The 111,357-nt window shown below is 70.9% G+C and carries 97 protein-coding genes, 1 tRNA gene, 1 other RNA gene and 2 riboswitches (2 of these 101 running past the window's edge); of the genes, 54 read left to right on the forward strand and 45 right to left on the reverse strand.

The genetic code is table 11. The annotated features are described in order from the left end of the window. Nucleotides 1-1,209 carry the 5' portion of a sensor histidine kinase gene (locus D9C15_RS11350; RefSeq protein ID WP_127997551.1) on the reverse strand. The gene continues 240 nt to the left of window position 1, outside the view, so only the first 1,209 of its 1,449 coding nucleotides appear in the window; it begins with the start codon at nt 1,207-1,209; its stop codon lies off the left edge, out of view. After that, nucleotides 1,206-1,871, reverse strand: coding sequence for a response regulator transcription factor (locus D9C15_RS11355; protein ID WP_127997552.1), 666 nt, complete (start codon nt 1,869-1,871; stop codon nt 1,206-1,208). The genes D9C15_RS11350 and D9C15_RS11355 overlap by 4 nt, the downstream gene beginning before the upstream one ends. Nucleotides 1,872-1,945: 74 nt before the next feature. On the opposite strand from D9C15_RS11355, the gene D9C15_RS11360 reads away from it, so the two are divergent. Then, a complete protein-coding gene (locus D9C15_RS11360; protein WP_127997553.1) occupies nt 1,946-2,422 on the forward strand; it encodes a nuclear transport factor 2 family protein in 477 nt (158 codons plus the stop codon). Between the two features lie 19 nt (nt 2,423-2,441). Here D9C15_RS11360 and D9C15_RS11365 read toward each other — a convergent pair whose 3' ends face one another. The 4 genes from D9C15_RS11365 to gcvT are packed head-to-tail and all read right to left on the reverse strand — an operon-like array spanning nt 2,442 to nt 8,313. Then, complete coding sequence (locus D9C15_RS11365) at nt 2,442-3,833, reverse strand: L-serine ammonia-lyase (protein WP_127997554.1); 1,392 nt, start codon at nt 3,831-3,833, stop codon at nt 2,442-2,444. 10 nt (nt 3,834-3,843) lie between these two features. Beyond that, nucleotides 3,844-6,747 (reverse strand): aminomethyl-transferring glycine dehydrogenase, encoded by a 2,904-nt coding sequence (gene gcvP, locus D9C15_RS11370; protein ID WP_127997555.1) that lies wholly within the window; start codon nt 6,745-6,747, stop codon nt 3,844-3,846. A gap of 32 nt (nt 6,748-6,779) precedes the next feature. Further along, nucleotides 6,780-7,160 (reverse strand): glycine cleavage system protein GcvH, encoded by a 381-nt coding sequence (gcvH, locus tag D9C15_RS11375; RefSeq protein WP_127997556.1) that lies wholly within the window; start codon nt 7,158-7,160, stop codon nt 6,780-6,782. Nucleotides 7,161-7,194: 34 nt separating this feature from the next. Then, nucleotides 7,195-8,313, reverse strand: coding sequence for a glycine cleavage system aminomethyltransferase GcvT (gcvT, locus tag D9C15_RS11380; protein WP_127997557.1), 1,119 nt, complete (start codon nt 8,311-8,313; stop codon nt 7,195-7,197). A gap of 68 nt (nt 8,314-8,381) precedes the next feature. Next, a riboswitch (glycine riboswitch) is annotated at nt 8,382-8,494 on the reverse strand. Nucleotides 8,495-8,507: 13 nt separating this feature from the next. Further along, nucleotides 8,508-8,610, reverse strand: a riboswitch (glycine riboswitch). Nucleotides 8,611-8,642: 32 nt separating this feature from the next. Here gcvT and rlmD point away from each other — a divergent pair. From rlmD to qatD, 4 genes are all read left to right on the forward strand, one after another. Then, the gene (rlmD, locus tag D9C15_RS11385) at nt 8,643-9,980 is read left to right on the forward strand and encodes a 23S rRNA (uracil(1939)-C(5))-methyltransferase RlmD (protein WP_127997558.1); all 1,338 of its coding nucleotides are present in this window, start codon (nt 8,643-8,645) and stop codon (nt 9,978-9,980) included. Between the two features lie 19 nt (nt 9,981-9,999). Continuing rightward, nucleotides 10,000-11,418: a 1-acyl-sn-glycerol-3-phosphate acyltransferase gene (locus D9C15_RS11390; RefSeq protein WP_205854777.1), complete on the forward strand. Its 1,419-nt coding sequence runs from the start codon at nt 10,000-10,002 to the stop codon at nt 11,416-11,418. A gap of 126 nt (nt 11,419-11,544) precedes the next feature. Continuing rightward, nucleotides 11,545-11,712, forward strand: coding sequence for a hypothetical protein (locus tag D9C15_RS33380; protein WP_164886709.1), 168 nt, complete (start codon nt 11,545-11,547; stop codon nt 11,710-11,712). Next, nucleotides 11,712-12,446, forward strand: a complete 735-nt coding sequence (gene qatD, locus D9C15_RS11395; RefSeq protein ID WP_127997560.1) for a Qat anti-phage system TatD family nuclease QatD — start codon at nt 11,712-11,714, stop codon at nt 12,444-12,446. The genes D9C15_RS33380 and qatD overlap by 1 nt, the downstream gene beginning before the upstream one ends. 170 nt (nt 12,447-12,616) lie before the next feature. Here qatD and D9C15_RS11400 read toward each other — a convergent pair whose 3' ends face one another. After that, nucleotides 12,617-13,312 carry a Bax inhibitor-1 family protein gene (locus D9C15_RS11400; RefSeq protein ID WP_127997561.1) on the reverse strand — a complete coding sequence of 232 codons (696 nt, stop codon included), beginning with the start codon at nt 13,310-13,312 and terminating at the stop codon, nt 12,617-12,619. A gap of 162 nt (nt 13,313-13,474) precedes the next feature. Here D9C15_RS11400 and D9C15_RS11405 point away from each other — a divergent pair, with 162 nt between their 5' ends. The 5 genes from D9C15_RS11405 (at nt 13,475) to D9C15_RS11425 (ending at nt 19,462) form a co-directional block, all read left to right on the forward strand. Then, nucleotides 13,475-13,879: a GlcG/HbpS family heme-binding protein gene (locus D9C15_RS11405; RefSeq protein WP_127997562.1), complete on the forward strand. Its 405-nt coding sequence runs from the start codon at nt 13,475-13,477 to the stop codon at nt 13,877-13,879. Nucleotides 13,880-14,045: 166 nt separating this feature from the next. Next, on the forward strand, nt 14,046-15,209 hold the full coding sequence (gene carA / locus D9C15_RS11410; protein WP_240668370.1) for a glutamine-hydrolyzing carbamoyl-phosphate synthase small subunit: 1,164 nt from the start codon (nt 14,046-14,048) through the stop codon (nt 15,207-15,209). A gap of 1 nt (nt 15,210) precedes the next feature. After that, entirely contained in the window at nt 15,211-18,462 is a 3,252-nt protein-coding gene (gene carB, locus D9C15_RS11415) for a carbamoyl-phosphate synthase large subunit (protein ID WP_127997563.1), read from the forward strand. 80 nt (nt 18,463-18,542) lie between these two features. After that, entirely contained in the window at nt 18,543-19,019 is a 477-nt protein-coding gene (gene greA / locus D9C15_RS11420) for a transcription elongation factor GreA (RefSeq protein WP_127997564.1), read from the forward strand. Then, nucleotides 19,019-19,462, forward strand: coding sequence for a DUF4149 domain-containing protein (locus tag D9C15_RS11425; protein ID WP_127997565.1), 444 nt, complete (start codon nt 19,019-19,021; stop codon nt 19,460-19,462). Before greA ends, D9C15_RS11425 begins: the two co-directional genes overlap by 1 nt. On the opposite strand, the gene D9C15_RS11430 is transcribed toward D9C15_RS11425, so the two are convergent. Further along, nucleotides 19,437-19,913: a YhbY family RNA-binding protein gene (locus tag D9C15_RS11430; RefSeq protein ID WP_127997566.1), complete on the reverse strand. Its 477-nt coding sequence runs from the start codon at nt 19,911-19,913 to the stop codon at nt 19,437-19,439. The genes D9C15_RS11425 and D9C15_RS11430 overlap by 26 nt on opposite strands. 20 nt (nt 19,914-19,933) lie before the next feature. Between D9C15_RS11430 and D9C15_RS11435 the strand changes: the two genes are divergently transcribed. The 4 genes from D9C15_RS11435 (at nt 19,934) to glmM (ending at nt 24,883) form a co-directional block, all read left to right on the forward strand. Then, complete coding sequence (locus D9C15_RS11435; RefSeq protein ID WP_127997567.1) at nt 19,934-20,617, forward strand: RlmE family RNA methyltransferase; 684 nt, start codon at nt 19,934-19,936, stop codon at nt 20,615-20,617. A gap of 108 nt (nt 20,618-20,725) precedes the next feature. Then, entirely contained in the window at nt 20,726-22,630 is a 1,905-nt protein-coding gene (gene ftsH, locus D9C15_RS11440; RefSeq protein ID WP_127997568.1) for an ATP-dependent zinc metalloprotease FtsH, read from the forward strand. A 58-nt stretch (nt 22,631-22,688) separates the two neighbouring features. Further along, nucleotides 22,689-23,555, forward strand: a complete 867-nt coding sequence (gene folP / locus D9C15_RS11445; protein WP_127997569.1) for a dihydropteroate synthase — start codon at nt 22,689-22,691, stop codon at nt 23,553-23,555. Beyond that, on the forward strand, nt 23,552-24,883 hold the full coding sequence (glmM, locus tag D9C15_RS11450) for a phosphoglucosamine mutase (protein ID WP_127997570.1): 1,332 nt from the start codon (nt 23,552-23,554) through the stop codon (nt 24,881-24,883). Before folP ends, glmM begins: the two co-directional genes overlap by 4 nt. A gap of 12 nt (nt 24,884-24,895) precedes the next feature. Here glmM and D9C15_RS11455 read toward each other — a convergent pair whose 3' ends face one another. Further along, nucleotides 24,896-25,375, reverse strand: coding sequence for a fasciclin domain-containing protein (locus D9C15_RS11455; RefSeq protein ID WP_127997571.1), 480 nt, complete (start codon nt 25,373-25,375; stop codon nt 24,896-24,898). Between the two features lie 168 nt (nt 25,376-25,543). On the opposite strand from D9C15_RS11455, the gene pstS reads away from it, so the two are divergent. From pstS to phoR, 7 genes are all read left to right on the forward strand, one after another. Continuing rightward, nucleotides 25,544-26,584, forward strand: a complete 1,041-nt coding sequence (gene pstS / locus D9C15_RS11460; protein WP_127997572.1) for a phosphate ABC transporter substrate-binding protein PstS — start codon at nt 25,544-25,546, stop codon at nt 26,582-26,584. A 90-nt stretch (nt 26,585-26,674) separates the two neighbouring features. Then, nucleotides 26,675-27,652 carry a phosphate ABC transporter permease PstC gene (gene pstC / locus D9C15_RS11465; RefSeq protein ID WP_240668371.1) on the forward strand — a complete coding sequence of 326 codons (978 nt, stop codon included), beginning with the start codon at nt 26,675-26,677 and terminating at the stop codon, nt 27,650-27,652. Beyond that, nucleotides 27,649-28,518 carry a phosphate ABC transporter permease PstA gene (pstA, locus tag D9C15_RS11470; RefSeq protein WP_127997574.1) on the forward strand — a complete coding sequence of 290 codons (870 nt, stop codon included), beginning with the start codon at nt 27,649-27,651 and terminating at the stop codon, nt 28,516-28,518. Before pstC ends, pstA begins: the two co-directional genes overlap by 4 nt. A 9-nt stretch (nt 28,519-28,527) precedes the next feature. Next, nucleotides 28,528-29,313: a phosphate ABC transporter ATP-binding protein PstB gene (gene pstB, locus D9C15_RS11475; RefSeq protein WP_127997575.1), complete on the forward strand. Its 786-nt coding sequence runs from the start codon at nt 28,528-28,530 to the stop codon at nt 29,311-29,313. Nucleotides 29,314-29,329: 16 nt separating this feature from the next. Beyond that, nucleotides 29,330-30,037: a phosphate signaling complex protein PhoU gene (phoU, locus tag D9C15_RS11480; RefSeq protein WP_127997576.1), complete on the forward strand. Its 708-nt coding sequence runs from the start codon at nt 29,330-29,332 to the stop codon at nt 30,035-30,037. A gap of 10 nt (nt 30,038-30,047) precedes the next feature. Beyond that, on the forward strand, nt 30,048-30,749 hold the full coding sequence (gene phoB / locus D9C15_RS11485; RefSeq protein WP_127997577.1) for a phosphate regulon transcriptional regulator PhoB: 702 nt from the start codon (nt 30,048-30,050) through the stop codon (nt 30,747-30,749). Beyond that, nucleotides 30,746-32,086, forward strand: coding sequence for a phosphate regulon sensor histidine kinase PhoR (phoR, locus tag D9C15_RS11490; protein WP_127997578.1), 1,341 nt, complete (start codon nt 30,746-30,748; stop codon nt 32,084-32,086). Before phoB ends, phoR begins: the two co-directional genes overlap by 4 nt. Nucleotides 32,087-32,099: 13 nt before the next feature. On the opposite strand, the gene D9C15_RS11495 is transcribed toward phoR, so the two are convergent. The 4 genes from D9C15_RS11495 to trxA form a co-directional block, all read right to left on the reverse strand. Continuing rightward, a complete protein-coding gene (locus D9C15_RS11495; RefSeq protein ID WP_127997579.1) occupies nt 32,100-33,755 on the reverse strand; it encodes a hypothetical protein in 1,656 nt (551 codons plus the stop codon). Nucleotides 33,756-33,849: 94 nt separating this feature from the next. After that, nucleotides 33,850-34,104: a type B 50S ribosomal protein L31 gene (locus D9C15_RS11500; RefSeq protein ID WP_127997580.1), complete on the reverse strand. Its 255-nt coding sequence runs from the start codon at nt 34,102-34,104 to the stop codon at nt 33,850-33,852. Between the two features lie 83 nt (nt 34,105-34,187). Beyond that, on the reverse strand, nt 34,188-35,450 hold the full coding sequence (gene rho / locus D9C15_RS11505) for a transcription termination factor Rho (protein WP_127997581.1): 1,263 nt from the start codon (nt 35,448-35,450) through the stop codon (nt 34,188-34,190). Between the two features lie 219 nt (nt 35,451-35,669). Next, entirely contained in the window at nt 35,670-35,999 is a 330-nt protein-coding gene (gene trxA, locus D9C15_RS11510) for a thioredoxin TrxA (RefSeq protein WP_127997582.1), read from the reverse strand. Nucleotides 36,000-36,103: 104 nt separating this feature from the next. On the opposite strand from trxA, the gene D9C15_RS11515 reads away from it, so the two are divergent. The 4 genes from D9C15_RS11515 to D9C15_RS11530 all read left to right on the forward strand — a co-directional run bounded on the left by D9C15_RS11515 (nt 36,104) and on the right by D9C15_RS11530 (nt 46,261). Then, nucleotides 36,104-38,713, forward strand: a complete 2,610-nt coding sequence (locus tag D9C15_RS11515; RefSeq protein ID WP_127997583.1) for a PD-(D/E)XK nuclease family protein — start codon at nt 36,104-36,106, stop codon at nt 38,711-38,713. After that, nucleotides 38,710-41,928: a UvrD-helicase domain-containing protein gene (locus tag D9C15_RS11520; RefSeq protein ID WP_240668372.1), complete on the forward strand. Its 3,219-nt coding sequence runs from the start codon at nt 38,710-38,712 to the stop codon at nt 41,926-41,928. Before D9C15_RS11515 ends, D9C15_RS11520 begins: the two co-directional genes overlap by 4 nt. Nucleotides 41,929-42,032: 104 nt before the next feature. Next, entirely contained in the window at nt 42,033-43,823 is a 1,791-nt protein-coding gene (locus tag D9C15_RS11525) for a serine/threonine protein kinase (RefSeq protein ID WP_127997584.1), read from the forward strand. Between the two features lie 8 nt (nt 43,824-43,831). Then, nucleotides 43,832-46,261, forward strand: coding sequence for a serine/threonine protein kinase (locus D9C15_RS11530; protein ID WP_127997585.1), 2,430 nt, complete (start codon nt 43,832-43,834; stop codon nt 46,259-46,261). A gap of 14 nt (nt 46,262-46,275) precedes the next feature. Here the strand turns inward: D9C15_RS11530 and ffs are convergent. Then, nucleotides 46,276-46,373: signal recognition particle sRNA small type (gene ffs, locus D9C15_RS11535), an RNA gene on the reverse strand. Between the two features lie 107 nt (nt 46,374-46,480). On the opposite strand from ffs, the gene D9C15_RS11540 reads away from it, so the two are divergent. After that, a complete protein-coding gene (locus D9C15_RS11540) occupies nt 46,481-47,989 on the forward strand; it encodes an HDOD domain-containing protein (protein WP_127997586.1) in 1,509 nt (502 codons plus the stop codon). On the opposite strand, the gene D9C15_RS11545 is transcribed toward D9C15_RS11540, so the two are convergent. After that, the gene (locus D9C15_RS11545; protein ID WP_127997587.1) at nt 47,990-49,117 is read right to left on the reverse strand and encodes an AIR synthase-related protein; all 1,128 of its coding nucleotides are present in this window, start codon (nt 49,115-49,117) and stop codon (nt 47,990-47,992) included. 65 nt (nt 49,118-49,182) lie between these two features. On the opposite strand from D9C15_RS11545, the gene dnaX reads away from it, so the two are divergent. Genes dnaX through recR form a run of 3 tightly spaced genes read left to right on the forward strand, consistent with a single transcriptional unit; the run spans nt 49,183 to nt 51,884 of the window. After that, nucleotides 49,183-50,940 (forward strand): DNA polymerase III subunit gamma/tau, encoded by a 1,758-nt coding sequence (gene dnaX, locus D9C15_RS11550; protein ID WP_127997588.1) that lies wholly within the window; start codon nt 49,183-49,185, stop codon nt 50,938-50,940. A gap of 19 nt (nt 50,941-50,959) precedes the next feature. Continuing rightward, complete coding sequence (locus D9C15_RS11555; protein WP_112189629.1) at nt 50,960-51,286, forward strand: YbaB/EbfC family nucleoid-associated protein; 327 nt, start codon at nt 50,960-50,962, stop codon at nt 51,284-51,286. Between the two features lie 10 nt (nt 51,287-51,296). Beyond that, nucleotides 51,297-51,884 carry a recombination mediator RecR gene (gene recR, locus D9C15_RS11560; RefSeq protein WP_127997589.1) on the forward strand — a complete coding sequence of 196 codons (588 nt, stop codon included), beginning with the start codon at nt 51,297-51,299 and terminating at the stop codon, nt 51,882-51,884. A gap of 13 nt (nt 51,885-51,897) precedes the next feature. On the opposite strand, the gene D9C15_RS11565 is transcribed toward recR, so the two are convergent. Continuing rightward, nucleotides 51,898-53,331, reverse strand: coding sequence for a transglycosylase SLT domain-containing protein (locus D9C15_RS11565; RefSeq protein WP_375138776.1), 1,434 nt, complete (start codon nt 53,329-53,331; stop codon nt 51,898-51,900). Between the two features lie 119 nt (nt 53,332-53,450). Next, nucleotides 53,451-54,221 carry a hydroxyacylglutathione hydrolase gene (gloB, locus tag D9C15_RS11570; RefSeq protein WP_127997591.1) on the reverse strand — a complete coding sequence of 257 codons (771 nt, stop codon included), beginning with the start codon at nt 54,219-54,221 and terminating at the stop codon, nt 53,451-53,453. Between gloB and D9C15_RS11575 the strand changes: the two genes are divergently transcribed. The 4 genes from D9C15_RS11575 (at nt 54,220) to D9C15_RS11590 (ending at nt 59,797) form a co-directional block, all read left to right on the forward strand. Next, nucleotides 54,220-55,032: a class I SAM-dependent methyltransferase gene (locus tag D9C15_RS11575; protein WP_127997592.1), complete on the forward strand. Its 813-nt coding sequence runs from the start codon at nt 54,220-54,222 to the stop codon at nt 55,030-55,032. The genes gloB and D9C15_RS11575 overlap by 2 nt on opposite strands. 10 nt (nt 55,033-55,042) lie before the next feature. Beyond that, a complete protein-coding gene (gene rnhA / locus D9C15_RS11580; protein WP_127997593.1) occupies nt 55,043-55,501 on the forward strand; it encodes a ribonuclease HI in 459 nt (152 codons plus the stop codon). 67 nt (nt 55,502-55,568) lie between these two features. Then, entirely contained in the window at nt 55,569-56,720 is a 1,152-nt protein-coding gene (locus D9C15_RS11585) for an efflux RND transporter periplasmic adaptor subunit (protein ID WP_127997594.1), read from the forward strand. Next, complete coding sequence (locus D9C15_RS11590) at nt 56,717-59,797, forward strand: efflux RND transporter permease subunit (RefSeq protein ID WP_127997595.1); 3,081 nt, start codon at nt 56,717-56,719, stop codon at nt 59,795-59,797. Before D9C15_RS11585 ends, D9C15_RS11590 begins: the two co-directional genes overlap by 4 nt. On the opposite strand, the gene D9C15_RS11595 is transcribed toward D9C15_RS11590, so the two are convergent. The 5 genes from D9C15_RS11595 to D9C15_RS11615 form a co-directional block, all read right to left on the reverse strand. Further along, nucleotides 59,798-60,085, reverse strand: a complete 288-nt coding sequence (locus D9C15_RS11595) for a late competence development ComFB family protein (protein WP_127997596.1) — start codon at nt 60,083-60,085, stop codon at nt 59,798-59,800. 62 nt (nt 60,086-60,147) lie between these two features. Continuing rightward, a complete protein-coding gene (gene nadC / locus D9C15_RS11600) occupies nt 60,148-61,014 on the reverse strand; it encodes a carboxylating nicotinate-nucleotide diphosphorylase (protein ID WP_127997597.1) in 867 nt (288 codons plus the stop codon). Then, nucleotides 61,014-62,123 (reverse strand): quinolinate synthase NadA, encoded by a 1,110-nt coding sequence (gene nadA, locus D9C15_RS11605; protein ID WP_127997598.1) that lies wholly within the window; start codon nt 62,121-62,123, stop codon nt 61,014-61,016. The genes nadC and nadA overlap by 1 nt, the downstream gene beginning before the upstream one ends. Before the next feature lie 73 nt (nt 62,124-62,196). Beyond that, nucleotides 62,197-63,450 (reverse strand): hypothetical protein, encoded by a 1,254-nt coding sequence (locus D9C15_RS11610; protein ID WP_127997599.1) that lies wholly within the window; start codon nt 63,448-63,450, stop codon nt 62,197-62,199. Nucleotides 63,451-63,588: 138 nt separating this feature from the next. Beyond that, complete coding sequence (locus D9C15_RS11615; protein ID WP_127997600.1) at nt 63,589-64,407, reverse strand: AraC family transcriptional regulator; 819 nt, start codon at nt 64,405-64,407, stop codon at nt 63,589-63,591. A 64-nt stretch (nt 64,408-64,471) separates the two neighbouring features. Between D9C15_RS11615 and D9C15_RS11620 the strand changes: the two genes are divergently transcribed. Then, nucleotides 64,472-65,725, forward strand: a complete 1,254-nt coding sequence (locus D9C15_RS11620) for an MFS transporter (protein WP_127997601.1) — start codon at nt 64,472-64,474, stop codon at nt 65,723-65,725. Beyond that, nucleotides 65,722-67,464, forward strand: a complete 1,743-nt coding sequence (locus D9C15_RS11625) for a thiamine pyrophosphate-binding protein (RefSeq protein ID WP_127997602.1) — start codon at nt 65,722-65,724, stop codon at nt 67,462-67,464. The genes D9C15_RS11620 and D9C15_RS11625 overlap by 4 nt, the downstream gene beginning before the upstream one ends. Here D9C15_RS11625 and yedA read toward each other — a convergent pair. Continuing rightward, nucleotides 67,448-68,362, reverse strand: a complete 915-nt coding sequence (gene yedA / locus D9C15_RS11630) for a drug/metabolite exporter YedA (RefSeq protein WP_127997603.1) — start codon at nt 68,360-68,362, stop codon at nt 67,448-67,450. The genes D9C15_RS11625 and yedA overlap by 17 nt on opposite strands. A 94-nt stretch (nt 68,363-68,456) precedes the next feature. Here yedA and D9C15_RS11635 point away from each other — a divergent pair, with 94 nt between their 5' ends. Continuing rightward, a complete protein-coding gene (locus D9C15_RS11635) occupies nt 68,457-68,948 on the forward strand; it encodes an Lrp/AsnC family transcriptional regulator (protein ID WP_127997604.1) in 492 nt (163 codons plus the stop codon). After that, complete coding sequence (gene rraA, locus D9C15_RS11640) at nt 68,945-69,445, forward strand: ribonuclease E activity regulator RraA (RefSeq protein ID WP_127997605.1); 501 nt, start codon at nt 68,945-68,947, stop codon at nt 69,443-69,445. The genes D9C15_RS11635 and rraA overlap by 4 nt, the downstream gene beginning before the upstream one ends. Here rraA and D9C15_RS11645 read toward each other — a convergent pair. Beyond that, the gene (locus D9C15_RS11645) at nt 69,442-70,806 is read right to left on the reverse strand and encodes a TrpB-like pyridoxal phosphate-dependent enzyme (RefSeq protein WP_127997606.1); all 1,365 of its coding nucleotides are present in this window, start codon (nt 70,804-70,806) and stop codon (nt 69,442-69,444) included. The two genes, rraA and D9C15_RS11645, sit on opposite strands and share 4 nt — an antisense overlap. Nucleotides 70,807-70,924: 118 nt before the next feature. On the opposite strand from D9C15_RS11645, the gene D9C15_RS11650 reads away from it, so the two are divergent. Next, nucleotides 70,925-71,593, forward strand: coding sequence for an energy transducer TonB (locus tag D9C15_RS11650; protein ID WP_127997607.1), 669 nt, complete (start codon nt 70,925-70,927; stop codon nt 71,591-71,593). Here D9C15_RS11650 and serB read toward each other — a convergent pair. The 4 genes from serB to mfd all read right to left on the reverse strand — a co-directional run bounded on the left by serB (nt 71,584) and on the right by mfd (nt 77,549). After that, nucleotides 71,584-72,321, reverse strand: coding sequence for a phosphoserine phosphatase SerB (gene serB / locus D9C15_RS11655; RefSeq protein WP_127997608.1), 738 nt, complete (start codon nt 72,319-72,321; stop codon nt 71,584-71,586). The genes D9C15_RS11650 and serB overlap by 10 nt on opposite strands. Nucleotides 72,322-72,333: 12 nt before the next feature. Further along, entirely contained in the window at nt 72,334-72,831 is a 498-nt protein-coding gene (locus D9C15_RS11660) for a DUF4405 domain-containing protein (RefSeq protein WP_127997609.1), read from the reverse strand. Nucleotides 72,832-72,927: 96 nt separating this feature from the next. Continuing rightward, entirely contained in the window at nt 72,928-74,106 is a 1,179-nt protein-coding gene (locus D9C15_RS11665) for an MFS transporter (protein ID WP_127997610.1), read from the reverse strand. Continuing rightward, nucleotides 74,103-77,549 (reverse strand): transcription-repair coupling factor, encoded by a 3,447-nt coding sequence (gene mfd, locus D9C15_RS11670; RefSeq protein WP_127997611.1) that lies wholly within the window; start codon nt 77,547-77,549, stop codon nt 74,103-74,105. Before mfd ends, D9C15_RS11665 begins: the two co-directional genes overlap by 4 nt. A gap of 95 nt (nt 77,550-77,644) precedes the next feature. Here mfd and ispD point away from each other — a divergent pair, with 95 nt between their 5' ends. Both ispD and ispF read left to right on the forward strand, forming a co-directional pair. Continuing rightward, nucleotides 77,645-78,346 (forward strand): 2-C-methyl-D-erythritol 4-phosphate cytidylyltransferase, encoded by a 702-nt coding sequence (gene ispD, locus D9C15_RS11675; protein ID WP_127997612.1) that lies wholly within the window; start codon nt 77,645-77,647, stop codon nt 78,344-78,346. Next, nucleotides 78,343-78,852 carry a 2-C-methyl-D-erythritol 2,4-cyclodiphosphate synthase gene (gene ispF / locus D9C15_RS11680; protein ID WP_127997613.1) on the forward strand — a complete coding sequence of 170 codons (510 nt, stop codon included), beginning with the start codon at nt 78,343-78,345 and terminating at the stop codon, nt 78,850-78,852. Before ispD ends, ispF begins: the two co-directional genes overlap by 4 nt. Nucleotides 78,853-78,862: 10 nt before the next feature. Here the strand turns inward: ispF and D9C15_RS11685 are convergent, their stop codons facing one another. The 4 genes from D9C15_RS11685 to ompR all read right to left on the reverse strand — a co-directional run bounded on the left by D9C15_RS11685 (nt 78,863) and on the right by ompR (nt 82,445). Further along, entirely contained in the window at nt 78,863-79,567 is a 705-nt protein-coding gene (locus D9C15_RS11685; RefSeq protein WP_127997614.1) for an SDR family oxidoreductase, read from the reverse strand. 76 nt (nt 79,568-79,643) lie between these two features. Further along, nucleotides 79,644-80,237 (reverse strand): TetR/AcrR family transcriptional regulator, encoded by a 594-nt coding sequence (locus D9C15_RS11690; protein WP_127997615.1) that lies wholly within the window; start codon nt 80,235-80,237, stop codon nt 79,644-79,646. A gap of 69 nt (nt 80,238-80,306) precedes the next feature. Then, complete coding sequence (locus D9C15_RS11695; protein WP_127997616.1) at nt 80,307-81,635, reverse strand: sensor histidine kinase family protein; 1,329 nt, start codon at nt 81,633-81,635, stop codon at nt 80,307-80,309. Between the two features lie 75 nt (nt 81,636-81,710). After that, nucleotides 81,711-82,445, reverse strand: a complete 735-nt coding sequence (gene ompR / locus D9C15_RS11700; protein WP_112189658.1) for an osmolarity response regulator transcription factor OmpR — start codon at nt 82,443-82,445, stop codon at nt 81,711-81,713. Nucleotides 82,446-82,619: 174 nt separating this feature from the next. On the opposite strand from ompR, the gene D9C15_RS11705 reads away from it, so the two are divergent. Next, nucleotides 82,620-83,324 carry an SIMPL domain-containing protein gene (locus tag D9C15_RS11705; RefSeq protein WP_127997617.1) on the forward strand — a complete coding sequence of 235 codons (705 nt, stop codon included), beginning with the start codon at nt 82,620-82,622 and terminating at the stop codon, nt 83,322-83,324. 3 nt (nt 83,325-83,327) lie between these two features. On the opposite strand, the gene D9C15_RS11710 is transcribed toward D9C15_RS11705, so the two are convergent. Continuing rightward, complete coding sequence (locus tag D9C15_RS11710; RefSeq protein WP_127997618.1) at nt 83,328-84,110, reverse strand: 3-hydroxybutyrate dehydrogenase; 783 nt, start codon at nt 84,108-84,110, stop codon at nt 83,328-83,330. 56 nt (nt 84,111-84,166) lie between these two features. On the opposite strand from D9C15_RS11710, the gene D9C15_RS11715 reads away from it, so the two are divergent. The 7 genes from D9C15_RS11715 (at nt 84,167) to D9C15_RS11745 (ending at nt 91,844) form a co-directional block, all read left to right on the forward strand. Next, nucleotides 84,167-85,045 carry an alpha/beta fold hydrolase gene (locus D9C15_RS11715; protein WP_127997619.1) on the forward strand — a complete coding sequence of 293 codons (879 nt, stop codon included), beginning with the start codon at nt 84,167-84,169 and terminating at the stop codon, nt 85,043-85,045. Then, the gene (locus D9C15_RS11720; RefSeq protein ID WP_127997620.1) at nt 85,042-87,279 is read left to right on the forward strand and encodes a RelA/SpoT family protein; all 2,238 of its coding nucleotides are present in this window, start codon (nt 85,042-85,044) and stop codon (nt 87,277-87,279) included. The genes D9C15_RS11715 and D9C15_RS11720 overlap by 4 nt, the downstream gene beginning before the upstream one ends. A gap of 33 nt (nt 87,280-87,312) precedes the next feature. Then, nucleotides 87,313-87,389, forward strand: a tRNA-Val gene (locus D9C15_RS11725). Nucleotides 87,390-87,491: 102 nt separating this feature from the next. Beyond that, nucleotides 87,492-88,553 (forward strand): selenide, water dikinase SelD, encoded by a 1,062-nt coding sequence (gene selD / locus D9C15_RS11730; protein WP_127997621.1) that lies wholly within the window; start codon nt 87,492-87,494, stop codon nt 88,551-88,553. A 91-nt stretch (nt 88,554-88,644) separates the two neighbouring features. After that, complete coding sequence (phaR, locus tag D9C15_RS11735; protein ID WP_127997622.1) at nt 88,645-89,244, forward strand: polyhydroxyalkanoate synthesis repressor PhaR; 600 nt, start codon at nt 88,645-88,647, stop codon at nt 89,242-89,244. A 22-nt stretch (nt 89,245-89,266) separates the two neighbouring features. Then, the gene (rimO, locus tag D9C15_RS11740) at nt 89,267-90,643 is read left to right on the forward strand and encodes a 30S ribosomal protein S12 methylthiotransferase RimO (RefSeq protein ID WP_127997623.1); all 1,377 of its coding nucleotides are present in this window, start codon (nt 89,267-89,269) and stop codon (nt 90,641-90,643) included. Nucleotides 90,644-90,653: 10 nt separating this feature from the next. Continuing rightward, nucleotides 90,654-91,844, forward strand: coding sequence for a PLP-dependent transferase (locus D9C15_RS11745; protein ID WP_127997624.1), 1,191 nt, complete (start codon nt 90,654-90,656; stop codon nt 91,842-91,844). Here D9C15_RS11745 and smpB read toward each other — a convergent pair. Then, nucleotides 91,830-92,288: an SsrA-binding protein SmpB gene (gene smpB, locus D9C15_RS11750; protein ID WP_127997625.1), complete on the reverse strand. Its 459-nt coding sequence runs from the start codon at nt 92,286-92,288 to the stop codon at nt 91,830-91,832. The genes D9C15_RS11745 and smpB overlap by 15 nt on opposite strands. A 46-nt stretch (nt 92,289-92,334) precedes the next feature. On the opposite strand from smpB, the gene D9C15_RS11755 reads away from it, so the two are divergent. Together D9C15_RS11755 and D9C15_RS11760 are read left to right on the forward strand one after the other, a co-directional pair. Beyond that, on the forward strand, nt 92,335-92,790 hold the full coding sequence (locus tag D9C15_RS11755; protein WP_127997626.1) for a type II toxin-antitoxin system RatA family toxin: 456 nt from the start codon (nt 92,335-92,337) through the stop codon (nt 92,788-92,790). Further along, the gene (locus D9C15_RS11760) at nt 92,777-93,085 is read left to right on the forward strand and encodes an RnfH family protein (protein WP_127997627.1); all 309 of its coding nucleotides are present in this window, start codon (nt 92,777-92,779) and stop codon (nt 93,083-93,085) included. The genes D9C15_RS11755 and D9C15_RS11760 overlap by 14 nt, the downstream gene beginning before the upstream one ends. 19 nt (nt 93,086-93,104) lie before the next feature. Here D9C15_RS11760 and D9C15_RS11765 read toward each other — a convergent pair whose 3' ends face one another. Beyond that, the gene (locus D9C15_RS11765) at nt 93,105-93,608 is read right to left on the reverse strand and encodes a DUF4124 domain-containing protein (RefSeq protein ID WP_127997628.1); all 504 of its coding nucleotides are present in this window, start codon (nt 93,606-93,608) and stop codon (nt 93,105-93,107) included. Nucleotides 93,609-93,738: 130 nt separating this feature from the next. Here D9C15_RS11765 and guaB point away from each other — a divergent pair, with 130 nt between their 5' ends. The 4 genes from guaB (at nt 93,739) to D9C15_RS11785 (ending at nt 99,556) form a co-directional block, all read left to right on the forward strand. After that, the gene (gene guaB, locus D9C15_RS11770) at nt 93,739-95,211 is read left to right on the forward strand and encodes an IMP dehydrogenase (RefSeq protein WP_127997629.1); all 1,473 of its coding nucleotides are present in this window, start codon (nt 93,739-93,741) and stop codon (nt 95,209-95,211) included. 2 nt (nt 95,212-95,213) lie between these two features. Continuing rightward, complete coding sequence (locus D9C15_RS11775) at nt 95,214-96,464, forward strand: MFS transporter (protein WP_240668373.1); 1,251 nt, start codon at nt 95,214-95,216, stop codon at nt 96,462-96,464. 4 nt (nt 96,465-96,468) lie between these two features. Further along, nucleotides 96,469-98,052 (forward strand): glutamine-hydrolyzing GMP synthase, encoded by a 1,584-nt coding sequence (gene guaA, locus D9C15_RS11780; protein ID WP_127997630.1) that lies wholly within the window; start codon nt 96,469-96,471, stop codon nt 98,050-98,052. Between the two features lie 220 nt (nt 98,053-98,272). Further along, complete coding sequence (locus D9C15_RS11785; RefSeq protein ID WP_127997631.1) at nt 98,273-99,556, forward strand: tyrosine-type recombinase/integrase; 1,284 nt, start codon at nt 98,273-98,275, stop codon at nt 99,554-99,556. Nucleotides 99,557-99,674: 118 nt separating this feature from the next. Here D9C15_RS11785 and D9C15_RS11790 read toward each other — a convergent pair whose 3' ends face one another. The 10 genes from D9C15_RS11790 to traW all read right to left on the reverse strand — a co-directional run. Then, complete coding sequence (locus D9C15_RS11790; protein WP_127997632.1) at nt 99,675-100,277, reverse strand: RES family NAD+ phosphorylase; 603 nt, start codon at nt 100,275-100,277, stop codon at nt 99,675-99,677. Beyond that, a complete protein-coding gene (locus tag D9C15_RS11795) occupies nt 100,264-100,908 on the reverse strand; it encodes an integrase (protein WP_127997633.1) in 645 nt (214 codons plus the stop codon). Before D9C15_RS11795 ends, D9C15_RS11790 begins: the two co-directional genes overlap by 14 nt. A 486-nt stretch (nt 100,909-101,394) precedes the next feature. Next, on the reverse strand, nt 101,395-104,169 hold the full coding sequence (locus tag D9C15_RS11800) for a conjugal transfer protein TraG N-terminal domain-containing protein (RefSeq protein ID WP_127997634.1): 2,775 nt from the start codon (nt 104,167-104,169) through the stop codon (nt 101,395-101,397). Nucleotides 104,170-104,193: 24 nt separating this feature from the next. Continuing rightward, nucleotides 104,194-105,633: a conjugal transfer protein TraH gene (locus tag D9C15_RS11805; RefSeq protein ID WP_127997635.1), complete on the reverse strand. Its 1,440-nt coding sequence runs from the start codon at nt 105,631-105,633 to the stop codon at nt 104,194-104,196. A 21-nt stretch (nt 105,634-105,654) separates the two neighbouring features. Continuing rightward, nucleotides 105,655-106,509: a conjugal transfer protein TraF gene (gene traF / locus D9C15_RS11810; RefSeq protein ID WP_127997636.1), complete on the reverse strand. Its 855-nt coding sequence runs from the start codon at nt 106,507-106,509 to the stop codon at nt 105,655-105,657. Nucleotides 106,510-106,517: 8 nt separating this feature from the next. Beyond that, nucleotides 106,518-106,841, reverse strand: coding sequence for a hypothetical protein (locus D9C15_RS11815; protein WP_240668374.1), 324 nt, complete (start codon nt 106,839-106,841; stop codon nt 106,518-106,520). Nucleotides 106,842-106,900: 59 nt separating this feature from the next. Next, the gene (gene traN, locus D9C15_RS11820) at nt 106,901-109,291 is read right to left on the reverse strand and encodes a type-F conjugative transfer system mating-pair stabilization protein TraN (RefSeq protein ID WP_127997638.1); all 2,391 of its coding nucleotides are present in this window, start codon (nt 109,289-109,291) and stop codon (nt 106,901-106,903) included. Nucleotides 109,292-109,295: 4 nt separating this feature from the next. Then, nucleotides 109,296-109,886, reverse strand: coding sequence for a type-F conjugative transfer system pilin assembly protein TrbC (gene trbC / locus D9C15_RS11825; RefSeq protein WP_205854779.1), 591 nt, complete (start codon nt 109,884-109,886; stop codon nt 109,296-109,298). 40 nt (nt 109,887-109,926) lie between these two features. Next, a complete protein-coding gene (locus D9C15_RS11830) occupies nt 109,927-110,943 on the reverse strand; it encodes a TraU family protein (protein ID WP_375138783.1) in 1,017 nt (338 codons plus the stop codon). Nucleotides 110,944-110,945: 2 nt separating this feature from the next. After that, nucleotides 110,946-111,357: the 3' portion of a type-F conjugative transfer system protein TraW gene (gene traW / locus D9C15_RS11835; RefSeq protein ID WP_127997640.1), read on the reverse strand. The gene runs 218 nt beyond the window's last position; only the last 412 of its 630 coding nucleotides appear in the window; its start codon lies beyond the right edge, outside the window — the gene reads right to left on this strand; its stop codon occupies nt 110,946-110,948.

Raw genomic sequence — 111,357 nt, forward strand, 5'->3', positions numbered from 1 at the left:
GAGCGCGCGCACGCGCACCGTGACGTTGGCGCCGCGGCCGGCGTAGCGCAGCGCGTTGTCGATCAGGTTCACCAGCGCCTCGCGCAGCAGCAGGGCATTGCCGAGCACGAACAACGGGGCACCGACCTGATCCTCGAAACCGAGGTCGATGCCGGCCTGGCGCGCACGCGGCACCAGCTCGGCGGCAGGCTCGGCTGCCAGCTTCACCAGGTCGACGCGGGCATGCCCCTGGGCGAGCCCCGATTCGGGCTCGGCGCGCGCCAGCGTCAGCAGCTGGTTGACCAGGTGGGCGCTGCGCGTGGCGCTGTCGTGCACCCGCTGCAGCCGGGCCTTGAGCGCCGGGTCGCTGGCCTCGGCCAGCGCCAGCTCGGTCTGGCTCTTCAGGCCGGCCAGCGGGGTGCGCAGCTGGTGTGCCGCGTCGCTGACGAAGCGGCGCTGGCTGCTGACGCTCTGGTGCACGGTGCCCAGCAGCGTGTTGATCGCCTTGGCCAGCGCGTGGACCTCGCGCGGCGCGGCCTCCAGCTCGAGCGGCGCGAGGTCGTTCGGCGCGCGGTCCTCCACCAGCGCGCGCATGCGCGCCAGCGGCGCCAGGCCGGCGCGGATGCCGGCCCAGACGATCATCGACATCAGCGCCACCAGCACCGACAGCGGCAGCGCGGTGTCCAGCAGGATGCGCCGGGCGAGCTGCTCGCGGCTGGCCCGGCCGCGTGCGATCTGCACCAGCATCAGCTGCGGCTGGTCCACCTCGCCGTAGCGAAGGTACTGGGCCGCCACGCGCACCGGCATCTCCTGGCCGGCCTCGGTCATGGTGCCGTTGTAGAAGTAGGGCTGGCCCAGGCGCGGCGAGGCGATCTCCGGCGGGGGCGGCAGCTTGCGGTTGCCGAGGATGAACTGGCCCGGCGGCGTGCTGACGGTGTAGTAGATGCGGTCGTCGGGGTCGGCCTCGAGGATGTCCTGCGCGGCGCGCGGGAAGTCGATCAGCAGCCCGTTGCCGATCGGCTTGATCTGGCGTGCGAGCGCCTTGGAGGCGGTGTACTGCGCCGCATCGATCACCTGATCGGCATAGCGCTGCGCGAGGTTGTAGGTGACGAAGGCGGCCGCGGCCCACAGCACCAGCTGCGGCAGCAGCAGCCACAGCAGCAGGTGGCGGTGCAGCGAGCGGCTGCCCGGGTGCAGGCCGGGCACGCGCCCCCACCACGAGCGTGTCATTCCGCCTCGAGCAGGTAACCGAGGCCGCGCACGGTGCGGATCGCCAGCCCGGAGCCTTCCAGCTTGCGGCGCACGCGGTGGATGTAGACCTCGAGCGAGCCGCCGCCGGACTCGCTGCGGTCCACCGCCCAGGCCTGGTGGACCTGGTCCTTGGTGACCACCTTGTCGCGCTGGGCGAGCAGCAGGTCCAGCAGCATCCACTCGCGCGGCGAGAGCTCGACCGGCGTGCCGCCGACCGTGACGCGGCGCGCCTCGCGGTCGAACACCAGCCGGCCGGCTTGCAGCGCCGCCGGTGCCGCGCCGCGCGTGCGGCGCAGCAGGGCGCGGATGCGGGCCTCGAGCTCGGGAAAGTCGAAGGGCTTGGTCAGGTAGTCGTCGGCACCGGCGTTCAGCCCGGCGACGCGGTGCTCCAGGCCGTCGAGCGCGGTCAGCACCAGCATGGGCAGGTCGGGCTTGGCGGCGCGCACCCGCTTGAGCACGGTCAGGCCGTCGACCATCGGCAGGCCGAGGTCGAGCACGCCGAGGTCGAAGGGCTGGCGCAGCAGCAGGTACTCGGCCACCGCGCCGTTGTCGGCCACCTCGACCTCGAAGCCAGCCTGGCGCAATTGGGCCCCCAGCGCGTCGGCCAGCGTGGCGTCGTCTTCGGCGAGCAGCAGCTTCATCCCGAGAAGCTTAACGGATTAACGCCGTGTTAACACCGGGGCATGCCGCGATCGGCCGGTGCGACACTCGCGGCATGCATCCCCACGCCGCCCTGATCGAGCGCTTCTATGCCGCCTTCGCCCGCCGCGACGCCGAGGGCATGGCCGCCTGCTACCACCCGGAGGTCCGCTTCAGCGACGAGGTGTTCGACCTGCAGGGGCGCGCCGCCGGCGACATGTGGCGCATGCTGTGCGCCAACGGCCGTGACCTGCGCATCGAGGCCAGCGCCGTCGCCGCCGACGAGCGCGAAGGCCGGGCCCACTGGGATGCGCACTACACCTTCAGCGCCACCGGGCGCAAGGTGCTCAACCGCATCGACGCGCGCTTCGAGTTCCGCGACGGCCTGATCGTGCGGCACGTGGACCGTTTCGATTTCTGGGCCTGGTCGCGCCAGGCGCTGGGCGCCCCGGGCTGGCTGCTCGGCTGGACGCCGCTGCTGCGCGGCAAGGTGCGCGCGCGCGCCGCGCGCAGCCTGGCAGCCTTCCAGGCGGCCGCTGCCAGCCGCGCCTGAGTGCGGGCCACGCGCCCGCTCAGCACTCGACGATGTTGACCGCGAGACCGCCGCGCGCGGTCTCCTTGTACTTGGTCATCATGTCCGCGCCGGTCTCGCGCATGGTCTTGATGACCTTGTCGAGGCTCACGTGGTGGCTGCCGTCGCCGCGCAGCGCCATGCGCGCCGCGTTGATCGCCTTGACCGCGGCGATCGCGTTGCGCTCGATGCACGGGATCTGCACCAGCCCGCCGACCGGGTCGCAGGTCAGGCCGAGGTGGTGCTCCATGCCGATCTCGGCCGCGTTCTCGGCCTGCGCCGGCGTGCCGCCGAGCACGGCGCACAGCGCGCCGGCGGCCATCGAGCAGGCCACGCCCACCTCGCCCTGGCAGCCGACCTCGGCGCCGCTGATGCTGGCGTTCTCCTTGTAGAGGATGCCGATGGCCGCGGCGGTGAGCAGGAAGTCGATCACGCCGCGGTCAGAGGCCCCGGGCACGAAGCGGGCGTAGTAGTGCAGCACGGCCGGCACGATGCCGGCGGCGCCGTTGGTCGGCGCGGTGACCACCCGGCCGCCGGCGGCGTTCTCCTCGTTGACGGCCAGCGCGTACAAGTTGACCCAGTCGAGCACCTGCAGCGGGTCACGCAGTGCGGCCTCCGGGTTGCTGCACAGCTGCCGGTGCAGGTCGGCCGCACGCCGGCGCACCTTGAAGCCGCCGGGCAGCGTGCCGCCCGTGCGGCAGCCGCGCTGCACGCAGGCCTGCATCACCGACCAGATGTTGAGCAGGCCGGCGTCGATCTCGGCGTCGCTGCGCCAGTGTCGCTCGTTGCGGCGCATCAGCTCGGCGATCGAGCAGCCCTCGCGTGCCGTCAGCGCGAGCAGTTCCTCGCCGGTGCGGAACGGGAACGGCAGCACCGTCGCATCCGGCGCGACGGCCTTCTGGCGCGTGCCGTCGGCCGCCACCTCGTCGCTGACGACGAAGCCGCCGCCCACCGAGTAGTAGGTGCGGTCGGCCAGCGGCGTGCCCGCGGCGTCGAAGGCCTCGAAGCGCAGTCCGTTGGCGTGGAAGGGCAGGGTCTCGCGGCGCAGGAACAGCAGGTCGGTCTTCTCGCGCAGCGCGATGCGGTGCGTGCCCAGCAGCGCGACGGACGCCTCGGTGCGGATGGCCTGGAGCAGCGCGGGAATGGCCTCCACGTCGACCGTGTCCGGTTCGTGGCCGGCCAGGCCGAGCAGCACCGCCTTGTCGCTGCCATGCCCCTTGCCGGTGGCGCCCAGCGAGCCGTACAAGCGCGCGACGACGCGTGCCGTGCGCGCCAGCTGGCCCTCGTGCTGCAGGCGCAGCGCGAACAGCCGCGCCGCACGCATCGGCCCGACCGTGTGCGAGCTCGACGGACCGATCCCGATCTTGAACAGGTCGAAGACCGAGACGGCCATACAACGGGGCTTAAGCGAAGTCGGAGATCGGCGGGCAGGAGCAGAACAGGTTGCGGTCGCCCCAGACGTTGTCGACCCGGCCCACCGGCGACCAGTACTTCGCCTTCTTCAGGCTCGCCACCGGATACGCGGCCTGCTCACGCGTGTAGGCGTGCGACCAGTCCGCCGCCAGCAGCGCGGCCGCGGTGTGCGGCGCGTTGACCAGCGGGTTGTCGTCCTTCGGCCAGGCGCCGGACTCCACCTGCGCGATCTCGCCGCGGATCGCGATCATCGCGTCGCAGAAGCGGTCGAGCTCGGCGCGCGACTCGCTCTCGGTCGGCTCGACCATCAGCGTGCCGGCCACCGGGAAGCTCAGCGTCGGCGCGTGGAAGCCGTAGTCGATCAGGCGCTTGGCCACGTCCTCGGCGCTGACGCCGCTGCTGTCCTTCAGCGGGCGCAGGTCGAGAATGCACTCGTGCGCCACGCCGCCGCCCTTGATGCCGGCGATCTCGCCGCTGAAGTGGATGTCGTAGTGGTCTGCCAGGCGCGCGGCCACGTAGTTGGCGTTCAGGATCGCGGTCTCGGTGGCCAGGCGCAGGCCGGGTTCGCCCATCATGCGGATGTACATCCACGAGATCGGCAGCACTGCGGCGTTGCCCAGCGGCGCGGCCGAGACGGCGCCGACCGCTGACTCGGGCCGCAGCCCGGCGCTTGCATGGCCGGGCAGGAAGGGCACCAGGTCCTCCACGACGCACACCGGACCGACGCCCGGACCGCCGCCGCCGTGCGGGATGCAGAAGGTCTTGTGCAGGTTCAGGTGACTCACGTCGCCGCCGAACTCGCCCGGCGCCGCGATGCCGACCAGCGCGTTCATGTTCGCGCCGTCCACGTAGACTCGCCCGCCGAACGAATGCACCAGCGCGCACAGCTCCTTCACGCGCGCCTCGAACACGCCGTAGGTGGAGGGGTAGGTGATCATCACGCAGGCGAGCTGATCGCGGTGCTGCTCGCACCTGGCGCGCAGGTCGTCGAGGTCGACGTTGCCGAGCGCATCGCACTTCACCACCACCACCTTCAGGCCGACCATCTGCGCGCTGGCCGGGTTGGTGCCGTGCGCCGATTCCGGGATCAGGCAGATGTCGCGCTGCGCCTGCCCGCGCGACGCGTGCCAGGCGCGGATCGCGAGCAGCCCCGCGTACTCGCCCTGCGAGCCGGCGTTGGGCTGCAGGCTGATGCCGGCGTAGCCGGTGGCCTGCGTGAGCCAGCCGCGCAGCTGCGCGTCGAGTTCGGCATAACCGGCGAGCTGCTCGGCCGGCGCGAACGGGTGCAGGTTCGCGAACTCGGGCCAGGTGACGGGAATCATCTCGCTCGTGGCATTCAGCTTCATCGTGCACGAGCCGAGCGGGATCATGCTGCGGTCCAGCGCCAGGTCCTTGTCGGACAGGCTGCGCAGGTAGCGCAGCATCTCGGTCTCGCTGCGGTAGCGCTGGAACACGGGGTGCGTCAGGAAGCGGCTGCTGCGCGCCAGCGCGGCCGGCAGGCGCGAGGCCAGTCCCTTCTCGAAGGGCGCGAACTCGGGCAGCGGCCGGCCCTCGGCGCCCGCCGCGAACAGCGACCAGAGCAGGCGCAGGTCGTCGCGCGTCGTGGTCTCGTCCAGCGTGATGCCGACGCTCGTGGCCGAGGCGCGGCGCAGGTTGCAGCCGGCCGCGCGGGCGGCCTGCAGCAGCGCCTCGGTGGCGGCGCCGGTGGCCACCGTCACGGTGTCGAAGGTCGCCGCATCCACGACCGCCGCGCCGAGCTGCTTCAGCCCGGCGGCCAGGATCGCGGTGTAGCTCGCCACCCGGCGCGCGATGCGCGTCAGCCCCTCGGGCCCGTGGTAGACGGCGTACATGCTCGCCACCACCGCCGGCAGCACCTGCGCCGTGCAGATGTTGGAAGTGGCCTTCTCGCGCCGGATGTGCTGCTCGCGGGTCTGCAGCGCCAGGCGGTAGGCCGGCGCGCCGTGGCTGTCGACGCTGACGCCGACCAGCCGGCCGGGCATCTGGCGCTTGAACTCGTCGCGCGTGGCCAGGTAGGCCGCATGCGGGCCGCCGTTGCACATCGGCATGCCGAAGCGCTGCGTGCTGCCGCAGACGATGTCGGCGCCGCATTCGCCGGGCGGCACCAGCAGGGTGAGCGCCAGCAGGTCGGCCGCGACGATGGCCAGCGCGCCGCGTGCGTGCACCGCGTCGATGACGGGCTTGAGGTCGCGCACCACGCCGTCCACGCCGGGGTACTGCAGCAGCACCGCGAAGGCGTCGGCGCGGCCGGCGGCCTCGGCCGGGCCGGTGGCCACGTCGATGCCCAGCGGCCGCGCACGCGTGCGCAGCACCTCCAGCGTCTGCGGCAGCACGTCGTCGGCCACGTAGAGCGTGGTGGACCTGCTCTTGCCCACGCGCAGCGCCAGCGTCATCGCCTCGGCGGCGGCGGTGGCCTCGTCGAGCATCGACGAGCCGGCGATGGCCATGCCGGTCAGGTCGCACACCATGGTCTGGAAGTTGACCAGCGCCTCCATGCGGCCCTGCGAGATCTCGGCCTGGTAGGGCGTGTAGGCGGTGTACCAGGCCGGGTTCTCGAGCACGTTGCGCAGGATGACGCCCGGCGTGTGCGTGCCGTGGTACCCCTGGCCGATGAAGCTCTTCAGCACCCGGTTCTTCGCCGCGATCGCACGCAGCTCGGCCAGCGCCTGCGCCTCGCCGACCGGCGCGGGCAGCGCCATCGGCGCCGGGCGGGCGATCGCCGCCGGCACGATGGCCTCGATCAGCGCGGCGCGCGAGGCGGCGCCGATCGCGGACAACATCGGCGCCTCGTCGTCGGCGGCGATGCCGACATGGCGCGCGGCGAACTCCGCCGGGTTCTCGAGTTCGTGCAGCGGCACGTGCGTGGACATCAGCATGGACCTTCCCTGGTGTGCGTTGGCGGCGCCCTTCAGGCGCTCTTGAGCAGCTTGTCGTAGGCCGGGCCGTCCATCAGCTGGTCGAACTCGGCCATGCCGGCCTCGGAGATGTGGACCTTGAAGAACCAGCCGTTGCCCAGCGGGTCGCTGTTGGCCAGCGACGGGTCGGCACGCAGCGCCTCGTTGACCTCGACGATCTCGCCGGTGACCGGCATGAACAGGTCGGCCGCGGCCTTGACCGACTCGACGACGCCGGCCACCTCGCCCTTCTTGAAGGTGCGCCCGACTTCCGGCAGGTCGACGAAGACCACGTCGCCCAGCGCGTCCTGCGCGTGGTGCGTGATGCCGACGGTGGCGGCTTCGTGGTCCTCGATGTTGATCCACTCGTGGTCGGGCGTGTACATCGTCGTCATCGGCGTTCTCCTTGTTCGTGGATGGTGGGGCGGCTCAGCCGCGGAAGTAGCGGTGGGGCGCGAACGGCATCGCCGTCACGCGCATCGGTTGCGGCTTGCCGCGCACGTCGGCGTAGACCTCGTGGCTGGCCAGGGCATGGTTGGCGGCCAGGTAGGCCATCGCGATCGGCTTGCCGACGGTGGGGCCGATGGTGCCGCTGGTGACGTGGCCGAGCTTGTGGCCGTGGGCATCGTGGATCAGCGCGCCTTCGCGCACCGGCATCCTCTCCAGGCCGACCAGGCCGACGCGCTTGATCGTCGGGCCCGTGGCGAGCTGGCCGTCGATCACCGCGGCGCCGGGGTAGCCGCCGGCGCGCTCCCCGCCGGCGCGGCGCACCTTCTGGATCGCCCAGGTCAGGCCGGCCTCGACCGGGGTGGTCTTTGCGTCGATGTCGTGGCCGTACAGGCACAGGCCGGCCTCCAGGCGCAGCGTGTCGCGTGCGCCCAGGCCGGCGGGCTTGACCTCGGGCTGGGCGAGCAGCGCCTTGGCCACCGCCACCGCACCCTCGGCCGGCATCGAGATCTCGTAGCCGTCCTCGCCGGTGTAGCCGGAACGCGTGGCGAAGCACGGTACGCCCGCGATGCTGGCCTCGCCGCCGGTCATGAAGACGAGCCGGCCGAGCTCCGGCGCCAGGCGCGCCAGCACCGCCGCGGCCTGCGGGCCCTGCAGCGCGAGCAGCGCGCGCTCGGGCAGGGGCTGCACCGTGCAGCGGTGGCCGATGTTCGTCTGCAGCAGCGCGATGTCGGCGGCCTTGCAGGCCGCGTTGACGATCAGCAGCCAGTCGCTCGCGCGCCGCGTGATCATCAGGTCGTCGAGGATGCCGCCGGCGGAGTTGGTGAAGAAGGCATAACGCTGACGTCCGGGGGCCAGCCCGATCACGTCGACTGGCACGAGCGACTCGAGCGCGGCCGCCGCGCCGTCGCCGGCCAGGCGCACCTGGCCCATGTGGGAGACGTCGAACAGCGCTGCCGCCTCGCGGCCCTGGCGGTGCTCGGCGAGCACGCCGGTCGGGTAGCTCACCGGCATCTCGTAGCCGGCGAAGGGCACCATCTTGGCGCCGAGCTCGCGGTGCAGGGCGTGCAGCGGGGTCTGGAGCAGGGTCGTGTCGGACATATTCGCCTCCTTCGGGCGCATGCTGCGAGGGCCTCGGGCCGCCGAGGCAGCATGAAGCTGCATCGACGGTGGCCCTCCCTGTCCGCTTTACCTGAGAGATTGGCGGCGTCCGGATCCCGGCGCACCGCTTGCCCCTTCGGTGGGTCCGCTCGCAGGCGGACCTCTCTCCAGTGAGGAACGGCGCGTGTCGCCACGTGCCGCGTGCCAGTCCTTTTGCCTGAGCGTTCGGCCCACCCTCGCGGACGGACACTGCGCCTTCGGCGGCTCCACGTGGAAGCTCTCTCCTGGCCGCGGCAGTGTAGCAGCCGCGGGCCGGGATAATCCGCGCCATGACGGCAGAGGACGAGTGGTTGCAGGTCGAGTCGCTCGACCTGGAAGGGCAGGGCGTGGCGCACGACACGCAGGGCAAGGTGGTGTTCGTCGACGGCGCGCTGCCGGGCGAGCAGGTGCGGGTGCGCGTCACCAAGCGCAAGAACAGCTGGGAGCGCGCCGAGGTTGTTGAGCGCCGGCACGAGAGCTCGCAGCGCGTGGTGCCGCGCTGCGCCTGGTTCGGCCACTGCGGCGGCTGCCGCATGCAGCACCTGCACGTGTCCGCGCAGGTGGCGGTGAAGCAGCGCGCGCTGGAGGATGCCTTGTGGCACCTCGGCAAGGTCCGGCCCGAGCGGGTGCTGCGGCCGATCGAGGGGCCGGCCTGGGGCTACCGCTACCGCGCCCGGCTGTCGGTGCGCTGGGTGGCGAAGAAGGGCACGGTGCTGGTGGGCTTCCACGAGCGCCAGTCGAGCTACGTGGCCGACATGCGCAGCTGCGAGGTGCTGCCGCCGCACCTGAGCGCGCTGCTGCTGCCGCTGCGCGAGCTGATCGGCGCGATGGCGCAGCGCGACCGGCTGCCGCAGATCGAGGTGGCCGTCGGCGACACGGTCACGGCCCTGGTGCTGCGCCACCTCGAGCCGCTCGGCGCCGACGACCTGGCGCGCCTGCGTGCCTTCGCGGCGGCGCATCGCGTGCAGTGGTGGCTGCAGCCCAAGGGGCCGGACTCGGTCCATCCGCTGGACGACGACGGCCCGGCACTCGCCTACACGCTGCCCGAGTACGGCATCGCCATGCCGTTTCGGCCGACCGACTTCACTCAGGTCAATCACCAGGTCAACACCACGCTGGTGTCGCGTGCGCTGCGCCTGCTCGAACCGGGCCCGGGCGAGCGGGTGATCGACTGGTTCTGCGGCCTGGGCAACTTCACGCTGCCGCTGGCCACGCGCTGCCGCGAGGTGCTGGGCCTGGAGGGCAGCGAGTCGCTGGTCCAGCGCTCGCGCGAGAACGCGGCGCGCAACGGCCTGGACGCGAAGACCTCGTTCGCGGCCCGCAACCTGTTCGAGCTGACGCCGGACGACCTGAGCGCCTTCGGCTCGGCCGACCGCTGGCTGGTCGACCCGCCGCGCGAGGGGGCGTTCGCGCTGGCCAAGGCGCTGGCCGACCTGCACGGTGCGCCGCGCGCGGGCTGGGCGCCGCCGCAGCGCATCGTCTACGTCAGCTGCAACCCGGCCACGCTGGCGCGCGACGCGGGGCTGCTGGTGCACCAGGCGGGTTACCGCTGCACGGCCGCCGGGGCGGTGAACATGTTCCCGCACACCGCGCACGTCGAAAGCATTGCGGTCTTCGACCGCGCCTAGGGCGGCCATGACGCAGCCAGTGACCCTCCCGCTCTGGCTGTTCGTCCTGCTCGTCGTGCTCGCCGCGCTCGCGGCGCTGCAGTGGCTGCTGCTGCCCGGGCTGCGCTGGGTGGTGCGGCGCAGCGTGCGGCGGGTGCTGGACGAGATCCAGCTGCGCCTGGCGATCGAGCTGCCGCCGTTCAAGCTGACGCGCCGCCGCGCGCTGATCGACCGGCTCGAGAGCGACCCGCGCGTGCTGGCGGCCGCCGAGCAGCACGCCCAGTCCAGCGGCGAGACGACCGACCGGGTGGCGCGCCGTGTGCACGAGTACGCGCAGGAAATCGTGCCGGCCTTCAACGCCTACGTGTACTTCCGGGTCGGCTACTGGCTGGCCAAGACATTCGCCCGCTCGATCTACCGCGTGCGCCTCGGCCATGCGGACCAGCAGGCGCTGGCGGCGATCAACCCGAAGTCCACCGTGGTGTTCGTGATGAACCACCGCAGCAACATGGACTACGTGCTGGTCTCCTTCCTCGCGGCCGAGAAGGTGGCGCTGAGCTACGCGGTGGGGGAATGGGCGCGCGTCTGGCCGCTGCAGGGACTGATCCGGGCGATGGGCGCGTACTTCGTGCGGCGCAACTCGGGCGACGCGCTGTACCGCATGGTTCTCCAGCGCTACGTTCAGATGGCCACCGAGGGCGGCGTGCCGCAGGCCATGTACCCGGAAGGCGGATTGAGCGTCGACGGCCGGCTGCGCGAGCCGCGTCTGGGCCTGCTCGACTACATGCTCAAGGGCTTCTCGCCCGACGCCGAGCGCGACCTGGTCTTCATTCCGGTGGGCATCAACTACGACCGCGTGATCGAGGACCGCTCGCTGCTGCGCAAGCTCGACGCCACGCCGGCGCCGGCCAGCCTGTGGCACACGCTGGGGGTGACGACCCGCTTCGTCGCGCGCCAGGCGCTGGGCATGCTGACCGGGCAGCGCTACCGCTTCGGTTATGCCTGCGTCAACTTCGGCCGGCCGATCTCGATGCGCGACTGGGCACGGGACGAGCGGATCGACTTCCGCACGCTGCCCGACGAGGCCCGCCGCGCCGCCGTCGCGCAGGTCGGCCGGCGGCTCATGGACGCCATCGGATCGGTGGTGCCGGTGCTGCCGGTGCCGCTGGTCGCGCAGGTGCTGCTGCGCGAGCCGCGGCGCAGCCTGTCGCCGCTGGAGCTGAAGGCGGCGGTGCATGCGGCGATGCTGGCGGTCGAGCGCGCCGGCGGGCATGTCTACGTGCCGCGCGGCGACCGCGACTACGCCATCGACGTCGGCCTGCGCATGCTGGCGCTGCGCCGGCTCGTGCTCGAGGAGGACGGCCTGCTGAGGCCGAATCCGGGCGAGACGCGGGTGCTGGCCTACTACGCGAACTCCATCTCCCACCTGTCGGCGGTGGACGGGGTGTTATCTAGCTGATGACCCAAACCGCCTTCCCGGGGCGGTCTGAGCCCAGGATTTTGGGCTTTGGAGCTGGAATCAGTGCCTACGCGAGGGTACCCGTCCGTGGTTGGCTCCGACAAGTCGAGCGGCCCTGACGACCCTATGGCCGCGGCACTGGCCGTGCTCTCGGTCCGCGAGAAGGGGCTGGACCGCTTCTTGGGCGCTACCCTGGCCTTTGCGTCGCCCGCTGAGCGGGCCGGGTATCGGCAGGTGCTCCAATCGGGGTTCAACGAGCTTGAGGCCCTGCTACAGGCAGATGGGCTGCTGTGATGGACTTCCACTGCCACCTGGACCTCTACCCTGGGGCAAGGGAGGTCTATCGCGAAGCGGCCAAGCGCAATGAGTTCACTTGGTTGGTGACCACAAGCCCAAAGGCGTTCGCAGCCACGTCGCGTGCGCTGGAGCCTTCGCCGACGGTGCTCATCACGCCGGGGCTGCATCCGGAAATTGCACACGAGCGCGCAGCAGAGCTGAACTTGCTGTTGGAGCAGATTGCCGGGGCGAAGGCAGTTGGTGAGGTTGGTCTGGATGGGTCCCCGCGGTTCAAGGCTCACTACGACGTCCAGCGTCGCATCTTCAGCGCGGTCATCCAGCGCTGTTCCGAGTTGGGCGGCCGCACGCTCAGCATTCACTCCAGACGTGCGGTCAGGGATGTACTGGCCGAGTTGGAAGAGCGCCCGAACTTTGGGACGGCGGTCTTGCATTGGTTCTCGGGTACCACAGCTGAGTTGAAGGCGGCTGCGGCTCTCGGGTGCTGGTTCAGCATCGGGCCTGCGATGTTCGACTCCGCAAATGGCAGAGCGTTAGCCGCCGCAATGCCCCGCGACCGAGTCGTGCCGGAGAGCGACGGCCCCTTTGCGAAGATTGCAGGCAAGCCAGTGATGCCTTGGAGCGGGAGGCAGACCGCCGAGCGGCTGGCGCCTCTGTGGCGTCTATCAACCGAGGAGGCAGCTGGTGCGCTCGCTCAAAACGGGCGCGCGCTTCTCAACCTCATGGGGCGATAGCGGCAGGGCGTTTGAAGCGCTTGCCGAAGTCGCGCCTAATTCCTCAGACGCGGACATCCCCAGTCGACCTAAGTCCTTGATTTCAAAGGCTTTGGGTCATCAGCTCGATAACACCCGGTGGACGCAAAAACGGGGCCCGAAGGCCCCGTCTGAATGCGTCGGCCGACGACTTACTCGCTGCTGCCGCCGATGCCGAACAGGGCCAGCAGGGCCTGGAACACGTTGTAGATGCTCAGGTAGACGCCCAGCGTGGCGCTGATGTAGTTCGTCTCGTAGCCGTCGCGCACGCGCTTCAGGTCGTACAGGATGAACGCCGAGAAGATGCCGGTCACCAGCACCGACAGCGTGATCATCAGCGCGCCCGACTGGATGAAGAAGTTCGCGATGCCGGCCACCAGCACCATCAGGGCGCCGACGAACAGCCACTTGCCCATCGCCGACAGGTCGCGCTTGATCACCGTGGACAGCGCCGCCATGCCGAGGAAGATCACCCCGGTGCTGGCGAACGCCATCATGATCAGCGTGGCGCCGTTGGCCAGGCCGAGCACGGCGCCGACCAGGCGGGCGAGCATCAGGCCCATGAAGAAGGTGAAGGCCAGCAGCACCGGCACGCCGGCGGCCGAGTTCTTGGTCTTCTCGATCGCGAACATGAAGCCGAACGCGCCGACCAGGAACACGACCAGCCCGATGCCCGGCGACATGGCGCGGGCCAGGCCCGTCGAGACGCCGATCCAGGCGCCCAGCACCGTCGGAACCATCGACAGGGCGAGCAGCCAGTAGGTGTTGCGCAACACACGATTGCGCTGTTCCACCGAGACGCCGGCACCGGCGTAACCGGTGTAGGCAGCTTGCAGGCTCTGGGACATGAAACCTCCGTTGGGATTGATACGGCCTGTGACCGACGAACAAAATTCTAGTTCCCTCGCACAGGCGACCGCCGGCCAAAGCCCTGCGGTCCGTGGCAATTTGGGACCTCGGGGCCGAAATGCAAGCCGGCAGTGCGGCTTCTGCGGCGGTAGAGTTCCGGCATGAACAGCAAACCCGTGCTCGCGCTCGACGATGTCAAGCGCATTGCCGCCGCGGCCGAGGCCGAGGCGCTGAAGAATCAGTGGGCGGTCAGCATCGCCATCGTCGACGACGGTGGCCACCTCTTGTGGCTGCAGCGCCTGGACGGCGCCGCGCCGGTGTCGGCGCACATCGCCCCCGGCAAGGCGCGCACCTCGGCGCTGGGCCGGCGCGAGAGCCGCGTCTACGAGGAGATGATCAACCAGGGCCGCACCTCCTTCCTCAGCGCGCCGGGCCTGGAGGCGCTGCTGGAAGGCGGCGTGCCGATCCTGGTCGACGGGCACTGCATCGGCGCGGTGGGGGTCAGCGGGGTGAAGTCGAGCGAGGACGCGCAGATCGCCAAGGCGGGCATCGCCGCCCTCGGCTGAACATCCGGGTTGTCCCCGGCCGGTCGATGGCCGCGGGCTATAATTCCGCGGTTTACCTTCACCCACGCCGCCCAGCGCTTTCCCGCTGCAATCCGACGGATCTTCCTCGGCACTCAACGCCGGTCGACGAGCCGACCTGGGCGCGCACACAGACAGGGAGTCCCCGGTGCCGCCGCCATTGCTGTCCCCCCACGCCCCGGCGATCCTGGCTCTCGCGGACGGCACGATCTTCCAGGGCGTCTCGATCGGCGCCCCCGGTTGCACGGTTGGCGAAGTGGTGTTCAACACCGCGCTGACGGGCTACCAGGAAATCCTCACCGACCCGAGCTACTGCCGCCAGATCGTCACGCTGACCTACCCGCACATCGGCAACGTCGGCGTCAACGCGGAGGACGTGGAGGCGTCGAAGGTTCACGCTGCCGGCCTGATCATCAAGGACCTGCCGGTGCGCGAATCCAACTTCCGCATGAGCGAGACGCTGCCGGCCTACCTGCGGCGCGAAGGCACCGTGGCCATTGCCGGCATCGACACCCGCCGCCTGACGCGCGTGCTGCGCACCCAGGGGGCCCAGAACGGCTGCATCCTGACCCTGCCCGAAAGCGCGGTGGTGACGGACGCCCACCGTGCCGACGCCATCGCCCGGGCCAAGGCCGCGCCGAGCATGGCCGGGCAGGACCTGGCCAAGGTCGTGAGCGCGAGCGAGGTGCAGCCCTGGACCGAATCCGAGTGGACGCTCGGCCGCGGCTTCGGGCAGGCGAAGGGCGGGCGCTTCCACGTTGTCGCCTATGACTTCGGCGTCAAGCGCAACATCCTGCGCATGCTGGCGCAACGGGGCTGCCGGGTCACCGTCGTGCCGGCCCAGACGCCGGCGGCCAGGGCGCTCGAACTCCAGCCCGACGGCATCTTCCTGAGCAATGGCCCGGGCGACCCGGAGCCCTGCGACTACGCGATCGCCGCGGCGCGGGAACTGATCGAGCGCGGCATTCCGACCTTCGGCATCTGCCTGGGTCACCAGATCCTCGCGCTCGCCTCCGGCGCGAAGACCTTCAAGATGAAGTTCGGCCACCACGGCGCCAACCACCCGGTGAAGGACCTGGACAGCGGCCGGGTCAGCATCACCAGCCAGAACCACGGCTTCGCGGTGGACGAGAAGACGCTGCCGGCCACGCTGCGCCCGACGCATGTGTCGCTGTTCGACGGCACGCTGCAGGGCCTGGCCCGCACCGATCGCCCCGCCTTCTGCTTCCAGGGCCACCCCGAAGCCTCGCCCGGCCCGCACGACATCGGTTACCTGTTCGATCGCTTCGTGAACCTCATGGAGAAACGCTGAGATGCCGAAGCGCACCGACCTCGAAAGCATCCTCATCATCGGCGCCGGCCCGATCGTCATCGGCCAGGCCTGCGAGTTCGACTACTCCGGCGCCCAGGCCTGCAAGGCGCTGCGCGAGGAGGGCTACCGCGTCATCCTCGTCAACAGCAACCCGGCGACGATCATGACCGACCCCGGCATGGCCGACGCCACGTACATCGAGCCCATCACCTGGCAGGTGGTCGAGAAGATCATCGCCAAGGAGCGCCCCGATGCCGTGCTGCCCACCATGGGCGGCCAGACCGCGCTGAACTGCGCGCTCGACCTGCACCGCCACGGCGTGCTGGCCAAGTACGGCGTCGAGATGATCGGCGCCAACGAACACGCCATCGAGAAGGCCGAGGACCGGCTCAAGTTCAAGGACGCGATGACCGGCATCGGCCTGCACTCGGCCAAGAGCGGCATCGCGCACTCGATGGAGGAGGCGCTGGCGGTGCAGCGGCGCATCACGCAGGAGCTCGGCGGTGAATCCGTGCATTCGGGCTTCCCGATGGTCATCCGCCCCAGCTTCACGCTCGGCGGCACCGGCGGCGGCATCGCCTACAACCCCGAGGAGTTCGAGGAGATCTGCAAGCGCGGCCTCGACCTCTCGCCCACGAACGAGCTGCTGATCGAGGAATCGCTGATCGGCTGGAAGGAATTCGAGATGGAGGTGGTCCGCGACAAGGCGGACAACTGCATCATCGTCTGCTCGATCGAGAACCTCGACCCGATGGGCATCCACACCGGCGACTCGATCACCGTCGCGCCGGCGCAGACGCTGACCGACAAGGAATACCAGCTGATGCGCAACGCGTCGATCGCGATCCTGCGCGAGATCGGCGTGGACACCGGCGGCAGCAACGTGCAGTTCGCGATCAACCCGCGCAACGGGCGCATGGTCGTGATCGAGATGAACCCGCGTGTCTCGCGCAGCTCGGCGCTGGCCTCCAAGGCAACCGGCTTCCCGATCGCCAAGGTGGCCGCCAAGCTGGCGGTGGGCTACACGCTCGACGAACTGCGCAACGACATCACCGGCGGCGCCACGCCGGCCTCGTTCGAGCCGTCGATCGACTACGTCGTCACCAAGATCCCGCGTTTCGCGTTCGAGAAGTTCCCGGCCGCGGATTCGCGCCTGACCACGCAGATGAAGTCCGTCGGCGAGGTGATGGCGATGGGCCGCACCTTCCAGGAGAGCTTCCAGAAGGCGCTGCGCGGCCTGGAGACCGGCATCGACGGGCTGACCGAGCGCAGCGACGACCGCGAGGAGATCGTGCAGGAGATCGGCGAGGCCGGCCCGGAGCGCATCCTGTACGTGGCCGACGCCTTCCGCATCGGCATGAGCCTGCAGGAGATCTTCGAGGAGACCGCGATCGACCCGTGGTTCCTGGCGCAGATCGAGCAGATCGTGGCCACCGAAAAGCTGCTCGCCGGCCGCACGCTCGAAAGCCTGTCGGCCGAGGAACTGCGCTTCCTCAAGCGCAAGGGCTTCTCGGACAAGCGCCTGGCCAAGCTGCTGACAACGAACCAGCATGCCGTGCGCGCTGCGCGCCACGCGCTGAACGTGCGCCCGGTCTTCAAGCGGGTGGACACCTGCGCGGCCGAGTTCGCGACGCAGACCGCCTACATGTACTCCACCTACGACGAGGAGTGCGAGGCCGAGCCCACCGACCGCAAGAAGATCATGGTGCTCGGCGGCGGGCCGAACCGCATCGGCCAGGGCATCGAGTTCGACTACTGCTGCGTGCATGCGGCGCTGGCGATGCGCGAGGACGGGTACGAGACCATCATGGTCAACTGCAACCCGGAGACGGTCTCGACCGACTACGACACCTCGGACCGCCTCTACTTCGAGCCGGTCACGCTCGAAGACGTGCTCGAGATCGTCGACAAGGAGAAGCCGGCCGGCGTGATCGTGCAGTACGGCGGCCAGACGCCGCTCAAGCTCGCGCTCGACCTGGAGCGCGCCGGCGTGCCCATCGTCGGCACCAGCCCGGACAGCATCGACGTGGCCGAGGACCGCGAGCGCTTCCAGAAGCTGCTGCACGAGCTCGGGCTGAAGCAGCCGCCCAACCGCACCGCGCGCACCGAGGAGGCCGCGCTGGCGATGGCGCACGAGATCGGCTACCCGCTGGTGGTGCGCCCGAGCTACGTGCTGGGCGGCCGGGCGATGGAGATCGTGCACGGCGACAAGGACCTCGAGCGCTACATGCGCGAGGCGGTGCGCGTCTCGGAGAAGTCGCCGGTGCTGCTCGACCGCTTCCTCGACGACGCGATCGAGGTCGACGTCGACTGCATCGCCGACGGCGAGCGGGTCGTCATCGGCGGCATCATGGAACACGTCGAGCAGGCCGGCATCCACAGCGGCGACTCGGCCTGCTCGCTGCCGCCCTACACGCTCTCGGCCGCGCTGCAGGACGAGCTGCGCCGCCAGACCGTGGCGATGGCCCAGGCGCTGAAGGTGGTCGGCCTGATGAACGTGCAGTTCGCCATCCAGGGCGAAGGCGACAGCGCCGTCGTCTACGTGCTGGAGGTCAACCCGCGCGCCTCGCGCACCGTGCCCTTCGTCAGCAAGGCCAACGGCCAGCCGCTGGCCAAGATCGCCGCGCGCTGCATGGTCGGCCGCACGCTGGCGCAGCAGGGCGTGCCGGGCGAGGTGGTGCCGCCGTACTTCAGCGTCAAGGAGGCGGTGTTCCCCTTCAACAAGTTCCCGGGCGTGGACCCGATCCTCGGGCCCGAGATGCGCTCGACCGGCGAGGTGATGGGCACCGGCCGCAGCTTCGGCGAGGCGATGGTCAAGAGCCAGCTCGGTGCCGGCTCGCGCCTGCCGAGCAAGGGCACGGTGTGCATCACGGTGAAGAACAGCGACAAGGCGCGTGCCGTCGCGGTGGCGCGCGACCTGCACGCGCTCGGCTTCCAGCTGGTGGCCACCAAGGGCACGGCCGCGGCCATCGCCGCAGCCGGCGTGCCGGTCAAGGCGGTCAACAAGGTGAAGGATGGCCGCCCGCACATCGTCGACATGGTCAAGGCCGGCGAGATCCAGCTCGTCTTCACCACCGTGGACGAGACCCGCACCGCGATCGCCGACTCGCGCCACATCCGCCAGGCCGCGCTGGCCAACCGGGTGACCTACTACACCTCGATGGCCGGCTGCGAAGCCGCGGTCGAGGGCATGAAGCACCAGGCCGACGTGGTGGTGAGGTCGTTGCAGGAACTGCACGCCGAACTGCACTAAACTCCGGCGCAACTCTCCACGGCCGCCGCCGGATCCTCTGGGCGGCGGCTTCGTTTTTTCCGGCTCGAGGATTCTTTCGCATGGCCACCATCCCCCTCACCAAGCGCGGCGCCGAGAAGCTCAAGGACGAGCTGACGCGGCTGAAGTCCGTCGAGCGGCATGCGGTCATCCAGGCCATCGCCGAGGCGCGCGCGCAAGGCGACCTGTCCGAGAACGCCGAGTACGAGGCGGCCAAGGACAAGCAGGGCTTCATCGAGGGCCGCATCCTCGAGATCGAGGGCAAGCTCGCGGCCGCGCAGATCATCGACCCGGCCGCGCTGGACGCCGGCGGCAAGGTGGTGTTCGGCTCGACCGTCGACCTCGAGGACGTGGACAGCGGCGCGCAGGTCACCTACCAGATCGTCGGCGAGGACGAGGCCGACCTGAAGCAGGGCCTGATCTCGATCGGCTCGCCGATTGCCCGCGCACTGATCGGCAAGGAGGCCGGCGACGTGGCCGAGGTGCAGGCGCCGGGTGGGCTGCGCCACTACGAGATCGTCGGCGTCCGCTACATCTGATGAGCCGCCTCGCGGGGCTGCTGGCGGCGCTGTGGGCCGGCGTGCTGGCCTGCGTCGCCGGCATTGCCACGCCGAGCGCCTTCGCCCTGTTGCCGCGCGCCGAGGCCGGCCGGGTGGCGGGGCGCATCCTGGCGATCGAGGCGCACCTGAGCCTCGCGCTCGGCCTGCTGGTCCTGATGATGACCTGGCGACTGGCGCGCGACGCGGCCGAGGCCGGACGCGGCTCGCGCATGAGCGCCGAGCTGCTGCTGGCCGCCGGCACCTTGTTCTGCACCGTGGCGGGCTACTTCGCCGTGCAGCCGATGATGGAGGCGGCGCGGGCCGGGCAGGGGCCCTGGAGCTTCGGCGCGCTGCACGCGGTCTCCAGCGTCTTCTTCGCGCTCAAGGGCCTGCTGGTGCTGGCCCTGGCCTGGCGACTCAGCCGCCCTGCGCAGACTTCTTGAGGCTCGCCTGCCGCTTGCGGGCGCGCTTGACCTCGCCGCCGGCCGTGAGCCGCTGGTTGCCCATCACCTTGATCTTCTTCACCTGCGGGCGATGGTTGCCGCTCTTCGAGAACTTCAGGATCTTGACCACCTTGGGGCCGGGCATCCGGTCCTCGCGCTCGGCCTTGGGCTTCACCGGGATCGGGCGCCACAGCACCAGCAGCTTGCCGATGTGCTGGATCGGGGCGGCATTGAGCTCCTCGGCCAGGATCAGCAGCATCTGCTCGCGCACCGCGCGGTCGTCGGAGAACACGCGGATCTTGATCAGCCCGTGGGCGTTCAAGGCGGCGTCGGCCTCCTTGCGGATGGCTTCGGTCAGGCCCTCGGCGCCGATCAGCACGACCGGATCGAGGTGGTGGGCCGCGGCGCGGTGTTCCTTGCGCTGCGCCGGGGTCAGGGTGAGGACGGGCATCTGCGTATTATCCCCGTCCGATGAGCGTCCGATCCAAGAGCAAGAAGGTCAATCGCGCGTGGCTGCACGACCACCTGACCGATCCCTACGTCAAGCTGGCGCAGAAGGAGGGCTACCGGGCCCGCGCGGCCTACAAGCTCAAGGAGATCGACGAGACCCTGCACCTGGTGCGGCCCGGGCAGCTGGTGGTCGACCTGGGCGCCACGCCCGGCGCCTGGAGCCAGTACCTGCGCCGCAGGTTCGCCGGCCCGGGAGGCGCCCTGAACGGCACCATCATCGCGCTGGACATCCTGGACTTCGAGCCGATCGAGGGGGTCGAGTTCATCCAGGGCGATTTCCGCGAGGACGCGGTGCTGGCCCGGCTGAGCGCCAGGGTGGGTGGCCGGCCGGTCGACCTGGTGGTCTCGGACATGGCGCCCAACCTCTCGGGCATCGAAAGCGCCGATTCCGCCCGGATCGCGCACCTGGTCGAACTGGCGGTGGAGTTCGCCCAGAACCACCTCAAGCCCACCGGTGCCCTGGTGTGCAAGGTGTTCCACGGCAGCGGCTACAGCCAGCTCGTGGAACTGTTCAAGCAGCGCTTCCGCACCGTCAAGGCGCTCAAGCCGAAGGCTTCGCGCGACAAGTCGGCGGAAACCTTCCTGATCGGCATCGGTCTCAAGGCCCGTGCCGAAGTCGCCGAAAACCGGGTCGTACCAGGGTGAAACGCCCCGGGCCCGCGGGCTTGACTGCACTAAAATCGACACCACATGCCGTGGCAATGGGCGGAAACCCTTCCGCCGCGTTGTCTGAATCTCGGAAAAGGAGCCGCGGTGAACAATCAATGGTTCTCTAAGGTCGCTGTCTGGCTGGTGATCGCACTCGTGCTGTTCACCGTGTTCAAGCAGTTCGACCGCGGAGCGTCGACGGCGGGCCAGATCGGCTACTCCGAGTTCCTCGAGGAGGTGCGCGCCAAGCGCATCAAGAGCGTGGTGCTGCAGGAAGGCGGCGGCGGCTCGACCGAGATCCGCGCCCGCACCACCGACGACAAGGAAGTCCGCACCACCGCGACCTATCTCGATCGCGGCCTGGTCGGCGACCTGATCAACAACAACGTCAAGTTCGACGTCAAGCCGCGCGAGGAGCCGTCGTTCCTGCTGAGCCTGCTGGCCAGCTGGGGCCCGATCCTGCTGCTGATCGGCGTGTGGATCTACTTCATGCGCCAGATGCAGGGCGGCGGCAAGGGCGGTGCCTTCAGCTTCGGCAAGAGCAAGGCGCGCATGCTCGACGAGGCCAACAACACCACCACCTTCGCCGACGTCGCCGGTTGCGACGAGGCCAAGGAGGAGGTCAAGGAGCTCGTCGACTTCCTGAAGGACCCGCAGAAGTTCCAGAAGCTCGGCGGCCGCATCCCGCGTGGCGTGCTGCTGGTCGGCCCGCCGGGCACCGGCAAGACGCTGCTGGCCAAGGCGATCGCCGGCGAGGCCAAGGTGCCGTTCTTCAGCATCTCCGGCTCCGACTTCGTCGAGATGTTCGTCGGCGTCGGTGCGGCGCGCGTGCGCGACATGTTCGAGCAGGCCAAGAAGAGCGCGCCCTGCATCATCTTCATCGACGAGATCGACGCGGTGGGTCGCCACCGCGGCGCGGGCCTGGGCGGCGGCAACGACGAGCGCGAGCAGACGCTGAACCAGATGCTCGTCGAGATGGACGGCTTCGAGACCAACCTCGGCGTGATCGTGATGGCGGCCACCAACCGGCCCGACATCCTCGACCCGGCGCTGCTGCGTCCGGGCCGCTTCGACCGCCAGGTCTACGTGACACTGCCCGACGTGCGCGGCCGCGAGCAGATCCTGAACGTGCACATGCGCAAGGTGCCCGTGGGCCAGGACATCCGGGCCGACATCCTCGCGCGCGGCACGCCGGGATTCTCTGGCGCCGATCTGGCGAACCTGGTCAACGAGGCGGCGCTCTTCGCCGCGCGGCGCAACGCCCGCGTGGTGGAGATGGTCGACTTCGAGAAGGCCAAGGACAAGATCATGATGGGCCCCGAGCGCAAGTCCATGGTCATGCCCGAGGAGGAGCGCCGCAACACCGCCTACCACGAGGCCGGCCATGCGCTGGTGGCGCGCCTGATGCCCAAGACCGACCCGGTTCACAAGGTCACCGTGATCCCGCGCGGTCGGGCGCTGGGCGTGACGATGCAGCTGCCCGAGAACGACCGCTACAGCATGGACAAGGAGCGCATGCTCTCGACCATCTCGGTGCTGTTCGGCGGCCGCATCGCGGAAGAGGTGTTCATGAACCAGATGACCACCGGCGCCAGCAACGACTTCGAGCGGGCCACCCAGCTGGCGCGTGACATGGTGATGCGCTACGGCATGAGCGACGAGCTTGGCCCGATGGTCTACGCGGAGAACGAGGGCGAGGTGTTCCTCGGTCGCTCGATCACCAAGCAGGTCAACATGTCCGAGGCCACGATGCAGAAGGTCGACCGCGAGGTGCGCCGCATCATCGACGAGCAGTACGCCACCGCGCGCAAGCTCATCGAGGAGAACCAGGACAAGATGCACATCATGGCCAAGGCGCTGCTCGAGTGGGAGACCATCGACAGCGACCAGATCGAGGACATCATGTCCGGCAAGCCGCCGCGCCCGCCCAAGGACTGGACGCCCTCGGCCAGCAAGCCCGGCTCCAGCGTACCCCCGGTCAGCCCGGGCAGCGCCACCGCGACGGCCTGATCCGGCCGCCGCTCCTGAACTCGACGGGGCTTCGGCCCCGTTTTCTTTGCAGGCTCCCATGTTCTGGCAGACCACGCGCTTCCGCATCGACCTCGCGCGCCCGCGCGTGATGGGCATCGTCAACGTGACGCCGGATTCGTTCTCCGACGGCGGCCGCCTGGGCGACGCGGCGGCGGCACTGCGTCACTGCGAGCAGCTGCTGGCCGAGGGGGCCGACATCCTCGACATCGGCGGCGAATCCAGCCGCCCCGGCGCCGCGCCGGTGCCGCTCGCGGAGGAGCTGGCGCGTGTGCTGCCGGTGGTGCAGGGCGCGCTGGGTTTCGGGGTGCCGCTCTCCGTGGACACGGTCAAGCCGGAGGTGATGCGCCGTGCGCTCGAGCTCGGCGCGGATATCGTCAACGACATCGGCGCGCTGCTGGCGCCGGGCGCGCTGGAGGCGGTGGCCGCCTTCCCTTGCGCCGGCGTCTGCCTGATGCACATGCGCGGCGACCCGGCGACCATGCAGCAGCGCCCGGCCTACGACGACGTGGTCGCCGAAGTCGCCGACTTCCTGGCGGGCCGGCTGCAGGTGCTGCGTGCCGCGGGCGTCGACGACGAACGCATCGTGCTCGACCCGGGCATCGGTTTCGGCAAGACGGTCGAGCACAACCTCGAGCTGCTGCGGCGTCAGCCGGAGCTGCTGGCGCTCGGCCGGCCGCTGCTGCTGGGCTGGTCGCGCAAGTCCACCCTCGGGGCGGTGACGGGCCGCGCGGTCGGTGAACGCCTGGCCGGCAGCATCGCCGCCGCGCTGGCGGCGGCCCGGCAGGGGGCGGCGATCCTGCGTGTGCACGATGTCGCAGCCACCGTCGACGCCCTGAAGGTGTGGGGGGCGGCCGGACTGCTGCCGGTGCCAGAATCCCCCGCGACACGAGGAGCGATCCGATGAGCAGAACCTACTTCGGCACCGACGGGATCCGCGGCACGGTCGGCCAGTACCCGATCACCCCGGACTTCATGCTGCGCATCGGCCATGCCGTCGGACGGGTGCTGAAGGAGAGCGAGGCCCGGCCGACCGTGCTGATCGGCAAGGACACCCGCATCTCCGGCTACATGATCGAATCCGCGCTCGAGGCCGGCTTCGCCTCGGCCGGGGTGAACGTGCTGATGACCGGGCCGCTGCCCACGCCCGGCGTCGCCTACCTCACCCGGGCGCTGCGCCTGAGCCTGGGCGTGGTGATCAGCGCCTCGCACAACCCCTACGAGGACAACGGCATCAAGTTCTTCTCGGCGCGCGGCGAGAAGCTGCCCGACGCCTGGGAGGCCGAGGTCGAGCGCCTGCTCGAGCAGCCGGCGCGCTGGGTCGACTCGGTCGAGCTCGGCAAGGTGCGCAAGCTCGACGACGCGCGCGGCCGCTACATCGAGTTCTGCAAGAGCACGATCGGCGGCGAGCTGTCGCTGCGCGGACTGAAGGTGGTGGTCGATGCGGCGCACGGCGCGGCCTCGCGCGTGGTGCCCGAGGTGTTCCACGAACTCGGTGCCGAGGTGGTGGCGATCGGCTGCAGCCCGGACGGCATGAACATCAACCACGGCTTCGGCGCCACCGCACCGGCCGCGCTGGTAGCCGCCGTCAAGGAACATGGCGCGGACTACGGCATCGCGCTCGACGGCGACGCCGACCGGCTGCAGATGGTCGACGGTTCCGGCCGGCTCTTCAACGGCGACGAACTGCTGTTCGTGATGGTGGCCGACCGCATCGCGCAGGACCAGCCGGTTCCCGGCGCGGTCGGCACGCTGATGACCAACATGGCGGTCGAGCTGGCGCTCAAGGAGCGCGGCGTGCCCTTCGTGCGCGCCAAGGTCGGCGACCGCTACATCCTGGAGGAGCTGTCGGCGCGCGGCTGGCAGCTCGGCGGCGAGGGCTCGGGCCACCTGCTGGCGCTGGACAAGCACACCACCGGCGACGGCATCGTCAGCGCGCTGCAGATCCTGCAGGCGGTGCGGCGCAGCGGCCGCACGCTGGCGCAGCTGCTGGAGGGCGTCGCGCTGTTCCCGCAGACGCTGATCAACGTGCGCCTGGCCGAGGGCAGCGACTGGAAGAAAAACGCCGCACTGGCGGCCGAGCAGGAGCGCGTGACGCGTGAGCTCGGCAGCCAGGGGCGCATCCTGATCCGTGCCTCCGGCACCGAGCCGGTGCTTCGGGTGATGGTCGAGGCGCGCGACGCGGCACGCGCCAAGCGCAGCGCCGAACTGCTCGCCGACGCGGCGCGGGCCTGACCGGGACGCCGCCTACTTCTTCGGCGGCATCAGCACCCGGTCGATCACGTGCACGACGCCGTTGGCGGCGCCCAGGTCGGCCTGGGTCACCATCGCGTCCTCCACCGTCACGTAGCTGCCGGCCTTGCCGAGCGACAGGTTGGCGCCCTGCACGGTCTTGGCGGTGCCGTTCTTGACATCGGCGGCGCCGACCTTGCCCGGCAGCACGTGGTAGCTCAGCAGCTCCTTGAGCCGGGCCTTGTCGGCGCTCAAGTCGGCCAGCGTCTTGGCCGGCACGGCCTTGAAGGCCTCGTCGCTAGGCGCGAACACGGTATAGGGCCCCGGGCCCTTGAGCGTGTCGGCCAGGCCGGCATCGGCGATCAGCTTGTTCAGCTTGCTCAGCTGGGGCGCGCGCGCCGTGGTGTCGACCACGGTCGCGGGGGTGCCGGTGGTGGCGCACCCGGCCAGCAGGGCCAGCGCCGCGGCGCCGGCCGCCAGGGATAGGCGGATCATCGTGAGTCCTCGTGTCAAAGTCACGGTGGCGCAGTCTGCGGGGGCCCCGTGACGGAGGGATGACAGCGGTGTGACGCTGCAGCCGCCTGCGAGAGGGTTGTCATGCGGCTGTCACGAGGCGTCCCTAGAGTCCCGGCCATGTCACGCACCACCACGAAAGGCGCAACCATGTCCGTCTCCACCGTCCGCCGTGCCGCCCTGGCCATCGCCCTTGCCGTTTCCGGCGGCGCCGCGCTGGCGCAGGACGTCACCGGCGCCGGCGCCACCTTCCCGGCGCCGATCTACGCCAAGTGGGCCGACGCCTACAACAAGGCGACCGGCGCGCGCATCAACTACCAGTCGGTCGGCTCGGGCGCCGGCATCCGCCAGATCAAGGCCAAGACGGTCGACTTCGGCGCCAGCGACATGCCGCTGAAGGACGACGAGCTCGCCAAGGACGGCCTGCTGCAGTTCCCCACCGTGATCGGCGGCGTGGTGCCGGTGGTCAACATCAAGGGCATCGCGCCCGGGCAGATCAAGCTGACCGGCCAGGCGCTGGGCGACATCTACCTCGGCAAGATCACCAAGTGGAACGACCCGGCGCTGACCGCGCTGAACCCCGGTGTCGCGCTGCCGGACGCGGCGATCGCCGTGGTGCGCCGTGCCGACGGCTCGGGCACGAGCTTCATCTTCACGAACTACCTGAGCAAGGTCAACGAGGAGTGGAAGGCCAAGGTCGGCGAGGGCACGGCCGTCAACTGGCCGACCGGCGCGGGCGGCAAGGGCAACGAGGGCGTGGCGGCGTTCGTGCAGCGCCTGCCCAACTCGATCGGCTACGTCGAGTACGCGTACGTGAAGCAGAACAAGATGACCTACACGCTACTGAAGAACCAGGCCGGCAGCTTCGTGGCGCCGGACGACGTGAACTTCAAGGCCGCGGCCGCCGGGGCCGACTGGTCCAAGACCTTCTACCAGATCCTGACCGAGCAGCCGGGCAAGGACGCCTGGCCGCTGACCGGCGCGACGTTCATCCTGATGTACAAGTCGACCGACAAGCCGGCCAACGCCGCCGCCGCGCTGAAGTTCTTCGACTGGGCCTACAAGAGCGGTGACGCGATGGCGGCCGAACTGGAGTACGTGTCGCTGCCGGCCAACGTCAAGGACCTGGTGCGCAAGCAGTGGGGCGAGATCAAGGACACGGCCGGCAAGCCGGTCGCGGCAGTCCAGTAAGCGCGCTCTCGGACCCGCACATCGCCAGCACCGGACGGGAGGCCCATGACCGCTACACTGCCCGCGACTCCGAGCCTGGATCGCGATGCCATGGACCGTTCCGACCCGGCCGGCGCGCCGCCTCCGATGCGCCGGGCCTCCCCCTGGGCCGACACTGTCTTCTCCCTGCTGGCCCACGGCGCGGCCTGGCTGACGCTCGCCCTGCTGGCGGGCATCATCGCCTCGCTGGTGATCGGTGCCGCCCCGGCGATCCGCGAGTACGGCCTGGGTTTCCTCTGGAGCAGCGAGTGGGACCCGGTGCAGAACCGCTACGGCGGGCTGGTGATGATCTACGGCACGCTGATGACCTCGTTCATCGCGCTGCTGATCGCGGTGCCGGTGAGCTTCGGCATCGCGCTGTTCCTGACCGAGCTGTCGCCGAACTGGCTCAAGCGCCCCCTGGGGACGGCGATCGAACTGCTCGCCGCGGTGCCCTCGATCGTCTACGGCATGTGGGGCCTGCTGGTGTTCGGCCCGATCCTCGCCACCTACGTGCAGCAGCCGCTGCAGGCGGCCTTCACCGGCGTGCCCGGGCTGGGCGCGCTGGTCTCGGGTCCGCCGGTGGGCATCGGCATCCTGTCGGCCGGCATCATCCTGGCGATCATGATCATCCCCTTCATCGCCGCGGTGATGCGCGACGTGTTCGAGGTCACGCCGCCGCTGCTCAAGGAGTCGGCCTACGGGCTGGGTTCCACCACCTGGGAGGTGGTCTACAAGGTCGTGCTGCCCTACACGAAGACCGGGGTCATCGGCGGCATCATGCTCGGGCTCGGTCGGGCGCTGGGCGAGACCATGGCCGTGACCTTCGTGATCGGCAACATGAACCAGCTCGACTCGCTGTCGCTGTTCGAGGCCGCCAACAGCATCACCTCGGCGCTGGCCAACGAGTTCGCCGAGGCCGGCGAGGGCTTGCACCAGGCCTCGCTGATCTACCTCGGGCTGATCCTGTTCTTCATCACCTTCGTCGTGCTGTCGCTGTCCAAGCTGCTGCTGGCGCAGCTCAAGAAGGGTGAAGGGAGCCGCACATGAGCACGGCGCTGAGCTTCGACGCCGGCAAGCTGGCCAGGCACCGCGCGCGCAAGCGCGTCAACCGCATCGCGCTGGCGCTCGCGCTGGGCGCGATGGCCTTCGGCGTGTTCTGGCTGGTCTGGATCCTGATCGAGACCGTGCGCCTGGGGCTGGGCGGCATCGCACTGGCGACCTTCACCGAGATGACGCCGCCGCCGCAGGCCGAGACCGGCGGCCTGGCCAACGCGATCTTCGGCTCGCTGCTGATGGTCTCGCTGGCCACGCTGCTGGGCACGCCGATCGGCATCCTGGCAGGCATCTACCTGGCCGAGTACGGGCAGAAGACCTGGCTCGGCTCGGCGACGCGCTTCATCAACGACATCCTGCTGTCCGCGCCGTCGATCGTGATCGGCCTGTTCATCTACGCCGCGGTGGTGGCGCGCGTGAAGTCCTTCTCGGGCGGCGCCGGCGTGCTGGCGCTGGCCCTGATCGTCATCCCGGTGGTGATCCGCACCACCGAGAACATGCTCACCCTGATCCCGAACGCGCTGCGCGAGGCCGCCTATGCGCTGGGCACGCCGAAGTGGAAGGTGATCACGATGATCACGCTGAAGGCGGCGCGCGCCGGCGTGGTCACCGGCGTGCTGCTGGCGTTGGCGCGCATCGCCGGCGAGACGGCGCCGCTGCTCTTCACGGCCCTGTCCAACCAGTTCTGGACCAGCAGCCTCGCCGAACCGATGGCCAGCCTGCCGGTGACCATCTTCAAGTTCGCGATGAGCCCGTACGAGAACTGGCAGAAGCTGGCCTGGGCCGGCGTGTTCCTGATCACGCTGGGCGTGCTCGCGCTGAACATCCTGGCGCGCGTGCTGTTCCGCAACAAGCATTGAGGGGGGACGATGGACGTCCGAGTCGAACTGCCGGTCACCGAGAAGGTCAAGATCTCGGTGCGCGACCTGAACTTCTACTACGGCGGTTTCCACGCCCTGAAGCGCATCAACCTCGACATCCCGGCCGGCAAGGTGACCGCCTTCATCGGCCCCTCGGGCTGCGGCAAGAGCACGCTGCTGCGCACCTTCAACCGCATGTTCGAGCTCTACCCGGAGCAGCGCGCCGAAGGGCAGATCCTGCTGGACGGGCAGAACATCCTCGAGAAGCGGCTCGACGTGAGCCTGATCCGCGCGAAGATCGGCATGGTGTTCCAGAAGCCGACGCCGTTCCCGATGTCGATCTACGACAACATCGCCTTCGGCGTGCGGCTGTTCGAGAGCCTGCCGCGGGTGGAGATGGACGAGCGGGTCGAATGGGCGCTCAAGAAGGCCGCGCTGTGGAACGAGGTCAAGGACAAGCTCGGCCAGAGCGGCTCGGGCCTGTCCGGCGGCCAGCAGCAGCGCCTGTGCATCGCACGCGGCATCGCGATCAAGCCCGAGGTGCTGCTGCTCGACGAACCCTGTTCCGCGCTCGACCCGATCTCCACCGGCAAGATCGAGGAGCTGATCACCGAGCTGAAGCACGACTACACGGTGGCCATCGTCACGCACAACATGCAGCAGGCGGCGCGGGTGTCCGACTACACCGCCTACATGTACCTCGGCGACCTGATCGAGTTCGGGCCGACGGCCGAGCTGTTCATGAAGCCGAAGAAGAAGGACACGGAAGACTACATCACGGGCCGCTTCGGCTGACCGAGAGGACTGCGAGATGACCGACAAACACCTGTCCACCCAGTTCGATGCCGAGCTGTCCGCGATCTCCACCCGCGTGCTCGAGATGGGCGGGCTGGCGGAGTCGCAGGTCGCCCAGGCGATCTACTCGCTGGTCAACGTCAGCGGCGAGACGGCCACCCAGGTGCTGGCCGGCGAGGAACGTGTGAACCAGATGGAGGTGGAGATCGACCGCGATCTCTCCACCATCATCGCGCGGCGCCAGCCGACCGCGCGCGACCTGCGCCTGCTGATCGCGATCTCCAAGACCATCGGCAACCTCGAGCGCGTCGGCGACGAGGCGGCGCGCATCGCACGCACGGTGCAGCGGCTGATCAACTCCGGCATGTCCAGCCGCATGCGGCTGCCGGTGGGCGACGTCTCCTTCGAGGCCAGTCTCGCCACCGCCTCGCTGCGCAAGGCGCTGGACGCGTTCGCGCGGCTGGATGCGGTCAAGGCGCTCGAGGTCATCAAGGACGACAACCAGATCGACATCGAGTTCGACGGGCTGATGCGCAAGCTGATCACCTACATGATGGAAGACCCGCGCACCATCTCCTCGTCGATCGACCTGGTGTTCGTGGCCAAGGCGATCGAGCGCATCGGCGACCACGCGAAGAACCTCGCCGAGCAGACCATCTACATCGTCAAGGGCACCGACGTGCGGCACCATCCGCTGGCCAACGTCGAGTCGGTGGTGCGTTGAGGAGGCGTCGATGAGCCAGGTGCTGGTGGTCGAGGACGAAGCGGCGATTGCCGAGCTGATCGCGCTGAACCTGCGCCATGCCGGCTACGAGGTGACGGTGGCCGCCACCGCCGAGCAGGCGCAGGCGGCGATCGACGGCGTGCTGCCCGACCTGGTGCTGCTGGACTGGATGCTGCCGGGCCAGTCGGGCCTCGCGCTGGCGCGGCGCTGGCGCGCCGAGTCGCGCACGCGCGAACTGCCCATCATCATGCTGACGGCACGCGCGGCCGAGGCCGACAAGATTTCCGGGCTGGACGCCGGGGCGGACGACTACCTGACCAAGCCGTTCTCCACCAACGAGCTGATGGCGCGCATTCGCGCCGTGCTGCGCCGCAAGGCGCCGGAGGCGCTGGATGCGGCGGTGCAGGTCGGCAAGCTGCGGCTCGACCCGGCCACGCGGCGCGTCGCCGGCGGCGACGTCGAACTCAAGCTCGGCCCGACCGAGTTCCGCCTGCTGCACTTCCTGATGGTGCACCCGGAGCGGGTGCACAGCCGCGCGCAGCTGCTCGACCGGGTCTGGGGCGACCATGTGTTCATCGAGGAGCGCACGGTCGACGTGCACGTCAAGCGCCTGCGCGAGGCGCTCGCGCCGGCCCAGTGCCAGACCATGGTCGAGACCGTGCGTGGCGCCGGCTACCGCCTGACGCAGCAGGTGCCGGAGACGCAGGCTTGAGCTGGCTGCTGACCCGCCTGCTCGCCGGCGTGCTGGCGATGGCGGCGGGCGGCATCCTGGGGTACCTGCTCGGCCGGCCGACCTCGTCGCCGGTGTTCAGCGCCTTGCTGGGCGGGGCCGCAGGCGTGGCCCTGGCGGCACTGATCGACGCACTGCGCGGCGCGCGCCTGATGGCCTGGCTGCGTGGCACGCAGGAGGGCCAGGCGCCGCGCGACACCGGCTTCTGGGGCGAACTCGGCTACCGGGTCGAGCGCTCGATCCGGCAGCGCGAGCAGGGGCTGGCGCAGGAGCGCTTGCGGCTCGAGCAGTTCCTCTCGGCCATCGAGGCCTCGCCCAACGGCGTGCTGCTGCTCGACGCGGCCGGCCAGATCGTCTGGTGCAACTCGGTGGCGGCGGACCATTTCGGCCTCGACCCGCAACGCGACCGGCGCCAGCCGGTGACCAATCTCGTGCGTGCGCCGGCCTTCGTCGCCTGCCTGCAGCAGGGCCGCTTCGACGAGGCGGTGAGCTTCCCCAAGCCGCGCCACGACGGCACCCTGTCCGTGCTGGTGCGGCCCTATGGCGAGGGCATGAAGCTGGTGCTGTCGCAGGACGTGACCGACCGCGAGCGCAACGAGGCGATGCGGCGCGACTTCGTCGCCAACGTCTCGCACGAGATCCGCACGCCGCTGACGGTGCTGGCCGGCTTCCTCGAGACCATGGCCAACCTGCCGCTGACCGAGGCCGAGCGCAAGCGTGTGCTCGGGCTGATGCAGCAGCAGACGCAGCGCATGCAGACGCTGGTCAGCGACCTGCTCACGCTGGCCCAGCTCGAGGGCAGTCCGCGTCCGACCGTGGACCGCTGGGTCGCGCTCGAGCCGCTGTTCCTGCAGGTCGAGGCCGATGCGCGGGCGCTGTCCGGCGGCCGCCACGCACTGCAGGTCGACCACCCCACGGGCGTGCAGATTGCCGGGGCCCAGGCCGAGCTGTTCAGCGCCGTGATGAATCTGCTCAACAACGCGGTGCGCTACACACCCGAAGGCGGCAGCATCGAGCTGCGCTGGCGCCTGCTGCCCGACGGCGGCGGCGAGATCCTCGTGCGCGACACCGGCCCGGGCATCGCGCGCGAGCACCTGCCGCGCCTGACCGAGCGCTTCTACCGCGTCGACGGCAGCCGCTCGCGGGAAACCGGCGGCACCGGGCTCGGGCTGTCGATCGTCAAGCACGTGGTGCAGCGCCATGGCGGCGAACTCGACATCCAGAGCGAGCCGGGCAAGGGATCGCGTTTCCGCCTGCTGCTGCCGGCGGCGAGGGTGCGCCTCGTCCAGGTGGCCGACACGCCGGCCGAGGCAGCCTGACCCGCCGTGACCGTCAGCGCGCCGCGCGGCGGTACATCAGCGTCACGTCGTCGCGCGAGGTCGGCCGGGGCAGGCGGGCCACCAGGGCCCAGCCTGGCACGGTGTCGTCCGAGCCGCCGCGCGCGGTGCGCAGCAGCACCTCGCAGGCGGTGACGTCCGGCGGCGTGATCGCGTCGACCCGGTACCCGCCGATGTACTCCAGCGAGGCGATCAACGAGGTCGGGATCTGCGGCGCGGCGATGCAGGCGTCGGCCGGCGTCTGCTCGGCGATGCGTGCCACCACCGGGCGGTAGCTGCGGGCGTAGTCCAGCAGCGGCAACCACAACGTCATCAGCAGCAGCCAGCACAGCGCCACGCCGCCGGCCGGCAGCACCAGGCTCTTCCACAGCGGGTGGCGGTTGCGTCCGGTGCGCCACTTCACCAGCCACAGCCAGGCCAGCGTGCCCAGCACCGCCGCCACCAGCGCGACGGCGGAGAACACGGGCACGAAGCCCGGTGCAAGCTTGGCGACGTTGGCCGCCGGCTTGGCCGGCACGCCGGTCTGCATGGCCACGTAGATGACCCAGATCACCAGGGCGCAGGCGCTGAAGAAGAACACCGAGAACCAGTCGATCGCCGCGGCGGCGCTGCGCTGCAGGGTCGGCAGTGCGAACGCGGCCAGCGCGGCCAGCGGCGGCACGGCCAGCATCAGCGCACGGTCCGAGCCGCCCATCACGATGCTGGCCAGCAGCGCCACCCCGGCGCAGCCCAACGGCACCGAGATGTGCCGGTGCAGCCAGTGGCTGCGCCAGCGCCACAGCGTCCACAGCGCCAGCGGCCAGGCCGGCCAGGTGAACCAGACCAGCAGCCGGCCGACACTCAGCCACTGGGCCGCGCTGTCGGCGCCGCCGACCCGCCAAGCCCAGGCGCGCAGCAGCGTGCCGAGCCCGGCCGCCAGCAGGCCGGCAGCGGCGACCCAGGGCACGCTGCGGCGCACCTGCGGATAGGTCGAGCGGGCGAAGATGGCCAGGCCGACCAGCGCGAAGGCGACCGCCAGGGCCGGCGCGCCGCTGGCCGCCATCACCGGCAGCGCCAGCAGCAGTGCGGCGCGTGAGGCGCGCAGGCGAAACGGCGCGGCCGCCAGGGCGTAGAGGTACAGCGCCGCGCCTGCCAGCTGCACCAGCTCCGGCGTGGTCTCGTGGCCGAGCTGCAGCAGGCCGAGCGTGGCCATCACGGCCAGCACGGCGCCGTCGGCGATCGCGCGGGCATAGTCGACCGGGTGCGCCTCGCCGCCGAAGGCGAAGGGCAGCGGCTGGGCGGCGTCGGTGCGCGCCAGGTGGTAGGTGGCGTACCAGGTCAGCCACAACACCAGCGCCAGCAGCAGCGCGAACGGCAGGCGCGCGGCCAGCGCCGGGTCGGCCCAGGGCAGCAGCTTGATGGCCGCCGCGCCGAGCCAGTAGGGCACCAGCGCGACGTCGGCCGGAAGACCGCCGACCGAGGGCGACAGCCAGCCCGAGCGGCCTTCGGCGATGCTGAACATGTGGCCGAAGGCGGCCGCATCCGCGTTCTTCCACGGATCGCGCCCGACCAGCCCGGGCAGCAGGTAGGCCGCGCAGAACAGCAGCAGGGCCACGCGCGGAAGGCGCTGCGCGGCGCGCTGGGTGACGAGGGCGGGGTTGGGCGAGTTCAAGCGGTGGTGTCGCGGCGCGGCCCGCAATGATGCCGCATCACCGGCAACAAAAAGGGCAGCCGAGGCTGCCCTTGCTGCTGCGTCCGCGCGGGGTTCACTTCTTGAGGTGAGCGAACTTGTTGCGGAACTTCTCGACCCGGCCGCCGAGCGAGTCGACGCTCTTCTGCGTGCCGGTGTAGAACGGGTGCGATTCGCTCGTGCTCTCGAGCTTGTACAGCGGCAGTTCGCGGCCGTCGTCCATCGTGATCTTCTCCTTCGTCTCGGCGCACGAGCGCGTCACGAACTTGAAGCCGTTGGACAGGTCCACGAAGCAGACTTCGCGGTAGTTGGGGTGGATGCCTTCTTTCATGCCTTGCCTCTGCGCTGGTGTCTCGGGAGCCACGCCGACCAGTTCGACGCACTTTCCGACGCCGGAAAACCGCGAAGTATAACTTAGCCCCCGCGCCGCATCATGTCGAAGAAGTCGAGGTTGTTCTTGGTGGACTTCATCTTGTCGAGGATGAACTCCATCGCCTCGATCTCGTCCATCGGGTAGAGCAGCTTGCGCAGGATCCAGCTCTTCTGGAGGATCTCCGGCTTGAGCAGCAGTTCCTCGCGGCGCGTGCCCGACTTGTTGATCAGGATCGACGGGTAGACGCGCTTCTCGGCCATGCGGCGGTCGAGGTGGATCTCGCAGTTGCCGGTGCCCTTGAACTCCTCGTAGATCACCTCGTCCATGCGGCTGCCGGTGTCGATCAGCGCGGTGCCGATGATGGTCAGCGAGCCGCCTTCCTCGACGTTGCGCGCCGCGCCGAAGAAACGCTTCGGGCGCTGCAGCGCGTTGGCGTCCACGCCGCCGGTCAGCACCTTGCCGGAGGAGGGCAGCACGTTGTTGTAGGCGCGCGCGAGCCGGGTGATGGAGTCCAGCAGGATCACCACGTCCTTCTTCAGCTCGACCAGGCGCTTGGCGCGCTCGATCACCATCTCGGCCACCTGCACGTGGCGGGCGGCGGGCTCGTCGAAGGTCGAGGAGATCACCTCGCCGCGCACCGTGCGCACCATCTCGGTCACTTCCTCGGGCCGCTCGTCGACCAGCAGCACGATCAGGTAGACATCGGGGTGGTTGGCGACGATGGCGTGCGCGATGTGCTGCATCATGACCGTCTTGCCGGTCTTGGGCTGTGCGACGAGCAGCGCGCGCTGGCCTTTGCCGATCGGCGCGATCAGGTCGATGATGCGGCCGGTGATGTTCTCGTCGGACTTGATCTCGCGCTCGAGCTTGAACTGCTCCTTCGGGAAGAGCGGCGTCAAGTTCTCGAACATGATCTTGTGCTTGCTCTCCTCGGGCGTGAGGCCGTTGACGCGGTCGACCTTCACCAGCGCGAAGTAGCGCTCGCCGTCCTTGGGCACCCGCACCTCGCCCTCGACGGCGTCGCCGGTGTGCAGGTTGAAGCGGCGGATCTGGCTCGGGCTGAGGTAGATGTCGTCGGTCGACGCCATGTAGCTCGTGTCCGGCGAGCGCAGGAAGCCGAAGCCGTCGGGCAGCACCTCCAGCACGCCGTCGCCGAACACCTGCTCGCCGCCCTTGGCGCGCTTCTTCATGATCGCGAACATCAGCTCCTGCTTGCGCATGCGAGCGACGTTGTCGATCTCCAGGCTCTCGCCCATCTTGATGAGCTCGGAGACGTGCAGGGCCTTCAGTTCGGAGAGATGCATGGGGCTGCCCTAGGCGGGTGGTGCGATGCGGCCGCGGGCTGCGCGGCTGCGCCTTGGCGACGTGGGACTACGCTGGATGTGGGGGCCGGAGCCACGCGCTGCCGGATCGGCTTTGGCCGCCAGCCCCGTTATCGGAGCAGGGCGGCCGGGCGTGGAGGCAATCTGTTCGCCGCAGGCTCCGGTGCTCGTGGGACCGGCGCCTGCGACGATTGGGCGGGATTATAGATGGCGGTCGAGGAAGGCGGTCAACTGCGCCTTGGGCAGCGCACCGACCTTGGTGTCCACGAGCTCGCCGCCCTTGAACAGCATCAGCGTCGGGATGCCGCGAATGCCGTACTTGGCGGGCACCGCCTGGTTCTCGTCGACGTTCATCTTCGCGATCTGCAGGCGGCCGCCGTAGTCCTTCGAGATGTCGTCGAGGATGGGCGCGATCATCTTGCACGGTCCGCACCACTCGGCCCAGTAGTCGACCAGCACCGGCTTGTCGGACTGCAGAACGTCGACGTCGAACGACGCATCGGAGATGTGCTTGATGTTTTCGCTGCTCATGGGTGGATCCTCGGGCGGGGCCACGCGACCATCGGTGGCCGAGGCACAATGATTCTGACACAAAGGCCCTGCGGCCGTGGCGCGTGGCGCCGTGGTCCTTTTCGATGGCAGCGATAGCGCGCCACCCCCTTGAAATCGCCGGCGACCGCCCCCACGGCGGTGCGCCGTGGACGGCCTTCGCGGCGCAGTGCCGGCGCTGGGCGCACGACCGTGGCCTGGCCCTGCGCGACTGCATCGTGCTGCTGCCCTTCGCGCAGCTGCTGCCGCTTGCACAGCAGGCCATCGCGGCGGGCGGCGGCTGGCAGCCGCGCATCGAGACCACGCAGTCGCTGGCGCGCTCGCTCGGCCCGCCAGCAGCCGCGCAGCCCTGGCAGCTGAGCGGCGATGCCGCCCTGGACCGTCTCACGGCGGCGCGCCTGCTGCGCGGCCAGCCGCAGGGCGCCGAGTGGGCACGCCTCGATCCGCGTGGTTTCGAACGCGGCGTGGCGCTGCTGGTGCAGACGGCCCAGGAACTCGCCCGTGCCGCAGCGGCGCTGCCGCCGTCGCGCCGGCCGGCGCATTGGGCGGCGGGGCGCCGCACGCTGGCGCCGCTGCCCGGACCGGGCGTGCGCGAGCGCTGGCTGGCCCGGGTCGCCCTCGAATGGGCGGCCCAGGCGCCGGCGCCGGCCAGCGACCGGCTGTGGGACCTCCGCCCGGCCGCCTGGATGGTGCTGCAGGCCGGTGGACCCGATCCGCTCGCCGAGGCGCTGCTCGACGCGGCCGATGCCGCAGTGGCGGCACTGGTGGTCGACGCCGACGCGGCGCTGCCCGCGTGGAGCCTGCCCGAGCTGCCCGCGCTGGCGCGCTGCCCGGGCTTCGAGCAGGAGGCGCGCCGGGCTGCGGCGCTGGTGCTGCAGCATTGCGCGGCCGGGCAGACGCCGGTGGCGCTGGTCGGTCAGGACCGCCTGGTGGTGCGCCGCGTGCGCGCGCTGCTCGAGCGCGCCGGCCTGCAGCCGGTCGACGAAACCGGCTGGTCGCTGCCGACCACGCGTGCCGCGGCGCTGCTGATGGGGCTGCTGCGTGCGGCATCGCCGTCGGCCCGCAGCGACGACCTGTTCGACTGGCTCAAGACCCTGCCGCCGGGGGCGCTCGGCGCGCCGGCGCAGCTCGAACGCCTCGAGCAGGCCTGCCGCCGGCTCGGCCTGGCCCGCGCCGTCGACCTGGCACGCCTCGCCCCGGACAGTGCCGAGGCGCAGACCGCTGCGCTCGTGCGGATCATGCTGGCACCCCTGGCCGATCGCCGCCGGCTGCTGGCCGAGTGGCTGCGCGCCGTGCGTGCCGTGCTCGAGGACTGCGGCGCCTGGGCGGCCCTGCAGACAGACGCAGCCGGCCAGGCGTTGCTGCGGGCGCTGCGCCTGGCCGGCGCCGGCGACGCCGAACCGGCCTGGCGCGATGCCGCCGACGCGACCATGCTGGACCTGGACGAGTTCGCGGCCTGGGTCGATGCGAGCCTGGACGCGGCGACCTTCCAGCCCGCCGCCAGCCATCCGGACGTGGTCATCGCGCCGATGGCCCGGCTGCTGCTGCGGCCGTTCGCGGCGGTGGTCTGGCCCGGTGCCGACGATCGCCAGCTCGGCGCGCCACCGGCGCCGCACGCACTGTTCGACGACACCACGCGGCGCGAACTCGGCCTGCCGGACGCAGCGGCGCTGCGCGCGCGCGAGCGCCTGCTGTTCGAGCATGCTCTGCGCCTGCCGCGGCTGAGCTTCCTGCGCCGCCAGGGCGAGGGCGGCGAACCACTGGTCGACAGCCCGCTGCTGCAGCGTCTGGCGCTCGACCTGGCGCTGCAGGGGCGTGAGCTCGCGCCGGCCGCCGACCCAGGCCAGGTGCTCGAGGTCACGCTGACGCCGCGGCAGCGCCCCGCACCCGCGGCGCCGGGGCGGCTGCCGGCCGCGCTCTCCGCCAGCGCGGCCGAGGCCTTGCGCGAGTGCCCGTATCGCTTCCTGGCGCGCCACCTGCTGCGCCTGCGCGAGGACGAGGAGCTCGACGACGCCGTCGAGAAACGCGACTACGGCAACTGGCTGCATGCCGTGCTGCTGCGTTTTCACGCCGAACGCGAGGCGCCGGCGCCGGCGGCGCAGGAGGTCGCCCGGCTGCTCGCGCTGGCCGAGCAGGAGCGCCATGCGCAGGGCCTTGCCGAGGAGGTGGCGCTGCCCTTCGGCGCCTCGCTGGCCAGCCTCGCGCCGCGTTACGTCGAATGGCTGCAGCGGCGCGATGCCGAGGGCGCACGCTGGCAGGCCGGCGAGCAGGAGCGCCGCGTGCCGCTGAGCGTCGTGCCCGGTGTCGAGCTGCAGGGCGTGATCGACCGCATCGACCGCTGGCCCGACGGCACGCTCGAACTGCTCGACTACAAGACCGGCTCGGCCGACGCGCTCAGGCGCAAGCTGCGCGATCCGCAGGAGGACACCCAGCTCGCCTTCTACGCCGCCTTGCTCGACCCGGCCGGCAGCGCGCCGCTGGCCGCGGCCTACCTGCCGCTGGACAGCAGCGGGCCGCTCAAGCCGCTGCCGCACCCGCAGGTCGGGCACAGTGCGCAGCGCCTGCTGCGCGAACTCGGCGACGAGCTGGCGCGGGTGCAGGCCGGGGCGCCGCTGCCCGCACTCGGCGAGGGCAGCGTGTGCGACCACTGCGAAGCGCGCGGCCTGTGCCGCCGCGACGACTGGAGCGCGCCGTGAGCCCCGCAGCCCCCGCCTACCGGGCCGGCGGCACGCCGGTGGCGCGCGAACAGTTCTACGCCATCGCCTGCGACCCGCGCCGCAGCGTGGTGGTCGAGGCCTGCGCCGGCGCCGGCAAGACCTGGATGCTGGTGTCGCGCATCCTGCGGGCGCTGCTGGACGGCGCGCAGCCGCAGGAGATCCTCGCGATCACCTTCACGCGCAAGGCGGCCGGCGAGATGCGCGAGCGCCTCGCGCAGTGGCTGGCCGAGTTCGGCGTGCCGGCCGGCAGCACGGCACAGCGCCTCGAGGCGCTGCAGCAGCGCGGGCTGCCGCCGGCGCAGGCGGCGTTGCTCGAGCCGCGCCTGGCGGCGCTGCAGCGCGAGCTGCTCGACGGCGGCCGTCCGGTGCAGATCCACACCTTCCACGGCTGGTTCGCACAGCTGCTGCGCGCCGCACCGCTGGAGCTGACGCAGGAGCTCGGCCTGGAGCGCGAGGCCGAGCTGATCGAGGAGATCGACGACCACCTGCCCGAGCTGATGCGTCGTTTCCATGCGGCGCTGCTGCGTGATCCGGCGGCGCATGCGGACTACCGCGCCCAGGTGCTGCGGCGCGGCCGCGCGGCGGTCGGGCGCTGGCTCGAGGCGCTGCTGGCGCGGCGCGTGGAGTTCGAGCTGGCCGACCGGGCCGGCACGCTGGAGGCCAGCGTCGCGGCGGCCGTGCCGCCCGGCGCCGCGGCGCCGCAGGCCGAGCTGCTGCGGCCCGACGGGGTGACCGCGCTGCGCGCGCTGGCGGACCGGCTGGTGCAAGGCAACAAGACGCAGGCCAGGCAGGGCGAGCTGCTGCGCCTCGCGCTCGAGAGGGATGCGGCCGAGGCGCGCTTCGACGCCGTGCGCGCCGCGCTGCTCACCGCCGACGGCGCGCCGCGCAAGCTCGGCTCGCTCGAGGGGCTGGCCGAGGCGCAGGCGCTGGTCGAGCGCATCGCCGCGGTGCTTCTGCAGCAGCAGGCCCACGAGGAGCATGCGGCGATGGTGCGGCTGTCGCGCTGCCTGCTGGCCGAGTACACGCGCTACAAGCGCGGCCGCGGCCTGCTCGACATGAACGACCTCGAACGCGCCGCGCTCGCGCTGCTGCGCGACGCGACCCTCTCCGGCTGGGTGCAGGAGCGGCTGGACGCACGCCTCCGCCACGTGCTGATCGACGAGTTCCAGGACACCAGCCCGCTGCAGTGGCACGCGCTGCACGCCTGGCTGTCGGGATACGCCGGGGCCGGCGGCGGGCTGCCGGCGCCTGCGCTGTTCGTCGTCGGCGACCCGAAGCAGAGCATCTACCGCTTCCGCCGCGCCGAGCCGCGGGTGTTCGCCGCGGTGCGCTCCTTCGTCGTCGACACGCTGGGCGGCGCGGTGCTGGAGTGCGACCACACGCGGCGCAACGCACCGGGCGTGCTGGCGGCGGTCAACGCGGTGTTCGAGGCGGCGCAGCAGGAGGGGGCGGTCGACGGCTTCCGCGCCCACACCACCGAGGTCGGGCCGGAGGACGCGCCCGCGCTGCAGTCCCTGCCGCCGGTGCCGGCCACGCCGGCCGCGCGGCGCGGCGCGGCCGAGGAGCTGCCACCCTGGCGCGACAGCCTGACCGTGCCGCGCCACGAGCCCGAGGAGGCCCGTCTGGCCGAGGAGGCACGCCGTGTGGCCGCGGCCATCGCCGGGCTGCTCGCCGAGGGGCGGCATGCGCCCGGCGAGTTGCTCGTGCTGGCGCGCCGGCGCCGGCCCCTGCGGCTGGTGGGGGAGGCGCTGGCGGCGCTCGGCATCCGGCATGCGGCGGTCGACGACGGCCTGCTCGGCGATTCGCCCGAGGCGCAGGACCTGCTCGCGCTGCTGGACGTGCTGGTGTCGCCGCGCCACCGGCTGTCTCTGGCGCGGGCCCTGCGCGCGCCGTTGTTCGGCGCGAGTGACGCGGAGCTGCTCGCGCTGGCCGATGCCGCAGCAGTGCGCGGCGGCGACTGGTGGGCCGCCCTGGTCGAGGCGCCGCCGCCCGGCGCAGCACTGCAACGTGCCGCCCTGCTGCTGCCCCGCTGGCGCGAGCTGGCAGGCCGGCTGCCGCCGCACGACCTGCTGGACCGCATCGCCGCCGAGGGCGAGCTGCACGCCCGCGTGGCCGCCAGCGTGCCGCCGGCGCGCCGCGCGCTGGCGCTGGAGGACATCGACGCCATGCTGGGTGCGGCGCTGCGCCTGGACGGCGGGCGCTATGCCACGCCCTACGCCTTCGTGCGTGCGCTGCGCCGCCGCCGCGTGGTGCCCGAGCGCAGCACGCACGACGACGCGGTGCGGCTGCTGACGGTGCACGGCGCCAAGGGCCTGGAGGCGGAGGTGGTGTTCGTCGTCGACGCCGACGCGGCCCCCGCGCGCGCCGACACCGGCACGCTGCTGGTCGACTGGCCGGTCGAGGCGCCGGCACCGCGCCGCTGCGCCTTCCTCTACGCCGAATCGGCCTGTCCGCCCGAGCTGCAGCCGCTGCTCGACGCCGAGCGCGTGGCGCGGCGGCGCGAGGAGCTCAACGGCCTGTACGTGGCGATGACCCGGGCGCGCAGCCGCCTGGTGCTCAGCGCGACCGAGCCGGCGAACCGCAGCGAGTCGGCCAGGAGCTGGTGGCAGCGTGTCGAGCCGCAGGCGCAGCGGGTCGGGCTGCCGGTCGCTCCGGCGCGCACCGCGGACGAGACGCGCTGCACGCTCGGCGCCTTGCCGGCCTGGCGCGCCCCGGCGCCGCCCGCCGCGCCCGAGGATGCCGACACCCCGGCGCGGCGCCTGGGCCGCGCGGTGCACCGCACGCTGGAATGGTGGGCCGGCAGCGGCGAACGCGAGCTCGCACCGCTGGCCGCCGCTGCGGCGGCCGAGTTCGGTGCCGATCCGGGGGAGGTGGCCGCGCTGGCCGGCCGCATCGTCGCCAACCCGGACTGCGCGCGTTTCTTCGACCGGGCAGGGCTGCGCTGGGCCGGCAACGAGGTGCCGGTGGTGCACGAGGGCGCGACCTTGCGCATCGACCGGCTGGTGCTGCTCGACGAACCCACCGGGCCGTGCTGGTGGGTGCTGGACTACAAGCTGCGCCGGCGCCCCGAGGAACTGCCGGCCTACCGCGCCCAGCTGGCCGGCTACCGCGCCGCGGTGCAGGCCGCGCAGGCGGATGCGCCGGTGCGCGCCGCCTTCGTCGCCGGCGACGGCGAACTGGTCGAGCTCGACTGAGCATGCGCCGCCGCGCCGAATAGCGTGCGTTTGGCCACGCTGTTCGGGGCTTGGGGCGGACCGTGGCGGGCGTCCAATCGGGGACACGTCGCCTGCCTGCCTCGATGGTCGCTCCTGCCACGCCCGCCGCTGCCCGACCCCACCCGATCCGCGCGTTCGGGCGCTACGAGCTGCGCCAGCTGCTGGGCAAGAGCGCCGGCACGACGGCCTGGCTGGCCTTCGACCCACGCCTGGGCCAGGACGTGATGCTGACGATCCCGCGCGTGCAGCCCGCGGACGCCGGCGCCCTCGAGCTGCGCCTGCGCGAGATGAAGCAGGCCGCACGGCTGAACCACCCGAACCTGGCCCATGTGATCGAGGTCGGCGTGCAGGACCACTGGCCCTTCCTGGCGGTCGACCGCGCGCTCGGCGTGACGCTGCCCGAATGGCTGGCGAGCCACCCGCGTCCGGCACCGATGGAGCTGGCCGGCCTGCTCTGCCAGGTGCTGGCCGGGCTCGCATTCGCGCACGAGGCCGGCACGCCGCACCGCGACATCCAGCCGTACCAGGTGCTGATCAACGAGCAGGGCCAGGTGCGCCTGACCGGCCTGGCGGCCGCCGAGCCGGGGCGGCCGGCCGGGCCCGCCGACACCCCGGCCGAGACAGGCACGCTGCGCGCGCAGCGCGACGCCGCCCAGCGCGACCTGCTCGCATGCGGACTGCTGCTGCACCAGCTGCTGGCCGGTGCCCCGGTGCTCGACGAACCCGACCTCGGCGCCGTGATCGCCCGCATGGCACCGCAGGGTCGCGACCTGGTCCGCCTGCCGTGGAGCACGCCCCAGCCGGTGCCCGAGGGCCTGCGCGCGATCGCCAACCGCTGCACCGCCAGCCAGGAGCGCCAGCGCTACCACAGCGCGCGCACCCTGCTGCGGGCGCTGGAAGGCTGGCGCGAGGTCGAAGGGCAGGGCAACGGCGACCCGCTCGCGCTGCTGCTGGACCGGCTGCGCAGCGTCGGCCACCTGCCGGCGCTGCCGGGCATCGGCCAGCGCGTCGGCAAGCTCTCGTCCAGCGACAGCCAGCGCACCGACGAGATCGCCGAGCTGCTGCTGCAGGACATCGCGCTCTCGTTCGAACTGCTGCGCACGGTCAACTCGGCCCAGGTGCGCGGAACCCAGATCGGCGGCAACGGCCCGGTGCTGACGCTGCGCCGTGCCGTGTCGCTGATCGGCGTGGACGGCGTGCGCAGCGCCGCCAACGCGCTGCGCCCCTGGCCCGGGCCGCTCGGCGAGGCCGGCGCCGCGGCGCTGAACCGCAGCATGGCCTGCGTGCGCCTGGCCGGCCACGTGGCGCAGGCGCTGCGCCCGCCGGGTTACGACGGCGAGGTGGTCTACCTGGTCGCGCTGATGCAGAACCTCGGCCGCCTGCTGGTGCAGTACCACTTCCCCGAGGAGGCCGAGCAGATCCGCCAGCTGATGCAGCCGGCGCCGGCACCCTCGGGCGGTGCCGACCTGCCCGGCATGAGCGAGGAGGCGGCGTCCTTCGCCGTGCTCGGCGCCGACACCGAGGCCCTCGGCGCTGCGGTGGCGCGCCACTGGGGCCTGGGCGAGGAGGTGCAGCACATGATCCGCCGGCTCTCGGTCGGCAAGCCGGTTCGCATGCCCGACAGCGATGCCGACGTGCTGCGCGTGGCCGCCAGCGCCGCCAACGAGGCGGTCGACGCGATGACGCGGCTGCCCGCGCCGAAGATCGGCCCGGCCATCGTGCAGGTGGCGCAGCGTTATGCACGCGTGCTGCACCTCAGCCCGAAGGACCTGCAGGAGGCGCTGCAGGGCGCCCGCGCCTCGCTGCAGACCGGCGCGCCGCTGGCCGCCGCGCCGCGCACCCTGTCGCCCGACGCCGCCACCACCGCCGACTGACCGATCCGATGGCTGCCGTACCCGCCGACACTGCCCGCCGCCTCGGCCGCTTCGAACTGCGCCGCGAGCTGGGCAAGGGTGCGCAGGCCACCGTCTGGCTCGCGCTCGACACCCGGCTCGAGCGCGAGGTCGCGATCAAGGTGCTGGCCGCCGGCGTGAACGTGGCCGGCGACGACCTGACGCACTGGCTGCAGGAGGCGCGCAGCGTCAGCCGCCTCGCGCACCCGAACATCGTGCCGGTGTTCGAGGCCGACGTGCACGACGGCCGCGCCTGCCTGGTGTTCGAGTACGTGCCGGGCCGCACGCTGGCCGAACATGCACGCGCCCGCGGCGCGCTGCCGCCGCACGAGGCCGTCGGCCTGATGCTCGGCGTGCTCGATGCGCTGCAGGCCGCGCACGAGGCCGGGGTGGTGCATCGCGACCTCAAGCCCAGCAACGTGCTGGTCGACGGCCATGGCCGCGCGCGGGTGATGGACTTCGGCATCGCGGCGCGGCTGAAGGAGGGCGCCAACCGCACCGCCGCCGCGCTGATCGTCGGCACGCCCGGCTACATGTCGCCCGAGGCGACCCGCGGCGCGCCGGCCACGCCGGCGATGGACGTGTTCGCCGCCGGCGTGATGCTGGTCGAGCTGATCAGCGGCCGGCCGCTGGTGGCCGAGCGCGACCCGTACCGGGCCATGAAACGTGTCGCCGACGAGGACCTCGCGCTGCCGCCGGACCTGCCGCCCGACGCCGACGACACGCTGCGCGGCGTGCTGCGGCGCGCGATCGCACGCGACCCCGCCCAGCGCTGGGGCAGTGCCGCCGCCCTGGCCGAGGCGCTGCGCCAGTGGATGGCGCCGCAACCGGCCGCGCCGGGCGGCAACAGCGGCACGCTGGACTTCCTGCTGCGGCGCATGCGCCACAAGAGCGACTTCCCGGCGCTGTCGGATTCGGTGGCACGCATCCAGCGCATCGCCAGCTCCGAGCACGAGAGCCTGACCAGCCTGTCCAGCGAGATCCTCAAGGATGTCGCACTGACCAACAAGCTGCTGCGCCTGGTCAACACCGCGCACTACTCGCATGCCGGCGGCGGCTCGATCAGCACCGTGTCGCGCGCGGTGGCGCTGGTCGGCTTCGCGGGCATCCGCAACATGGCACTCAGCCTGGTGCTGCTCGAGCACATGAGCGACAAGCAGCAGGCCGGGCAGCTCAAGGAGGAGTTTCTGCGCGCGCTGATGTCCGGCTCGCTGGCCGGCGAGCTGTGCCGCGTGCCGCGCGAGGGCGAGGAGGCCTTCATCGGCGCGATGTTCCAGAACCTCGGCCGGCTGCTGACCGAGTACTACTTTCCGGAGGAGGCGCGCCAGATCCGCGGCATCGCGCTGGCGAGCCGGCGCGACGCCCCGGCCAGCGCCGCGGCGCTGCTGCAGGCCGAGACGGCTGCGTCCGTGAGCGTGCTGGGCCTGAGCTTCGAGGACCTGGGGCTGGGCATCGCCCGGAGCTGGGGCCTGCCCGAGACGCTGCAGCGCTGCATGCGCAAGCCCGACGGCGAGCCGCCGGCCCGGGTGCCGGACAAGCCGGCCGACCGGCTGCGCTGCCTGGCCGTGGCCGCCAACGAGCTGACCGACACGCTGCTGCGCACCGAGGGCGACCCGACCGCCGCGCTGGCGGCGACCGCCGAGCGCCATGCCCGTGCGCTGGGCCTGAGCGCGCGCGAGATCGCCGGCGCCACCGACCAGGCGCGCCAGCGCCTGGCGCAGATGGCGCAGGCGATGAACCTGCAGGTGGCCCCGGGCTCGCCGTCGCGCCGGCTGCTCGCCACCGTCGTGATCGAGCCCGCGCCCAAGCCCGACGACTCGCTCTCGCCGCACCAGCTGCAGGCCACCGTGGCCGCCTACGCGCCGACGCTGGTCGAGGCGCCGGTGGCCGCGGAGGCGCCGGCGGTCAACGCCGCCGAGGTGCTGGCCGCGGGCATCGCCGACATCACCAACTCGATGGTCGAGAGCTTCAAGCTCAACGAGGTGCTGCGCATGATCCTCGAGACCATGTTCCGCGCGCTGGGCTTCCGCCGCATCGTGTTCTGCCTGCGCGACCCGAAGACCGAGACGCTGACCGGCCGCTTCGGCCTGGGCGAGGGGGCGGAGCGTGTGGCACAGCAGTTCAAGGTGCCGCTGAAGGGCGGCACGGACCTGTTCGCGGCCGTCTGCGCCAAGGGGGCCGACACGCTGATCAGCGACGCCACCGCCGGGCAGATCGCCGCGCGGCTGCCGGGCTGGTACCGCAGCGGCGTCGACGCGCCCGCCTTCCTGCTGCTGCCGCTGCTGCTCAAGGGGGCGCCGTTCGCGCTGATCTATGCCGACAAGGCCGAGCCCGGCGGCATCGCGCTGGGCGAGAAGGAACTCGCGCTTCTGCGCACCCTGCGCAACCAGGCGGTGATGGCGTTCCGGCAGGCCGGCTGAGGGTCGCGGGGGAGGGTGACGAGCCTTACCCCCGGCACTGGTTGCCACGGTTAGGGCTGCTTCGTTCCCGACCTGACCCGGTTGGCCGCGCTCCCATGCGGGGAGGCCCGTCAACGAACGATTCTACGGGACGGCCCGGGACGCGCCGAATTGCACGACCGCGTCCGCTGTGCGGAGCACAAATGATAAAAACGACAATATTGATGATCCAATGCGGGAATGAACGCTCCCGCCCCGGTCGATGCGCTGCTGGACCGGCTCTCGCGCCAACCCGACTTCCCCTCGCTGCCCGGCTTCATGCCCGAGGTGCGCCGGCTCGCCCGCTGCGACCGTGCCCGCGTGCAGAGCCTGTCGTCGGCACTGCTGAAGGACATCGGACTGAGCCAGCGGCTGCTGCGCCTGGTCAATGCGGCCTACTACCGGGCCGCCGGGGCCGGGCACATCGTCACCGTGACACGTGCGATCGCCGTGCTGGGATTCGAGGCGGTCGGGCGGCTGGCGGTGGCGGCGCGCATGGTCGAGTCGGTCGCACGGCGCAGCGGCAACGTGCTGCTGCGCGAGGAGTGCCTGCGGGCGATGCTGGCCGGCCAGATCGCCGAGATGCTGGCCGAGGGCCGGCGCGACGCCGAGGACGCCTACCTCGCGGCGTTGTTCCGCAACCTCGGCCGGCTGCTGCTGGCGTTGCACCTGCCCGAGCAGGCGCAGGCGCTGCGCGCCGCGGTGGCGCCGGCGCTCTGGCCGCGCGGCGATGCGGAGGAGGCGGCCGCGCGCAGACAGCTTGGCCTGGGCTGCAGCGAGATCGCCCAGCAGGTGGCGGGCCCCTGGGGCTGGCCGGCCGAGCTGCTGCGGGCGATGTGGCGCGACCCGGCCGGACTGCCGCCGGCGCCGGGGGCCCGGTTCGGGCCGGTGGAGATCGCGATCCTCGCCGACGACCTCGCCGACCTGATGCTGCACGTCGCGCCCGAGCGCTGGGCCGGATCGCACCCGCGCCTGTTGCGCCACCCGGACGGCCCCGACGCGCGCCGGCTCGACAGCCTGCTGCAGCGCGCCCGCCTGCGACTGCCGGAACTGGCGGCCGCACTCGACCTCACGCTGGAGCGCTTTCCGGCCTGGGGCGGGAGGGCGGCCGGTGGCGTGGCGCCGGAGGCGACGGCGCCGCTGCCCGATCCGCTGGCCCTGCCGCCGGCCACGCCCGGGCCGGCCGTGGCGCCGCGCGGCGCCGAGCTGCTCGGCATCGCGATCCAGGACCTCAGCGCCGCGCTGGTGGCGGGCGGCGACGCGCTGGCCGGCGCGCCGGCGCTGGCGCTGGAGTCGCTCTGGCGCGGGCTCGAGGCACGTGCCGCGATGCTGTTTCTGGCGCCGAGCGGCCGCGGTCCGATGCATGGTCTGGTCACGCTCTCGCGCGACGGCGCGGCGCAGTGGCACGCGGGCAGCCGCATCGACCCGGACGAACCGCGCGAGCTGTTCGCGATGCTGTGCCGGCGCGGGGCCGACACGCTGATCGAGGACGCAGCCGAACCACGCATCGCGCAGCGCCTGCCGGACTGGTTCCGCGCCGGGCCGGCGGCGCGGCGCTTCATGGTGCTGCCGCTGCAGGTGCGCGGCCGGCCGCTGGGCATGATCTACCTCGATGCCGGCCCGGATGCGCCGCTGCGGCCCGACGAGGCCTGCCTGCGCCTGGCCCGCAGCCTGCGCAACCAGCTGGTGCTGGCGCTGCCGGCGCCGTGATCAGCGCAGCTGCAGCTCGTCGCTGCCGTACTCGAGCCCGAGCGGCCCGATGATCAGCCGCTTCGGCCCGGCCTCGACACGCCCGGCCACCAGCGCCTCGACGCCCTGCGCCCGCGCGATCTCGACGCAGGCCGGCGCCTGTTCCGCCGCGACGAACAGCGCGAAGCCGGCACCCATGTTGAGCGTGCCGTAGGCCTCGTGGTCGTCCTGACGGGCGTGCTGCTGGATGAAGCGCAGCACCGGCGGCACGGGCGGGATCGCGTCGATGCGGTAGGTCAGTGCCGCGGGATGGCGCAGCAGCTTGCGCCAGCCGTGGCCGGTGATGTTGGCGCAGTAGTGCGGCACGATGCCGGCCTGCGCCAGTGCCTCGGTGACCGGCGAGTACAGCACGGTGGGCGCGAGCAGCGCCTCGCCGTAGCTCAGCCCCGGCGCGATCTCGGTGAGGTAGCCCTGCGGCAGGCGTTCGACCAGCTTGCGCGCCAGGCTCAGCCCGTTGGCGTGGATGCCGCTGGAGCCGAGCAGCACGATCGCGTCGCCGGCGCCCAGCCGGTCGCCCAGCGACAGCCGGCTCTTCGGGTTGACGATGCCGGTGCAGCTGGCCGCGAGGTCGATGCGGCCGTCGGCCACGATGCCCGCCAGCGCCGGCGTCTCGCCGCCGCCCCAGGCCACGCCGCAGCGGTCGCAGGCGGCCTTCCAGCCCGCCACCAGCGCCTGCGCGCGCTGGCTGTCGCCGAACCAGTCCGAGCCGCCGGCAGCCCAGTAGGCCTGCACCACCAGCGGCGTGGCACCGACGGTGATCAGGTCGTTGATCGCCATCGCGATGGTGTCCTGCGCGATCGCGTCGTACCAGCTGCGCCCGGTCAGCTCGTGCATCGCGTCGGCCACCAGCGCCTTGGATCCCAGGCATTCGACGATGCTGGCGAGGTGGAACGGCCCGACGTCGACCACGTAGGCCGATTCGCCGCGCGAGGCGGCGATCTCGGCGAAGCCGCGTGCGGCCAGGTTGGCGCCGGTGGCGGCGGCGGCGCGCTGCGCGGCGACCTTGAGCGGATCGATCAGGTCGTAGACGACGCCGGATAGTTCGTAGCTCAGCGTGCTGTGGGAATCGGGGGAGGCGGCATCGGTCATGGGGCGGGATTATCGGCGAGGCCCTGCCCGCGGACAGCGCGGGGGCGGCCCGTAGAATGCCCCGCATGAGCTACCTCGTGCTCGCGCGCAAGTACCGGCCCCGCGGCTTCGACGCGATGGTCGGGCAGGAGCACGTCGTGCAGGCGCTGGCCAATGCGCTCACCCAGCAGCGCCTGCACCATGCCTACCTGTTCACCGGCACGCGCGGGGTGGGCAAGACCACGGTCTCGCGCATCCTCGCCAAGTCGCTCAACTGCACCGGGCCGGACGGCTCGGGCGGCATCACCGCCAGTCCCTGCGGCGTGTGCGATGCCTGCCGCGACATCGATGCCGGCCGCTTCGTCGACTATGTCGAGCTCGACGCCGCCAGCAACCGCGGCGTCGACGAGATCTCGCAGCTGCTCGACCAGGCGGTCTACAAGCCGGTGCTCGGGCGCTTCAAGGTCTACATGATCGACGAAGTGCACATGCTCTCGACCACCGCATTCAACGCGATGCTCAAGACGCTCGAGGAGCCGCCCGAGTACCTCAAGTTCGTGCTGGCGACCACCGACCCGCAGAAGGTGCCGCCGACCGTGCTGTCGCGCTGCCTGCAGTTCAACCTGCGGCCGATGGCCCCGCAGACCGTGCAGGAGCACCTGGCGCGGGTGCTCGGCGAGGAGGGCATCGCCAGCGAGCCCGGCGCGCTGCGCCTGCTGGCGCGGGCCGCCCGCGGCTCGATGCGGGATGCGCTCTCGCTCACCGACCAGGCCATCGCCTTCGGCGGCGGCGCGCTGGCCGAGGCCGGCGTGCGCCAGATGCTCGGCGCGGTGGACCGCAGCCACGCGGTGCGCATCCTCGAGGCGCTGGCCGCGGGCGACGGTGCCGGGCTGGTCGCTGCGGTCGACGCCCTGCGCGGGCTCGGGCTCTCGGCCGCCGGCACGCTGGAGGAACTGGCCACGCTGCTGCAGCAGATGGCCGTGCTGCAGGCGGTGCCGGAGGCCGGCGACACCGACGACCCGGACGCACCGACGGTGGCGCGCCTGGCGGGACTGCTGCCGGCCGACGAGACGCAGCTCGTCTACAGCATCGCACTGCACGGCCGTGCCGAACTGGCGCTGGCCCCGGACGAGTACAGCGGCCTGATGATGGTGCTGCTGCGCGCGCTGGCCTTCCGCCCGGCCGGCGGCCCCGCGGCGCGTGCGCCCGACACGGCGGCAACGGCCGCGGCCCGACCACGCCCGGCGCCGAGCACGGTCGCCTCCGCGCCGTCCCGGCCGACGCTGGCCGCTGCGGCCGCCGCAGCGCCGGCCCCCGCAGCGTTGCGGGTGGAGGCCCCCGAGCCGCCGCCCTGGCTGGACGCACCCGACGAACTGGCCCCAGCCGACGAGGCCGCGGCCATCGCCGCGCCGCCGGCCGTGCCCGCGCCGCTCGCGGCGCCGACCGTCAACGCCACGCCGCTGGGCGACCGCTGGAACGCGCTGGTGCGCCGCATGGTCGAGGCCAACACGATCGGCGCACTGGTGCGCGAACTGGCGCTCCAGGCCCAGTGCATCGGTGTCGAGCAGTCGGTCTGGACCCTGCGCGTCGAACGCGAGACGCTGCGCAGTGCCGCCAATGTCGACAAGCTGCAGGAGGCGCTCGGCGCCGCGCTCGGCGCGCCGGTGCGGCTGGTGGTGGAGGCCGGCGCGGTGGACGATTCGCCGGCGCGGCGCGAGGCCGCCGAGCGCGCGCGCCGCCAGGCCGAGGCCGAGCAGATCATCCACGACGACCCGCTGGTGCGCGCGCTGCTCGCCCAGTACAAGACCGCCCGCATCGTGCCGGGTTCGGTCAAGCCCCATTGAATCCCCAGGAGCACCCGCGATGATGAAGAACCAGCTGGCCGGCCTGATGAAGCAGGCCCAGGCGATGCAGGACAACCTGAAGAAGGCGCAGGAGGAACTCGCCCTGATCGAGGTCGAGGGCCAGTCCGGCGCCGGCCTGGTGAAGGTCACGATGACCTGCAAGCACGACGTCAAGCGCGTGCAGATCGACCCGAGCCTGCTGGCCGACGACAAGGACATGCTCGAGGACCTGGTGGCTGCCGCCTTCAACGACGGCGTGCGCCGCGCCGAGCAGGTCAGCCAGGAGAAGATGGGCAAGCTGACGGCGGGGATGCCCATGCCACCGGGGATGAAGTTCCCCTTCTGAGTCCCGCCGCGTGACCGAGCCGACCCTTGCCGCGCTGATCGAGGCGCTGCGCCGCCAGCCGGGCATCGGCCAGAAGTCGGCCCAGCGCATCGCCTACCACCTGCTGCAGCACGACCGAGCCGGCATGCAGCAGCTGGCGCGGGCGCTGGAGGCCGCGGCGACGCAGGTGCGCCACTGCGAGCGCTGCCACACCTTCAGCGAGGCGACGCTGTGCGACATCTGCCGCGACACGACGCGTGATGCGCGCCAGCTCTGCGTGGTCGAGACGCCGGCCGACCAGGGGGCGCTCGAGCGCACCGGCAGCTACCGCGGGCTGTACTTCGTGCTGCTCGGGCGCCTGAGCCCGCTGGACGGCGTCGGCGCGCGCGAGATCGGCGCGGCCGAGCTGCTGCAGCGTGCCGCCGACGGCGTGACCGAGGAGGTGATCCTCGCCACCAGCTTCACCGCCGAGGGCGAGGCCACCGCCCACGTGCTGGCCGAGGCCCTGAAGGCGCGCGGGCTGAAGGTGACGCGCATCGCGCGCGGCGTGCCGATCGGCAGCGAACTGGAGTACGTCGACCTCGGCACCATCGCCCACGCGCTGGTGGACCGGCACTGAGCTCGCGTGCCGGTCAGCGCGCCGAGGCGGCCACCCGCGTGTTGCTGCCGCGCGCCGTGCGCTTGACGCTGGCGGTCTTGCGCGCCGCCGGCCGGCCCGCGGCGACCTTCTTGGCCGGCTTCGCGGCGACCCACACCACCACCTGCTCGCCCGCCCGGAACCGGCTGCCGACGGCCACGTCGTTCCACTGCGCCACCTGCGCCGGGGCGACCCGGTAGCGCCGCGCGACGCTGGCGACGCTGTCGCGCTTGCCGGCCTTGAGCACCAGCCGGCGCTTCGCCGGCTCGGCCGGTGCGAACGCGATCTGCGCATGTTCGGCCAGGTGCTCGGGCACGTCGGCATGGCGCTGTTCGCTGCGCGGCACCAGCAGCGCCGAGCCGGCACGCACCAGCATGCGCGGCGGAATGCGGTTGACCTCGCGCAGCGTCGCCTCGTCCATGCCCACCAGCTTGGCGGCCGCGGCGGTGCTGAGCGTCCGGGGTGCGACCCAGGCCGTCCAGCTCGCCAGCGGGCCGCGGTGCTGCGGCAGCCGGCGCACGAAGGTGTTGGCGTTGTCGTAGGGCAGCAGCACCTGCGGCGTGCCGGCGGCCAGGATCACCGGCTTGTTCATCTGCGGGTTGAGTGCCTTGAACTCGTCCAGCGGCAGCTCGGCCAGCGTGGCGGCCAGCGCGACGTCGATGTCGCGTTCGATCGGCACGGCCAGGAAGTAGGGGTGGTTGGCCAGTTCCGGCAGCTCGAGGCCGTAGTCGGCCGGCGCGAGAACGATGTTCTTGATCGCCTGCAGCTTGGGCACGTAGTTGCGCGTCTCGGCCGGCATGCGCAGGCTGTCGTAGTCGGTCGGCAGGCCGGCGCGGCGGTTGCGCTCGATGGCGCGGCCGACGTTGCCCTCGCCCCAGTTGTAGGCCGCCAGCGCGAGCTGCCAGTCGTCGAACATGCCGTGCAGCTTCTGCAGGTAGTCGAGCGCGGCGCGCGTGGAGGCCAGCACGTCGCGCCGGTCGTCGCGGAACATGTTCTGGCGCAGCTCGAAGCTGCGGCCGGTGGCGGGCATGAACTGCCACATGCCCGAGGCGCGTGCCGAGGACATCGCCTGAGGATTGAAGGCGCTCTCGACGAAGGGCAGCAGCGCCAGGTCGGCGGGCATGCCGCGCTTGTCGAGTTCCTCGACGATGTGGAACAGGTAGCGCCCGCCGCGCTCGGTCATGCGCTGCACGTAGTCGGGCCGGTCGGCGTACCAACGCTCCCATTGGCGCACCAGCTCGTTGTCGAGGGTCGGGATGCGCAGGCCGCCGCGCACGCGCTCCCACAGGTCGACGCGGGCGCTGCGGTCGTCGAGGTCGAGCGGCACCTCCGGGCGCAGCGGGTCGACCGGCGCCGGTGCCCTGGCGCTTTCCGCGGCCGGCTCGGCAAGCGGTACCGGTGCTGCCGGCGGGTCCGGGACGACGGGCACGGCCTCCGCGGCAACCGGCCCGACTGGCGTGTCGCCCGTCGTCGGCGCCGTTGCGCAGCCTGCCAGGAAGATTGCCAGCGCGGCCAGGCACGCTCGGACACGGACGGCGGTCGGTCGGGTCATCGGAATTCGTTCTTCCACTGGCGCAGCGCTGCGAACACGTCGCTGCCGCCGCGGCTGGGCGCGCCATGCGCCACCGCGGCCGCGACGACGGCCGGCTCGTCGCAGCGCAGGAACGGGTTGACGGCGCGCTCGCGGGCGATGGTCGAGGGCAGGGTGGGGCGCTGTTGCGCACGTTCGGCCTCGCACCAGGCGGCGTAGCGCGCCAACGCTTCGTTGCCGGGCTCCACCGCATGCGCGAAGCGCAGGTTGGACAGGGTGTACTCGTGGGCGCAGCAGACCCGCGTGTCGCCCGGCAGCGCGGCCAGGCGTGCGAGCGAGGCGTGCATCTGCGGCGGCGTGCCCTCGAACAGGCGACCGCAGCCGCCGGAGAACAGCGTGTCGCCGCAGAACAGCAGCGGCACGGGCTCGCCGCCCTGGTGGAAGTAGGCGATGTGGCCCGCCGTGTGCCCGGGCACCTCGATCACGTCGAAGCGCAGGCCGAGCACGTCGACCACGTCGCCGTCGTCGAGCGGCTCGTAGGGTGCCGGGATGTCCTCGCGCCGCGGGCCGTGCACCGTGCCGCGCAGGCGCGGGCGGAGGGCATCGACGCCGCCGACATGATCGCCATGGTGATGGGTCACTAGAATGCCCGCCAGAGTCAGGCGGTGTGCATCGAGCGCGGCTTCGACCGGTCCCGCTTCGCCTGGATCCACGACCACGGCGCGGTCACCGTCGTGCAGCATCCAGATGTAGTTGTCGGCGAAGGCAGGCAGGGCGATCAGGTTCATGGCGGATAACCCGCGGATTATAGGTTTGACCCGCTGGCTGCAGAGCCCGGCGGGCCGTTACCTGCTCGAGTGGGAACAGCAGCACCTGGACAGCGCGGTGGCCGACCTGTTCGGCTTCCACGCCGTGCAGCTCGGCCTGCCCGAGCTCGACGCGCTGCGCGCCAACCGCATGCCGCACCGCTGGGTGGCCGAGCAGGCCGGAGCGCCAGCCGCCGCCGAGGAGGCCGCACTGCCGCGCGCCGCGCTGGCGCTGCGCGTCGACTACGACGCGCTGCCCTTCGACAGCGCCAGCCTCGACCTGGTGGTGCTGCCGCACACGCTGGAGCTGGCACACGACCCGCACCAGACGCTGCGCGAGGTCGAGCGGGTGCTGGTGCCGGAGGGCCGCGTGGTGATCGTCGGCTTCAACCCGGCCAGCCTGTGGGGCCTGCGGCAGCGCTTCGGGCGCATCCGGCGCGGCCTGGGGCTGGCGCGGCGCCAGGGCCTGTTCCTGCCCGATGCGGGCGAGTTCCTGGCCTACCGGCGGCTGCGCGACTGGCTGCGCCTGCTCAGTTTCGAGGTCGAGGCCGGACGCTTCGGCTGCTACCGGCTGCCGGTGGCTTCGGAGCGCTGGCTGCAGCGCAGCGCGTGGATGGACCATTCCGGCGAGCGCTGGTGGCCGGTGTTCGGCGCGGCCTATTTCGTCACCGCGGTCAAGCGCGTGCGCGGCATGCGGCTGGTGGGCCTGGCGCGCGAGCCGGTGCGGCGCGTCAAGGCCGGTGCCGTGATCGCCACGCAGAAGCAGCGCCGCACCGAGGAGGAACCGGCTTGAGGACAAGGGCATGAGCGGCGCGACGATTTCGCGCCCGCAGGTCGAGGTCTGGACCGACGGCGCCTGCAAGGGCAACCCCGGGCCGGGTGGCTGGGGCGTCTGGCTGCGCAGCGGCACGCACGAGAAGGAGCTGTTCGGCGGCGAGAAGCAGACCACCAACAACCGCATGGAACTCACGGCGGTCATCGAGGCTCTGTCTTCGCTCAAGCGCACCTGCGACGTCACGGTGCACACCGACAGCGAGTACGTGCGCAAGGGCATCACCGAATGGATCCACGGCTGGGAGCGGCGCGGCTGGAAGACGGCCGACGGCAAGCCGGTCAAGAACGCCGAGCTCTGGCGGCGCCTGGACGCGCTGCGCAAGCTGCACCACGTGCAGTGGCGCTGGGTCAAGGGACACGCCGGCGACGTCGGCAACGAGCGGGCCGACGCCCTGGCCAACCGCGGTGCCGCGTCGGTGACTGCCTGACGAAACCCCGCGCTGCGCCGGGCCATCCGGCACGCTACATTGCGTTGCGACTCGAAGGACGCCTGACGTGAAGACCCTGCACACCGTCGTCGCCGTGCTCGGCATCGGCGCGGCCGGCACGCTCGCCTGGTGGTGGCAGCAGCGTGCGCCGGTCGGCGGCGCGCCCGTGCTGGCGGCCAGCGCCGCCGTGCCTGCGGCGCAGCCGGTCGCGGCCGCCCCGGTGGAGATCGGTCGCGTCGAGCTGGCGCGCATCGAGGACGACGCCCAGGCCGTGGGTTCGCTGCGTGCGCGCCAGAGCGTGATGCTGCGGCCCGAGGTCAGCGGCCGCATCGCGAAGTTCGGCTTCGAGAACGGTGCACGCGTGCGGCGCGGCCAGTTGCTGGTGCAGCTCGACGACACGCTGCAGCGCGCCCAGCTGCAGCAGGCGCAGGCGCAGGCCTCGATCGCGCGCACCACGCTCGAGCGCAATCGCGAGCTGCTGGCGCAGAGCTTCGTCAGCGCCAGCGCCGTCGACCAGAGCGCCGCGGCGCTGGAGGTGGCGCAGGCCCAGGTCGCGCTCGCGCAGGCGCAGCTGGCGCGCATGCGCATCGAGGCGCCGTTCGACGGCGTGGCCGGCATCCGCACGGTCGACCTGGGCGACTACGTGAAGGACGGCACCGACCTGGTCAGCCTCGAGGACCGCTCGGCGATGTGGGTCGACTTCCGCCTTGCCGAGCGTTACCTCGCGCGGCTGAAGACGGGGCAGGGCGTCGAGGTGCAGATCGACGCGCTGCCCGGCCGCGGCTTCAAGGGCACGGTGGAGGCGGTGGATGCCCTGCTCGACGCCAACGGCCGCTCGCTGCTGGTGCGCGCGCGCCTGTCCGATCCGCAGGGTGAGCTGCGCTCGGGCATGTTCGCGCGTGCGCGGACGGTGTTCGCGGTGCGCGAGCAGGCCACGCTCGTGCCCGAGGAGGCGCTGGTGCCGCAAGGCGGCAAGCAGTTCCTGATCAAGGTGGTGGACGGGCCGAACGGCCAGGTCTCGCAGCGGCTGGAGGCGCGCATCGGCGTGCGCCTGCCGGGCAAGGTGGAGATCCTCGAGGGCCTGAGCGGCGGCGACCAGGTCGTCACCGCCGGCCATGCGCGCCTGCTGCGCGGCGAGGCGGTGCCGCTGCGCGCGGTCGACATCGACGCGCCGGCCGCACCGAAGCGTCCGCCCCGCGCCGCCTCGTCCGCGGCATGAAGCTGTCGGAAACCTCGATCCGCCGTCCGGTCTTCGCGACCGTGATGTCGCTGATGCTGATCCTGGTCGGCGCGGTGTCCTTCCAGCTGCTGCAGGTGCGCGAGTACCCGCGCATCGACGAGCCGGTGGTCAACGTGACCACCCGCCTGACCGGCGCCTCGTCCGAGGTGATCGAGTCGCAGGTCACCAAGCCGCTGGAGGACTCGATCGCCGGCATCGAGGGCGTGGACATCATCACCTCGGTGTCGCGCTCGGAGCAGAGCCAGATCACGGTGCGCTTCAAGCTCAGCAAGAGCCCGGAGGACGCGGCGGCCGACGTGCGCGACCGCGTCTCGCGCGTGCGTGCCCGGCTGCCCGACGCGATCGACGAGCCGGTGATCGCCAAGGTCGAGGCCGACGCGACGCCGACCATCTGGCTCGCCTTCCAGAGCGACACGCTGTCGCCGCTGGAGATCACCGACGTGATCAACCGGGTCGTCAAGCCGCGCCTGCAGACCGTGCCGGGCGTGGCCGACGTGCAGATCAACGGCGACCGCAAGTTCTCGATGCGCATCTGGCTCGACCCGGACAAGCTCGCCGCCTACCGGCTGACGGTGCAGGACGTCGAGGACGCGCTGCGGCGCCAGAACCTCGAGGTGCCGGCCGGGCGCATCGAGAGCCGGCAGCGCGAGTTCAGCGTCACCGCGCAGACCGATCTGGCCACGCCGGCACAGTTCGGCCAGATCGCGCTCAAGACCGCCGCCGGCTACACGGTGCGGCTGGCCGAGGTGGCGCGCATCGAGCAGGCCGCGGCCAGCGAGCGCACCAGCGTGCGGCTGAACGGCGTGCCGGCCGTCTCCACCGGCGTGATCCGCCAGGCCACCGCCAATCCGCTCGAGGTCTCGGCCGGGGTGCGGGCGGTGATGCCGCAGATCCAGCAGGAACTGCCGGCGGGCCTGCGCGTGGCCCAGGCGAACGACAACTCGGTGTTCATCGACCGCTCGATCCAGTCGGTCTACCGCACCATCGCCGAGGCGGTGGTGCTGGTGGCGCTGGTGGTGTTCGTGTTCCTGCGCCACCTGCGCGCCGCGGTGATCCCGCTGGTCACGATTCCCGTCAGCCTGATCGGGGTGTTCTCGGTGATGGCGCTGGCCGGCTTCACGGTCAACACGCTCACGCTGCTGGCGCTGGTGCTGGCCATCGGCCTGGTGGTGGACGATGCGATCGTGGTGCTGGAGAACATCTTCCGCCACATCGAGGAGGGCCTCAGCCCGTTCCAGGCCGCGCTGCGCGGCGTGCGCGAGGTCGGCTTCGCGGTGGTGGCGATGACGCTCACGCTGGCCGCGGTGTTCGCGCCGCTGGCGTTCACCCCCGGGCGCACCGGGCGGCTGTTCGTGGAGTTCGCGCTGACGCTGGCCGGCGCGGTGATCGTCTCCGGCTTCGTCGCACTGACGCTGACGCCGATGATGTGCAGCAAGCTGCTGCGCCACGAGCCGGCACCCAACCGCTTCGACCGCGGCATGGAGGCGCTGCTGGCCGGCCTGGGCCGTGCCTACGAGGGCGCGCTGCGCTTCGTGCTGGGGCAGCGCTGGATCGTCGGCCTGGTGATGGCGGTCTGTGCCGGCGCGAGCTGGTGGCTGTTCAGCCAGGCCAAGAGCGAGCTGGCGCCGCTGGAGGACCGCGGCGTGATCCTGGCCACCGTCAACGCCCCGGACGGCTCGACGCTCGAGTACACCCAGCGCTACATGCAGGCGATCGAGCGCATCGGCATGGGCTACGAGGAGTTCGACCGGGTGTTCGTGGTGACCGGCAACCCGACGGTCTCGCAGGGTGTCTCGTTCCTGCGCACGGTGGACTGGTCGCAGCGCGAGCGCAGCACGCTGCTGCTCGCGCGCGAGCTGCTGCCCAGGTTTGCGGCGCTGCCCGGGGTGTCGGCCTTCCCGGTCACGCCGCCCTCGCTCGGTCAGGGCTTCCGCGAGCGCTCGATCAACGTGGTGATCGTCAGCTCCGATTCGTACGAGCGCATGGCCGGCGTGGCGCAGGCCTTTCTGGCCGAGATGGCGAAGAACCCGGGCATCGTGCAGCCCGACAGCGACCTGCGCCTGAACAAGCCCGAGCTGTTCCTGCAGGTCGACCGCGACCGTGCCGCCGATGCCGGCGTCAGCGTCGAGCAGGTGGCGCGCACCGTCGAGACCATGCTGGGCGGACGCAACGTGACGCGCTACAAGCGCGACGCCGAGCAGTACGACGTGATCGTGCAGACCGAGGGCCGCGGCCGCACCACGCCGGAGGACATCGACCGGCTGTTCGTGCGCGGTCGCAACGACGCGATGATCCCGCTCAGCTCCCTGGTGACGGTGCGCGAGTCGGTCAGCCCGCGCGAGCTGAACCACTTCAACCAGCGCCGCTCGGTCACGCTGACCGCCAACCTCGCGCCCGGCTACGCGCTCGGCGAGGCGCTGCAGTTCATGGACGCCACCGCGGCCAAGGTGCTGCAGCCGGGCTACGCCCTCGAGCTGAACGGCGTCTCGCGCGAGTTCCGCGCCAGCAGCGGCGCGCTCGGGCTGGTGTTCGTGCTGGCGCTGCTGTTCATCTTCCTGGTGCTCGCGGCGCAGTTCGAGAGCTTCGTCGATCCGTTCGTCATCCTGCTGTCGGTGCCGCTGTCGATGGTCGGCGCGCTGCTGGCGCTGCGCCTGTCGGGCGGCACGCTGAACGTTTACTCCCAGATCGGGCTGATCACGCTGGTCGGGCTGATCACCAAGCACGGCATCCTGATCGTCGAGTTCAGCAACCAGCTGCGCCAGCAGGGCCGCGACGTGATGCAGGCGGTGCAGGAGGCCGCGGCACTGCGCCTGCGGCCCATCCTGATGACCACCGCGGCGATGGTGCTGGGGGCGCTGCCGTTGGCGCTGGCCAGCGGCGCCGGCGCCGAGAGCCGGCGCCAGATCGGCTGGGTGATCGTCGGCGGCATGTCGCTGGGCACGCTGCTGACCGTGTTCGTCGTGCCGACGGTGTACACGCTGTTCGCGCGCCGGCGCGTGCCGGGCGAGATCACCGAGGCGGCCGAGCCGGCGGTCCCGGCCTCGGCGGCGCACTGATCAGACGCGCGCGCGCATCGCCTTGCGGGCCTGCACGAACTCGAACGCGAAGTTGACCGCCTCGGCGATCGCGCGGTCGTTGTCGCGCCGCTCCTTGTCGGTCAGGTAGAAGGCGAAATCCACCTCGTGGCGGATGTAGCGCGGCGGCAGCCGGTTCAGCGCCACGCAGGCGATGTCGGCCAGCAGCTCGGGCGTGGCCAGGTGCGCGAAGCGCGGCGCGGACGCGCGCACCGCTTCGAACACCGCACGCTCGTGGTGGTTGAAGATCGAATCGAAATCGCCGCTCATGCCAGGGCCCCCGACGACAGGTCGTCCGGGGGCTATCGGCAGCCGGCGGCGCGGCTGTAGGGTCAGAGGCGCTCGATCACGCGCATCGAGAGATCGATCGCACGCACATGCTTGGTCAGCGCGCCGATCGAGATGCGGTCCACGCCCGTGGCGGCGATCTCGCGCAGCTGCTCGAGCTGAACCCCGCCGGAGACCTCCAGCTCGGCGCGGCCGGCGTTCAGCGCCACGGCCTCGCGCATGCGCGCCAGGTCGAAATTGTCCAGCAGCACGCTGGTGGCGCCCTCGGCCAGGGCCTCGGCCAGCTGCTCGAGCGACTCGACCTCGATCTGGATCTCGACCCCGGCGTCCAGCGCGCGCGCCTGGCGCAGCACCGCGGCGACGCCGCCCGCCGCCGCGATGTGGTTCTCCTTGATCAGGATGCCGTGCCACAGCGCCAGGCGCTGGTTGCGCCCGCCACCCACGCGCACGGCGTACTTCTGCGCCTGACGCAGTCCGGGAATCGTCTTGCGGGTGTCCAGGATGGCGCAGCCGCGCGGATTGGGCGAGGCGCCGGCGATCGCGTCCACATGCGCTCGCGTCACGGTGGCCGTGGCCGAGAGCAGCTGCAGGAAGTTCAGTGCCGGCCGCTCGGCCGAGAGCAGGGCGCGGGCATTCGCCTCGATGCCGCACAGCACCGCGCCGGCCGCGACACGCTCGCCATCGGCGGCGTGCCAGTCGATGCGCGCTGCCGCGTCGAGCGCGTGCAGGCAGCCGTCGAACCAGTCGCGCCCGGCCAGCACCGCGTCCTCGCGCACGATCACACGGGCCCGCACGCGCTGCGCGGCCGGCACGAGCAGGGCGGTCCAGTCGCCGCGGCCGATGTCCTCGGCCAGCGCGTCGCGGATGTTGCGCTCGCGCGCCTGCTCGAGGGTCTCGTTCGTCTCGACCATCAGGCCGCCCCGAGGTTCTTCACCACGCCGGGCGTCTGCACGCTGGCCGGGTGCTGCGCCACGAAATCGAGCATGCGCTCGATGCAGCCGAGCGCCTGCGCGCGGGTCGGTTCGGGCACGACGATCTCGCCCTGGCCGGTCTCCAGGCAGTGCACCACGCCCTGCAGCGCGTTCATCGCCATCCACGGGCAGTGCGTGCAGGCCTTGCAGGTGGCGCTCTCGCCGGCGGTGGGAGCCTCCAGCAGCGTCTTGCCCGGGGCGAGCTGGCGCATGCGGTGCAGGATGCCGCGGTCGGTGGCGACGATGTAGGCCGGCGCGTCGTGCTTCAGCACGGCGTTCAGGATCTGGGTCGTCGAGCCCACCACGTCGGCCTGGTCGACCACGCTCTTCGGCGACTCCGGGTGCACCAGCACCAGCGCGCCGGGGTGCTGCTTCTTCAGCAGGCCGAGCTCCAGCCCCTTGAACTCGTCGTGCACGATGCACTCGCCGTTCCACAGCAGCATGTCGGCGCCGGTCTGCTCGCGGATGTAGCGGCCGAGGTGGCGGTCCGGCGCCCAGAGGACCTTGTGGCCCTGGTCCTTCAGGTGCTTGACGATCGCCAGCGCGCAGGAGCTGGTCACCATCCAGTCGGCGCGCGCCTTCACGGCCGCGCTGGTGTTGGCGTAGACGACCACCTGACGGTCCGGGTGGGCGTCGCAGAAGGCGGCGAACTGGTCGGGCGGGCAGCCCAGGTCGAGCGAGCAGGTCGCGTCGAGATCCGGCATCAGCACGCGCTTGTCGGGCGACAGGATCTTGGCGGACTCGCCCATGAAGCGCACGCCGGCGACCACCAGCGTCTTCGCGGCATGGTCGCGGCCGAAACGCGCCATCTCGAGCGAATCGGCCACGCAGCCGCCGGTCTCGAGCGCCAGGTCCTGCAGGTCGCCGTCGACGTAGTAGTGCGCCACCAGCACGGCGCCGTGGCGCTGCAGCAGCTCGGCGGCGCGCGCCTTCCATTGCTGCCGCTGCGTGGGCGTGAGCGGCTCGGGCACCTTGGCCCAGGCCTGCGCGGTGCAGCTCGCGCCGGCGCTGTCCTGGCGGGTGTAGTCGAAGAGAACCTGGCTGGTCATCGCACAATCCGGGCGGGCCCCTCGGCCCGCGGGACAGCGATGTTAGCCCTGCGGCTGCCGTGCGGCCGGCAGGCTAGAGCAAGCCCTTGTCGAGCTCCATCAGCTTGTAGCGGGCCAGCGGCAGGTTGGTGCGCTGGCGGTCCAGCAGCACGACCACGAACACCTCCGGGTAGCGCGCCAGCACGCGCATGACCTGCTGGCGCTGCGCGGTGCTGGTCATGATCTCCTCGACCGGCCCGCCCAGGCCCATGCCGGCGGCGGCGTGCCGGTGGTCGCGCAGCACCTGGGCACAGGCGGAGCCGACCACGTCCATGTCGACCGGGTGGTCTTCGCGCAGTTCGCGTGCGAGCACGAGGCCGGTGGTGGCGTCGACCGCGGCGCAGGCGAGCATGCCTTCGAGCGGCAGCATGTCGGCCAGCGCCTGGCGGGCGCGCGCCGGGTCGAGCACGGCGCGGCCGGCGCGCGCGAGCGGCACGGTCGTCTGGGCCGGCCGCGCCTGCGGCGCGTTCAGCTCTGCCACCTTGATCAGGTACTCCGGCGCGGCGGGCTTGGGCGCGTGGTCCCAGTCGGGCTGCAGCTTGACCAGGTTCCACACGCCGAGCATCGCATTCCACACCGACGAGGCGCTGATCAGCGGCTCGTCGATCACGTGCAGGTGCAGCCGGGCCGGCCACTGCACCGCGCTGATCTTGTTGGCCACCCACACCGCGTTGGGCGGCAGCATGAAGAGCAGGTTCGGGCAGCGCCAGTTGGGCAGGTCCACCGCGTGCCGCAGCGACTGCAGCAGCGCGTCGATGGCGTGCGGCTGCATCGAGCCGACGATCACCGTCGTCATGTGGCTACGTTCCATCAGTGCCACCGGGATCTCGGCGTTCTCGGCGCCGGGCGCACGCACGTCGGCGTGGTAGATGTTGAGCTTGTCCTCGTGGCGGCGGATCAGGCTGGTGCGCTCGATCATCGCGAGGGTGCGCAGCGTGCCCTGCTCGCGCAGGTGCAGACGCTCGATCGGCTGACCGCCGGCATCCGACAGCGCCTTGACGACCGAGGAAGCCCAGACGCCGGTCGGGTCGAGCAGGGTGATCTGGCGCGTGGCGGTGCCGAGGTCGGCCCGCGTGGTGGCGAAATGCTCGCGGATGGCGGCGGCGGGCGAACCGCTGACGACCAGGTCCTTCAGGTGGCGGTCCACCATCTGGCCGCGTTCGTTCACCTCGGTGGCCACGCTCTCGAGGATGGCGGTGGCGGCAAAACCGCCGTCGGCCTCGGCGGCCGCCTGCCGGCGGCGCGGGTCTTCAGCCGGGCCGAGTTCGCCGAACAGGGACTTCAACATGCGTGGCTCCTACGGGATCGCCCGGGTGGAAGCCTGCATTCTGTTACGGGGTGCACCGGCGCGGCCAGGGGCAGTTGCAAGCCCTGTCGCAAAACGTCAGCAGGCCCCGCATTCGCGGGTGGGCCCGGCCGCGGACCGTCAGGCGAAGAAGTGCGACGGCGGCGCGCCGAGCGTGCGGCGCACCATGGCCGAGAAGGCGCTGGCACTGGCGTAACCGAGCTCGGCCGCGATATTTGCCATCGGCAACTTTCGGGCCGAGAGGCCGAGTGCGTGGGCCAGCAGCACCTGCTGGCGCCATTGCTGGAAAGTGGTGCCGAGTTCGCTGCGGAACAGCCGTGCCACGGTGCGCGGGCTGGCGCCGGCCTGGGCGGCCCACTGGTCGAGCGTCGACCAGCGCGTCGGCTGCTCGAGCACCGCCTCGCAGAGCTGGCGCAGGCGCTTGTCACGCGGCAGGTCGACGCCCAGCCGTACCGGCGCGGCGCGGCGCAGTTCGTCGAGGATCAGCGCGACCAGGCATTGCTCGCGTTCGCTCGCGGCGCCCGGGCCGGGCGCGGTGTCCAGGTGCACCACCAGTTCGCGCAGCAGGGGCGACACCTCGAGCACGCGGCAGGCCGTCCAGAGCGAAAACGGCGTCGCGCCGGCGTCCGCGGCGTCCGGGAAACGTGCCGACCGGTGCACGTAGAGGGTGCGGATCTCGGCATCCTCCACCGCCGCCACGGCATGTTCGACCCCCGGTGGAATCCACAGCGCCCGGGTCGGCGGCACGAGGTAGGTGCTGTGCGCCGCGCTCATGCGGATCACGCCGGTGCTGGAGAAGGCGACCTGGGCCCAGTCGTGGTGGTGCGGCACGATCCGGGCCGAGGCATTCATGCGGCGCAGCTTGGCGCGCAGCGGGCGCTCGGGCGTGGGCGCGTAGGCCTGGGGGTCGGCTGGTGGCAGCAGCGTTGGGCTTGGCATGATCTCGACAGAACTTGACCCGCTATCGTAACTGCGCCGCGGGCCGTCGTCCTACAGTGCGGCCATGTCCTCCACGACCCTGTCCCCCGCGCCGCTTCGAGACGACGCCCGCACCATCACCCTGGTCGGTGTCGCCCATGGCACCTCGCACTTCTTCCACATGCTGCTGCCGCCGCTGTTCCCGCTGTTCATCCGGGACTTCGGTCTGAGCTATTCCGAACTCGGCCTGCTGGTCAGCCTGTTCTTCGTGATCTCGGGCATCGGGCAGGCACTGTCGGGCTTCCTGGTCGACCGGGTCGGGGCGCGGCCGGTGCTGTTCGCGGCGCTGTCCTGCTTCGTGCTCGCCGGGGTGGCCACGGCACTGGCGGACGGCTACGTCGGCCTGGCGCTGGCGGCGGCACTGTCGGGGCTGGGCAATTCGCCGTTCCATCCGGTGGACTTCACCATCCTGAACAAGCGCGTTTCGACGGCCCGCCTCGGCCACGCGTTCTCGGTGCACGGCATCTCCGGCAACCTGGGCTGGGCGGCGGCGCCGGTGTTCATGACGGCGGTGACCGCCGCCACCGGCTCGTGGCGCTGGGCGGCCGCCGGCGCGGCGCTGTGGGCCCTGCTGGTGCTGGTGCTGATGGTGCTGCAGCGCCGGGCGTTGGACGACCGCGCCGGCGCAGCGCTGCTGCGTGGCGCATCAGGCACCGCCGCGGTCACGGCCGAACACCCACTGGCCTTCCTGCGCCTGCCCTCGGTGTGGCTGTGCTTCTCCTTCTTCTTCTGGTCGACCTGCGCCTTGTCGGCGGTGCAGAGCTTCGCCGGCCCGGCGCTGCAGGCGCTGCATGGCCTGCCGTTGTCGATCACGTCCTTTGTCGTCACCGGCTACATGCTGTGCGGCGCGGCGGGAATGATCGCCGGCGGCTTCCTGGCCGCGCGCAGCGAGCGGCTCGAACGCGTGATCGGCGCGAGCCTGGTCGGCGGCGCGGTGCTGCTGCTGCTGGCCGGCTGGTCGGCGCTGCCGGGCATGCTGGCTGCGGTGCTGGCGGCGCTGGCGGGTTTCGGCACCGGCCTGGCCGGGCCCTCGCGCGACATGCTGATCAAGCGCGCCGCGCCGCCGGGCGCCACCGGCCGTGTCTACGGCACGGTGTACTCGGGCCTGGACCTGGGCTTCGCCACGGCCGCGCCGGTGTTCGGCGCACTGCTCGACCACGGCTCGCCCTCGAGCGTGTTCGTCGGCGCGGCCTTGACCCTGCTGGCAGGTGTCGCCTCGGCGGCGCTGGTGGGTGCGCGCGTGGCGCCGTCGCCCGCGACGGCGAAAATGGCGGCATGACCGCCGACGCCGCGACGTCTCCATCCACCCCTCCGGATCGCCTCGCCGGCCACGTGCTGGTCGAGGCGCTCGTCGCGCAGGGCGTCGACACCGTGTTCGGCGTGCCGGGCGAGAGCTTCCTCGCGGTGCTCGACGGCTTCCATGCGCACCGCGAGCGCATCCGCTTCATCGCCTGCCGGCAGGAGGGTGGGGCGGCCTTCATGGCCGAGGCGGCGGGCAAGCTGAGCGGCCGCCCGGGCGTGTGCATCGTCACGCGCGGTCCCGGGGCCACCAACGCCAGCATCGGCGTGCACACCGCGTTCCAGGACAGCACGCCGCTGCTGCTGCTGGTCGGTCAGGTGGCTGCCGACCAGCGCGACCGCGAGGCGTTCCAGGAACTCGACTACCGCCAGTTCTTCGGCCCCGGCACCTTGGGCATGGCGAAATGGGTCGCCGAGGTCGATCGGGCCGACCGGCTGCCCGAGTACGTGGCGCGGACCTTCCACGTGGCGCTGCAGGGCCGGCCCGGCCCGGTGGTGCTGGCGCTGCCCGAGGACATGCTGACCACACGCACCGCCGCGCCGGTGCTGCCCCGGGTCGAGCCGGCGCAGGCCTGGCCCGCACCCGGGCCGCTGCGCGACCTGCGTGCGCTGCTGGTCGCGGCGCAGCGGCCATTCGTGATCGCCGGCGGCAGCGGCTGGGACGCCGAGGCTGCACGTGCCCTGCAACGCTTCGCCGAGAACTGGCAGCTGCCGGTGGGCTGCGGCTTCCGATTCCAGGACTGCTTCGACAACCGGCACCCGCTGTATGCCGGCGACGTCGGCATCGGCATCAACCCGGCGCTGGCCCAGCGCATCCGCGCGGCCGACCTGGTGATCGCGCTGGGCGTGCGCCTGGGCGAGATGACCACCGGCGGCTACACGCTGCTGGCGGCACCGTGCCCGGCGCAGAAGCTCGTGCACCTGCATGCCGGGGCCGAGGAGCTGGGTCGGGTCTACGCGGCCGACCTGTTGCTGCAAGCCTCGGTGGGCAACGCGGCGAAGGCGCTGGAGTCGCTCACCGCGCCACCGCAACTGCCCTGGGGCGGCTGGACCGCTTCGGCCGGGGCCGACTACGCCGCCAACCGCGTGCCCCAAGCCGTCGAGCCGCTCGACATGGCGCAGGTGATGCTGACGCTGCAGCGCCTGGTGCCCGAGGACACGGTGTACACCAACGGCGCCGGCAACTTCAGCGGCTGGCTGCACCGCTATGTGCAGTACCCGGGCCTGCAGCACCACGGCCGTACGCAGCTCGCGCCCACCGCCGGGGCCATGGGCTACGGCGTGCCGGCGGCCATCGCCGCGGCGCTGCTGTACCCGGATCGCACGGTGGTGAACATCGCCGGCGACGGCGATTTCCTGATGACCGGCCAGGAGCTCGCCACCGGCACGGCCTACGGCGCCGGCCGCGGCCGTGGGCGCCTGATCAGCCTGGTGGTCGACAACGGCGGCTACGGCACGATCCGCATGCACCAGGAGCGCGAGTACCCCGGGCGTGTCAGCGGCAGCACGCTGGTCAACCCCGATTTCGCGATGCTGGCGCGCGCCTACGGCTGGCACGCGGCCCGCGTCGAGACCACCGCGCAGTTCGAGCCGGCACTGCGCGAGGCGCTGGCGCAGGAACGCCCGGTCCTGCTGCACCTGAGGCTCGACGCCGAGATCAGCACCTCGCGCACCACGCTCTCGGCGATCCGCGACGCGGCGCTCAGGCGCGCGACCTGAGCGCCGTGCCGCGCAGCATCAGCACCACGCCGACCAGCACCACGCCGGCGGCGAGCCACTCGAAGCGCGTCACCACCTCGCCGAGCACCGCCACGCCCAGCAGCATCGCGATCACCGGGTTGACGAAGGTGTAGCTCGAGGCCAGCCCGGCGCTCGCATGCGCGAGCAGGTGCATGTAGGCGTTGAAGGCAATCAGCGAACCGAACACCACCAGGTAGCCCCAGGCCGCGGCGGCCTGGGGCTGCGGCGGCCAGTGCGGGCGCTCGCCGGTGATCAGCGCCAGCCCCATCAGCACCACACCGCCGCACAGCATCTCGCTGGCGAAGCCCATCGCGCCGGGCGCCAGCGGCAGGCGCCGCTGGCTCAGCACGCTGCCGAGCGACCAGCTGGCGCAGGCCACCATGATGGCGGCCAGACCGGCCGGCGAGGCCTGGAAGCCGGCGCCCTGGGTCAGCATCAGCACGCCGGCCAGGCCGACCACGATGCCGGCCAGTTCCAGGCGGCCGGGCACGATGCCCCAGAGCCGGTTCAGCGCCGCGATCATCAGCGGCACCACCGCGATGAAGGCCACCACCAGGCCCGAGCCCACGGTCTGCTCGGCCATCGCCGTGCCGCCCATGCCGCCGCCCAGCATCAACGTGCCGACCACCAGCGCGTGCGCCCATTGGCGGCGGCTCGGCCAGGCGGCACCGCGCCAGCGCATCCAGGCCGCGAGCAGGGCCCCGGCGGCGAGGAAACGCGTGCCCATCTGGAAGAAGGGCGGGAAACTGAGCAGGGCGAACTTGATGGCCAGGTAGGTCGAGCCCCAGACGATCCAGGTGGCGGCCAGGCAGAGCCACAGCAGCGGCGTCAGGGTGGGTGCAGCGGGGCGCACGGCGGGCAGGGCATGGGTCGTCATGGGCAGCATCGTATGAAGGTGGCGCTCGTCGATCCATAGGAAAACAAAGTTCCCCAGGGCACAATGACCACGCATTTCAAGGAGATTCGCGGACATGGCCTTGAACACCGAACTCGACGCCCACGACACCCGCATCCTCGCCGAGCTGCAGGGCGACGCCCGGCTGACCATGGCCGAGCTGGGCCGGCGCGTGCACCTGAGCCAGCCGGCCGTCACCGAGCGGGTGCGCAAGCTCGAGGCGGCCGGCGTGATCACCGGCTATCGCGCGACGGTGGACCTCACCAAGCTCGGTTACGGCATCCGCGCGCTGATCCGGGTCGGCCGCGCCGAGTACGCGCGCGTGGTCAAGCTGATCCAGCAGACGCCCGAGTGCATCAATGCCTACAACGTGACCGGCGAGGACAGCTGGATCCTCGAGATCGCCGTGATCGACGTGGCGCACCTCGACGCGGTGGTCACCAAGTTCTGCATCCTCACCGAGACGGCCACCTCCATCATCCTCAACCCCGCGCGCGAGCACCAGCCCATGCTGCCGCCACAGCGCGACAGCGTCCGCCCGCCGATCAGGAAAGTGATCAACGCATGAGCACGACCCCCGCGTTCTCCACCTGCGACCTGTGCGATGCGCACAAGGGCGACACCGACGGCGCCTTCCGCGTGCTGCCGCCGGTGTTCCAGCGCTACGGCGGGCGCAGCACGTTCTGCGGCCCGGTCGTCACCGTGAAGTGCTTCGAGGACAACACGCCGGTGAAGGCGGCGCTCGAGTCGCCCGGCGCGGGCCGCGTGCTGGTGGTCGACGGCGCCGGCTCGCTGCGCCGCGCGCTGGTCGGCGGCAACATCGCCGCGGCCGCGGCGAAGAACGGCTGGGCCGGCGTGCTGGTCGACGGCGCGGTGCGCGACAAGGCCGAGCTCGCCGCGGCCGACGTCGGCCTCGTCGCGCTGGCGCTGATGCCGCTGCCCACCGAGCGCAAGGCGCCGGGGCAGACCGGCATCGCGGTGCAGGTGCAGGGCGTCTGGGTGCGCCCGGGCGACTGGCTCTATGCCGACGAGGACGGCATCGTCGTGATGCCGCAGCCGGCCTAGGCCGGCACCGAGGGCAGCCCGGCCAGCGCCATCGCCAGCTCCTTCTCGTCGTAGGGCTGGTCGACCAGCTTGCCGGCCATGTAGTTGCTGTAGGCCGACATGTCGAAGTGGCCGTGGCCGCACAGGTTGAAGAGGATCACCTCCGAGCGGCCCTCGCGCTTGCAGCGCAGCGCCTCCTCGATCGCGCCCTTCACGGCGTGGTTGGCCTCGGGCGCCGGCACGATGCCCTCGCTGCGGGCGAACAGCACGCCGGCCTCGAAGCAGGCGTTCTGGTGGTAGGCCACCGCCTCGATCAGGCCGAGTTCCTTGAGGTGCGAGACCAGCGGCGCCATGCCGTGGTAGCGCAGGCCGCCGGCGTGGAAGCCCGGCGGCGTGAAGGTCGAGCCCAGCGTGTGCATCTTGGTCAGCGGGGTCAGGTGGGCGGTGTCGCCGAAGTCGTAGGCGTACTTGCCGCGCGTCAGGCTCGGGCAGGCGGCCGGCTCCACCGCGACGATGCGGCGCTTGCGTCCGCCGCGCAGCTGCAGGCCCAGGAACGGGAAGCTGATGCCGGCGAAGTTGGAGCCGCCGCCGGTGCAGCCGACCACCACGTCCGGGTCGTCGCCGGCCATCTCCAGCTGTGCGATCGCCTCCTGTCCGATGATGGTCTGGTGCATCAGCACGTGGTTCAGTACCGAGCCGAGGGCGTACTTGGTGTCGTCGTGCGTGGCCGCCACCTCCACCGCCTCGGAGATGGCGATGCCCAGCGAGCCCGGGTGCTCCGGGTTCTGCGCCAGGATGGCGCGGCCGGCGTTGGTCTCCATCGACGGGCTGGCCACGCAGCGCGCGCCGTAGGTCTCCATCAGCGCGCGGCGGTAGGGCTTCTGGTCGTACGACACGCGCACCTGGTAGACGGTGACCTGCAGGCCGAACAGCGCGCCGGCGAAGGCCAGCGAAGAGCCCCATTGCCCGGCGCCCGTCTCGGTGGCGATCTTGCGGATGCCGGCCTGCTGGTTGTACCAGGCCTGCGGTACCGCGGTGTTCGGCTTGTGCGAGCCGGCCGGCGACACGCCCTCGTACTTGTAGTAGATCTTCGCCGGCGTGCCGAGTGCCTTCTCGAGCCGGTGCGCCCGCACCAGCGGGGCCGGGCGCCAGAGCCGGAACACCTCGCGCACCGGTTCGGGAATCTCGATCTCGCGCTCGGTGCTGACCTCCTGCGCGATCAGTTCCATCGGGAACAGCGGTGCCAGGTCGTCCGGGCCGACCGGCTGCAAGGTGCCCGGGTGCAGCACGGCCGGGGCAGGCACGGGCAGGTCGGCCTGGATGTTGTACCAGTGGGTCGGCATCCGGCTTTCGTCGAGCAGGTACTTGGTGGGCGCGCTCACGCAGGGCTCCTCGTCAGGTTGATGGTCCATGCTAGGCACTGTGGCGTGTGTCACGGCCTCAGGTTTTCCCCCGCCGCGGCGCCGCACGAATGGAGCTTGCGCTGGAACAATGTCCGTCATGTCCCGCCTGTTGATCGCCGCCGCCGCGCTGGCCCTGCCGGCGCTCGCGCAGCCTGCGCCGGAGCCGGGCGAGCGCACGCAGCGCGCCGCCGACAACCCGTTCCGCATGATCATCGAGGCGGCCAAGATCAAGTCGCGCAAGGCCGGCGGTGACAAGCCGGCCGCGAAGGCGGCGCCCGCCATCCCGGCTGCGCCGCCGGCGCCGGCGGTGGTGGCCAGGCCGCCGCTGCCGCCTGCCGAACCCGCGCCCGAGGCCGCGGATGATGCGCCGCCGGTGCCGCTGGTGGTGGTGGCGCCGCCGCCGCGCGAACAACCCGAGTCGACCGTGGTGACGGTGGAGGCTGCACCGGTTCCGCTGCCACCCGTGGCCGGGCCGGACGGCGAACCCGAGGCACCGCCGCCTGCGCCGGCACTGCCGCCGCTGCGCCTGCTCGAGGTGGTGGAGCCGGTCACGCCGCGGGCGCTGATCGGCCAGCTGCGCGGCGAGGTGCGCGCTCAGGTCAGCTTCACCGTGGCGCCCGACGGACTGGTGCGCGAGCCGCGCGTGGACAGCATCAGCCATCCGCTCATGACATCGTCGGTGCTGCAGGCGGTGCGCCAGTGGCGCTACCAGGCGATCCCCGAGCCGCGCGCGCACGGCGTCGAGATCGTGCTGCGTCAGGACTGAGCCGGCGGCGGGCGCAGCACCTCGAGCGCGCGGTCGAGCCCGCCGGACTGGATCGCGATCATCGCCTTCTCGGCCACCGCTGGCTTCGGGTGGTAGGCGATCGAGAGGCCGGCCACGCCCATCATCGGCAGGTCGTTCGCGCCGTCGCCGACGGCGATCGCCTGGGCCGGCTCGATGCCCATCAGCTCGCACACCTCGAGCACCACGCGGCGCTTCTCGGCGCCATCGCAGATGTCGCCCCAGGGCCGCTCGAGCAGCGTGCCGGTGAGCCGGCCGTGGGCGACGCCGAGCGTGTTGGCACGGGCGAAATCCAGCCCGAGCCGGCGCCGCACGCGTTCGCTGAAGAAGGTGAAGCCGCCGGAGACCAGCAGCGTCTTCAGCCCGGCCGCCTGGCAGGCGCGCACCAGCGCCTCGGCGCCCGGGTTGAGCTGCAGCTTGTGGTCGTAGACCCGCTGCAGCGCCGCCTCGGGGGCCCCGGCCAGCAGCGCGACGCGCCGGCGCAGGCTTTCCTTGTAGTCGGCGATCTCGCCGCGCATCGCGGCCTCGGTGATCTCGGCCACCTCGGCCTTGCGCCCGACCTCGGCGGCGATCTCGTCCACGCACTCGATGTTGATCAGCGTGGAGTCCATGTCGAAGGCGATCAGCCGGAAGTCGGCCAGCCGCAGCGGCGGGGTGAAGCCGCGGATGAAGAGGCCGTGGGCAAACTCGACGCTGGCGGTGCTCGACATGGGGCGGCGATGTTAACCGCCGGCCGGCTTCAGCACGCTGCTGAGCAGGCGCATCTGGTCGCCGAAATTGCTGCCGGCCAGGGTCCTTGCGGTGTCGGCGTCGCTCGCGGGCGCATGCCCGGCGGCGCTCAGGCGCTCGCGCATCACCTCGGGCGTCGTGCGTGCCACCTGGGCCAGCACCGGCACCGGCGCGTCGACCAGCGCACGCATCGCGCCCATGAACGGCGGGCCGTCGCCCTGGGCGCCCAGCGGCAGGAAGCTCGCCGCCAGCAGCAGCGCGGCCACGCCCAGCGCGGTGCGGCCGCGCCAGCCGGCCAGATGCCGCCTGAGCCCGGGCCAGTTCACCGCCGCGTGCCCGGCCACGCCGGCCACCAGCACCCAGCTGAGCCACTCGTGCGCCGTCTTGTTCAGGCCGCTGTCGAGGTGGAAGAACATCAGCACGCCCGTCACCGCGAGCAGCCCGAAGGCGCCCATCGTGAGTGGCGTGATCCAGTCGCGTTGCAGTCTCATGGGACCCTCCTGGTGTCGATGTTCACCATGCTGCCGCCCGCGCTTGTCGCGCCTGTGCGCGCGATGTTGCGAGACGGTAAACGCGTTTGGTCTGGATCAAGCTTTCGGCGCGGCACGCATGGCGCCACCGCGCAGCACGCCCGAGACCAGGAAGCTCAGCAGCACCAACGGCAGCCCGACGCCGAAGGACCAGCGGATGCCGGCATGCTCGGCCACCAGGCCCAGCAGCGGGGGCGCGAGCATGAACGACACGAACGCGGTCTGTGCCAGCGCGGCCACGTTCACCGCCGCCGGCCGGTCGCGGCGCTGCGCCGCGGCCGACATCGCCAGCGGGAACAGCACGCTGGTGCCCATGCCCATCAGCGCGAAGCCGAGCAGCGCGAGGGCGGCGTTCGGCGCGAAGAAGACGATCAGGTTGCCCGCGCCCAGCACACCCAGCAGCACGCGCGCCACGACCACCGGGCTGTGGCGCTCCACATGGCGGTCGGCCAGGTAACGGGTCACCGCCTGCGCGAAGGCACCGGTGGCCACGGCCAGCGCGCCGAGGTAAGCCGGCGCCCCCTGGGCGTCGCGCATGTAGATGGCCGACCAGTCGAAGCCCGCGCCCTCGAGCACCAGGCCCGACAGCGAGAGCGCCACCAGCGCCATGATGCCCAGCGTCGGCGCCGCGAAATGGGGTGTTTCGCCACCATGGTCGTCGCTGCGCGCCGGCGCAGCCTCGAAGCGGCCGAGCAGCAGCACCGTCAGCACGAGGGTGAGCGGCACCATCAGCGCGAGCTGCCATTGCGGGCTCATGCCCAGCCGTGCGCACACCGTGCCCAGCGCGCCGGCGCCGAAGAAGCCGAAGCTCCAGAACGCATGGGCGCGGTTCATGATGCGCCGCCCCTCGCGGTGCTCGACCCGGTCGGCCTCGAGGTTGACCACCACCTCGATCGCGCCGATCAGCAGGCCGGCCGGCAGCAGGATCAGGAACAGCGCCAGCGGCCCCTGCGCGTGAGCCGCCAGCGCATACCAGACCGGGATCGCCGGCGGCACCACCAGCAGCATGCGGCGGTGCCCGATGCGCTCGATCAGCCGGCCGCCAAAGCTCAGCGAGACCAGCGTGCCGACCGCCGCGCCGATCAGGCCGAGGCCGAGCTGGCCTTCGCTGACGTCCATCGTGCGCTGCAGTTCGGCCAGGCGCGGGAAGAAGCCGCCGAAGCCGAAGGCGTAGAGGAAGAAGCCGGCGAACACACGGCGGTGCGCGGACATCTCCAGGCCGACGGAGCGGATCATGCGGCTTCCGCGGCGCGCGGCACGCCCAGCGACCTGAGCACGTCGCGCACCAGCTGCGCGCGGGCCTGCGGGTCGGGCGTGTCGCGCTCGATGCGCAGCTTGTCGTTGCCGGCCAGCTTGATGTGGCGGTTCTTCTGCACCAGCTCGATGATCTTCTGCGCGTCCACCGGCGGATTCGGGCGGAAGCTGATCACCATCAGCCTGGGCGCCGCGTCGACCTTCACCACGCCGTAGGGCCGGGCCAGCACGCGCAGGCGGTGCACGTCGAACAGCGTCCTGCCCTGCGGCGGCAGCTTGCCGAAGCGGTCGGTGATCTCCTCCAGCAGCGCGTCGATCTGCTCGGTCTTCTCGGCCGTGGCCAGGCGCTTGTAGAGCGACAGCCGGGTGTGCACGTCGCCGCAGTAGGCATCGGGCAGCAGCGCCGGCGCGTGCAGGTTGATCTCGGTCGCGGCATTCAGCGGCGAGAGCAGGTCCGGCTCGCGGCCCGCCTTCAGCGAGCGCACCGCCTCGGCCAGCATGTCGTTGTAGAGCTGGAAACCGACCTCCATCATGTTGCCGCTCTGGTTCTCGCCCAGCACCTCGCCGGCGCCACGGATCTCCAGGTCGTGCATCGCGAGGTAGAAGCCGGAGCCCAGCTCTTCCATCGCCTGGATGGCCTCCAGGCGCTGCGCGGCCTGCTTGGTGAGACCCTCGACATCCGGCACCAGCAGGTAGGCATAGGCCTGGTGGTGCGAGCGGCCGACCCGGCCGCGCAGCTGGTGCAGCTGGGCGAGGCCGAACTTGTCGGCCCGGCTGATCACGATGGTGTTGGCGCTCGGCACGTCGATGCCGGTCTCGATGATGGTCGAGCACAGCAGCAGGTTGAAGCGCTGGGCGACGAAGTCGCGCATCACGCGCTCGAGCTCGCGCTCGGGCATCTGGCCGTGGGCCACGCCGATGCGCGCCTCGGGCAGCAGCTCGGCCAGCTTGTCGCGGCGGGAGAGGATGGTCTCGACCTCGTTGTGCAGGAAGTAGACCTGCCCGCCGCGCTTGAGCTCGCGCAGCACCGCCTCGCGAATGGTGCCGCTGCTCTCGTTGCGCACGAAGGTCTTGATCGCCAGGCGCCGTTGCGGCGCGGTGGCGATCACCGAGAGGTCGCGCAGCCCCTCGAGCGCCATGCCCAGCGTGCGCGGGATCGGCGTGGCGGTGAGCGTCAGCACGTCGACCTCGGCGCGCATGGCCTTGATGGCTTCCTTGTGGCGCACGCCGAAACGGTGCTCCTCGTCGATCACCAGCAGGCCCAGGCGCTTGAACTTGACGTCCGGCGAGAGCAGCTTGTGGGTGCCGACGACGATGTCGATCGAGCCGTCCGCCAGGCCCTCGAGCGCGACCTTCACTTCCTTGGCGGAGCGGAAGCGCGACAGCTCGGCCACCTTGACCGGCCACTTGCCGAAGCGGTCGGCGATGGTCTGGTAGTGCTGCTCGGCCAGCAACGTGGTCGGCGCGAGGATGGCCACCTGCTTGCCGCCCGTCACCGCGACGAAGGCGGCGCGCAACGCCACCTCGGTCTTGCCGAAGCCGACGTCGCCGCACACCAGCCGGTCCATCGGCTTGGGGCTGACCAGGTCCTGGATCACCGCATGGATCGCGGCCTGCTGGTCGGGTGTCTCCTCGAAGCCGAAGCTGGCCGCGAACGCCTCGTAGTCGTGCGGCGTGAAGCGGAACGCATGGCCCTCGCGCGCGGCGCGACGGGCGTACAGGTTGAGCAGCTCGGCCGCCGTGTCGCGCACCTGCTCGGCCGCCTTGCGGCGCGCCTTCTCCCACTGCCCCGAGCCGAGCTTGTGCAGCGGCGCTTCCTCCGGGCTGACGCCGGTGTAGCGCGCGATCAGGTGCAGCTGCGCGACCGGCACGTAGAGCGTCGCCTTGTCGGCGTACTCGAGGTGCAGGAACTCGCTGGGCCCGTCGCCGAGATCGATGGTCATCAGCCCGACGTAGCGGCCGATGCCATGGTTGACATGCACCACCGGGTCGCCCGGCTTGAGCTCGGAGAGATCCTTGATCAGCGCGTTGACGTCGCTGACCTGCTCCTGCTTGCGGCGCCGCCGCGCGGTGGGCGTGCTGGCGAAGAGCTCGGTCTCGGTGACGAACTGGATCGCGCGCTGCTCGGCCGGCTCGTGCCAGAAGAAGCCCTCGGCCAGCGGCGCGGCGGTGATCGCGAAGTGCTCGTCACCGGCCTCGAACTCGGCCAGCGAGGCCACGGTCGGCGGCTCGAGCTTGTTGTCGCGCAGCAGTTCGAGCAGGCTCTCGCGCCGGCCGTCGCTCTCGGCCACGATCAGCACGCGGTGCGGCGTGCTGGCCAGGTGCCGCTGCAGGCGCTGCAGCGGCTCGGGTGCGCCGCGCTCGGCGCTCAGGTCGGGCAAGGGCCGCGCCCAGTCGAGCGGCTCGCTGCCGCGCAGCGCGAGCGTCGCGAACCCGCCGGCCAGCGTGAAGAACTCCTCCTGGCGCAGGAACAGTTCCTCCGGCGGCAGGATCGGCCGCTCCTTGTCGTGCTGCAGGAAGCGGTGCCGCTCGCGCGTGTCGGTCCAGAAGCGGTTCAGCGCCTCGTCCACCGTGCCGTGCAGCGCGAGCATCGTGTCGGCGCCGAGGTACTCGAAGACGGTCGCGGTCTGGTCGAAGAACAGCGGCAGGTAGTACTCGATGCCGGCGGTGGCGATGCCGGTGCCGATGTCCTTGTATAGGCGCACCTTGGTCGGGTCGCCTTCCATCTTCTCGCGCCAGCGCGCACGGAACGCGGTGCGCGCCGCCTCGTCCATCGGGAACTCGCGGCCGGGCAGCAGGCGCACCTCGGGCACGGGGTAGAGGCTGCGCTGCGAATCGGGGTCGAAGGTGCGGATCGAGTCGACCTCGTCGCCGAACAGGTCCACCCGGTAGGGCACCGGCGAACCCATCGGGAACAGGTCGATCAGCCCGCCGCGCACCGCGTACTCGCCCGGCGAGACGACCTGGCTGACGTGGCTGTAGCCGGCCAGCGTGAGCTGCGCCTTCAGCGCTGCCTCGTCGAGCCGCTGCTTCTGCTTGAAGTGGAAGGTGGTGCCGGCCAGGAAGCTCGGCGGTGCGAGCCGCACCAGCGCCGTGGCGGCCGGCAGCAGCACCACGTCCACGTCCTTCTGCAGCATGCGCCAGAGCGTGGCCAGGCGCTCGGAGATCAGGTCCTGGTGCGGCGAGAAGGTGTCGTAGGGCAGGGTCTCCCAGTCGGGGAACACGGCCACGCGCAGCCCCGGCGCGAAGAACGCGAGTTCGCCCTCGAGCCGCTGCGTGTCGGCCGGCTCGGCGGTCACGATCGCCAGGCGTTGCTTCTGCGCCGCCTGCGCCTGTGCGACGCGGGCGAGCAGCAGCGCATCGGCGGAGCCGAGCGGGCGGGGCAAGGTGTAGCGCTTGCCGGCGGCGATGACCGGGATCAGCATCGGTGCGAGGACAGGCAAAGCAAAACGCCCCGCGAGGCTGGTCCCACGGGGCGATGCGAGTGGCGAATTATAGAATTCGAGTCTCTTTCGCCCCGATGACCGACGCCGATTCCCCCCGCTGTTATGCGCTGCTGCCCTGTGCCGGCACGGGCAGCCGTTCCGGGGCCGCTCAACCGAAGCAGTACGTGTCCATCGCGGGCCGGCCGATGGTCGCGCACACGCTCGCGGCGCTGGCCGCGGTGCCGCGCCTGGACGCCACGCTGGTGGTGCTGTCGCCCGACGATGAACGGTTCGAGGGGGCCATCCCAGGCTTCGAAGGCCAGCGCGGCTGGGTCGCGCGCTGCGGCGGCGCGACCCGTGCGGAGACCGTGGCCAACGGCCTGGCCGTTCTGGCCGAACGCGGCGTGCGCGAGCACGACTGGGTGCTGGTGCACGACGCCGCGCGCTGCCTGGTCGAGCCGGCCTGGGTGGACCGCCTGATCGATGCCTGCCGGGACGACGCGGTCGGCGGCCTGCTCGCGCTGCCGCTGGCCGACACGCTCAAGCAGGAGGAGGGCGGACGTGTCGCCGCCACCTTGCCGCGCGCGCACAAGTGGGGCGCGCAGACGCCGCAGATGTTCCGCCTCGGGCTGCTGCGGCGCGCGCTGGCGCATGCCGGCGCGGCGGTGACCGACGAAGCGAGCGCGGTCGAGGCGCTCGGCCTGCGCCCGCTGCTGGTCGAAGGCGACGCCGCCAACCTGAAGATCACCTGGCCCTCGGACTTCCGTCTCGCCGAGGCCCTGAAAGGATCGCGATGACTGCCCCGAATCTGCCGAACCTGCGCATGGGCGAAGGCTGGGACGTGCACGTGCTGGTGCCCGACCGCGCGCTGGTGCTCGGCGGCGTGACCATCCCGCACAGCCACGGGCTGCTCGGCCACTCCGACGCGGACGCGCTGTGCCACGCCATCACCGACGCGCTGTTCGGCGCCGCCGCGATGGGCGACATCGGGCACCACTTTCCGGACACCGACGAACGCTTCCGGGGCGCCGATTCGCTGGCGCTGCTGGCCGAGGCGGGGCGGCGCATCGCGCAGGCCGGCTGGCAGGTGGTCAACATCGACAGCACCATCGTCGCCCAGGCGCCCAAGATGGCGCCGCACCTGCTGGCGATGCGTCAGCGCATCGCCACCGCCCTGGGCATCAAGACCGAGCAGGTCAACGTGAAGGCGAAAACGGCCGAGAAACTCGGTCCGGTCGGGCAGGGCGAGGCGATCGAGGCGCGCGCGGTGGCGCTGCTGTTCTCGCGCCGGCCACCCGCCTGACCCGCCGCGCTCAGCGCCCGAGCGATGCCACCGTGCCGCCGGGGGTCGACAGCGCCTGCTTGACCTGCTGCGTGATCGTGTCGGCCAGCACCTCCGGCAGCCCGGCCTCGAGCCCGTCGAGCGCGCGTGCGACCACCTGCGCCGGCGTGCTCTTGGGCACCTCGAGGCCGGCCGTCAGCTCGGTGTCGACGAAACCCATGTGCAGCGCCGTCACCTGCGTGTGCTGGGCCGCCAGTTCGTGGCGCAGCGCATTGGTCAGCGACCAGGCGGCGGCCTTGCTCATGGCGTAGCTCGCGAGCGCGCCGCCGTTCACCCACGACGCGACCGACAGTACGTTCAGCAGCGCCCCGCCACCCTGGGCGGCCAGCACCGGCGCGAAGGCGCGGCTCAGGCGCAGCATGCCGAAGAGGTTGGTCTCGAGATGCCAGCGCGCGGTCTGCTCGGCGTCTTCGGCGAGGAAGGCGCCCAGGCGGGCGATTCCGGCGTTGTTGACCAGCAGCGTCAGGTCGCGCGCCTGGGCAGCTGCGGCGGCCACTTGCTCGGGGCTCGTCACGTCCAGCGCGAGCGGCACGACCCCGGGAAGGTCGAGGCGCGACGGGTCGCGCACCGCGGCGTAGACCTTGCGCGCGCCGCGCTCCAGCAAGGCCTGGGCAAAGGCGCGGCCGATGCCGCGGTTGGCACCGGTGACGAGGGCGACGGAATCACGGATCTGCATGTGGGGCTCCAGTAGAAAAGATGACAGACGTCATATAAAGGGACGAAGAAACCGACCGGTGCGGTAGGCGCCGGCCTCAGCGGGACGGGGAGGCCGAGTCGAACGACTCGAGCAGCGATTGGCGGGCGGCGGTCAGCGCGGCACGGCCTTCGGGGTTGTCGCCCAGCGCACGCGCCAGCTGCAGTGCGCCCACCAGGGTGGACGCAACCGCGAACGCCTGTGGCTGCAGCGTGGGTGTCAGCGTGCTCCGCACGGTGTCGATCAGGTGCCGCACGCGGTCGCTCGAGGCGGCGCGAACCGACTCGGGCTGGCGTGGCATGTCGGCGGCGAGGGCGGCCACCGGGCAGCCGGCATCCAGCGCCGCGAGGTGCTGGTCGGACAGGTAGCTTTCAACCAGTGCCCGGAAGCTGCTCAGGCCATGTGCGCTGCAGGCACGCACCGCCTCGGCGACCACCGCGCCGCTGTCGCGCGCGGCGCGCTCGAGCGCTTCGACGATCAAGGCCTCGCGGTTGGCGAAATGGGCATAGAAGCCGCCGTGGGTCAGCCCGGCCTCGCGCATCACGTCGGCCACACCGACGCCGGCATAACCCTGGCGCCGCAGCGCACGGGCCGCGACCGCGAGGATGCGGTCATGGGTCTCTTCCTTGCGGCTGTTCGGGATGCGGGCCATGGCGTCGACTGAATGTGATGACAATCATATTCATGATCGGCCCGCACGTCAACCGGGTCGCCGCACGGCTCAGGGCGCCTTCTTCAACCGGATATGGCAGACCAGTCCGCCGTCGTGGGCGTTGGTCACCTCGAAGGTGCCGCCCATGCGCTGCACCGCCTTGTCGACGATCGCCAGGCCCAGCCCGGCGCCGGTGGCGGCGGTGCGGGCCGCGTCACCGCGGAAGAACGGCGTCGTCAGCTGCGACAGCTTCTTCGGGTCCACGCCGGGGCCGTGGTCGCGCACGCTGACGATCACCCACGGGCCGGTGCGCGCGTAGGTCACGTCCACGTGGGCGATGCCGGTGTTGGTGCTGCGCCCGTAGCGCCGCGCGTTCTCGAACAGGTTCTGCAGCACGCGGCCGAGTTCGGTCTCGTCGGCCATCACCTTGGTATCGATCGCCACGCGCGAGGTGATGCGGATCTGGCTGGTGTCGCGGAACGCCGCCATCTCGCGGTCGACCAGGCCGGACAGGTGCACCGGCGTGAGCTTGACCTCGCCGGGGCGCGCGTAGTCCATGAACTTGTCGATGATGGCGTCGAGCTGGTCGATGTCCTGCGCCATGTTGCGCTTGGCCTCGTCGTCCTGCACGCTCATCTCGGCTTCCAGCCGCAGGCGCGCCAGCGGCGTGCGCAGGTCGTGGCTGATGCCGGCCAGCATCACCGCGCGGTCCTCCTCGACCTTGGCGAGCTCGCGCGCCATGCGGTTGAAGCCCATGTTGACCTGGCGGATCTCGCTGGTCAGCGTGGTTTCGTCCAGGTGCGAATCGAACTCGCCCTCGCGGATGCGGCTGGCGGCGAACGAGAGCTCCTGCAGCGGCCGGTTGATCGCGCGCGCGATCGCCGCCGAGCCGAACACCGTGGCCAGCAGCGCGATGCTGCTCCACAGCAGCAGCGTGCTCCAGGAGATCGCGGTGACGCGGGTCGGGTCGGCCTGCAGCCAGTACGGGTCCTTGTCGATCGTGAAGCCGACCCACAGCCCCGGCGCCTTGTTCACCGAGCTGGCCACCAGCGTGTCCGGGCCGAGCTGGGCGCGCAGCTCGGCGGCGATCGCGCGCGAGAAGCGGTCCACTTCGAAGGGCTCCCACTGGTCGCCCGGCTCGCGCGGCGCCAGGCGCACCGACTCCTGCTTGGACATGCTCTTGATCAGCGCGACCCGGTTGATCGTGTCGCTCGCGTTCAGTGCGGTGCGCGCGAGGTTCACGAGGCCGGCGATCTGCTGCGCCGCCTGCACCGCACGCGGCTCGAACTCGAGCGCGCGGAAGGTCTGCGTCCAGGCCAGCACGCCGCCGGCCAGCAGCAGCGCCAGCAGGAAGAAGGTGCGCCAGAACAGGCTCAGGGCGACGGTGTTGCGGGCCATTCAGGAATGGGCGGCCGGGGGGACGAAAAAAACGGCCCCGGGGTCGGGGCCGCGGTCGGGTCTGTGGATGCTGCCTCAGGACGTGCCGTCCGGCACGAACACATACCCTACGCCCCACACGGTCTGGATGTAGCGCGGCTGGGCCGGATCGGGCTCGATCATCTTGCGCAGGCGTGAGATCTGCACGTCCAGGCTGCGGTCGAAGGGCTCGAACTCGCGCCCGCGCGCCAGCTGCGCCAGCTTGTCGCGCGAGAGCGGCTGGCGCGGGTGGCGCACCAGCGCCTTGAGCATCGAGAACTCGCCGGTGGTCAGCGCGATCTGCTCGCCGTCCTTGCTGAGGCGGCGCAGCGCCAGGTCGAACTCGAACGGCCCGAAGGTGACCGTCTGCGCCTCCTTGGCGGGCGCGCCGGGCGCCTCCAGCGTCGGGCGCCGGCGCAGCACGGCGTGGATGCGCGCGAGCAGCTCGCGCGGGTTGAAGGGCTTGGGCAGGTAGTCGTCCGCGCCGACCTCGAGCCCGACGATCCGGTCCACGTCCTCCACCTTGGCCGTCAGCATGATGATCGGCGTCACGTCGTTGGCCGCGCGCAGGCGGCGGCAGATCGACAGCCCGTCCTCGCCGGGCAGCATCAGGTCGAGCACGATCAGGTCGACCGTCTCGCGAGTCAGCACGCGGTTCAGCGCCTTGGCGTCCTCGGCGAGCAGGACCTCGAAGCCCTCCTGCGTGAGGTAGCGGCGCAGCAGGTCGCGGATGCGGGCGTCGTCGTCGACCACCACGATGCGGTCGGGACGCTGATTGGGATTGGTTGCCATGGCGACCTCCGAACTTGTAACAGCCGGGATTCTGCGCAGGTTTGCAGGGCATTCCGGGGCACCTGACCACCTGTTACAAACTTTGCCCAGGGTCTGCCGCGGGCTGTTTCACCCCAGGCGGACAGGCCTCACGTATAAGCCCGCATCGCATTGTCAGATCGGAGAAACCGAGCCATGAAGAAGTCCCTGCTGCGTTCATCGCTGCTGCTGGCCGCCATCGCCGGGCCGGCCTTTGCCCAGGCCGACACGCCGCCGCCGCAGGGCGTGGTGGCGCTGTCCGCCAGCGCCAGTGTCGACGTGACGAAGGACTTGCTCAATGTCACGTTCTCGACGACACGGGAAGGGGCCGATGCGGCGGCCGTGCAGTCGCAGCTGAAGCAGGCGCTGGATGCGGCGCTGGCCGAGGCGAAGAAGGTCGCCAAGCCGGGCCAGCTCGAGGTGCAGACGGGCAATTTCTCGCTCTACCCGCGCTACGCGCCCAAGGGCGGCATCAGTGGCTGGCAGGGCAGCGCGGAGCTGATCGTCGACGGGCGCGACATGCCCGCCATCGGCGCGCTCACCGGGCGCATCACCACGCTGTCGATCGCGCGGGTGGGCTACGGCCTGTCGCGCGAGCTGCGCGAGAAGGTCGAGGGCGACGTCGCCGCGCAGGCCATCGCGCGCTTTCGCGCCAAGGCGGCCGACTACACCAAGCAGTTCGGCTACGGCAGCTACACCGTGCGCGAGGTCAACGTGAACGCCGATTCGCCGGTGATGCTGGCCACGGCGCCGACGCTGCGGGCCAAGGCGATGTCGGCGCCGTCCGACGAATCCTTGCCCGTGGAAGCGGGCAAGGGCACGGTCACCGTGAACGTCAACGGCACGGTGCAGATGAAGTGATGCTCACTGGGCCGTCCAGCCCCCATCGACGGCCCAGGCCACGCCCTTGACGTTGTCGCCCGCCGACGAGCACAGGAACACGGCCAGCTCGCCGAGCTGCCGAGGCGTGGTGAACTGCAGCGAGGGCTGCTTCTCGCCCAGCAGCTGACGCTTGGCCTCGTCGACGGGCAGCCCGCCCGCCGCAGCGCGGGCGTCGATCTGCTTCTGCACCAGCGGCGTGAGTACCCAGCCGGGGCAGATCGCGTTGACCGTGACGCCGGTGGTGGCCGTCTCCAGCGCGGTGGCCTTGGTCAGGCCGACGATGCCGTGCTTGGCCGCCACGTAGGCCGACTTCTGCGCCGAGGCCACCAGCCCGTGCGCCGAGGCGATGTTGATGACGCGGCCCCAGTTCTTCGCGCGCATCGCGGGGATCGCCAGGCGCATGGTGTGGAAGGCCGAGCTGAGGTTGATCGCGATGATCGCGTCCCACTTCTCGACCGGGAAGTCCTCGACGTTGGCCACGTGCTGGATGCCGGCGTTGTTGACGAGGATGTCGACGCCGCCGAACTCCTTCGCGGCGTAGGCCATCATCGCCTCGATCTCGGCGGGTTTGCTCATGTCCGCGCCGTGGTAGCCCACGCGGATGCCGTGGGCCTTGCCGGCCGCAGCCACCTGGGCCTTCGGGCCTTCGGCATCGCCGAAGCCGTTGAGCACGATGTTGGCGCCCAGTGCGGCCAGGCATTCGGCCACACCGAGGCCGATGCCGCTGGTCGAGCCGGTGACGAGGGCGGTCTTTCCTTTCAGCATGAGCTTCTCCGATGGGTGTTGCTACAGTCGATTATCGAAGAGGAGCTGACTGCGCCATGACCGCCCCCGCCGCCGAACCCCGCCTGGCCCACGTGCAGTGCCTGGACGCCCGCGGCCTGCACCGCATGGCCTACTGGGAATGGGGCGCGCGCGACAACCCGCGCGTGCTGCTGTGCGTGCATGGCCTGGCCCGGCAGGGGCGCGACTTCGACGTGCTGGCGCGCGCCCTGAGCACCGAGTACCGCGTGGTCTGCCCGGACGTGGTCGGGCGCGGGCGGTCCGACTGGCTGGCCGACCCGGCCGGCTACGTGATCCCGACCTACGTGGCCGACATGGTGACGCTGATCGCGCGGCTCGACGCGGCCGAGCTGCACTGGGTCGGCACCTCGATGGGGGGGCTGATCGGCATCGGCCTGGCGTCGCTGAAGGACTCGCCGATCCGCCGGCTCGTGATCAACGACGTCGGGCCGGCGATCCGCGCGGAAGCGCTGCAGCGCATCGCCGGCTACCTCGGTCAGCCGCTGCGCTGGTCGAGCGTCGACGAGGCGACCGACTACCTGGTCGGCATCTCCGCGCCGTTCGGCCCGCACACCCGCGAGCAGTGGCTGGCGCTGTCGCGGCCCATGCTGCGCCCCGACGGCGACGGCTACAAGCTGCACTACGACCCGGCCATTGCCGTGCCCTTTCGCGCCGTCACGCCCGAGATGGCGGCAGCCGGCGAGGCGATGTTGTGGCGGTCCTGGGACGCGATCACCTGCCCGACGCTGCTGCTGCGCGGCGCGACCAGCGATCTGCTGGCGCAGGAGACGGCGATCGCGATGACGCAGCGCGGGCCGCGCGCGCGGCTGCACGAGTTCGAGGGCGTCGGCCATGCGCCGATGTTCCAGCAGCCCGATCAGGTCGAGGTGGTGCGGGCGTTCCTGCTCGGGCCATGAAGACGGCGCTCGCGGACGCCCCGGTCGACGCGGCGCCCATCGTTCAGCTGGCCGATGTGCCGGCGCAGCGCACGCCCGGCGAGGCGGATGCCGCGCAGGTCGGGCGTGCGCGTGCCTTCGCCGAGCCGCTGCTGGCCGGCCGCGCGCTCGACACCGGCGAGGACGCGCTCGAGCATGCCGACGGCGTGGCCGCGATCCTGCAGGCCATCGGCGCCTCGCCGGCGATGCAGGCAGCGGCCTACCTCGTCTACGCCGGCGACTGGCTCACCCGGCCGGAGGAGGTGGTCGAGAAGGCCTTCGGCGCGTCGTACGCCAGCCTGGTGACGCACACCCGGCGCCTGGTGCAGATCCAGCGCGCCGCACGCGAGGCCCAGGTCGGCCCGGCCCAGCGCGCCGAGCAGACCGAGCGGGTGCGCAAGATGCTGCTCGCCTTCTCGCGCGACCTGCGCGTGGTGCTGCTGCGCCTGGCCTCGCGGCTGCAGACGCTGCGCTGGTTCGCGGCCAGCAAGCAGCCCTGCCCGGGGCCGCTGGCGGGCGAGTCGATGCAGGTCTTCGCGCCGCTGGCCAACCGGCTCGGCATCTGGCAGATCAAGTGGGAGATCGAGGACCTGGCGTTCCGCTTCCTCGAGCCGGCGCAGTACCGCCAGGTGGCCCGGCTGCTGGACGAGAAGCGGGTCGAGCGCGAGCAGCGCGTCGAGGCCTTCCGGCGCCAGCTCGAGGCCGACCTGGCCGCCCACGGCATCCGCGCCGAGGTGCAGGGCCGGCCCAAGCACCTCTACAGCATCTGGAAGAAGATGCGCGGCAAGGGGCTGGACTTCGCGCGGGTGTTCGACGTGCGCGCGATGCGCGTGATCGTCGCCGACGTGCCGGCCTGCTATGCGGTGCTGGCGCGTGTGCACGAGCTGTACCGGGTGGTGCCGGGCGAGTTCGACGACTACATCGCGCGGCCCAAGCCGAACGGCTACCAGTCGCTGCACACGGTGGTGCTGGACGACGACGGCCGGGCCGTCGAGGTGCAGATCCGCACGCGGGCGATGCACGAGCATGCCGAGCACGGCGTGGCCGCACACTGGGCCTACAAGGAGGCCGGTGCCAAGGGTTATGCCGGCGTCAGCGCGGGCAGCGACTTCGATGCCCAGGTGGCCGAGGCGCGCAAGGCGGTGCTGCGCCAGCTGCTCGCCTGGGAGCGAGATTTCGTCGAGCGCGGTGCCGAGCCGGGCGTGTTCGACGACCGGATCTACGTCTTCACGCCGCAGGCCGCGGTGGTGGAACTGCCGGCCGGTGCCACGCCGATCGACTTCGCCTACGCGCTGCACACCGACCTCGGCCATCGCTGTCGCGGGGCCAGGGTCGACGGCGCGATGGTGCCGCTGAACACGCAGCTGCTCAACGGCCAGACCGTCGAGGTCATCGCGATCAAGGAAGGCGGCCCGTCGCTCGACTGGCTCAACGGCGAGCTCGGCTACCTGCAGAGCTCGCGTGCCAAGGCCAAGGTGCGGGCCTGGTTCAACGCGCTGGCGCAGCGCGACACCATCGCACGCGGCCGCGAGGCGGTCGAGAAGCTGCTGCAGCGCGAGGGCCGCACGGCGATGAAGCTGGACGACCTCGCCGCCCAGCTCGGCTTCCGCAACGCCGACGCCTTGTTCGAGGTGGTGGGCAAGGACGAGTACTCGCTGCGCAACATCGAGAGCCTGCTGCGCCCGGCCGAGCCGCCGCGCCCGCCGGACGAGGAGCTCTTCGCGAAGAAGCCGCGCGGCGAGGGCGGCGGCGCGCGTGGCGGGGTGCTGGTGGTGGGCGTGGAGTCGCTGCTGACCAGCCTGGCGCGCTGCTGCCGCCCGGCGCCGCCGGACCCGATCGCCGGCTACGTGACACGCGGCAAGGGCGTGGCGATCCATCGTGCCGACTGCAGCAACTTCCGCCAGATGGCGCAGCGTTCGGCCGAGCGCGTGATCGCGGTCGAGTGGGGCACGCCCCGCGGCGACCGCACGGCGCTGTACCCGATCGACGTGGTCGTCGAGGCGGCCGACCGCCAGGGACTGCTGCGCGACATCTCCGAGGTGTTCGCCAAGGAGAAGATGAACGTGATCGGCGTGAAGACACAGACGCTGAAGGATTCGCGCGGCGGCACGGCGTGGATGACCTTCACCGTCGAGCTGAGCGACGCCGCACGCCTGGCGCAGGTGCTGGGCCAGGTGGCGCGGGTCCCGGGGGTGCGGGGTGCACGCCGCAAGTGAGCCGCGGGATCGCTGCTATACTGCTGGGCTCTTAGGCGCGTAGCTCAGCTGGTTAGAGCACCACCTTGACATGGTGGGGGTCGTTGGTTCGAGTCCAATCGCGCCTACCAGATCTGGTAGAGAGACCCGCAGAGTCTTTGCGACATGTTGGCAGAGGGCCCGGCAGCGATGTCGGGCCCTCTTGTTTTGCCAAGCGCACGGAGCCCGCCGCGATGAACGCCCCCGACAAGTCCGCCGAACCGCGCCTGACCACGCTCTCGCACGGCGGCGGCTGCGGCTGCAAGATCGCGCCGGGGCTGCTCTCGGAGATCCTGCGCGGCAGCGCCGCGCTGCCGGTGCCCGAGGAACTGCTGGTGGGCATCGAGACGTCGGACGACGCCGCGGTCTACAGGCTCAACGACGAGCAGGCGCTGGTCGCAACCACCGATTTCTTCATGCCGATCGTCGACGACCCGTTCGACTTCGGCCGCATCGCCGCCACCAATGCGATCAGCGATGTCTATGCGATGGGCGGCCGGCCCATCCTGGCGCTGGCGCTGGTCGGCATGCCGATCAACGTGCTGTCCACGCGCACCATCGGCCGCGTGCTCGAGGGCGGCGCATCGGTGTGCCGGGCCGCGGGCATCCCGATCGCCGGCGGCCACACGATCGATTCGGTGGAGGCGATCTACGGCCTCGTCGCGCTCGGGCTGGTGCATCCGCAACGTGTCAAGCGCAATGCCGACGCACGTCCGGGCGACCGGCTCGTGCTCGGCAAGCCGCTCGGCGTGGGCGTGATGTCGGCCGCGCTGAAGAAGGACAAGCTCGACGCCGACGGCTACGCGCAGATGCTGGCCACCACCACGCAGCTCAACACGCCGGGCCCGGACCTGGCCGCGCTGCCGGGCGTGCACGCGCTGACCGACGTCACGGGCTTCGGTCTGGCCGGGCATGGCCTCGAGCTGGCGCGCGGCGCGCGCTGCGAATTGCGCATCGACTGGGCCGAGGTGCCGCAGCTGCCGGGCGTGCGCAGCCTGGCGATGCAGGGCTTCGTCACCGGGGCCTCGGGGCGCAACTGGGCCGGTTATGGCCACGAGGTGGTCCTGCCCGAGGGCTTCGCCCCCGAAGACCGGGCGCTGCTGACCGACCCGCAGACCAGCGGGGGCCTGCTCGTGTCCTGCGACCCCGCCGCGGTCGACGCGGTGCTGGCCACGTTCCGCCGTCACGGCTTCGCGCAGGCCACGGTGATCGGTGAGGTTGCGGCAGCCGCCGCGCCACGCCTCGTGCTGCGCTGAGCGGCGGGGGGAAACCCGGCCAGGGTGCTCAGGCGGGGCTCACTAGAATGCCCGCTGGCCGGCCGGGTGCCGGCCGCAAGGAGTCTTCTGCATGGTTGCTTCCCGTCGTCCCGCCAAGGTCCCCACGGACGCGGCTGCCGCCGCGCCGGCGGCCGACGACGCGAACACCCGCGTGCTGAAGAAGTATCCGAACCGGCGCCTCTACGACACGCGCAACAGCAGCTACATCACCTTGGCCGACGTCAAGCAGATGGTGCTCGACGGCCAGAGCTTCGTGGTGCGCGACGCCAAGTCGGGCGAGGACCTGACGCGCAGCATCCTGCTGCAGATCATCCTCGAGGAGGAGACCGGCGGTGTGCCGATCTTCTCGACCCAGATGCTCTCGCAGATCATCCGTTTCTACGGCCACGCGATGCAGGGCATGATGGGCTCGTACCTCGAGAAGAACCTGCAGACCTTCACCGAGATCCAGCACCGCCTGGCCGAGCAGTCCAAGACCCTGTACGACCCGAAGGCCATGTCGCCCGAGATGTGGACGCAGTTCCTGCAGGGACAGGCGCCGGTGGTGCAGGGGCTGATGGGCAACTACCTGGAACAGTCGAAGAACATGTTCCTGCAGATGCAGGAGCAGATGGCCAAGCAGGCCGAGACGCTGTTCCCGGGCATGGGGCCGCTGTCGGGCAAGCGCTGAGCCGTTCGGCGAAAATCGCCGGATGAGCAACCCCACCACCGGCGGCGCGCCGAAGATCGGCTTCGTCTCGCTGGGCTGCCCCAAGGCGCTGACCGATTCCGAACTGATCCTCACGCAGCTGCGCGCCGAGGGCTACGACACCTCCAAGACCTTCGCCGGCGCCGACCTGGTGATCGTAAACACCTGCGGCTTCATCGACGATGCGGTGAAGGAAAGCCTGGACACGATCGGCGAGGCGCTGGCCGAGAACGGCAAGGTGGTCGTCACCGGCTGTCTGGGCGCCAAGGCGGGCGAGGGTGGGGCCAACCTGGTGCGGCAGATGCACCCCAGCGTGCTGGCCGTCACCGGACCGCATGCCACGCAGGAGGTGATGGATGCGGTGCATGCGCACGTGCCCAAGCCGCACGACCCGTTCGTCGACCTGGTGCCGCCGCAGGGCGTGAAGCTCACGCCGAAGCACTACGCCTACCTGAAGATCAGCGAGGGCTGCAACCACCGCTGCACCTTCTGCATCATCCCCAGCATGCGTGGCGACCTGGTCTCGCGCCCGGTCGGCGAGGTGCTGGCCGAGGCGCAGCGGCTGTTCGAATCGGGTGTGAAGGAGTTGCTCGTCATCTCGCAGGACACCAGCGCCTACGGGGTCGACGTCAAGTACCGCACCGGCTTCTGGGACGGCAAACCGGTGAAGACGCGCATGACCGAGCTGTGCGAGCAGCTCGCCACGCTGGCTGAGCGGCACGGCGCCTGGGTGCGGCTGCACTACGTGTACCCGTACCCGCATGTGGACGAGATCCTGTCGCTGATGGCGCGCGGCGGCATCCTGCCCTACCTGGACGTGCCGTTCCAGCATTCGCACCCGGACGTGCTCAGGCGCATGAAGCGCCCGGCCAGCGGCGAGAAGAACCTCGAACGCCTGCAGCGATGGCGCGTGGCCTGCCCCGAGCTCGTGGTGCGCAGCACCTTCATCGCCGGCTTCCCGGGCGAGACCGAGGCCGAGTTCGAGCACCTGCTCGAGTTCCTGCGCGTGGCGCAGATCGACCGCGCCGGCTGCTTCGCCTATTCGCCCGTGCAGGGCGCCGCGGCGAACGAGCTGCCGGGCATGCTGCCGGCCGAACTGCGCGAGGAGCGCCGGGCGCGCTTCATGGCCGTGGCCGAGCAGGTGTCGGCCGACAAGCTGCGCCGGCGCGTGGGCGCGACGATGCAGGTGCTGGTGGACTCGGCGCCCGCGCTCGGCCGCCAGGGCGGGGTGGGGCGCAGCTACGCCGACGCGCCGGAGATCGACGGCCGGGTGCGCCTGCTGCCGCCGCAGAAGGCGTCGAAGACGCTGAAGGTGGGCGAGTTCACCCGTGCACAGGTGGTCGCGGCCGAGGGCCATGACCTGGTCGCCCAGCCGATCTGAGCCGCGCCCGATGGACGAGATCAAGCCCGATACGGCCACCGCGCTGATCCACCACCCGTACCAGCCGCCGGGCGGTTTCGTCGCGCCGCAGGTGCCGGTGCACAAGGCCTCGACGGTGATCTTCCCGAACGTCGCGGCACTGCGCGCACGCGACTGGAAGAGCAAGGCCGGCTACACCTACGGCCTGCACGGCACACCCACCGCCTACGTGCTCGAGGAGCGCATCGCCACGCTCGAAGGCGGCCTGCAGTCGCAGCTGGTGCCCAGCGGGCTGGCGGCGATCGCGCTGGTCGACCTGGCCCTGCTGAAGAGCGGCGACGAACTGCTGATCCCGGAGAACGCGTACGGCCCGAACCGCGAGCTGGCGCGCCAGGAGCTGGCGCGTTTCGGCATCGCGCACCGCGTCTACGACCCGATGGACCTCGCCTCCTTCGAGGCGGCGCTCGGACCGGCCACCCGGCTCGTGTGGCTGGAAGCACCCGGCTCGGTGACGATGGAGTTCCCGGACCTGCGTGCGCTCGCCGCCCGGGCGCGTGCCCATGGCGCGCTGGTGGCGCTGGACAACACCTGGGGCGCCGGCATCGCCTTCGATGCCTTTGCGGTCGGTGCCGACATCAGCGTGCATGCGCTGACCAAGTACCCCTCGGGCGGCGGCGACGTGCTGATGGGCGCGGTGACCACGCGCGACGATGCACTGCACCTGCGCCTCAAGGGCTCTCACATGCGCATGGGCTGGGGCGTCGGCGCGAACGATGTCGAGACGGTGCTGCGCTCGCTGGCCACGCTGCCGTTGCGCTACGCGGCGCAGGACGCTGCGGGCCGCGCGCTGGCACGCTGGTGGCAGGCGCAAGCCTGCATCGCGCAGGTGCTGCACCCCGCGTTGCCCGGCTCCCCCGGACACGAGCACTGGAAGGCGCTGTGCACCCGCGCCGCCGGGCTGTTCTCGGTGGTGTTCGACGAACGCGTGCCGCACGAGCGGGCGATTGCCTTCGTCGACGCGCTGCGCCTGTTCAAGCTCGGGTACTCGTGGGCCGGGCCGGTCAGCCTCGCGGTGCCGTACGACCTGTCCCTGATGCGGCCCCGGCCGGCCTGGAAGGGCCTGCTGGTGCGCTTCTCGATCGGACTCGAGGCGGTCGACGACCTGATCGCCGACTGCGCGCAGGCCCTGCGCGCCGCCGGCCTCGACTCAGGCCTTGCTTGAGACCTTCTGTCTCATCAGGCGACCCTTTTCGCGCTCCCAGTCCTTCTTTTTCTCGCTCTCGCGCTTGTCGTGCTGCGCCTTGCCCTTGGCCAGCGCGATCTCGGCCTTCACGCGCCCGCCCTTGTAGTGCAGGTTCAGCGGCACCAGTGTGAAACCCTTCTGCTCGACCTTGCCGATCAGGCGCCGGATCTCGTCCTTGTGCATCAGCAGCTTCTTGGTGCGGTCGGCCTCGGGGTGCACGTGCGTCGAGGCGCTGCGCAGTGCGTTGATGCGGCAGCCGATCAGGTAGAGCTCGCCGTCGCGGATCATCACGTAGCCGTCGGTCAGCTGCACCTGGCCGGCGCGGATTGCCTTGATCTCCCAGCCCTCGAGCACCACGCCGGCCTCGAAACGTTCTTCGATGTGGTAGTCGTGGAAGGCGCGGCGGTTTTCGGCGATCGACATGGAGAGCAAGTGGGGCCGGAAGCCGCCCATACAATTTCCTCATTGTATGAAGCACGTGAAGAAGTCCGTCCTGCTGTGGTACTCGCCACGCGAGATGTACACGCTGGTGACCGCCGTGCACGACTACCCGAAGTTCCTGCCCTGGTGCGAGCGCGCCGAGGTGCTGGAGCACACCGAGCAGGGCATGACCGCCCGGCTGCACCTGCACTACGCCGGCGTGCGCCACGCCTTCACCACGCGCAACCGGCACGAGACCGATGCGCTGGTCGAGGTCGACCTGGTCGACGGTCCGTTCTCGCTGCTCGAGGGCCACTGGCGCTTCGTGCCGCTGGCGGTGCCGGGCGACCCGGACGCGCAGGCCTGTCGCATCGAGTTCGAGCTGCGCTACGCCTTCAGCAGCCGCGCGCTGGAGGCGGTGGTGAGCCCGGTGTTCGACCGTGTGGCCAACACCTTTGTCGACTCCTTCGTGCGGCGTGCGGAGCAGGTCCATGGCGCCCGCTGAGCCCTTCGGCGTCAGCGTGGCCTACAGCCCGTGCGGCGGCGAAGTCGACGAAGTGTCGCTGACCATGCCGCATGGGGCCACGCTGATCGATGCCATCCGCGCCAGTGGGCTGCTGGCGCGCCATCCGGAGATCGACCTGGCGGTGCTGCGCACCGGCGTCTGGGGCCGCGTGAAGCCGCACGACACGCCGCTGCGCGAGCGCGACCGCGTGGAGATCTACCGGCCGCTGACGGTGGACCCGAAGGAGGCGCGGCGACTGCGGTACCGCAAGGACCGGCACCGCCCGGCGCGCTGAGGGGCGCGCGCTTGCCTACTCAGGGCTTGCAGTCGGAGGCGATCGCTTCCTGCGCGCGCTTGACCTCGGCGGCGCGGGTCGTGTCGTCGATGATCTCGCGCTCGCCCTTCTCGTTGATGCGCGCCATGCGCTGACCGCTCTCGAGCGAGCGCACATGCGCCTTGGCGCGCAGGCAGTTCTCGGCCTTGGCGGCGGCGAGCTTCTGCTCCTCGGCCCGGGCCTTGTCGGCCTGTTCCTTCTCGGCCGCCTTGCGCTTGGCCTCGAGCTCGGGCTCCTTGCCCGCCGGTGCGGGCGGCACCGCCGACGCGGCCGAGGCCGCGGGCGCGACGAAGGCGGGCGCCTGGCGCGCCACGGCCGCGGCCGGGCGCTGCAGGATGTCCTTCTCGGGCACCCCGTTGGGCGGCGGCAGGTCGCTGTACTGGATGCGGCCCGCGTTGTCGCGCCACTTCCACTGGGCGGTTGCCGGCAAGGCGACCAGGCTGCCGAGCAGCAGGGCGAGGAGAACGGGCGGAATGCGGCGCATGGGGACGGTGCGGAATGCTCTCTCGCGCGAGTGTAGCGGCCCGTCCCTGTGTGCAGGGGCGCACAGCCGTGCCAAAGCGTGCCGTGCTGCACGCTCCCTATAATCCGCTTTTGCGTCTGGAGCCTGCCTCATGCGCCTTCTCGGCAAAGCGCTCACCTTCGACGACGTGTTGTTGGTGCCCGCCTTCTCCCAGGTGTTGCCGCGCGACACCAGCCTCGCCACCCGACTTTCCCGCCGCATCAAGCTGAACCTGCCGCTGGTCTCGGCGGCGATGGACACCGTCACCGAAGCGCGCCTGGCGATCACCATCGCCCAGGAAGGCGGCATCGGCATCGTGCACAAGAACCTGCCGCCCAAGCAACAGGCGGCCGAGGTGGCCCGCGTCAAGCGTTACGAGTCCGGTCTGCTGAAGGACCCGATCACCATCTCGCCGGGCGTGCCGGTGCGCCATGTGATCGAGCTGTCGAAGCAGCACGGCATCTCCGGCTTCCCGGTGGTCGACGAGGGCCGCGTGGTCGGCATCGTCACCAACCGCGACCTGCGCTTCGAGACCCGGCTCGACGTGCCGGTGCGCGAGATCATGACCCCGCGCGAGCGCCTGATCACGGTGCGCGAGGGTGTCTCGGTCGAGGAGGGCAAGGCGCTGATGCACAAGCACAAGCTCGAGCGCGTGCTGGTCGTCAACGACGCCTTCGAGCTGCGCGGCCTGATGACGGTGAAGGACATCACCAAGCAGACCAGCTTCCCGAACGCCGCGCGCGACGACTCCGGCAAGCTGCGTGTCGGCGCCGCGGTCGGCGTGGGCGAGGGCACCGAGGAACGTGTCGAGCTGCTGGCCAAGGCCGGTGTCGACGTGCTGGTGGTCGACACCGCGCACGGTCACAGCCACGGCGTGATCGAGCGCGTGCGCTGGGTGAAGAAGAACTTCCCGCAGGTCGACGTGATCGGCGGCAACATCGCCACCGGCGCCGCCGCGCTGGCGCTGGCCGAGGCCGGCGCCGACGGCGTGAAGGTCGGCATCGGCCCGGGCTCGATCTGCACCACCCGCATCGTCGCCGGCGTCGGCGTGCCGCAGATCACCGCGATCGACAACGTCGCGAAGGCGCTTCAGGGCAGCGACGTGCCGCTGATCGCCGACGGCGGCATCCGCTACTCGGGCGACATCGCCAAGGCCATCGCCGCGGGCGCGCACGCGGTGATGATGGGCGGCATGTTCGCCGGCACGGAGGAGGCGCCGGGCGAGGTGATCCTCTACCAGGGCCGCAGCTACAAGAGCTACCGCGGCATGGGCTCGATCGGCGCGATGAAGGCCGGCTCGGCGGACCGCTACTTCCAGGAGAACGACGAGTCCGCCAACCCGAACGCCGACAAGCTGGTGCCCGAGGGCATCGAGGGCCGCGTGCCGTACAAGGGCTCGATGGTCTCGATCGTGTTCCAGATGGCCGGCGGCATCCGCGCCTCGATGGGCTACTGCGGCTGCTCGACCATCGAGGAGATGCGCAGCAAGGCCGAGTTCGTCGAGATCACGTCGGCCGGCATCCGCGAGAGCCACGTGCACGACGTGCAGATCACCAAGGAAGCGCCGAACTACCGGCTGGAGTGAACGTGGCCGAGGCGACCGGCACGGCGCGCCGCCAGGCGTCCATGCCCTTCATCCTGTTGACGGTGCTGCTGGACATGGTGGCGATCGGCCTGATCGTGCCGGTGCTGCCGCTGATCGTCGGCACCTTCACCGCGTCGCCGGCCGAACAGACCTTTTGGTTCGGCGTGGTCACCTTCTCGTTCGGGGTGGCCAACTTCTTCGCCGCACCGGTGCTCGGGGCGCTGTCCGACCGGTACGGGCGGCGCCCGGTGCTGCTGCTGGGCTTCTGCGGCCTGGCGCTGAGCTTCATCGTCACCGGCATGGCCACGGCGCTGTGGATGCTGATCGTGGTGCGCCTGTTCAGCGGCGCGATGCAGGCCAACGCCGCGGTGGCCAACGCCTACGTGGCCGACATCACGCCGCCGGCCGAGCGGGCGCGCCGCTTCGGCCTGCTGGGCGCGATGTTCGGGCTCGGCTTCATCCTCGGACCGGCACTGGGCGGCGTGCTGGGGGCGATCGACATCCACCTGCCGTTTTTCGTGGCCGGCGCGCTGGCGATCGCGAACTGGCTGTACGGCTACTTCGTGCTGCCCGAGTCGCTGCCGGCCGAGCGGCGCCGGCCCTTCGATGCGCGCAAGGCGAATCCGTTCTCGGCCCTGAAGCAGCTCGGCGCGCTGCAGGGCGTCGGCCCGCTGGTGGTGGTGATTGCGCTGGCCAACCTGGCGCAGTTCACGCTGCATTCGAGCTGGGTGCTGCACAACCACTTCAAGTTTGGCTGGGGTCCGGCGGAAAACGGCTGGTCGCTGTTCGTCGTCGGCCTGGTGTCGTTCTTCGTGCAGGGCGTGCTGTTGCGCCACCTGCTCAAGCGCTTCTCGCCGCAGCGACTGGCCGGCATCGGGCTGATCGCCTCGGCGCTCACCTACCTCGGCTTCGGCCTGGCCACGCAGGGCTGGATGATGTACGTCGTGATCGTCGTCGGCACCATCGCCGGCGGCGGTGCACAGGCCTCGATCCAGAGCCTGGTCTCGAACGCGGCGGATCCGCAGAACCAGGGCCAGACGGCCGGCTCGGTGGCCTCGCTCACCAGCCTGATGGCCGTGCTCGCGCCCACGGTCGCGGCGCCGCTGCTCGGCCTCGTCTCGCACCTGCCGCGCGGCGACGTCTGGATCGGGTTGCCGTTCTTCTGTTGCGCGCTGCTGCAGGCCGTCGGCGCGACCGTCGCGATCTCCCACTTCCGCCGCCAGCGGGCGCTGCACCCGGCGCCTGCCCTCTGACCCCATGCACGACAAGATCCTGATCCTCGATTTCGGCTCCCAGGTCACGCAGCTGATCGCGCGGCGCATCCGCGAGGCGCATGTCTACTGCGAGATCCATCCGAACGACGTCTCGGACGACTTCATCCGTGCCTTCGCGCCCAGGGGCATCATCCTGTCGGGCAGCCACGCCAGCACCTACGAGGACCAGGACCTGCGCGCGCCGCAGGCCGTGTGGGAGCTCGGCGTGCCCGTGCTGGGCATCTGCTACGGCATGTTCACGATGACGGTGCAGCAGGGCGGCCAGGTCGAGGCGAGCAGCCACCGCGAGTTCGGCTACGCCGAGGTGCGCGCGCACGGCCACACCCGGTTGCTCGACGGCATCGAGGACTTCCGCACGCCTGAGGGCCACGGCATGCTGAAGGTGTGGATGAGCCACGGCGACAAGGTCACCGCGCTGCCGCCGGGCTTCAAGCTGATGGCCTCCACGCCGAGCTGCCCGATCGCCGGCATGGCCGACGAGTCGCGTGGCTACTACGGCGTGCAGTTCCACCCCGAGGTGACGCACACCGTGCAGGGCCGTGCGCTGCTCGAGCGCTTCGTGCTGCAGATCGCGAAGGCGAAGCCCGACTGGATCATGCGCGACCACATCGAGGAGGCCGTCGCGAAGATCCGCGAGCAGGTCGGCCGCGAGGAGGTGATCCTCGGCCTGTCGGGCGGTGTCGATTCGAGCGTGGCCGCGGCGCTGATCCACCGCGCGATCGGCGAGCAGCTGACCTGCGTGTTCGTCGACCACGGCCTGCTGCGCCTGGACGAGGGCAAGGCGGTGATGGAGATGTTCGAAGGCCGCCTGCACGCGAAAGTGGTGCACGTCGACGCGAGCCCGCAGTTCCTCGGCCACCTCAAGGGCGTGAGCGACCCGGAGATGAAGCGCAAGATCATCGGGCGCGAGTTCGTCGAGGTGTTCCAGGCCGAGGCCCGCAAGCTCGCCGGCGCGAAGTGGCTGGCGCAGGGCACGATCTACCCCGACGTGATCGAGTCCGGCGGCGCCAAGACCAAGAAGGCCACAACGATCAAGAGCCACCACAACGTCGGCGGCCTGCCCGAGACGCTCGGCCTGAAGCTGCTCGAGCCGCTGCGCGACCTGTTCAAGGACGAGGTGCGCGAGCTCGGCGTGGCGCTCGGCCTGCCGCCGGAGATGGTGTATCGCCACCCGTTCCCCGGCCCGGGCCTGGGCGTGCGCATCCTCGGCGAGGTGACGCGCGAGCACGCCGACCTGCTGCGCCGCGCCGACGCGATCTTCATCGACGAACTGCGCGCCTTCACCGACCCGGCCACAGGCAAGAGCTGGTACGACCTGACCAGCCAGGCCTTCGCCGTGTTCCTGCCGGTGAAGAGCGTCGGCGTGATGGGCGACGGCCGCACCTACGAGCACGTGGTGGCGCTGCGCGCGGTGCAGACCAGCGACTTCATGACCGCCGACTGGGCCGAGCTGCCCTATGCGCTGCTGAAGAAGGTCAGCAGCCGCATCATCAACGAGGTGCGCGGCATCAACCGCGTGACCTACGACGTCTCGAGCAAGCCGCCGGCGACGATCGAGTGGGAATGATCTAACCTCGTTTCAGGTCGTTCCATGCAGTCCCACTTCCCCCTGAAAATCCAATCAGGGCAGTGACTTAGCGTCTCACCCGGTTTCAACTCGCCTCAGCAAAGCACCGTGATTCTGGCGGTGTTGCTGGCGGTATCGAAGAGCCGGCCCTTGGACGACCCCATCCGGTACCGTCAAATGTCCTGACGGTATCGGTTGTCGGATCCGCCAGGGGAACACGATGCTCACTGACATGAGGTTGAGGGCGCTCAAGCCCACAGGAACGATCTACAAGGTTGCCGATCAGCAGGGGCTGTACGTCGCCGTCACGCGCACCGGCGTGGTGAGCTTCCGGTTCGACTACCGGATCAACGGTCGCCGGGAAACCTTGGTGCTGGGCCAGTACGACTCGACGCTCGGCGCCAAGAAGCCACGAGATCCTGATGAGCTGGACTACGGCATGTCCTTGACCTTGGCCGAGGCACGACTGCTGATGACGCGGGCGCGTCGATCCGTGGAACGCGGCGAGAGCCCGTCGCGCGACAAGGCGGAGAAGCGTGTCGAGGCTGCGGAAGCCTTGACATTCGGCAGATGGGCGGAGAAGTACTTTGCCGAGACCAAGCTGGCCGAGTCCACCCGGGCGATGCGCAAGTCCATCTACGACCGGAACCTGGCGGCAGAGTTCGGCCGATTGAAGCTGGAGGAGATCACTCCAACGCGCCTGATGACACGGTGCGAAAGAATCAAGGAACGGGGTGCTGCTGCTCCCGCCGTTCACACCCGAGAGATCGTTCTTCAGGTCTTCCGATTCGTCCAGGCGCGCGGCTTGAAGATCGACAACCCAGCGGAGGCGATCAGGCCCAGCGCGATCGCTACGTTCAAGGCGCGGGACAGGGCCCTTTCACCGTCCGAGATCCATGTGTTCTTCGCTGCACTCGAGCAGACGGCGACCCTGCCCACGCTGCGTCTGGCCATCAAGTTCATGCTGCTGACGCTGGTGCGCAAGTCGGAGTTCATCGAGGCGACGTGGGGCGAGGTGAACTTCGATACGGCCACGTGGACGATTCCGAAGGAGCGCATGAAGGCCGGGCGGCATCACAACGTCTATCTCAGTCAACAGGCCCTGGACATCCTCGTCGCCTTCAAGACCTGCTTTGGCGCGAGCTCGTATCTGCACCCCGGACGTTACGAGACCACCCTGCCCATCAGTGCGGCCACGTTGAATCGAGTCATCGACGTGACGGTCGGACTCATCCGTGATCGGGGCGAAGACTTCGAACCCTTCACGGTGCATGACCTGCGCCGGACGGCCAGTACCTTGTTGCACGAGGCTGGCTTCAACAGCGACTGGATCGAGAAGTGCCTTGCTCATGAGCAGCGGGGTGTGCGTGCGGTCTACAACAAGGCGGAGTACGCGGAGCAACGACGCACGATGATGCAAAGCTGGGCCGACATGCTGGATGAGTGGATCCGGAACGGCGGCAACGTAGTTCCCATTCGACGCCAAGCGACTGCGCTCGCGTGAGCGCCCCCATCTCTCTCGGCTGCCCTGTGTCATCGCGGCCAGCGGGCAGCCAAGGCGCTTCGCACCCCGCTCCGATGGACCATGCGCATAGGCAGGGGCCGTGGTTGGCCAGTGAACCTCAAACGGGCAAGACGAAGACTTGGTACCTGGTGAGAAACGACGGCCAGTCGGCGTGGTCGCGCAGCGCGATGTCGTCGACGAGCGAGAGCTTCGCGGCTGCACGGTCGAACAGGGCGGCGCACGCGGCCGGGTGGTTGTTGCGGGAAGGGTAGAGAACGCCGTCGAATCGAGGCGCGCCATCCCGCTCGGCGAGCGCGTGTACCAGCGAAGCGATGCGCTGCGTATGAACGTAGCGACGGCTGGCCAGCTGGGACAGGTTCAATCCGAACTGCGATGCCATCACGCCGGGCGCGGTGAGATCGGCAAGCGACAGCGGCTCGAGGACGCCGATCGCCCTGACCATGCGCGCGTACACCTCGGTTCGCGTGATCACGCGCTTGGCGCGGCGGCTCCAACGGTGCTGGCGGAAGACCGACTCCATGAGCGCGGTTGCCAGGTCGAAGCCGACGTAGAGCGTGCCAAACCGGAGAGTCCGGTCGTCGTAGCGATTGCCGCCCGAGCGGCCGAAGTGAAGGGCCGTGCCGCGATACGCTGACCTGCTGATGTGCTGGAGAAGTTCTCCCGCAGGAATGATTCGGGACGGAACATCAGGCGTCGGCACGGCCGTGCTCCGCCGGCTGCACGCCGAGCGAAGCAAGCACGACGCGCGTAACAGCGTCGACGTTGCCTCGATTCGCGCTCGCCGCCGGAGATTTGCCGCCAAGGGCTTCACAGGGCTCCGCCAGGGCGCGGTACACCGTCCAGGCGTCGACATCTTCCGCAGCCTGGAGCACGGTGCGCGTCAACTGCAGGCCTGGTGCCTCCAACTGCCAATCGGGAATGCGCTGGCCTCGACGGCCGACGTCCAGCGCAAGCAACCTGCGTGCGGTGATGTCCTTGTAGATCTGCTGGCGGGACTTGTGGGCCAGGCGCACGAAGTCGGACAGAGGCAGGTTGTGCGGTTGCTCGAACTCGCGCAGCAGTTCAGCGCGGCCTCGCTGGATGTCGGCGGCCGTCGGCGACCAGGAGGTGCCCGCGCGCAGCGACGCGGCCTTCCGGCCCAGCGTTTCGGTCAGGGGTGTCGCCTCGGCGACCACGTTCGTGGCAGCCGCCACCTTCTCTCGAACAAGGCGGTCGAGTTCGAAGAGGAATGCGCCACGGTCGCGAATCGTGACCGCCTTGTCGAAGCGGCGAACTTCCGTCGGGGTGACAAGTGGTTGGTTCAAAGCTGATGCCGCTTGTGCCTTGCGCATGGCGAACTCCGCGTACGCACTGAGATGCGGCAGAGTAGTCTCGTTTGTCTCGTATGTCAACTTTGACAATCTATCCGGTGGTGCGGTGCAGTGGCGAATCTCTGCGCACCGGTACGTGGCCGCCCCCGGGCATTGCAACGGCGGGCCATCGGCGCTACCTTGCGAACCAGAGGCATGGAATGCTGCGGAAGGCTATCTTTCTCACTCTCGTCGGGGTTGGCACCCTGGTTGGCGTTGTCGCTGCGATCAACGGGGACTGGGGTCTTCGCGTGGTCATGGCAGGGCTTGGCGCGCTTGTCGGGGCTGCATTGGGTGGCGCCGCGATCAGGCTTGGGCGACGAGCCACGGAGCGCCGAGAGATTCCAGGCATGGGCACGACGACGGCAGACATCGCGGCCAACTTCTGGCGCGACAAGGGCCGTCCACCCATGTAGGCCAACGAGAGCCCAGGCTCGGCGCAAATGGTTCGTCAACCCCTGCCGCTTTCTACTTCTTCCTGAGCACTCCTTTCACCGCGTCCTTGGCCTCGTCCAGAGTGGCCCCGGCATCGGCCGCAACCTGGCGCCCGGACTGGAGAAGCAGCGACTTCTTGGTAGAGACGGTGCCGTCTGCTGACCGCCTCACTTCTGTCTCGGCGTCGAATCCTCGGCGCGACCGGTCCGTTTGCTCGCGGATGGCTGCCCCACCCAGGCCGACCTCCGGTCTGATGCTGGGTCCCGCCTGCTCGGAGATGGTTGGGGGGGCGCTTCCGAGTCCGCGCGAAACGGCGCCGCGGTTCTGGGCATTGCGCGCGGCCAAGTCGGGATTCAAGGCGGGATCGGACGCCGACGCGGCCCACTGATCGCGCAGATCCTGGAAGGATGCGGGTAGTGCGGCTCCGTCGGAGAAACTGCGCGACGGACGAAGCCCCTGCCGCGCCAACTCCGCGTCGAGCAATGTGGCAGCCGCCGCGCTGTCGCCGCCGTAGCGCTCGGCGTAGCGCAGGAACATCGCGAGGTTGTAGGGATCCTGAGCGATGTCGACGGCGATGGACTCGCCTCGCTCGCGCGCCACGGAGACGCGCTCAGCCAATGCGCTGCGCTCGCCGTACGAGGCCTGAGCCTGCTGGGCTCGCGACGCGGTCGTCGCGAGGCGGCTCCCCAGTTCCCGTGCCTGGCGCGCATCGTCGGACATCGCGCTGACCAAGGTGGCGTCACGCGAGACGCGATCTCCAAACTGCTTGAACTCGGCGATCTGGTCGCTTGTCATGGATCCAAGCACCTTCCTCTGCTCCGCGGAGAGGCCGCTCATGTAGGCCTTGTCCGCGCTGGCATCGACCTGCGCTCCCGCCACACCCGCGTTGAAGCCGAGGCGGCCGGAAGCGCCGAACGCGATACGCGCGACCTGCGACTGGGTGAGCCCCGTGTCGTCGGCGACGCTCTTGGTGATCTGGTCCAGCCGCGTCAGCGTCTCGCCCAGTTGCTCGAAGCTGCTCGTCGACGTGCCCGACGAACTGCGCGAGGACTTGAGCTTTGCCAGTCCCTTGGTGAAAGCCTCGGTCAAGACGGTGGACCGCTCATTGCTCGCGGACACCATCTCGCCCCGCGCTGCGTCGGCTTGACGGCTCGCCTCGGTCACGTCCTGCTCGCTGACCCGCATCGACACCACGCGCGACGCGAAGCCCTGGTTGCGCAGCAGGTTTGCGGCCGTGCGTCCGGTCAGCGCGCTCGACGTGAAGGTGTTGCCGCTCAGATCGCTTTGCCAGGAACTCATGAACGCCGACGTGCGATTCGCTGCCAGCTGCAACTGGTCCATCGCGACGTTGCCCATCGAGACGTTGCCGACGGCGGCTCCCGCCGTGCTGCCGGCCAGCATGCCCTGCAGCCCGGACAAGCCGCCGACGAGGGCGGTGCCGAAGTTCTCCATGCGCTTCAGCGCGGCCCAGGCGATGAAGGGGATGCTGATGGCCAGGTAGCCGACCACGGCCTCGCCGGAGATCGCCCGCGAGTAGATCGTCGACGCGGTCTGCAGTGCCAGGGCCTTGGTACCCGTGCCCAGGTCCGACGCGGCAGCCAGGTCGTAGGCGGCGTACACCGAAGCCATGTAGTTGAGAACCGCGTACAGCGGCGGCCACAACTGGATCCAGATCAGGATGGCCGCGTAGCCCTTGAATGCGATCATCGATTCGCGTCCGCTGGTCAGCAGGAGCAGCAGCACGAAGAGCGGGAACAGGGCGTAGGTGAGCGCCTCGATGACATTGCGGAACACTGGCAGCGACTGTTCTGCCACCTTGCCGTAGTTCATCCAGGTCGCGTTCTGCTGCGCCACCGCCTGCGCCCGGCCGACCGCGAGCACCATCGCCGCCGGGTCGTTCACCTTCTGTCCGATGATGTTGCTGGTGTCGCTGATGGCATTGAGCACGGCGTTCTGCCGGATCAGGTCCGTTGCCGTCGCGGCCGCATTCGCGATGCTGTTGCGGATGTAGGCCTGCTGGATCTGGCCGGCGATCGCGGCGGTCGCCGCCGCGCTCGGCAGCGTGGGGTTCAGCTGGAAGGCCAGTCGGCCCTCTATGCGCGTGACCTGCGCCGGCAGGCGGCCGTTCAGGTTGCCGTAGATGTTGGGGCAGGTATCGACCGTCACTGCGGCGCCAGAGCCAGTCACCGTGCTGAAGCGGGCCGGGTTGGGCGTGGCCATCAGCGCCCAAACGTCGTCGGAGGTGGAGAACGCGGCGGGATCGACGGTGCCGTCGATCAGGTCGTACATCGTGCAGTTGTGGATGAAGTTGATCAGGTCGGTGCGGAAGGTGGGGTCCTGGAACACCACGTTGCCGGTCTCGCGGATCAGACGGTTGCCGAACATCAGGCCGTTGCGTTCGTAGCTCAGTTCCGCCGGCATCGCGCCCGCGCCGGGGATGACCTGGAACGCGGTCTCGAAGAGGCCCGTCAGCGTGTGGCCGATGGTGCTGGTGATGCTGCCGAGCATGGCCACGCCGAAGGGCACGTTGGCGACGACCTTCACCGCCGAGCCACCGGTCTTGTCCACGATGCCCACCGTCACGCGGGGCACGATCAGCACCGAGAACACCAGCAGCACGGTCGCGAGCCACTTCCAGCCCTGCAGCTTGTCCGGGGCGAAGGCATAGGCGAGCAGGGCGGCGATGAAGCCGCAGAAGGCCACTGCCGCGACGGCGGCCATGTAGTCGCTCGACGCATGGATGGCGGCCGCGGCATTGAAGATGCCGAACAGGCTGTCCGCGTTCTGGTAGGCAAAGATCTCCCACATGGCCGCCTCGAGGATCGGAGCAGGCTACCGCGCCACGTAGGCCGCGCGCTGCCCCAGCATGTCCATCACATGCTGCGGCATGCTCGAGCGCAGTTGCCGTTCGAGTTGTTCCAGGTGGCTGGAGACGGCGCGGAACGACCCGACCTTCTGGTATAGCAGGTTCTTCTCCTGCGACAACTGCAGCAGCATGGCCTGGGCACGCTGGCGCACCTGGTTGGCGAGTTCACGCTGGCTCTGCTGCAGCGTGTAGTCCTTGTCGAGCGCGGCCATCCCGAGCCGCAGGTTCCGCTCGAGGAAGACGTAGGCATAGTCGGCCGCGATCACATCGCGGTACTGGCCGATCAGGCTGTCGGCCAGCCCCGAGCCGGGAATCGTCGCACCGATCGACAGCATCCGGTACACCGGCTCGGTGGTCTGATTGACGAAGCCCACCTCGGCGGAGTTGTTGGGGATCGCGGTGCGCGTCGCGATCTTGTCGGCGATCGACCGCATCATGGTCTCGACCCGGGCCGTGAAGGGCGTGTGCGTGTAGCCCGTGTTCAACGTGACGACGTCGCAGTTCGTGTAGTCGTTGCAGCGCAGCAGGTGCTGGGTGACGCTGGTGCCGGTCGCGGCCGCCTGGCCGTAGAGCAACTGGCTGATCGAGGTGATTGTCGGCGGCACGGGCTCCGGGTCGCGGTTCGCGCTCTCCGGATGGAAGATGACGGTGCCGACGATGCTCATGATCAACTCGCGCTCGGCATCGTCCAGAGCCGTGCCGGTGCGCTGCAGTGCCTTCCAGGTGAGGTTGCCGACGAAGGGTGCTTTGTTGCGCACATTGGGATCGGTGGAGCCGCGCGCCGAGGCCAGGATCCCCGGCCGGTCGCTGGCACAGCGGCGCCGGGCCGCATCGCGGTCGCTCTCCAGCCCCATCTCGATGGCCAGGTCGGCGCAGGCCTCTTGCGAGCTGTAGCCCGTGGCCTCGGCCGCCGTGCTGACGATGGCCTTGGCGGTCTCGCAGGAGTTGATTCGCGCGTTGTTGATCCAGGTCTCCAGGCCCTTCGCCCACTTGGTCAGGCCACCCAGCAGCGGCGAGACCGACTCCAGCGCGAGCTGGAAGGCAATGCCGGGCAGCGCTGCCGTGATGTTGCGCAGCATGTTCTTGAACTCCTCGGCGGAGATGTGCGAGAACGAGCCGCCGAAGACGTCGATGCCGCCGCAGCCGGCCTTGGCGCTGGGGAACTGGATCGCGGCGAGCTGATAGACCTTGTTCGGCGAGCGCATGAACAGGCTGCCGCCGGTGTAGGTGTTGAAGGTCTGACCGCGAAACGCGCCCGGCGCGGTGTAGTTCCCGATCGTGCCGAGGTTGCTGAACATCGTGTTCACCTCGGCATTGAGGTCGCCACTCCGTGCGGATCCGGCGTGCAACACGGTGGCCAGGGCGACGATGACAGCGCAGGTGCGCTGGGACGGGCGGTTGGACATGACGATCCTCCTGGGAACAGATCAGGGCATCCCGAGCTGCCGCACGGCACTGGGCACCATGGCCTCGAAGGCCGGCGCCGCAGCGGCGGAGATGCGCTCGAGCAATTGCGACTCGGACAGCACACCGAAGCCGATGGGCACGATGCGGCCGGTGAAGGGCTGCGCCAGGTAGACGGCGGGCACCTGGGCCACGCGCAGCGCGCTGGCCGCGCCGTTGTCGCGGCGCGCGGATGCGAAGCCCGGCAGCACGCCGCCGTCGAGGCTGACGGCTTCAACACGGATACCGTGACGACCCTGAAACGCTTCGAGCGTTGGCGCGAAGGCGTGGCAGTAGGGGCAGTCGCCGCGGAAGAAGAACAGCAGCACATGGTCGCGACCCAGCTCGGCAATCGAGCGCGAGCGATCACCCATTTGCTGGGCCTCGAAGACTTCCAGCGCCTTGGCGTTGACCGGGCGACCCTGCAGCGTGGGATCGAGCTCCGGCGTGGTCCAGGCGACCCGCTGCGCCACGTCCGCGAAGGTCGAGGCCTGGGCGACGACCTTGGCCTCGAGCTCCATGTAGCGCCGCACGTTGGCCTCGGTCGGCCGCATGACAGCGATGCCGCGCAGATCCTCGACCTGCTGGCGCAGGCGCTCAAGGTCTATGAGCTCAGGCGGCCGGGCGGCTCGACGTGGATCGCGGGCCGTGGCAGGCGGTGCCGCGGGCTTGGGCGGCACGGGCCGAGGTAGCTCGGCTTCGGGCACCGGGTCTTCGTAGAAGTGCCATCCGCGCCACGTGTCGCCCCAGAAACGGGGCGACTCGTTCCCGGCACCGCTCGCTGTCGGTGAAGACAGTACAACCAGCGCGAGCAAGATCAAGCGGCGGATGCCGTGCATCGCACACCTCAGGAAAGCGAGCGCGGCGGCAGCCCGTCGCGGCAGTAGTCGATGCCGAAGTCGATAGTCCGCCGGCGCGGGCCCGGCTCTCCGGGAAGCTGCACACCGTCCTGCCAGAAGCTGACCTTGAGACGACGGCATCCTGGCTGCGCATAGCGGCGCTCCGTGCTCACGTCAATGTTGATCGGCGAGGTGGCCTTGAAACGCGCCTTGATGGCGTCCGCCATCGGTCCCGACAGCACGCCGTGCGCACGCCCATCCGGCGCATCGATGGCCGCCAGCAGCAGCGGGCGTGCGTCGGGTACCGCGAGGCGTTCCTCGGCGGTCGCCATTGACGAAGCCAGGACCATCGCAAGGCCCAGCGGGAGTGCACAACGAGCGTGCTGGCAGCTCACTGACATCTCCCCTGGCCGTAGTAGCAGGTCGGGATGCGCCCGCCACTCTGGCCTTGCAGCGTGGCCACGTTGGGCAGGGTCGGCACCAGCGAGGCATAGAACTCGCTCAAGTCCATCGTTGCAAAGTCGAGCGACTGCAACTGGGCGACCGTGAAGCCAGAGCAGTCCGGGTTCTCCGCGCTGCCCCAGCCCTTGCCGACCTGCGTTCGCCCCTGCTCGTTGACGATGCGGGCCAGCATGCTGTTGAAGCAGCATTTGCGCGTGGTGTGCGTGATGCACGAGACGCAGGAGCCGAAGACGCGGATGCAGGAGGAGCAGTAGGTGCCGACGGCGTGGCACAAGCCGGCACCTTCCTTCATCGCGAGCTTGCCTTCCTCCTCGTCGCAGGAGGATGCCGACATCACGACGTAGATGATCACGGCGATGACCAGCGACCAGGGATCGAAAGCCACGACCAGGCTCTGGCCGGAGTACACCGCCACAGACCCCGCGGGCAATGCAGCGCCGTTGACGGCCACCGTGACGCCGTAGGTGGTGAACGTGCCGCTGAAGCCGCCGCCCATGAGCAGGGCCGACATGCCCTGGTAGATGAACTGGCGGTTCTCCGCGTTCATCAGCACGTCGTAGACCAGCCGCGAGCCGGTGCCGAAGAGGCTCTGGTTGGTCATGCCGGCGCCGGCGTTGTCGGCGTAGCAGCAGTTCTTCAGCAGCCGGTCGCGGCAGCGGTTGTCCTCGCCCTTGAAGACCTGCATGCGGTCGGTGTCGAGGTAGACGCCGGCTTCGCGCGCAGCCTCGAGCATCGACATGCTGCGCGCGAAGTCGGGGTCGTTCGCGTGGCTGATGTCGTAGCAGTTGCCCTGCAGGCAGAAGACGTTCGACGGACAGTTGCTGGCGCTGGTCACCGTCTGCGCCGGCACCGGGCAGCTGTAGCTGTCCTCGTACACCTCGCAGGCACCGGTGACGGGGTTGCTGCGCCGGCAGACCGAACCCGATGGCGAGCAGCCGGCGGCGACCAGCGGCCCGCACTGGCTGCCCGGCGCGGTGCCGCTGCAGTTCATCGTGCTCTCGTACTGCCAGCAGTCGCGGGTCACCGATGAGCCGTCGATCACCTTCGTCGCCGGGCCATCGGTGCACACGTCCGCGGTCTGCACCGTGCAGCGGCTGCCGTCGGCGACGGCGGGGCACTGGTCGTCCCAGCGGTCGGTTTCGGTGATGGTGGTGCGGGGGCGGGTGTACGACAGCCGCATCGTCGGGATCGGACCGTAGGCCAGGTTCGGATCCCAGCCGGCGACGCTGCGCTCGCCGTCGAGGTTCCAGTAGTAGCCGGGCAGGCTGCCCGTCACGTCGTAACCGACAAGTGCCGTGGCGCCACCGGCCGGCGCATAGCAGCGCGTGCCGTCGAGCGCCGTCGTCGTGCAGCCGCTGTCGCCCTGGCAGGCGGTGTCCTGGATCAGGTCGCCGCTTTGCGTGCCGGCCGGGCAGGCCGCATAGCGTTTCAGGAAGGGCGCGATGGTGCTGCAGCTGTCGCTGGAGTCGCCGCTGCCGGTGCAGATCGCGGCTCGCTCGGCGGCGATCATGGCCGTCAGGGTGCAGGTATCGCCGGCGCAGGCCTTGTCGGCAACCCAGACGCCTGAGCGCGCCGCGCCGAAGTTCCAGGCGTAGCGGGTCCCCAGCACCGCGACCCTCTGCGGGAACACCACCGGTGTCGTCATGTCGACTTCGAAGAAGGCCAGCGGCGCTGCGTCCTGCGTGACGCGGAAGTGCTGTGCCGTCTCCGGGCGGTCGGGCAGGCACTGCACGTCCAGACCGGTGCGGCCCACGTCGGCGCGGGCGAACCAGTCACCGGGCGTGCAGTTGGTGTTGCGTTCGATGCCGACGGTGAGACTGCGCGTGCAGCCGTAGCTGCCGATGCCTTCGTAGCGCAGGCAACTGCGTGTCTGTGTGCCAGCGGGGACCGCCGTCGTCGTGGTCGCGCAGCCGCTGTAGTACGACGCCAGGTTCTCGAGCACGCTGGACGGCGAGCGGGCAATGCCGTGGGCCGCGGACACGGAGGGATCGCCGGGATCGATGGCCGGCCGTGGCAGGTTCGCCGACCCCATCGCGCCACGCTGCGCTTGGCACACCGTGTCGTTCGGCAAGGTCGCGCAGAGCGACAGCCGCGCGCTGCCTTGGGACGACAGGTTGGGCTGCCGGTAGTACGCGGACTCGGGCGGTGCTGCGGTGTAACCCGGCACGACGCTGGTGGCGCTGGGCGCATTGACGGTGGCGCGGGCGGTCTGGTTGGCGGCCTGGCCTGCCGCGACACCTTCCTCGTGCGGGCCGGCTGGCGCCGTCACCGGGGTCACAGCCACGCAGAACGCGGTGAAGCAGGCGATCAGCTTGCGCATGGCGTCACTTCCGGCGGCCGAGGCGGGCCAGAAAGCGGCCGGCGTCCTTCGCGAAGGCCGGCGCTGAACGTTGGAAGTGATCCAGCGCGTAGTCGAGGCTGACATCGCCCGCCGCTAAGACGTGGTCGTCGGACCGCGTACATTGCTCGCCGCTGCAGGCGGCGTCCTGCCCGCCCGCCCGGGCGAGCACGAACGCCGGCACGCGCTGGATCGCATAGCGGTCGAAGGCCCGCGGATCGATCTGGACGGCCACTGGACGTGTGCCGATCAGTTGCTGGATGCGCGCCGCGGTGCGTGGCAGCGAGCCTTCGGACAGTCCGCGCAGCAGCAACTGCGCGCGAGCGCGTGTTGCTTGATCCACCAACCGCGCCAGCGTGGCCTCGGGCATGGACAGGCTGATGAAGACGATCAGGCGCGGCTCGTCGGCGCCTGGTAGCGTGGACGCGCCTGTCGCGGTAGCGAATCCCCGCGCCAGTGCGTCCAGATCCACCGAGGTCTGCGTGGCCGGCGTCGGCAAGGCGTCGATCCGCGGCATCACCTTGGCGGGAGGAAGGCCGACGGGGGCTTGCGCGCGCACCGCCGCAGCGGTGCACAAGAGGCCGACTGCGGCGCCAAGTCCAGCGAGGCAACGGAGTTCAGTAGCCCACACAGCAGTTCCTCTTGCGGAACAACATGAAGGCGAAGTCCTCGCCGCGCACCGGGTACTCCTTGCCGGCGCCCCAGACGATGGTGCTGCGGCCGAAGGGCTGGCAGCAGCGTCCGCCGTCCTTCGCCGTGTTGGTCACCGGGTAGGTCAGCTGGGTCTTGTAGGCGGTCTTGTCCATCGCCGGTAGGAAGTAGGGGCCGCAGAGGCCCGCCCTGCCATGCCAGCCCCAGGCCAGCAGTTCGCGGTGCATCTTGGCGGTCAGGCGCTGGGCGATCAGCGCCGCCGTGCGCACGCCGCCGAGGTGGTAGGGCACGTGGCCGTCGAGCGGGTAGAGGCCGCCCTGGCAGCCTGCACACCAGAACATCTCGGCGATGCCGAAGCCTGCGGTCGCCGCGACGCAGTCGGCCGCGCAGGCCGCCACGGCCACCGGGTTGGCGAACAGCACCGCCTCGGGGTTGAGGATCAGCGTCAGTTCGTCGTCGTTCCACAGCGGGTCGACTTCGGTGAGGTAGGCGAGGTCGAACGAGCCACGTTCCAGGCACGGAAAGTCCGTCACGACCTCCAGCCAGTACAGCACCGGGTTCATGTAGAAGTGCGCCTGGTAGAAGCTGCCACCGTCACCGTCGCCCTCCGGCCGCGTGAAGCGCGCGGCAGTCGGCGCATCGATGCCGGGGTCCAGGTCGACGCCGCCGAGCGACGCCAGACAGAAGGGCTTGCGGACTGCCTCGACATGGCGTGCCGGCTCCCAGAAACCGATCGACAGGCCGACGGTCGGGTTCACGCCGCAACTGCAGACGGGGCTGGACGGATTGGCGATGTCTTCCTGCCCGTCGAGATTGGCCAGCGTGGTGCCGCCCAGTGTGATCGGCAGGATGCAGCTCCAGCAGATGTCGGTGATGGGGTTCGGGAACCGACCCGTGCAGGTCAGGCTGTCGCCGGCCAGCGCGGTGCCGGTCGCGAGCGTGGCGGCCAGTACCGCGGCCCATGCGCGCAGGTATCGGCCGATACTCATGGCAGCCCCAGTTCGTCGATGCGCAGGCGCAGTCCGTCCTGCGACACCAGCGCCGGCACCTGGCGGATGCCGAAGCGGCGGGTCAGGGTGCCGGCCTGGTCGTAGTACACGGGCACGCGCCAGGCCTTCATCAGGTCGAGGTAGGAGCCTCCCGTCAGGATCGGCTTGATGCGGCCCGCGTAGCGTCCGCTCAGCTCGCGGGCGTGTTTCACCTGCCGCGGGTCGCGGGCGTCGAAGAACAGCAGGTGGCGCGACAGCGACACCACCTCCAGCGGGTTCTTGCGTGTGCCCGCCGCGAACATCAGGCGGCCCTGCGAGTCGGTGATGTTGCGGTCGAGCGTGAAACTCGGGTCGACGTAGAAGGTGCGCGGGCGCTCGGTGGTGCGCAGGCCTTCGACGGGCGGCGGC

Source organism: Piscinibacter defluvii (assembly GCF_004011805.1).
GTDB lineage: Bacteria > Pseudomonadota > Gammaproteobacteria > Burkholderiales > Burkholderiaceae_C > Piscinibacter > Piscinibacter defluvii.

Excerpts from the sequence above, each read along its gene's own strand:
- D9C15_RS11355 (WP_127997552.1), bottom strand. The coding sequence starts at position 1,871 with ATGAAGCTGCTGCTCGCCGAAGACGACGCCACGCTGGCCGACGCGCTG.
- D9C15_RS11360 (WP_127997553.1), top strand. The coding sequence starts at position 1,946 with ATGCATCCCCACGCCGCCCTGATCGAGCGCTTCTATGCCGCCTTCGCC.
- D9C15_RS11365 (WP_127997554.1), bottom strand. The coding sequence starts at position 3,833 with ATGGCCGTCTCGGTCTTCGACCTGTTCAAGATCGGGATCGGTCCGTCG.
- gcvP (WP_127997555.1), bottom strand. The coding sequence starts at position 6,747 with ATGCTGATGTCCACGCACGTGCCGCTGCACGAACTCGAGAACCCGGCG.
- gcvH (WP_127997556.1), bottom strand. The coding sequence starts at position 7,160 with ATGACGACGATGTACACGCCCGACCACGAGTGGATCAACATCGAGGAC.
- gcvT (WP_127997557.1), bottom strand. The coding sequence starts at position 8,313 with ATGTCCGACACGACCCTGCTCCAGACCCCGCTGCACGCCCTGCACCGC.
- rlmD (WP_127997558.1), top strand. The coding sequence starts at position 8,643 with ATGACGGCAGAGGACGAGTGGTTGCAGGTCGAGTCGCTCGACCTGGAA.
- D9C15_RS33380 (WP_164886709.1), top strand. The coding sequence starts at position 11,545 with ATGGCCGCGGCACTGGCCGTGCTCTCGGTCCGCGAGAAGGGGCTGGAC.
- qatD (WP_127997560.1), top strand. The coding sequence starts at position 11,712 with ATGGACTTCCACTGCCACCTGGACCTCTACCCTGGGGCAAGGGAGGTC.
- D9C15_RS11400 (WP_127997561.1), bottom strand. The coding sequence starts at position 13,312 with ATGTCCCAGAGCCTGCAAGCTGCCTACACCGGTTACGCCGGTGCCGGC.
- D9C15_RS11405 (WP_127997562.1), top strand. The coding sequence starts at position 13,475 with ATGAACAGCAAACCCGTGCTCGCGCTCGACGATGTCAAGCGCATTGCC.
- carB (WP_127997563.1), top strand. The coding sequence starts at position 15,211 with ATGCCGAAGCGCACCGACCTCGAAAGCATCCTCATCATCGGCGCCGGC.
- greA (WP_127997564.1), top strand. The coding sequence starts at position 18,543 with ATGGCCACCATCCCCCTCACCAAGCGCGGCGCCGAGAAGCTCAAGGAC.
- D9C15_RS11425 (WP_127997565.1), top strand. The coding sequence starts at position 19,019 with ATGAGCCGCCTCGCGGGGCTGCTGGCGGCGCTGTGGGCCGGCGTGCTG.
- D9C15_RS11430 (WP_127997566.1), bottom strand. The coding sequence starts at position 19,913 with ATGCCCGTCCTCACCCTGACCCCGGCGCAGCGCAAGGAACACCGCGCC.
- D9C15_RS11435 (WP_127997567.1), top strand. The coding sequence starts at position 19,934 with ATGAGCGTCCGATCCAAGAGCAAGAAGGTCAATCGCGCGTGGCTGCAC.
- folP (WP_127997569.1), top strand. The coding sequence starts at position 22,689 with ATGTTCTGGCAGACCACGCGCTTCCGCATCGACCTCGCGCGCCCGCGC.
- glmM (WP_127997570.1), top strand. The coding sequence starts at position 23,552 with ATGAGCAGAACCTACTTCGGCACCGACGGGATCCGCGGCACGGTCGGC.
- D9C15_RS11455 (WP_127997571.1), bottom strand. The coding sequence starts at position 25,375 with ATGATCCGCCTATCCCTGGCGGCCGGCGCCGCGGCGCTGGCCCTGCTG.
- pstS (WP_127997572.1), top strand. The coding sequence starts at position 25,544 with ATGTCCGTCTCCACCGTCCGCCGTGCCGCCCTGGCCATCGCCCTTGCC.
- pstC (WP_240668371.1), top strand. The coding sequence starts at position 26,675 with ATGGACCGTTCCGACCCGGCCGGCGCGCCGCCTCCGATGCGCCGGGCC.
- pstA (WP_127997574.1), top strand. The coding sequence starts at position 27,649 with ATGAGCACGGCGCTGAGCTTCGACGCCGGCAAGCTGGCCAGGCACCGC.
- pstB (WP_127997575.1), top strand. The coding sequence starts at position 28,528 with ATGGACGTCCGAGTCGAACTGCCGGTCACCGAGAAGGTCAAGATCTCG.
- phoU (WP_127997576.1), top strand. The coding sequence starts at position 29,330 with ATGACCGACAAACACCTGTCCACCCAGTTCGATGCCGAGCTGTCCGCG.
- phoB (WP_127997577.1), top strand. The coding sequence starts at position 30,048 with ATGAGCCAGGTGCTGGTGGTCGAGGACGAAGCGGCGATTGCCGAGCTG.
- D9C15_RS11500 (WP_127997580.1), bottom strand. The coding sequence starts at position 34,104 with ATGAAAGAAGGCATCCACCCCAACTACCGCGAAGTCTGCTTCGTGGAC.
- rho (WP_127997581.1), bottom strand. The coding sequence starts at position 35,450 with ATGCATCTCTCCGAACTGAAGGCCCTGCACGTCTCCGAGCTCATCAAG.
- trxA (WP_127997582.1), bottom strand. The coding sequence starts at position 35,999 with ATGAGCAGCGAAAACATCAAGCACATCTCCGATGCGTCGTTCGACGTC.
- D9C15_RS11515 (WP_127997583.1), top strand. The coding sequence starts at position 36,104 with ATGGCAGCGATAGCGCGCCACCCCCTTGAAATCGCCGGCGACCGCCCC.
- D9C15_RS11525 (WP_127997584.1), top strand. The coding sequence starts at position 42,033 with ATGGTCGCTCCTGCCACGCCCGCCGCTGCCCGACCCCACCCGATCCGC.
- D9C15_RS11530 (WP_127997585.1), top strand. The coding sequence starts at position 43,832 with ATGGCTGCCGTACCCGCCGACACTGCCCGCCGCCTCGGCCGCTTCGAA.
- D9C15_RS11540 (WP_127997586.1), top strand. The coding sequence starts at position 46,481 with ATGAACGCTCCCGCCCCGGTCGATGCGCTGCTGGACCGGCTCTCGCGC.
- D9C15_RS11545 (WP_127997587.1), bottom strand. The coding sequence starts at position 49,117 with ATGACCGATGCCGCCTCCCCCGATTCCCACAGCACGCTGAGCTACGAA.
- dnaX (WP_127997588.1), top strand. The coding sequence starts at position 49,183 with ATGAGCTACCTCGTGCTCGCGCGCAAGTACCGGCCCCGCGGCTTCGAC.
- D9C15_RS11555 (WP_112189629.1), top strand. The coding sequence starts at position 50,960 with ATGATGAAGAACCAGCTGGCCGGCCTGATGAAGCAGGCCCAGGCGATG.
- D9C15_RS11575 (WP_127997592.1), top strand. The coding sequence starts at position 54,220 with ATGGCGGATAACCCGCGGATTATAGGTTTGACCCGCTGGCTGCAGAGC.
- gloB (WP_127997591.1), bottom strand. The coding sequence starts at position 54,221 with ATGAACCTGATCGCCCTGCCTGCCTTCGCCGACAACTACATCTGGATG.
- rnhA (WP_127997593.1), top strand. The coding sequence starts at position 55,043 with ATGAGCGGCGCGACGATTTCGCGCCCGCAGGTCGAGGTCTGGACCGAC.
- D9C15_RS11590 (WP_127997595.1), top strand. The coding sequence starts at position 56,717 with ATGAAGCTGTCGGAAACCTCGATCCGCCGTCCGGTCTTCGCGACCGTG.
- D9C15_RS11595 (WP_127997596.1), bottom strand. The coding sequence starts at position 60,085 with ATGAGCGGCGATTTCGATTCGATCTTCAACCACCACGAGCGTGCGGTG.
- nadC (WP_127997597.1), bottom strand. The coding sequence starts at position 61,014 with ATGGTCGAGACGAACGAGACCCTCGAGCAGGCGCGCGAGCGCAACATC.
- nadA (WP_127997598.1), bottom strand. The coding sequence starts at position 62,123 with ATGACCAGCCAGGTTCTCTTCGACTACACCCGCCAGGACAGCGCCGGC.
- D9C15_RS11610 (WP_127997599.1), bottom strand. The coding sequence starts at position 63,450 with ATGTTGAAGTCCCTGTTCGGCGAACTCGGCCCGGCTGAAGACCCGCGC.
- D9C15_RS11615 (WP_127997600.1), bottom strand. The coding sequence starts at position 64,407 with ATGCCAAGCCCAACGCTGCTGCCACCAGCCGACCCCCAGGCCTACGCG.
- D9C15_RS11620 (WP_127997601.1), top strand. The coding sequence starts at position 64,472 with ATGTCCTCCACGACCCTGTCCCCCGCGCCGCTTCGAGACGACGCCCGC.
- D9C15_RS11625 (WP_127997602.1), top strand. The coding sequence starts at position 65,722 with ATGACCGCCGACGCCGCGACGTCTCCATCCACCCCTCCGGATCGCCTC.
- yedA (WP_127997603.1), bottom strand. The coding sequence starts at position 68,362 with ATGACGACCCATGCCCTGCCCGCCGTGCGCCCCGCTGCACCCACCCTG.
- D9C15_RS11635 (WP_127997604.1), top strand. The coding sequence starts at position 68,457 with ATGGCCTTGAACACCGAACTCGACGCCCACGACACCCGCATCCTCGCC.
- rraA (WP_127997605.1), top strand. The coding sequence starts at position 68,945 with ATGAGCACGACCCCCGCGTTCTCCACCTGCGACCTGTGCGATGCGCAC.
- D9C15_RS11650 (WP_127997607.1), top strand. The coding sequence starts at position 70,925 with ATGTCCCGCCTGTTGATCGCCGCCGCCGCGCTGGCCCTGCCGGCGCTC.
- serB (WP_127997608.1), bottom strand. The coding sequence starts at position 72,321 with ATGTCGAGCACCGCCAGCGTCGAGTTTGCCCACGGCCTCTTCATCCGC.
- D9C15_RS11660 (WP_127997609.1), bottom strand. The coding sequence starts at position 72,831 with ATGAGACTGCAACGCGACTGGATCACGCCACTCACGATGGGCGCCTTC.
- D9C15_RS11665 (WP_127997610.1), bottom strand. The coding sequence starts at position 74,106 with ATGATCCGCTCCGTCGGCCTGGAGATGTCCGCGCACCGCCGTGTGTTC.
- mfd (WP_127997611.1), bottom strand. The coding sequence starts at position 77,549 with ATGCTGATCCCGGTCATCGCCGCCGGCAAGCGCTACACCTTGCCCCGC.
- ispD (WP_127997612.1), top strand. The coding sequence starts at position 77,645 with ATGACCGACGCCGATTCCCCCCGCTGTTATGCGCTGCTGCCCTGTGCC.
- ispF (WP_127997613.1), top strand. The coding sequence starts at position 78,343 with ATGACTGCCCCGAATCTGCCGAACCTGCGCATGGGCGAAGGCTGGGAC.
- D9C15_RS11685 (WP_127997614.1), bottom strand. The coding sequence starts at position 79,567 with ATGCAGATCCGTGATTCCGTCGCCCTCGTCACCGGTGCCAACCGCGGC.
- D9C15_RS11690 (WP_127997615.1), bottom strand. The coding sequence starts at position 80,237 with ATGGCCCGCATCCCGAACAGCCGCAAGGAAGAGACCCATGACCGCATC.
- D9C15_RS11695 (WP_127997616.1), bottom strand. The coding sequence starts at position 81,635 with ATGGCCCGCAACACCGTCGCCCTGAGCCTGTTCTGGCGCACCTTCTTC.
- ompR (WP_112189658.1), bottom strand. The coding sequence starts at position 82,445 with ATGGCAACCAATCCCAATCAGCGTCCCGACCGCATCGTGGTGGTCGAC.
- D9C15_RS11705 (WP_127997617.1), top strand. The coding sequence starts at position 82,620 with ATGAAGAAGTCCCTGCTGCGTTCATCGCTGCTGCTGGCCGCCATCGCC.
- D9C15_RS11710 (WP_127997618.1), bottom strand. The coding sequence starts at position 84,110 with ATGCTGAAAGGAAAGACCGCCCTCGTCACCGGCTCGACCAGCGGCATC.
- D9C15_RS11715 (WP_127997619.1), top strand. The coding sequence starts at position 84,167 with ATGACCGCCCCCGCCGCCGAACCCCGCCTGGCCCACGTGCAGTGCCTG.
- D9C15_RS11720 (WP_127997620.1), top strand. The coding sequence starts at position 85,042 with ATGAAGACGGCGCTCGCGGACGCCCCGGTCGACGCGGCGCCCATCGTT.
- selD (WP_127997621.1), top strand. The coding sequence starts at position 87,492 with ATGAACGCCCCCGACAAGTCCGCCGAACCGCGCCTGACCACGCTCTCG.
- phaR (WP_127997622.1), top strand. The coding sequence starts at position 88,645 with ATGGTTGCTTCCCGTCGTCCCGCCAAGGTCCCCACGGACGCGGCTGCC.
- rimO (WP_127997623.1), top strand. The coding sequence starts at position 89,267 with ATGAGCAACCCCACCACCGGCGGCGCGCCGAAGATCGGCTTCGTCTCG.
- D9C15_RS11745 (WP_127997624.1), top strand. The coding sequence starts at position 90,654 with ATGGACGAGATCAAGCCCGATACGGCCACCGCGCTGATCCACCACCCG.
- smpB (WP_127997625.1), bottom strand. The coding sequence starts at position 92,288 with ATGTCGATCGCCGAAAACCGCCGCGCCTTCCACGACTACCACATCGAA.
- D9C15_RS11755 (WP_127997626.1), top strand. The coding sequence starts at position 92,335 with ATGAAGCACGTGAAGAAGTCCGTCCTGCTGTGGTACTCGCCACGCGAG.
- D9C15_RS11760 (WP_127997627.1), top strand. The coding sequence starts at position 92,777 with ATGGCGCCCGCTGAGCCCTTCGGCGTCAGCGTGGCCTACAGCCCGTGC.
- D9C15_RS11765 (WP_127997628.1), bottom strand. The coding sequence starts at position 93,608 with ATGCGCCGCATTCCGCCCGTTCTCCTCGCCCTGCTGCTCGGCAGCCTG.
- guaB (WP_127997629.1), top strand. The coding sequence starts at position 93,739 with ATGCGCCTTCTCGGCAAAGCGCTCACCTTCGACGACGTGTTGTTGGTG.
- guaA (WP_127997630.1), top strand. The coding sequence starts at position 96,469 with ATGCACGACAAGATCCTGATCCTCGATTTCGGCTCCCAGGTCACGCAG.
- D9C15_RS11785 (WP_127997631.1), top strand. The coding sequence starts at position 98,273 with ATGCTCACTGACATGAGGTTGAGGGCGCTCAAGCCCACAGGAACGATC.
- D9C15_RS11795 (WP_127997633.1), bottom strand. The coding sequence starts at position 100,908 with ATGCGCAAGGCACAAGCGGCATCAGCTTTGAACCAACCACTTGTCACC.
- D9C15_RS11800 (WP_127997634.1), bottom strand. The coding sequence starts at position 104,169 with ATGTGGGAGATCTTTGCCTACCAGAACGCGGACAGCCTGTTCGGCATC.
- D9C15_RS11805 (WP_127997635.1), bottom strand. The coding sequence starts at position 105,633 with ATGTCCAACCGCCCGTCCCAGCGCACCTGCGCTGTCATCGTCGCCCTG.
- traF (WP_127997636.1), bottom strand. The coding sequence starts at position 106,509 with ATGCACGGCATCCGCCGCTTGATCTTGCTCGCGCTGGTTGTACTGTCT.
- D9C15_RS11815 (WP_240668374.1), bottom strand. The coding sequence starts at position 106,841 with ATGGCGACCGCCGAGGAACGCCTCGCGGTACCCGACGCACGCCCGCTG.
- traN (WP_127997638.1), bottom strand. The coding sequence starts at position 109,291 with ATGCGCAAGCTGATCGCCTGCTTCACCGCGTTCTGCGTGGCTGTGACC.